This is a genomic window from Archangium violaceum Cb vi76, from assembly GCF_000733295.1.
In the GTDB taxonomy this organism is placed as follows: domain Bacteria; phylum Myxococcota; class Myxococcia; order Myxococcales; family Myxococcaceae; genus Archangium; species Archangium violaceum.
This window is the reverse complement of record NZ_JPMI01000080.1, coordinates 1-114,323: the sequence shown is the minus strand read 5'-3', so window position 1 is coordinate 114,323 and position 114,323 is coordinate 1. Positions and strand designations below refer to the sequence as shown.

Here is a 114,323-nt window from a genome sequence, read left to right as displayed (position 1 = left end):
GCGGAACGCGGGGCCCCAGGCGCCCTCGTGGGTGGTGAGGCACTCGTCGAGCGTGGCGCAGTCCTCGAAGCCGGCGTTGATGCCCTGGCCGTAGAAGGGCACCAGGGCGTGGGCCGCATCCCCCACCAGCACCACCTTGTCCTGGTGGAACCACGGGGAGCAGCGGATGGTGACGAGCGGGTTGGGCCGGCGGGAGAAGAACTCCGTGGCCAGGTCCGGCATCAGCGGCACGAGCTGGGGAAAGCGCTCCTCGAAGAGCCGCCGCACGGACTCGGGCGTGCGCAGACCCTCGAAGGAGCAGTCGCCGCCCTCGGCGGGCAGTTGCAGCATGAGCATCAGGCTGCCGTCGAAGTTGGGCATGCCCAGCAGACCCACCTCGCCGTCCGGCCAGAAGTGGATGGCATTGCGCTCGAAGGGAGGCCGGCCACCCGGCTGGAGCGGAACGGTCAGCTCCACGTAGCTGTGCGGGAAGAACTGCTGCGAGTAGTCGAAGCGGCTGGAGCGCTGCAGCCGCTGGCGCACGATGGAGAAGGCCCCATCCGCCCCGACGATGCGCTGCGCCTGCCGCTGGAGGGTGGTGCCCGTCTGGAGATCCTGGAAGGTGAGCGTGTTGCTCTCCAGGTCCACGTCCAGGCAGCGCTGGCCGAAGTGGTAGGTGACGCCGGGCTGCTGCTGCGCGCACCGCAGCAACATCTCGTAGAGCTTGTTGCGCGAGATGCACTGGAGCGCCTCGCGCGAGTTGCCATAGGGCTGGAAGGTGGTGGAGCCGTCGCGCCCATGCACCGCGCGGCCGTAGAGCGGCACGGTGGCCTCGCGCACCTGCTCCTCCACGCCGAGCGTCCGCAGCACCCTCAGGCCCCGCTCGCACAGGGTCAGGTTGACGGTGGGGCGGATGGACAGGTCCGTGCGCAGCCCGCTGTCCCGATCGAAGACGTCCACCTTCAGGCCGCGCCTCGCCAGGAACAGCGCGAGCACCGAGCCGACCGGACCTCCACCGACGATGATCACCTCGTCCGACGAGCTCATGACCGGCTGGCGCTCCTCTCGGGCAGAAAGGGGGATCATCCGTCAGGCCCCTACCCGCCCGCGCACCCAGCCGTTTCCGGCTTTCAAGAAGACAAGATGATTTCTACCCGATAATAAGAAACACCCGTGTAACCGGTAAGTCAAGGGCCGGGGTGGGACACGGGGGTGTTATGCCGGAGGCCACCATGACGCGCGCGCTCACCCTCGTTCCCCGCTGGGCCGGCCATTCCGGCTCGGACTTCTACCCCTGGCTCATCCGCGAGCGGCCGCCGGGCTTCGACACCGTGCGGGCGCTGGACATGCCGGAGCCGCAACAACCCAGGATTGGCACGTGGGTGCCAGCACTCACCGCCGCGCTGGGAACGGCGCCCGCGCGAGGAACGGTGCTGCTGGGGCACAGCGTCGGATGCCAGGCGGTGGTGCGCTACCTGGCGGAGTTGCCTCCCGGGAGCACGGTGGACGGCGTGCTGCTGGTGGCGGCGTGGTGGGGCGTGGACAAGCCATGGGACAGCCTGCTGCCGTGGATGGAGACGCCGGTGGATGTCGCGCGGGTGCGCGCCGCCTCGCGCCGCTTCGTCGTGCTGCTGTCCGACAACGATCCATTCACCTCGGACTTCCGCGAAAACGGGCGGCTCTGGAAGGAGCGGCTCGGCGCCGAGGTGGTGCTCGTACCGGGCGCGCGCCACTTCAACGGCGAGCGGGAGCCGGCGGTGCTCGACGCACTGCGTCTGCATTTCGGGGAGACGCTCAATCCTTGACGGGCCGTCAGGGTTACGACCGGTGGGACGTCCGGTGTCAGACGCCCTGCCGCCATGCAGGCATGGTTCGGATCCCGCTTGGTTGACCGGCCACACGCAGGGTCAAAGGATTGAACCGTGATGAGCACGCATGAGCCGAGGATCGTGGTCACGTCGACCGACATGGAGCGGCTGCGGACCCTCATCGACACGACCGCCGGCGACAAGGCGGACGCGCTCGATGCGGAGTTGCTGCGCGCGGAGGTGGTCGAGCCGACGCAGGTGCCGCCGGACGTCGTCACGATGAACAGCCGGGTGGTGTACCGGGACGAGGACTCGGGGGAGACGCGCGAGGTGACGCTCTCCTACCCGCAGGACGCGTCACTGGAGCAGGGGCGGGTGTCCGTGCTGGCGCCCGTGGGAGCGGCGCTGCTCGGGCTGTCGGTGGGGCAGGAGATCGACTGGGAGCTGCCGGGCGGAAAGCTCAAGCGCCTGCGCATCCTCTCGGTCACCTATCAGCCGCAGGCCGCGGGCCACCACCACTGAGCCCGGACTCCCGGTGGGCGCGGAGTGCACTCGGAGCAACCGGAGCCCGGGGACCTCTGTTACAAGCGCCCACTTCCTGGAGGCGCGCATCGGATGACGGGGACGGTCGCGGTGAACGGCGAGGTGCGCCGGCTGGAGGAGCTGCGGCTCCAGGACTTCCTCCAGTCCTTCTTCTTCGGCGCGGGCTTCTTCGAGACGCTCCTCGTCGAGGAGGGCACTCCGATGTTCCTCGCGCGGCACCTCGCGCGGCTTCGCGAGAGCCTGGGAGCGCACGCGGGCTGCGTGCAACCGCCTCCGCCGGAGGTGCTCACCTCCGAGGCCGTCCACGAGGCGCTGCGCCGGTGCCTGGAGGTGGATGCCGGCCTGGGGCCGCGCTTCACCGGCGTGGCCAAGCTGGTGGCGGGAGATGGGCGGCTGCTGCTGTCCTTCGCTCCCCTGCCCCAACGAGCCCCGGACGGAGGGGTGGTTCTCGACACGGTGGAGGACCGCTGCTACCGCCGGGGTGACCCCACCCTGAATCACAAGAGCGTCTCGTACCTGCGGCAGTACGCGCACCTCGGGCGGGGCACCGTCTTCGTGAACGAGGCGGGAGAGCTGTGCGAGGTTCCGAATGGGAACCTGTTCTTCCTCGTGGGCGAGGCCGTGGTGACGCCCCCGCTGGAGGCTCCGTGCCTCCCCGGCATCATCCGCTCCGTGTTGCTGGAGGCTGGGCGGCTCGGGGAAAGAGCCGTCGTGGAGCGCACCGTGCACCGGACGCAGGTGGAGGACGTGCGCGGCTGCGTCCTCACCAACTCCGTGGGCCTCGCCCTCGCCGTCCCGCGGTTGCTCGGGAAGGAACTGTCTGGGAGCCACGCGCTGGCCGGACAGGCCCGCGCCGTCGTGCGGGAGTACGCGCGACGAGACGTGTGACGACCCTCACCCTGGCCCTCTCCCAGAGGGAGAGGGGAGGTCTCGAAAACCAAGGCACTGCTGTATCTCGGCCTCCGTGAGCAGGCGGCAGGTGCCCTCCGGTACGTCCAGGACCAGCGTGCCCACGGCCTCGCGGTGCAGCATCCGCACGGGGTGCCCCACCTCCGCCAGCATCCGCTTCACCTGGTGATGCCGCCCCTCGGTGAGCACCAGTTCCACCCGCCCCGGGGCCAGCAATCGGGCGCCCGCCGGCCTGGTCGGTCCATCGTCGAGCACCACTCCCTCTCGCAGCCGCTGGAGGGCCGCTTCCGACGGCCGCCCCTCGACGTCCGTCACGTAGCGCTTGGGCACGTGCGTCTCCGGCGAGGTCGCGTGTGCCACCAGCCGCTCCTCGTTGGTGAAGAGCAGCAGGCCGGTGGTGTCCCGGTCCAACCGTCCCACCGCGTACCACTCGTGGCCTCGCAGCTCCGGCGGCAGCACCGGGCGCAGCCGCTCGAAGACGGTGCCGATGCCCTCGGGGTCACTCCCGTGCACCACCACGCCCGCGGGCTTGTGGAACATCAGCGCCAGCGTCCGCGCCTCCAGCGAGCGGAGCGTCCCATCCACTCGCACCCCGCTGCCCGCGTGCACCGGCGCGAAGGGCTCGCGCTCCACGCGCCCGTCCACCTCCACCCGTCCCTCCCGGATGGCCTGCTCCGCCTCGGCCCGAGGCATCACCCCGGCCCGCCCCAGCGCTCGCGCCAACCAGTCCGCTCGGCTTCCCTCCGGCACCGGCTCCTGGCGCCGGCGCGCGGCCTCCAGCCACCGGGGCGTCTTCGGCTTCCTCGCCATCCGTGAATCCCCTCCTGCGCTGCGCTGACTTCCCATTCCTATTCCCGGCGCTCCGGGCACAGCACTTCACCGCCTGCTTCGCGAGCGTTCCCCGGCTCGGTCCTGGCGCCTGCCCGGGCATGCCTAGCTTGAAGCATGTGCGGGGCATTCCCGCATGAGCACTCCATTCAACCTACTCGGAGGAAGTCGCATGGCAACCGTGACTGAAGGAGGAATCCAGGGTTCCAGCTATACCGGTACCGGCCAGTCCATCGGGACGGCGGAGGACACCGGTTTCACGGCTCAGGGCAAGGAGCAGGTGAAGCGCTTCACCGATGTGACGAAGGATCGCGTCTACCACCAGATCGACGACCGCAAGGGCGATCTCATCAAGAACCTCCAGGGCTTCGTCTCCACGCTGGAGAACGCCTCGCAGAACGCGGACGGTTTCTCCCAGCAGTTGCTCGATGGCGCCGTGGGCTACGTGCGCCGGTTCTCGGACCGCATCGAGAACGGCTCCACCGAGGAGCTGGTGCGTGATGCGAAGCAGTTCATCCGCGAGAAGCCCGCGCCCTTCTTCGCCGGCTGCGTCGCCCTCGGGTTCCTCGCCGCCCGCATCCTGAAGGAATAGGAGGGGACGCGATGCAACCAGGCAATCCAGACACTGGAAGAGACTTCGGCTACGAAGGCCGCACCGTGCCGGGTGACGGCATGTCGGGACGCGAGTTCGGCTCGCTGGTGGGCGAGTTCTTCGACCAGGGCAAGCGCCTCATCCGCGCGGAGATCGCCCTGGCCAAGACGGAGCTGCGCCAGGAGGCGACGAAGGTCAAGGCGGGCAGCGTGATGGTGGGCGCGGGAGGCCTGCTGCTGTTCATCGGCGCCCTCGCCTTCGCGGCCTTCGCCATCATCCTGCTCGGCTACGCGCTGCCGCTGTGGGCCGCCGCGCTCATCGTCACGGTGCTCTTCCTCGGCATCGGCGCGGGCGTCGCCATGGCGGGCATCAAGAGCCTCAAGCAGGTCCACGCACCCAACCAGACCATTCAAACCCTGAAGGAGGACAGTCAATGGGCGAGCAGGACGTTCCAATCCGTGAAATCTCAGATGCACGGGCACGCATGAGCGAGCTCGCCGATGAGCTGGCCCGGCGCATGGAGCCGGAGCACCTCAAGGCCATCGCCGCGGAGAAGGTCTCGGACCTCAAGGAGCAGGCCCGGGAGAGAGCGGTGGAGAAGGTCGACGAAATCAAGACGCAAGCCAGGGAGACCGTGATGCGCAAGAGCCATGAAGTGAAGGAACGGGCGGACACGCCCAGGGGCTGGAGCATGTTGGGCGCCATCCTCGGCGCCGGTGTGGGCTCGATGCTGATGAAGAAGGCGTTCGACGTGCGCCAGCATTCGAGCGGGAGCAGCCGCATGTACGGCGATTACGACCGGGAACTCCCGTCCCTGGTCCCCTCTCCGGATGGGGGCCTGATGCGGCCCACCGGGGACAAGCTGGGCTCGCCAGGCAGCGACAACCTGAAGGAGCGCGCCTCGGAAGCCATGGACATGGCGAAGGACAAGGCCTCCGACCTCAAGGAGCGCGCCAGCGGCCTGGTGGACCGGGCCAGGGACAAGACGCACGGGCTGCGCGAGCGCATTCCGGACCGGGGGGAGATCCGTCACCAGGCCTCGGACTGGTACGGCACGGTGTCCGAGAACCCGGTGCTGCTGGCCATTGGCGGCCTCGCCATCGGCGCGCTGTTCGCCAGCTTCATCCCGGTGACCAACCGTGAGCGCCAGCTCATCGAGCCGGCCAAGGCCAAGGTGAAGGAGCGCATCTCCACCCTCGGCGACCAGCTCGAGAGCAAGCTCTCGGGGCAGGACGCGGACGAGGGTGGCAGGGACGAGGAGTTCCAGGCCTCCGCCTCCTCGGAGAGCGAGCGGGAGCGTGGCGCCATTCCTCCGCTGCCGCCGCTCGATGATTTCACCTCCGTGCACTGAGCCGGGCGCCCCCTGGGCCTGGTTTGGAGACACGGAGCGCACGAGGCCGGACGGGGCGGCGATCGCCTTGCCCGGCCTTGCGCTCTGCGGGGGCTACCGGGCTGGAGGAAGGGCCCGCCACTCGCGGTCGAGCAGGGCGTAGATGAGGGAATCGCACCACTCGCCCTTGTAGAAGCCGTTCTCGCGGAAGTGGGCTTCCTTGCGCATGCCGAGCTTCTCCATGACGCGGAAGGAGCCGGGGTTGCGCGGGTCGCAGTCGGCCCACATGCGGTGCAGACCGAGCGTCCCGAAGCCGAAGTCCATGAGGGCCCGCGCCGCCTCGGTGATGTAGCCCTGGCCCCACCGCGAGCGGTCGAGGATGTACCAGAGGGTGGCCTCGCGCAGCTCGGGGTCGTTGATGCGCATGCCACAGCGGCCGATGAGCCGGTTCTCGTCGCGCAGCACCACGGCCATGTCATAGACGTGCCGGGGCGTCTCGCGTGCGTTGGCCATCACCCGGAGGATGTAGTCCCGGCTCTCCTCGGGGGTACGGACGTCATGGGACTGGTAGCGCACCACCTCGGGGTCGGACTCGTAGGGGTGGGTGAAGCGCCAGTCGTCGTCCTCGAACTCGCGCAGCAGCAAGCGGGACGTGGTCAGGGGCGTGGTGAGCAGCATGGCGTTCAGGTCTTCGCGCCCGGGGAATTGGCGAAGAAGGGATGGGCCTTTCCCTGCTCGTCCACGTAGGTGAAGTCCTGGAAGCGCGCGGCGTCCTGCGCCTCCGGGTGCTGGCGGGCCTCCGCGAGCAGCGCGTGCGACAGGGCGGAGACATCACCCTCCTTCACACCGGCGAGCGCGAGGAAGCCGGGGACACTGTCGCCGTCACGCAGCAGCGTGGGCCGGTGTCCCTTGAAGTCGAGGGCGGTGGAGACGCGCTGGAGGGCGGCGTGGGCCTGGGAGAGCTGCTTCGCGGTGCGCAGGCGCAGGGCGACCTCCTCACGGGTCTGGCAGGTGCCGTCCACGTGGACGCTGACGCGCAGGGAGTCCTGACCGATGGAGAAGATGACGACGCGGCTCTTGGGCAGCTCGCCGGAGAGGGCATTGGCGGCGGCTTCGGCGGCCTCGCCCTCGGCACGGGGCCACAGCCGCAGCGCCTTGCCCGGGCCGGCGGCGAGGAAGGCCGGCAACGGGCGGGAGCCAAACCAACGCTGCACCTTGGTCCGGGCCGCTCCCAACACGATGAATCCCTGCGCGGAGTCACTCATGGGCCGTAAGAGCACGGCGAAGTGAGCCGTTCGTCAAGAGGAAGGAACGACCCGCCACGCCTGGGAGCCCTTGCCTTCTTCGAGAACCATCCGGATCGGCCTGGCCTCGACGAGCCCCGTCTCCTCGAGGGGGTACTCCTCGACAGGCCTGTCCACCATCACCATGAGGCGGAGGAGCCTCTCCGCGGGCTGTCCCATGGGAGCCGGAGCATCGACGCGCTCCCACTTGGAGACGGTCGTCTTATCGACGCCCATCTTGTCCGCGAAGTCCTTGCTGGAGAGCCCGAGGTATTTGCGGAGGAAGCGGATCTCCTTCGGACCGAGCCGTTCCCGGCGCCGGGCAACCGCCATGGCCAGCTGGCGGTGCATCTCTTCAATCTTATGGATGCCCATCTCACGCTCGCCGCACTTGGGACACCGGAAGACCATGACCCCCTTCAAGGTGACGCCATCCAGACCGATGAGGTCATCCTTGATGTTCTCCCGGGTTCCCTTCATGGGCGTGCCGCACATGAGACACTTGTGGTTCACCGGTTCCTCCGCATGGCGGTCACTACGACCAGTGTGTTCTCGTCACGAAAGGCGATGACCACGCGAATCTTCGAGGTCTCGACGTGGTACCGCCAGCTCCCGTTCTCCCACTCCGGCTCACGCACCACGCCTCCGCGAAGCACGTTCTCTACGTCTCGTAGAGAGAGCTCGTCCTTCCGCATCTCGTCTTCGGCATGGCGACTGAAGAGGACCCATCCATCCTTCTGGATGCATCTGATCCGCTTCTTCGCGTCACTCGCCCGCAGGTGACCTGGAACATCACTCATTGGAGAAATACCAACTCTTGGAGAAACTTCAACTCCGCTCGTCTGCTCTCCAAGCGTTCTGCAAGCTGCTCGCCAGTCCGGCTCCCGAGGAAATCAGCCTCGCTGCGGCATGGACGTGCGGCTCGTGAAAGAGACGGCGGGTCTCCCGCACGGACGGAGGAAGCAAGCGGGTCAGCGTCGGGAGTGACGAAGGCTTCGTTTGACTCCCCAGAAGCCCTCTGCCATGTGCGGCCAGTGCTCCCGGCAGAACAGCTCGTCGTGCTCCAGCCGCCTCCTCCCGTCCCAGCGGTGTCGTTCACGCTGCGGCTCGGGCAGGCCCTGCACCGCTATGGCACTCCCGCCCACCAGTTGGAGGAGCAGATGCGCCTGGTGGCCCAACGGCTGGGCCTGGAGGCCCGCTTCTTCTCCACCCCCACCTCCATCTTCGCCTCCTTCGGCCCCCCCGAGGCCCTGCAGACCTCCCTCATCCGCGTAGTGCCCGGGGAGATGGACCTCGGCCGCCTGGCCCGGCTCGATGCGCTCGCGGACTCCGTCATCCGCGGCGAGCTCTCCCCCGAGGAAGGCGCCGATCGCGTGGAGTCCATCCTCGCCGAGCCCCCTCGCCACGGCAGCCCCCTCCTCCTGCTGTGCTGGGCCCTGGCCGCCGTCGGTGGCGCCCGGCTCTTCGGCGGCGGTCCGCGCGAGATGGGCGTGGCCGCGTTGATCAGCCTCCTCATCGGTGGGCTGGACCTGTGGACGCGCAGGCAGTCCTCGACCATGTGGGTGCTGGAGCCGGTGGCCGCCATCCTCTCCTCGGCCCTCGCCGTCATCGCCGCGAGCCTCGTGGGGCCCCTGTCCGTGCAGATCGTCACCCTGGCCGGCCTCATCGTGCTGCTGCCCGGCCTCAGCCTGACGGTGGCCCTCAACGAGCTCGCCACGCGCAACCTCATCTCCGGCACCTCCCGGCTCACCGGCGCGGCGCTCGTGTTCCTCGAGCTCGGCTTCGGCGTGGCGCTGGGCACCCGGCTGGCCGAGTGGTTCCCCCTGCCCGCGAAGCTCGGCCCGGTGCCAGAGCTCCCCGGCTGGACGGAGCCGCTCGCCCTCGTGTCCATGCTGTTCGGCGTGAGCGTCCTCTTCCGCGCCCGGCCCCAGGACTGGGGGTGGATTGGCGTGGCCGGCACGCTCGCCTACGTGGGCTCGCGCCTGGGCTCCCAGGTGCTGGGCACGCAGCTGGGCGCCTTCGTCGGCGCGCTCATCGTGGGGCTCGTCACCAACCTGCTCGCCCGCGTGCGCAACCGCCCCGCCGTCATCACCCTGGTGCCCGCCATCATGCTGCTGGTGCCCGGCAGCATCGGCTTCCGCAGCATGGAGTCCCTGCTCGCCCGCGACGTGCTCGCGGGCGTGGACACCGCCTTCTCCATGCTCATGGTGGCCGTGGCCCTCGTCGCCGGACTCCTGTTCGCCAACGCCCTCGTCCAGCCGCGCAAGGTGCTCTGAGTCAGCCCCGGTGGCGCTCGGCGGCGCGGTAGAACCGCGTCAGCGAGAAGTCCAGCAACGCCTGGCACGAGGCCATGTAGTGGCGGGCGCGGACGAAGGGAAGCCAGACACGCTGGCCCACGAGCACCTGGGCCTCCTCGAGTTTCTGGCGCGGTATCCACCGGCCGCCGAGGTGACGCACCAGCACCTCGCCCAGGTACGCGCCAATGGCGGGCACCGCGTACGCCTCGATGTTCTCCCGCAGACGGCTCTTGGGGAAATCCTCGCGCCAGAAGTAGAAGTCCACGTCCGTGAGGGACTCCGGTGTTTCCTCGAAGACGGAGGGGACGTCGGTGTGCAGCAGGGCCACGAGGTGCTCGGCCAGGTCGCCGTAGCGCTCCAGGGCGCGCTCCGGGTCGTCCACGTCCGGGGGAAGGACGGAATCGGCGGGGCGCCACTCCTCGGGCTCGGGCGGCTGCCAGGCATTGAGCTCGGCGATCCTGCGCTGGCGCGCGTGGCTGGCGGTGCGGTCCACCACGCGTAACAGGAGCGGCTCTACATCCGGGTGGAAGCGGGGCTCCACGGGGGCGAGCATGGCACTGCGCTCGCGCAGGGCGCGCAGGAGGGTGTCGAAGTCCAGGTCCGGCCGCAGGTGGGCGTGGGCGCGCGCCTGGGCCAGGCGTGCCTCGTCGCTGGCGAAGTCCGCGGCGGTGGGCCACGTCACCAGCAGGACGCAGCCGTTGGGCAGCTCTTCGACCCGGTGGGCCGGCGTGGACAACACCCGCTCGCGCCCCACGGCTTCCACCAGCTTCGGGCCGAAGACGTTGAGCCAGAAGACACCGTAGATTTTGTCGAAACCGTCCTTCCGGGAAATCTTCTCGTCGCGTCCGAATCGCGGAGAGCCCGCCAGTTCCGCGTCGTCGGCGCTGTGGGCCCGGGCGTATGTGACGGGATAGCGCGAGGCCCAGGCGCGCATCATCTCCACGAGTTTGCGGCAGCGCTCCGCCTCCGCGAAGAAGGAGAGCGGCTTCACCTTGAGCCAAACCTCCAGCTTGGGAGGCCGGGGGGGCAGCCAGAGCAGGAGTGTCATGTCCAAGTCAGGCCACCGCGTGCGGTAGAGTCCGAGGGTCGTACTGTTCCCGTCTCGTGATTCCTCCAGGGCTTTCCAGAGGGCCGGGCGGGCGTATTTGCGTTGCCGCTTGCCTTCGGTGACATCCGGCATCCACCCGTCGGCGTACTCCTCGAGCGCGTGGAACCAGGGCGCCAACTCGCTCTCCAGTGCCGCCTGTGCGTCAAAGACACCTTCGAAAGAAAGCCGGAGGTAGTCCTCGTCCCTCGAATCATGGAACTCGAGCACCTTCATTGAAACAGCACCTCCACTCCCTGAACCTTCCCCTCTACAGCAGTCACGACTGCATCCAGGTTATCGACCTTCGTGCCCCCTTCGTAGACGAGGCGGACCCGCCGGACGGGCACTTCGCTGCCCTGTGGGAGAAGAGAATGGAGGGAGCCCCGGCGGATATCCAGCGTCCCTCCATACTTCTGGAGCGCTTCGCTCGCGTCCTCGACCATTTGTGCCAACAACGCCCTGCCTTTCAAAGATGACAGATCGCGGCTCTTGAAGCTGAAGGTCTCGACGCGAGGGGGCCCGCTGGCAGACCCGCCCTCCTCAATGACGAGCACATCCACATAGCGCAAGCCGCTCTCCGGCTTCCAGACTCCCACGGACCTCGAGATGCGAGGTCTGACAAAGGCTCCGAGGAAGCGGCGCTCGGCCCGGGGCAGTCTGGCGTCGGCCTCCAGCAACCCCACCATGAGGCGCTCGAAGGCCAGCCCCCGGGCGAACCACCCCCGCATCTGCGCGTATGCATCCCAGCGCATGGGGGCCTTGACCGCCTTGCCCTGTTCGAGCTCCCGCAGGCGCCCCTCGTAATAGGCCACATACTCGCCCCAGCGCGGGTTGCCCTCGGCGCCGGGTGGCGCGGCCTCCGCGGAGGGTCGCTGCTTCTCCAGCACCGCCACGTCCCGGGGCAGCCGCGGGCCCGGGGCTTCCATTTCCATCAGCGCCAGCCGTGCCTCCACCACCTCCCGGGTGAGGCCCGCCCCCTCGTCCACCAACGAGGCCAGTCCCCCGGCGCGCTCCGCCGCACCTGCCTCGAGGCTGGCACGTGCGCCGTCGTCCACCACGGGGGCCACCTGTCCGGCACCCTTGTGCGCTCCGCCCCCTGCCACTGGGGCCCCCGTGGCCCCGGGCCGGGCCCTGGACATCACCGCCTGCGCCCGGGCCACGTTGCCTCGCGCCTCGTGCAGCGCCAACGCCGCGTCCACGCCCCCCACGGCCACGAAGTGGCCCACCTCCCGGCGCTCTCGTATCCACCGGACCAACTCCCGCACGCCGTCCACGCCCAGCTTCGTCTGCACCTGCCGCCCCAGTTCCTGGAGGCCCCGGAGGTGCTGCTGCATCGCCTGGAGTCCGCCGAGCGCGGGCGTTCCGGCCCCTCGTGCCTGGGACAGGGCGCGCACGCCTTTGCCTCCGGCGTACAGCGTCCCCAGCAGCAGGGCGGGAGCAAGCTCGCGCGTGGCCTGCTCGTACTCGCCCTGACTGAGGGAGTACGCCCCTTGGCCCGTGCCGGCCACCAGGTAGTAGAAACCCAGCGGCACCCCGAACGTCATGGCGTCGAAGGTGCCCAGCGCCACGCTGCCCGCCGAGAAGTGCCGCAGCGCCAGGGCCCGCTCCACCTCGCGCGCGGCGTGCTGGTAGGGCGGAGGCAGGTGCGCCCACCGTCCCGTCATCTCCAGGTAGCGCCCGCCGTCCACCAGGGGACTGGTGGCGAGCGCGTCGCGTGCGGCACGGCCCAGGCCCCGCAGCACGTCCCCGCCCCGCTCGGCCCGCTCCGGGTAGCGCGAGAGCGGCAGCCCGCGCGCCTCCAACTCCTGGCGCACGGCGGGCATGAGGGCCAGCGTCTGCCCCAACTGTTTGTCCCTGGCCAGCAGCCGCAGCACCGCGTCCACTTCGTCGTCGTGGGCCGAGTGCAGCACGAAGAGGGCGAACACTTCGGCGTGGTAGGGGCCGTAGCGCTCGGTGGCGCTCACCAGGAAGGCGGCGCGCTTGCGCTGCAGCAGGGCGGCGGCGTCCTCGCGCACCGGCCCCAGGGCGCCCAACCTCACCGCGCTCCACTCGTCCAAGGCCTCCACCAGCCGGGGCATGTCCACGCGCTGTTGCAGGGCGACGTACTCGGCGGGCGAGGTGCACGTGAGGAAGGGCGCCAGCAGCACTTCGCCGCCGGAGGAGAAGTCAGGCCAGTCCCGGGGCACCACCTGGCCTCCGCATGTAGCGGGGCCCTGGGGAAGGGTGCCCCCGCTGGCCACCCCATGCACCGCCGCCTCGCCCGGCCCTGCGCGAGCGTTCGACTCCAGCCCCCAGGCGCCGCGGCGCCGGCGCAACCGCTCCGGCCCTCCTGTCTCTCGGGGCGCCATGGACGGCGGCACCAGAGGCGAGCGCAAGAGGGCGCGCTCGCCGTGGGGACTACCCCCGCCGGAGTGCGGCGCCCGCGTGGCGCAGGCGGTGGTGAGCAGGACGGCTCCCAGCAGCGGCACCGCCCACCCGGGAACGCCAACCGCCAGACGCACAGCATCACGACGCTCGCACACGCGGCACCTCCTACCGGACCACGCGCGCCAGGTGGCACGCGGCTCGAAGCAGGGCGCAGCCTACCGACACACCTGAGCGGCCTGCGTGTCGCGAATCTCGGAGTGGTGCACCTCGGAGAGGGAGTGCATGGGCTCAGAAGAGGCCTGGGCCGATTCACCCCGCCCGGCCGTCCGGCACCCGGCCTCCCCCGCCCCTCCGCTTGACCGCTCGCTCTTCGTCTGGCATCTTGATTTTGAAAACGATAATCAGAATCAACTTCAACGAATCACGAAGCGCCGAGGAGCTCCCATGCCAACGCCTCCCTGCTGCCGCACCCTCCTGGCCCGTAGTCCCAGCGCGGAAGTGGCGCGCTGCTCCTGCGGACACATCCACCTGAGCCTCGGACCGATGACGATCCGCATGGACGAGGGAACGCTGCACGCCATCTGGCTCACGCTGGGAGACGCACTCCGGGCGCTCTCCCCGGCCGCCGAGACCGTCCCCGAGGCGGCTGCCACGGGAGGGTGGAAGCAGTGAGCACGCTGACGGAGCTGCTGCGGCAGGCCACCGCCCACGAGGTGCGCGCCGCGATGAACACCCCCTTCGCCCGGCGGCTCGCGCGGGGGGAGCTGGAGCGGACGCACTACGTGCGGCTGCTGGCCAACCTCCAGGCCCTCTACGCGGAGCTGGAGTGGGCGCTCATGTGGAACCGCCAGCACCCGGCGGTGGGCCCGCTCTGCCTGCCCGAGCTGTGGCGCAACGAGCTGCTGCAGGACGATCTCCGCGCCCTGCTCGGCCCGGGCTGGTATTCGAGCGTGCCGCGCCAGGACGCGGTGGCCCACGTGGAGCGGCTCGGCCTGCTCTGCGATGAGGCCCCCGGGTTGCTCGCCGCGCATGCCTGGGTGCTCCATGCCACGGACCTGCCCGGAGGCAGCCAGGGCGGCGCCGGAATCGCCCGCGCGCTCGGGCTGCGCGGCAAGGAGGGGACGTCCTTCCTCCGCCACGCCACCCACCTCGATGGAGAGTCCTACCGGGCGCACCTGCTCGACACGCTCGATCAGCTGCGCCTGGACGAGCGCTCCCGCGAGGCCCTCGTGGAAGAAGCCCGGCTCGCCGTGCGCACGGTGCGCTCGCTCTTCGAGGCCCTGGGCCGGAATCTCCCCGTGGTCCGCGAACAGCGCGAGCGCGTCAGGGCAGGCGGCTGGTGGCCGCGGCCGCTGGCGTTCGCGCGGGAAACCTCCTGAGCGCCCGGAGTGGAGGGCCGGGCGCTCCCACTTCGCGCCTCAGTCCTTCCCGTCCGGAAGCGCTCCCGCGGCCCGTGCCACCTCCACCGCGCGGAGGATGGCCTCCGGCGTCGCGGGCGAGGCCAGCTCCACCGGGGTGCGCGAAGGGCCGAAGGCGGCCACCGCGTGCCGCAGCGCCGTCACCGCTCCGATGGCCAACATGAACGGGGGCTCGCCCACCGCCTTGCTGCCGTGGATGGTGCTGTCCTGGGGCGCGCGCTCCAGCAGGGCCACGCGGAAGTCCTCGGGCGCGTCCCCCACCGCCGGAATCTTGTACGTGTCCGGCGAGTGCGTGACGAGCCGTCCCTTCGCGTCGAACAGCACCTCCTCGCACGTGAGCCAGCCCACGCCCTGGATGAAGGCGCCCTCCACCTGGCCCCGGTCGATGCTCGGCACCAGCGAGGTGCCCACGTCGTGGAGGATGTCCACCCGGCGCACCCGGTGCTCACCCGTGAGGCCACTCACCTCCACCTCCACCACGGCCGCTCCGAAGGCGTAGTAGTGGAAGGGCTTTCCGCGCCCCGCCACCCGGTCGTACGAGATGTCCGGGGTGCGGTAGTAACCCGTGGACGACAGCGACACCTGCGCCAGGTAGGCGGCGTGCACCACCTCGGCGAAGGACACCGAGCGCTCGGGACGCGCGGGCAGGAAGACCCGGCCCCCCGTGAAGGCGAGCGCGTCCACCTCTCCTCCCCGCTCGGCCTGGAGCAGGCGCGCGGCCACCGGGCGCAGCCGCTCGCGAATCACCTCGCACGCCTGCTTCACCGCCATGCCGTTGAGGTCCGAGCCGCTCGAGGCCGCCGTGGCCGACGTGTTGGGCACCTTGTCCGTCGCGGTGTTCATCACCCGGACGCGCTCGGGAGGCACGCCCAGCTCGTGCGCGCACACGGCCCGCATCTTGGTGTGCAGGCCCTGCCCCATCTCGGTGCCACCGTGATTGAGCTGCACGCTGCCGTCCGTGTACACCACCACCAGGGCGCCGGCCTGGTTGAGGAAGCTCGTGGTGAAGGAGATGCCGAACTTCACCGGCTGGAAGCCGATACCCCGCTTCGTCCACCGCGAGCCCTTGTTGAAGGCCTCGATCTCCGCGCGGCGCCGGGCGTAGTCGCTGGAGGCCATCAGCTCCGCGTGGATGCGCGGCAGCCGGTTGCCCTCCACCGCCTGGCCATAGGGGGTGAGCTGGGCGGGAGCCTCGCGGTAGTAGTTGCGCTCGCGCACCACGGCCGGATCCAACCCGAGCAGCTCGGCGGCGCGGTTGAGCACCTCCTCCATCACGAACATGCCCTGGGGTCCGCCGAAGCCGCGGAAGGCCGTGTTGGAGGGCAGGTTCGTGCGCGCCACCCGGCCGGTGAAGCGCAGGGCCGGGACGAAGTACGCGTTGTCCAGGTGGAAGAGCGCCCGGTCCAGGATGGCGTGCGACAGGTCCGTGCTCCACCCGCCGTCGGACACCAGCTCGACGTTCAGCGCGAGCAGCCGCCCCTCGGAGTCGAGCCCGGCCTCGTAGTGGCCCCAGAAGGGGTGGCGCTTGCCGGTGAAGGCCATGTCCTGGTCGCGGTTGAGCCACACCTTCACCGGCCGGCCGGTGGCACGTGCGCCCAGGGCCGCCAGGGCCGCGAAGGGCGCGGCCTGCGTCTCCTTGCCGCCGAAGCCGCCTCCCATGCGCGGCACCTCCACCACCACGTGGTGCCGTCCCACGCCCAGCACGCCGGCGACGATCGCCTGCACCTCCGAGGGGTGCTGGGTGGAGCTCCACAGGTGCACCGTGTCGTCCTCGCCGGACACCGCCAGTGACGCCTGCGTCTCCAGGTAGAAGTGGTCCTGCGCGCCCGTCATGCACTCGCCGGAGATGCGCACCGGAGCGGCGGCGAGCGCGGCGTCCGGATCGCCCCGGCCGATGACGTGCGGCGTGGTGAGGAAGGAGCCCGCGTCCACCGCGGCCTTGATGGACAGGAGGGCGGGCAGCGGCTCGTACTCCACCTCCACCAGCGCGGCGGCGCGGCGGGCCACGGCGGCGTTCTCCGCCAGCACCAGCGCCACCGTCTGCCCCAGGAAGAGCACCTCGTCCACGGCCATCAAGGGCTCGTCGTGGACGACGGGGCCCACCTGGTTGTCCCCGGGGATGTCCTCGGCGAGGAGCACGGCGTGCACCCCGGGAAGCTCCCGGGCGCGAGAGGCGTCACGGCGCAGGATGCGCGCGTGCGCGTGCGTCGACGTCACGAGGTGGCCCACCAGCATCCCCGGGGGCGAGGGCAGGTCGTCCACGTAGAGGGCCTCGCCGCTGGTGTGCTTCAGGCCGCTCTCGTGCGGGGCCGGAGCGTGCAGGGGCGAGTGGGACGGCCCGGGCTGCTGGGCGTGGGCGGTATCGGGAGAAGAAGGAAGCGTGCTCATCCGGGTCACCTCACCTGCACCGTGGCCGAGTGGCCCTCCGCGAGCCGGGGCACCGGCGTGGAGAGCGTCTCGTGGAAGAAGCCGCGCAGCAGGTTCTTCGCCACCTGCGCGCGGTACCAGGCCGAGCCGCGATGGTCGGACAGTGGCTTGAAGTCCTCGTCCAGCCGGGCCAGGGCCGCCTCCACGGTGGCCTCCGTCCAGGGCTGGCCCACCAGCGCGGCCTCGGTGCGCCGGGCCCGGGCGGGCGTGGCCGCCATGCCTCCGTAGGCCAGCCGCGCCTCCGTCACCTTCCCCTCCCCGTCCACCACCACCCGGAAGCCCGCGGACACGGCGCTGATGTCCAGCTCGCGCCGCTTGGACACCTTGTACGCCAGCGCCCGCGCGCCCTCCGGCTGCGCCGGCACGTCCACGTACGCCAGCACCTCGCCGCGTCCGAGCGCCGTGCGCCGGTAGCCCTGGAAGAAGTCCTCCAGCGGCACCCTCCGTTCGCCGGCCCGCGAGCGCAGCACCGCCTCGGCTCCCAGCGAGAGCAGCACCGGCGCCATGTCCCCGATGGGCGAGGCCGTGCACAGGTTGCCGCCCACCGTCGCGCGGTTCTTGATCTGCCGCGAGCCGAAGTAGCGCAGCATCCGCTCCAGGGGCGGGCACGCGACGCGCGCATAGTCCTCCAGGTCCGTCAGCCACACGGTGGCGCCCAGGCGGTGTCCGCCGCCACGGGGCTCCAGCACGTGCAGCTCGGGCAGGGCCTCCAGCGACACCAGCAGCGGAGGCTCGGCGTAGCGCTTCGTCACCTCCAGCGACAGGTCCGTCCCGCCCATCACGAAGCGCGCGTCGGGGTGCTTGTCCAGCACGTCCCAGAGGGCGTCCATGGAGCCGGGGGTGAAGAAGCGCTGGGCCCCGGCCTCGTAGGCCAGTGCCATGGGCTCGGGCCGCGCCTCCGCGAGCGCCCGGGCGAAACGGTCCTGGGGACGCAGGCCGGCCACCTGGTTCGCCGCCTCGCGGATGGGCCGGTAGCCGGTGCAGCGGCAGAGGTTGCCGCACATCTGCGCGTCCAGCTTCCAGGGCTCGTCCATGTCCCGGCGGTGACAGGCCTCCAGCATGGCCATGGCGATGCCCGGGGTGCAGTAGCCGCACTGGGAGCCCAGCTCGCGCGCCAGCATCTCCTGCACGACGTGGTACTTGCCGCCCTCCTTGAGGGCCTCCACCGTGTACACCCGCTTGCCCTGCACCATGGGCAACAGCACCAGGCACGAGTTCACCGCGCGCAGGGCGGGCGCCCCCTGGCTGTCGTGCTCCAGCACGGCCACGGTGCAGGCCCCGCAGTCGCCCTCGGCGCAACCTTCCTTGGTGCCGGTGAGGTGCACCCGGTCACGCAGGTAGCGCAGCAGCGTGGTGGTGGGAGAGAGTCCCGTCTCCTCGACGGGCTTGTCATTCAGGAAGAAGCGCAGGCGTTCCATGGGCCTCCTCCGGTCCCTTCGGAGGAAGGGCCGGGGGGCCAGCCTACTACGGCTCGCGCCCGCGGGAACCCGGCCGCTGACAACCGGGCGCCAGGGGAGTCAGCGAAGGACCAGCAGGGCCACCAGGGTGACGAGGAAGTACGGCACCAGGCCCCCGGCGCCCGCGTAGTCCTTGGCCATGCGCTGGCCGAAGAAGAGGGCCACGAAGGACAGCCCGGAGAGGGCCGCGCCCCACATGGCCACCCGGGTGCCCCCGGAGAGCACCAGGGCCACCAGCCCGGCGGCGCTCACGGCGCCCGCGGCCAGCTCCATCAGGGTGATGGTGGCCAGCATGGGCGGCACCACCCCGCGCAGGGGGCTCTTGGCGAAGTGTCCGGTGAGCCACCCCAGGTTGCCCTTCCAGTCGATGACTTTGTCCAGTCCGGACTGGAGGAAGGTGATGGCCAGGAAGAGGGAGCACAGCACCTGGACGAGCCAGAGGGGGAAGAGGTTCGAGTCGAAAGCCGGCATGGGCGCGCACTCTACCCGGCCTGCCTGCCTACCCAAGGGCCGAGCGGCCTCCGCGAGCGGACAACCAGCCGTCCCCCACCCCTACCGCCCACCGGGGAGCACCCCCATCGTCCGGCCATGGCCACTGAACAAGGCGCCCGGAGGGTCCTCATCGGGCTCATCGTGCTGTCCATCGCCCTGGTGTTGTGGGTCTTCTCCCCCTTCTTCGAGGCCTTCTTCCTGGCCGCGGTGCTCGCCGGGGCCCTCCATGGCCTGCACCAGTGGTTGACGCGGCACGTCCGCGGGAAGAGCGGGCTGTCCGCCGGCCTCATCTGCCTGGGCGTCATCGTGGCGCTGCTCGCGCCCCTGGCCAGCCTCACGGCCTTCATGGTCTCCGAGATCGCCAAGGGGGTGGCGTTCATCACCGGCATCGTGGAGAAGCGGGGACTGGAGGGGCTGGTGGCCTATGTCCCTGGCCCGTTCAAGGAGCACGCCTCGAATCTCCTGGACAGCTTCCAGACGCGGAGCGCCGGGCTGTGGCAGACCCTGCAGGAGCAGCTCTCCGCCCGGGGCGCCACCGCGGCCCAGACGGTGGGCGGAGTGGTGGCCACCACCGGTACGGTCGTCTTCCAGACGGTGATGATGCTCATCGCCTTCTACTTCCTGCTGGTGCAGGGCAGGCAGCTCGTGGCGTGGCTGGAGAGCGTGTCGCCGCTCAAGGACGGACAGACGACGGAGCTGCTGATGGAGTTCCGCAAGGTCACCAAGTCGGTGCTGGTGTCCACCATCCTCACCGCGGGCGTGCAGGCGGTGGCGGCCCTGGTGGGCTACCTCATCACCGGCGTGCCGGTCCCCGTCTTCTTCGCGGCGGTGACGTTCTTCTTCGCCCTCATCCCGGCCATCGGCGCCGCCGTGGTGTGCGTGGCCGCCGCCCTGCTGCTGCTCGCCACCGGCCACCCCATCGCCGCCATCGTGCTGGCCGCCTGGGGCGTCATCGTGGTGGGGCTCTCCGACAACGTCGTCAAGCCGCTGCTGGCCAAACGCGGCATGCACATGCACGGCGCCATCGTCTTCTTCTCGCTGCTCGGCGGCCTGGCCGTCTTCGGCGCCATCGGCCTGCTGCTGGGGCCCCTCATCGTGGCCTTCTTCCTCGCCGTGCTGCGCATCTACGAGCGCGACTACGGCCGGCCTTCCCCCCGCCCTGGGGCTCCCGCCACGCCTCCGCGCAACCAGCCCACGGTGGCCGAGGGCGAGGAGTTCGAGCCCGCCGGAGTCCACTCGGACGAGCACCTGCTGGACAGCCACCGTCACTGACGGGACTCCCGGGGGCCACGGCGCACCCGGGAGCCGTCGAGGAACCGCGGAGGGCTACGGCTGGACGCCGGCCCCCGTCACCAGCAGCGAGTAGTTGCTCGTCGCCCCCGCGTACCCCACCACCTTCACGTAGTACGTGCCCGCGGCGGGCGCGTTGTAGGTGCCCACCTCCGGGTTGCTCGTGGTGTAGCCGCGCGCCTCGAAGAAGTTCAGGTCGGTCTCGGTGTACAGGTACCAGTCCAGGTCCACGCTGCCCGGCATGGTCAGCTTCACCGTGACGGTGCCCGGCGCGGTCACCGTGAACTTGAACCAGTCCACGTCCGTACCGCTGGAGAGGCTCCCGCTCACGGCGGTGCCCGCTCCCACCCGGCCGCTGGCGCTCGCCGCGGTGTCATTGGACTCGGTCTCCACGGTAATGGGGCCGGTGGGCCCCGGGCCGGACGAGACCGTGAGGGTGAAGGCCGCGTCGCTGGAGTCGGTGAGGGTGGCGTTGGCCGCGTCGCTCACCCGCACCCTCGCCGCCGTGGTCGCCGTGTTCGGCACCACCCAGGGGTAGCTGCCCGCCGCGGCCGGCGTGCTCGCGGAGATGAGGTTCCACGTGCTCCCGTTCGTCGTGTACTCGAGCTTCACGTTGCTCACCCCGCTCGACGTCCAGGTGATGGCCTGGCTGCTGCCCCCCGCCCAGCTCTCCCCGCCGTTGGGCGAGCCCACCCTCACGCTCGCCACGGGCGTCCCATCATCCCCCGGCAGGAGGAAGTCCTTGATGACGGCCATGTGCTGCATGTTGGTGGCGCCACTGTCACCCGACTGCGCCGGGGAGATCTCCGAGAGCGGCGAGTACACGCGGGTGTCGATCACCGTGCCCGCGGCGAAGGAGCTGGAGCCGATGACGGTGGCCGTCTGGTAGGCGCGCAGATCCGAGTCCACCAGCACGTTGTCGTACGGCTTGGAGCGGCTCGCGTTGGTGCCCTCGCGGCCATTCCTGTCCACCGGGTGCGGGCCACTGGTGGTCACCACCTGGCTGAAGGTGCCGAAGCAGGACTCGGAGCGGCTGTCGGTGTTGAAGTCACCGGCGATGACCAGATAGTCCCCGGCGGGAACGTTGGCCTTGATGTAGTTGACCAGGTTGCCCGCCTCGGTGTTGCGCACGCCACTGCCCGAGGTGAGCAGGTGCACGCTCACCACCCAGAGATCCTTCGGACCGGGGATGTCGATGCGTGCCCAGGCGAAGTCGCGGTTGGAGACCTGCGTGTCCGTCCACTCACCCGAGGCGATGATGGGGTAGCGGCTGATGATGCCGTTGGGGATCTGCGCCCCCGTCTCCCGGTAGTAGTAGAAGTTCGAGCCGAACGCGGTGTCGACGAAGCCCCGGATGGCGGTGGCCGAGTTGTTGCCGAAGTTGAACTCCTGGATGGCCACCACGTCCGGCTTCGTGCCCTGGAAGATGCGGGTGCCGTGGCCCGGGTCGTAGCTCTGCAGGTTGCCGCTGGTGATGTTGGCGGCCATCACGCGCAGCCGGAACTCCGCGAGCGAGGCCCCGCCGGTGGACAGCTCCTCGTTCGCGGACTCCTCCCGAGGGTCCACGGCGGCGCCCTCACCGCATGCGGCGAGGACCAGGGTGAGCAGTGGAACCAGAAGCCAGGGGCCCAGGCCCGAGCGCTTCGAGAAGGAGGAGGACTGTCGCATTGCAAACACTTCCTGCCCGCCACATGCGGACGCTGGGGATGACAACGGCCCCATCATCGCAGCCTCACGGTGAAATTCCAGCGGGAGCCGCCGCGAGGGCGGAAAGCGCGACAAAGAGGTAGCGCAGGCCCTTGCCCACCGTGACGAAGCCGACGAAAGGCGCCCAGCGCACGCCCACGAGGCCGGCGGCGAGCACGAACACGTCCCCCACCACGGGCACCCAGGCCAGGGCGAGGACCGGGGCGCCCCAGGTGGCCAGGCGCGCCTGGGCTCGAGCCAACCGGGGGCCCTCGCGCTCCCGGCGGCGCTGCACCCAGCGTCCCACCGGGCCCCCCCCTCCGCGCGCCACCCAGCGGCCCAGGGCATAGAGGGTGAGGGCGCCGAGCACGTTGCCCACGGTGGCCACGGCCACGGCGGGCGCAGGAGGCACACCGCCATAGACGAGCGCGGCCAGCACCGCCTCGGAGGGCGCGGGCAGCACCGAGCCGGCCACCATCGCCACGAGGAAGAGCCCCGGCAATCCCCAGTCGGCCAGCGTGGACGCGTCCGGCATCGTGGCGCCCACTTTAGGACGTCCCGGGCGGACAGGCGGGAGGGGTGGAGGCCCACCTGCCCATTTCTACCTTCCGGCCCACCCCCCACAGCTCCGGAGCCGCGATGAAGAACATCCGACTGGCATGTCTCGCCCTGAGCCTCGCGCTCGGCACCACCGCGGGGGCCGCGCCGTCCGGGAGCGGACCGGTGTGCGAGGCCTCCCCCGCGTCGCAGAGCATCCAGAAGGTGGGCGAGGAGGTGGTGCGCCGCCTCGAGTCACCGCACCCGTACGCGGCGGCGGAGCGGCACGCCGTCACCGGGGCGCTCCACACCGGAACGCTCACCCATCCCGGAGCCTCGTACATCGCCCCGCACTTCGACACGCTGGCGCTCGAGGAGGGGGACTACGTCCTCGTGCGGTCACCGGACGGCACACGCTCCTGGCGCTACGACAACACGCACCCGGGAGCACGGGATGGCTTCTGGGGCATCCCCATTCCCGGAGACACCGCCATCATCGAGCTGCACGGCCCGGTGGTGGAGCGCCGGGGCGTGCTCAACCAGTACGGCTACCGCATCGACAAGTACGCGCGCGGCTACACCGCGCAGGAGTTGGGCACGAACGGCGCCCAGGCCGAGGCCCTGTGCGGCGCGGACGATTCCGGCCAGGCACGGTGCTACGAGAGCAGCGAGCCGCGGCTCTACCAGCACAGCCGGGCGGTGGCGCGCCTGCTCATCAACGGCTCCAGCGCCTGCACCGGATGGCTCGTGGGCAACCAGGGCCACCTGCTGACGAACAACCACTGCATCGCCACGGACACGGACGCGCGCAACACCAGCTACGAGTTCATGGCCGAGGGCGCCACCTGCGCCACCCACTGCGGCTCCTGGGGCGCATGCCCGGGCACGGTGGTGGCCACCAGCGCCACGCTGGTGAAGACGGACGCCCCGCGCGACTACACGCTGGTGAGGCTGCCCACCAACCCCACCAGCACCTACGGCTTCCTCCAACTGCGCCCCACCGGGGCAGTGGTGAACGAGCGCATCTACGTCCCCCAGCACCCGGCGGCGTACGGGAAGAAGATCGCCGTCACCTCCAGCGACACGGCCGATGCCTCCGGCTACGCCGAGGTGTACAGCCTCGACGAGCTGGCCTGCCAGAGCGGGGGCCCCAACGACGTGGGTTACCACGCGGACACCCAGGGCGGCTCCTCGGGCTCGCCGGTGATTGGCTACGCGGACCACCAGGTGGTGTCGCTGCATCACTGCGCCCACTGCCCCAACCGCGGCGTGCCCATCCAGGAGATCATCACCCACCTGGGCAGCAGCCTGCCGGCGTGCGCCCTCCGCGGCGCCACGTGCCCGGACCCGTGGGGCCCCAGTGGCGAGCCCCCTCCCCCACCGCCACCGCCTCCTCCGGTCCAGTCCTTCACCTACAGCGCCACCCACACCAACAGCGCCCTGCGGAACACGGTGAACAAGCGCCTCACCTTCAACGCGGGGGACGTGGTGGAGGTGGGCACCTGCAACCTCACGGGCGCTACCGCCACGGGAGACACCTGGCTGCGCCTGTACGATGGCGCGGGCGTCCAGGCGGCATCGAACGACGACTCCTGCGGCGGCCGCTCCTCGTACTTCAAGTACACGGTGCCCGCGGGCAAGGGCGGCACCTATGAGGTCCGCGCCGGTTGCTACTCCAGCGGCAGCTGCGGCGGCACCGTGGTGTGGAAACTCACCGCCACTCCCCCGCCGCCCGGCCCCGTCACCGCGTCGTTCACCTACACCGCCAGCAGCACCCACAACGCCACCCGCGACACCACCCACCGCGACGTGACGGCGGCCGCGGGTCAGACGATCACCCTCGGCACCTGTACCCTCGCGGGCGCGTCCGGCAGCGGCGACACGTTCCTGCGGCTCTACACCTCCAGCGGCTCCCTGGTGGCCGCCAACGACAACGCGTGCGGCTCGCTCTCGCACCTGCGCTACACCGTCCCCGCGGGCGCGGGCGGCACGTACCAGCTCCGCGCGGGCTGCGCCGGCGATCGCAGTTGCGGCGGCACGGTGGTCTATACCGTTCAGTAGGGCAGAGCCTCCGGTCCGGGCGCGTTCTCCGAGAACTTGTCCAACAGTTGGACAACTTCTCACGGACCTCGCCCGGGGTGCCCGCCCCCTCTCCTGTCAGGTACAGGAGAGTCGCGGCCGGAGCCCCGTCACAACGGGGGCGCCATCCATCATCCTCCTGGGGCGCCTCCGCTTCACGGCGCGACTACCACCCACCCACGCGGGTGGACACGGGGAAGGTATGAGCGAGACATCGAGCCAGGGCCCCCGGAGGGGGTCACGAGGCCGTCCGGTCGGACTCCTGGTGAGCGTCCTGTTCGCGGCGCTGCTGGGCGGTTGCCCCAAGCCACACATCCACCACTTCACCACCTCGCCTCCGGTGGCCTGCCCCGGCGACGAGGTCACCCTGCGCTGGGAGACGAACGGGCCCGTCCGCCTCGAGTCCTCCCCCGAGGTGGCGAAGCTCGGCGGGAAGGACAACTCCGGACAGCAGACGGTCACCATCAGCGGGCCCACCACCTTCCGCCTGGAGGTCTCCCGCGTCTTCGGGCTGAAGAAGGAGATGACGGAGAGCGAGGTGCTCTCCCCGCCGAAGGAGCTCGAGTACGGCATCGTCGACGCCGAGGGCCAGGGGCGCTTCACGTGCTCGGCGCGGACGGGGCTGGAGTCCTCCTTCCAACTGGATGGCAGCCACATCTCGCCCAACGTGCGCATCGGGCAGGTGATGAACATGAACGTGCGCACCCTGCACATCAGCAAGGGCGAGGCGTCCGAGCCGGTGGCCGAGGGCGCGACCGCACCGGCCTTCGAAGGACAGCCGGCCCAGGGACTCTGGCGGCTGCGCGTCCCGCTCGACGAGGGCGAGAGCTGCGAGGACGCGCTCGAGTCGGTGGATGGCCGGTTGATCATCAAACTCCAGCTCTCGTGCCCGAGGTGACACCATGGCCGCGCTCGACGAACTCCGGACGATCGTCATCCTGATGCTGGAGAACAGGTCCTTCGATCACATGCTCGGGCACCTGTCGCTGGAGAATCCCCAGTCGGACGTGGACGGGTTGCGCAACCCCGACACCAACCCGCGCTACGCCAACGTCTTCCAGAACCGCGTCTACCGGCCCTTCCTCATCGGCGACGAGGTGTCGGTCATCCGGGATCCCCCCCACAGCCGCCACCTGGTGGGCGTGCAGATGGCGCGGAGCTCCAGCGGCAAGAAGTTCCGCATGTCGGGCTTCGTGGATGCCTATTTCCAATACACGCAGCACCAGGCCGAGCACCCGCCCCCGATGGGGTACTTCGATTCGAACGGCGCCTGGATGACGTCCTTCCTGGCCCGGGAGTACTGCGTGTGCGATCGCTGGTTCACGCCCCTGCCCACGGACACGCAACCCAACCGCTGCATGGCCTTCACGGGGACCACGCTCATCGAGGACACGGGCTCCCGGCTCATTCCGAACCGCGAGCACGTCTTCGACTGGCTGAACCAGCACGGCGTCCGGTGGCGCGTCTACCATGACGGCCCGCCCTTCTTCCTGTTGTTCGGGCGGTTCCACGAGCTGGTGGGGATGAAATACCGCCCCATGAGCGAGCTCGCGCACGACATCCTGCACGAGCCTCCGGACCAGGCGCCGCAGGTCATCTTCCTGGAGCCGCGCTACTTCGACTTCTTCTGGTCGGACGCGCCGCCCAACTGCAACCATCCGCTCGCCCGCGTCGACCATGGTGAGGCACTGCTGCACCGGGTGTACACGACGCTCACGAGCAACCCGGCGAAGTGGGCCCGGACGCTGTTCATCCACACCTATGACGAGCACGGCGGCTTCTTCGATCACGTGCCGCCGCTGCCCATCGACAACCCACCGCCGCCGGGAGCGCTCTTCACGGAGCCCTTCAGGACGACGGGCCCCCGGGTGCCCGGGCTGCTCGTGTCGCCCTGGGTCCAACCGGGCAAGGCCTTCCACGGCAACCTGGACCACACCTCCATCCTGCAACTGCTCGCCGAGAAGTTCGGCTCGGGCCCGGAGGACTACTCGGCCTCGGTCACCCACCGCAGGGCCCAGGGCATCCGCAGCCTGTCCGAGGCGCTCGCCGATGCACCGGCCCAACGGCCCGTCCCCACCCGGTCGCCACGGCCCGTTCCGCCCATGCCGCTCATGAAGCGGCGGCCCCAGGCGCCCAACGAGCGAGCCTTCCAGGAGGCGGCCCGGGAACTGCTCCAGCACGAGGGGCCCATCGCGACCTCGGCCAAATACCCGGACCTGGTCGGCGCCCCCCTGGAGCCCTGAAGACGGCGCTGGCGGCTACTCGAAGCTGAGCGTCGAGCCGCCACTGAGGTCCTCCAGGAGCACCGTGGGCCGGCCGATGATGCGGACATCGCCTCCACCGGAGGCCGTCACGCGCAGCGCGTTGGTGACCTCGAGCTCCGTGGAGCCGCCGCCGCTGGAGTCGAGCGTGGCCTCCTGCACGGAGAGCTCGCGCGCCCACAGCACGCTGCCTCCGGACATCGTGCTCTTCATCTGGAGGGTGCGCCCCTCCATCGTCACGTCTCCCCCTCCGCTCACGTCCAGGGACAGGGAGGTGGTTGCGAGGCCCCGCACCTTCACAGTGCCGCCACCGTGCGCCGCCACGGTGACGGACCCGTCATCGTTGACACCGGTGACACTCCCGCTCACGTCCACCGAGCCCCCGCCCGAACGCGAGAGGACCTGAAGCTTCGGCATCGTCACCTCCACCCGCAGGGGATTGCGCGAGCTCCAGTTCCCCACTTCCTCCGGGTGGAAGAAGACGTGAAGGCCGACCGACTCCGAGATCTCCGTGTGCATCAGCCGCACCAGGTTGTCGTCCCCCACCACGCGGACATTCCATGGCTGGCTCGGGTCCACCACGACCGTGAGGGCGATGCCGTCATGCACCTCGATCGACGTGAACCCGGACAGCTGCCGCTCCTCCTGAACCAGCTGGCCGCTGCCCCGCACCGAGGGCCCGAGACGACAACCCATCACGGCCACCACCAGCAACGACATGCCCACCCACAGCCCACGAGAAACACGCTTCATCCGCTGACCCCCGGAAGTCCTGGCCGGTGACGCCGGCCTCTGGTGGCTGAAACACCGTGGCGGCCAGGAACTGTCACCGGGCCCGCGAAACAAGCGGCAATGACGTCAGGGTCAGACTGCGGCGGGCGGCCCAGCGTCCAGTTCCCGCTGCTGGGGGATGCGAATCAGCACGCGCACCTCACGCCTACGATTGTACCCCACGGCGTAGAGCTCACCGCCAATGGCGACCACGGCGGGAGGCGGGGGCTCGGGCTGCGTCTCCAACCAGGACTCCGCCGCTTCCCGGGTCGCGAAGGATTGGAGAGGACGTGAGGTTCTGGCGGCGTGGAGGCTCCGCAGGAAATCCTCGAAGCCGTGCTCCTCTCCCACATACATCACGAAATCGAAGGCAATCCTGGTGGTCCTGATGGCCTCGCGCTCCTCGGGTGAGGAGATACGCTGCTCCATCGGATGGAGATGGAAGCAGGCCCATCTGTAGAGTTCGAAGAGACTGAATCTCGTGCGCTCGAAGGGATTGGGAGGCTCCGTCTCATCCTCGGCGGCATCTTCCCCTTCGTCCTCGGACTCCTCCATTTGCGCCAGTTCCGCTTCAGAGGGCAGGCGAAGCAAGTTGCGGTACTCGAGCTGGCGCGAATAGGCGACGTGATAGCGTTCACTCGCCACTCCGATAACAGCACCGTGAGGCGGGGCGGGATGATTCAGCAGCCAGTTGTCTGCCTCGTCCTTCGTCGCGAAAGAGAGGACAAGAGGTGGAGGCGCCGTGTCGACGTTCTCGAGAAAAGCCTTGAACATGCCCTCCTCCTCGCTCCCAAGGATGAAGTGGAGAAGGAGCCTGGAGTGCCTGAGCGCGTCATGTTGCTCCGAAGAAAGCGCATGCCGCTCCACCGCATGCAACACCACCAAGGTGCCCTTGATGAGATCAGGTTTCATGCTCTCTCAGCCCGCTACAAGCACCACGGGTGCGAGGACAGCCACTCCCGCGCCTGCGGAGACAGTCACGAATGCAATACCGGCGATGATGACCACCGAGCCAAGGAGAAGTCCCTCGCGGTTTCTCTTCAGCCATTCGACCGCATCATTCACGGCGGAGAATTGCAGGGCACGCGACTTCTGTAGCTCCAGACACTCCATGTATTCGTTCAAGCACTCATTTTCACAGAACTGTTTCTTGCTACCATCTCCGCGCTTGATGTGGCTGTAATTGGTGGGAAGCCTGCGTTTCATGCACGCACGAACGCAGTCGATTTGCTCTTGGTCGCAATCCCTGGGGCGACGAGAAGCGAGCACGATGCTCCCCAGGGTTCTGCCCTGGATGGAGGGCGGGTCGTACCGAGGCAGATCTATTTCAGTGGCCCGCTGCCAGGAGTGGCGAACCCGACCATCCGAATGTTCCTCGATGATGAGCACGAACTCGCTCAACTCGTCGGCACGTGGGGATGAGGTATGGCGGGTGCTGCCGCAGGAGACCAGCAGCAGGGCCAGGCATGGCGCGAGTGCTCTGAGCGCCACCATGCGGGTTCTCGTGGAGTAGAACGTCGTCGCTTCGCCGGTGAGCATGGGGGCCGTGCTCTCTGCCATGGCCCATCATCAGAGACAAGTCTCGAAGAGCGGCAAACACCCGGCACGTGGACGGCGTCACGCCGCCGCGGCGTGGTCCAGCGAGCGCCAGGTGCCCAGCGCCCAGTCCTGCTCCTCCGGGTCGTCGAAGCTGACCACGCACAGGGCGCGGTGCGTGCCCGCCTCGCACAGCGCGGTGAGCCGACACTCCCCCGGCTCCACGTGCAGCGTGGCCCGTCCACTCACCCGCTCGCCCTGGTGCTGAAACTCATACGGCAGCGACTCCTCGGGGCCGGGCGCAATGCCTTGCACATCATCCTGCAACGGCACGAAGCGCACGCTGCGGCGGTGATCGCGCGCCACCCAACTCCCATCGGCCAGACGCTGCTCGGCGAGTGAACCGGGAATGCGAATCTCCCACCCCTCCGGCAACGTCACCTGCACCGCACCCCGCCGGTAGCCGATGAGCGGCCCCACGGGAGCCTCGACCGCGCGGCGCGAGACCTCCTCCGCCAACGTCCCCCCCACGCCGAGATACCCCAACACCTGCTGCCACTCGCGCCAGGGATAGGACAGCTCCGGAGCCTCCCGCCACGCGGACTCCAGCAACCGGGCCACCTCGCGGAAGCGGTGACGCTCCTCCTCGAGCAACGGCGGCCGCCACACCATCTCCGTCCAGATGAGGCTCAGCGCCCGGCCCAGCTTCGTCGAGGCGCCCTGGCCCGGCTCCCACCACGGGAAGATGTCCCGGCCCCGCAGCGGATCCTCGTGCACGGCGCGCAGCCACGCCTCGTCGCGCGGGCCCATGGGCGTCAGCAGCGCACCGGGGTGCTCGAAGCCGTGTCCGGGCCGCAGCGAGAGCGTGGCCCCCGAGTGGCCATGTCTCCGGAAGTCCAACACCCGGCCGGCCATGGTCCCCAGCCAGCCGAGCATGCACGGGGCGATGTCACTCGGATCCCCGGTGTGGAAATACCCCGTGGGGTCTCCCACTCCCGCGACGGTGAGGGCCGGGTCCGCCCAGTCGATGCGGAGCGCGTCCCCCAGGGCATGGAGGAGATCGCACAGGTAGCGGTGATAGCCCGGCCCCACCATGGAGGTATTGGCCAGGACCACCACCCGCCCCTGCCCGGCGGCGACGATGGCCACCTCCTCGGCGGCCGGGTGCAGGCGCAGGAACAGGATGGGACCCCGGGGACCCTCCACCGTGCGCGAGCTCTCCAGCAGCTCCTCCGCCGCAGCTCGCACCCAACGCTCCACCCGCCGCAGCCAGGGCCAGGGGGCTTCCGGCGCCGAGAAGAGTCCATCGCCTCCGTACCAGCCCGCCAGCAGCAGCTTCACACCCATGTCGTCCTCTCGTCTCGCTCGAGCCCGGACCCCTCTCCACGCAACGGGTGGAGGGGTGGGATTATGTCGCGCGGCTCGGGTGTATCAGGGCGGGGAGCCGGACGTGCGCTCCTTCTCTCAGGCGCTCTGGGCGGTGCGTTCCACCATCGCGTCGTGGATCTCCCGCAGCGTGCGCTCCAGGCCGTACTCGTACTTCCAATCCGGGTAGTGGCTCTGGAAGCGGCGCACGTCGCTGACCCACCAGATGTGGTCCCCGGCGCGGTTCTCGTCCACGTAGGTCCAGTTCATCCGCCGGCCGGAGATCTTCTCGGTGAGCGCGATGGCCTCCAGCATGGAGCAGTTGGAGAAGCGGCTGCCGCCCATGTTGTAGACCTCGGCCACGCGCGGCTTCTGGAAGAAGTGCCACAGGGCGCTGACCAGATCATGGGAGTGGATGTTGTCGCGCACCTGCTTGGCCTTGTAGCCGAACACCGTATAGGGCGTGCCCGTCACCCCGCAGCGGACCAGATAGGACAGGAAGCCGTGGAGCTGCGCGCCGGAGTGGCCGGGACCCGTGAGGCACCCGCCGCGGAAGCACGCCGTCCTCATCCCGAAATAACGGCCGTACTCCTGCACCATCAGGTCGGCCGACACCTTCGACACGCCGAACAACGAGTGCATGCTGGCGTCGATGCTCATGCTCTCGTCGATGCCGTGCTCGGCGTAGGGGTGGCTCGTGTCCAGCTCCCAGCGCGTCTCGGTCTCCCGCAGCGGCAGGCGGTTGGGCGTGTCGCCGTACACCTTGTTGGTGGAGAGGTAGATGAACACCGCGTCGGGGCAGTGCCGCCGCGTCTTCTCCAGCAGCACCAGCGTGCCGTTGGCGTTGACCGTGAAGTCCACCAGCGGGGCCTTGGCCGCCCAGTCGTGGCTGGGCTGCGCGGCGCAGTGGATGATCAGCGCGATGTCCCGGCCATGCTTCGCGAACAGGGCCTCCATGGCCGCCTCGTCGCGGATGTCGGCGGAGACGTGGGAGTAGCCGCGCACCTGCTGCTCCAACCGGCGGCGGTTCCAATCGGTGCTGGCCTCCTCCCCGAAGAAGCTCTTGCGCAGATCGTTGTCGATACCGACGACGGTGAGCCCCTTCTCCGCCAGGAAGCGGACGGACTCGGAGCCGATGAGCCCCGCGGAGCCGGTGACGATGGCGATGGACATGACGTCGGTTCCTCTTCCCTGCTCACGCGCCGAGGATGGGTTCCAGGGCGGCTCGGTGTTCGATCAACCAGCGGTGGATGTCCTCGACGATGCGGCCGGCCGGACGTGTGGGCTTCCAGCCCGTGAGCTCCCGCACCCGAGAGCAGTCACTGACATAATAGGGAATGTCCGCCGGGCGAGTCTCCGGACGGCGGGTGATGGGCACGCTCCTGCCGCTCACCTGCTCGCACCACCGGGTCAGCTCCCGCAGGGACACGCTGACCTCGGGGCCTCCCCCCACGTTGTAGACGGCGCCGTTGTGCCGCCCCAGGTCGGCCGCCTGCAGCCGCACCAGCTCATAGAGGTCATCCACGTGCAGGAGGTCCCGCACCTGCCGCCCCTCGCCGCCAAAGCCCATGTAGGCCAGCTCCCCGCCATAGACGTGACGAGCCACCCACAGCACGGCGAAGCCCTGGTCCACCTTCCCCATCTGCCAGGGGCCCGCCAGCACGCCGCAACGGTTGATGACGGCCTTCATGCCGTACATCTCCACGTACTCGCGGATCATCAGCTCGCCGCTCAGCTTGGTGGCCCCGTAGAGCGAGCGCCCGCCCTCCAGCGGGAAGTGCTCGTCGATGCCGGCGCGCGACCAGCCCGGTCCCGAGGCGCCCTCGGTGATGACCAGGCGATCGCCCTCGGGCACCAGCGGCAGGGCCCGCAGCGAGGCGATGGGGTAGACGCGGCTGGTGGACAGGAACACCAGCTCGCCCCCGGTGCGGCGCAGGTGCTCCAGACAGTGGATGAGGCCCAGCAGGTTGGTGTGGACGAGGTAGTCCGGGCTGCCGTCATACCCCGCGTGAACGCTGGGCTCGGCCGAGCACTCCACCAGCAGCTCCACCGCGCCCACCGCCTCCAGATCCTCGCGGTTGCGCACGTCGCCGTGCACGAAGGACACGCCGCCCGCGCGCAGGCGCGAGAGCGTCACCTCGCTGCCGCGCCGGCGCAGGTTGTCGAAGGCGATGACCTCGGCCCCGGGCTCGTCGCGCTTGAAGGACAGGGCCAGCGTCGAGCCGACGAAACCCGCCCCACCCGTAATCAAGATGCGCCGTGTGCTCACGTCTTCACCCGCTCCTCGCCTTCACGACCAGCTGATGTCGTAGTCGGCCTCGAGGGGTGCCAGCTGGCGTCCCCGCACCACCAGCTCCCGGGCCGTGGACTGCTCCATCGCGGCGTGGAGGACGCCTTCGTTGTACGCCAGCGGCAGGAAGTCCCGGCGCGCCATCAACCGCGCCTGCTTCTCCCCGAGCCGCTCCACGGAGCGATCGCCGTAGCTCAGCGAGGCCCGGTAGGCGCTGGGGAAGCTCGCGAGCAACCGCTGCGGATCCGTCCCGGCCAGCGCCATCATCGTCTTGCCCACGGTGGAGTGGAGGAAGTCCGCCGTGGCCCGGCGCCCGAGCTGGCGCAGCACCATGGCCCGCGATTCCGGCGCGGATCCTCCGAGCAACTCCGCGGCGGTGAAGATGGACTTGAGGAAGTCCGCCACCGGGTAGCTGAAGAAGTCGACGTACGTCTTCGACCCGGCCACCGCGATGCACTTCGCCCGGATCTCCGCGCCCCCGAGCGCGCGTGCCGCCTCGAACACCCCGTTGAAGAACAGGCCACGGCACGTATCCATGGGCGTGGCCAGGGTCAACAGCTGCTCCAGTCCGGGGGCGGTGGGGGAAGACACGTTGGGGGGCTCCGGGGGGCGGGCCCTCTATTAGAACGCAAAACCTGTCAGGCCGTACGGATCGCCGCGGCCGACTGCAGCCCCAGCTCCACCACCGCCACCTCCCGCATCCGGAATTTCTGGATTTTTCCAGTAACCGTCATCGGGAACTCGTCCACGAACTTCCAGTAGCGAGGGATCTTGAAGGTGGAGATGCGGCCGGTGCAGTAGCGGATCAGCTCCTCCTGCGTGACGGTGGCGCCGGGCTTGGGCTTCACCCAGGCCATCACCTCCTCGCCGTACTTCTCGCTGGGCACGCCGATGACCTGGGCCTCGCTGACGGAGGGGTGCGTGTGGAGGAACTCCTCGATCTCCCGCGGGTACACGTTCTCGCCGCCACGGATGATCATGTCCTTGATGCGGCCGACGATCTTCACGTAGCCGTCCCCGTCCATGGTGGCGAGATCGCCGGTGTGCATCCAGCCGGCCGCGTCGATGGAGGTGCGGGTGGCCTCGGGGTTGTTCCAGTAGCCGAGCATCACGCTGTAGCCGCGCGTGCACAGCTCGCCAGGCGAGCCCCGGGGCACCACCCCGCCAGTGGCCGCGTCGATGATCTTCACCTCCACGTGCGGGTGCACGCGGCCCACGGTGCCCACGCGCTTGTCCAGCGGATCATCCAGCCCGCTCTGCGTGGACACGGGCGAGGTCTCCGTCATGCCGTAGCAGATGGTGACCTCGCGCATGTTCATGCGCGACTGCACGTTCTTCATCACCTCGATGGGACACGGCGAGCCGGCCATGATGCCGGTGCGCAGCGTGGACAGGTCGAACTCGCCGAAGCGCGGGTGGTCCAATTCTGCGATGAACATGGTGGGCACGCCGTAGAGCGCGGTACAGCGCTCGGCGCCCACCGCCTGCAACACCGCGAGCGGCTCGAACGCCTCGCCCGGAATCACCAGGGTGGAGCCGTGGGAGGCACAGGCCAGGTTGCCCATCACCATGCCGAAGCAGTGGTAGAAGGGCACGGGGATGCAGACGCGGTCCTCCACCCCGAGCCGCAGCGCCTCGCCCACGAAGAAGCCGTTGTTGAGGACGTTGTGGTGGCTGAGCGTGGCGCCCTTGGGGAAGCCCGTGGTGCCGGACGTGTACTGGATGTTGATGGGGTCATCGAACTGGAGCGTGGCCTCGCGAGCCGTGAGCATGCGCTCGCTCACGCGGGCCCCGTTCTCCAGCAGCAGCTTCCAGTCGTCGTCCAGCACGAGCGAGACGCGCAGCTGGGGGCAGCGCGGGCGCACCTCCTCGAGCATCTTGCGGTAGTCCGTCTGGCGGAAGCCGCGCGAGAGCAGCAGCACGCTGGTGCCGGACTGGTTGAGCGCGTACTCCAATTCCGCCGTCTTGTAGGCGGGGTTGAGGTTCACGAGGATGGCGCCGATGCGGGCCGCGGCGAACTGCGTCACCACCCACTCGAAGCGGTTGGGGGACCAGAGGCCCACGCGGTCCCCCTTCTCCACGCCAAAGGCCAACAGGCCCAGGGCCACCTTCGTCGTCTCGTCCCAGAGCTGACGCCACGTGGCGCGGTAGCCCTGGGAGACGACGACGAGCGCCTCGCGATCGCCGTACTGCTCGACGGTCCGGCGCAGGTTGTGGCCGATGGTCTCCCCGAGCAGCGGGGTGGTGCTGGTTCCGTGGACGTAGGAAGGAGAGGACATGGCCGATGATGTTCGCGAGTCGGCACCGCCCGCAAGCCTCCGTTCCCTGGTGGATGCACCGCGAACGTTTCGCGCGTCCGTGCTTGCCCGCGCCGCGTCGATCCGGGAGCACGGCACTCTGGACCCGAGGCACACGAGGGGGCACGAATGGACGCGGTGATGAGCGGAAACGTCCACGCGGAGGTGCTGTGGGCCTGCGGCTACGCGCTCTTCCTCCTGGCCGTGGCCTGGGGACTGGTGGCCACGAGACGGAAGAGCCGCACCGCCCCCTTCCACCTGGGACTGGCCACGTTCCTGGTGTTGCTGGCCGGACTGCTCGTCGGCGCCTGCGCGGTACGTCACCCCGAGGGCCTGGAATTGGGGCTGCTCGGAGGGGTGTCCCTGGCGGTGGCATGGAGGGCGCGGCGCACCTGGGTCGAGCGGTGGGCGGACGCCTCGTCCCGCGGGGAGGGATAGGCGGGCGGCCTGCCTCGGACGCCCCCTTGCCGGAGGTGCGAGCCGGTACGACCCTCAGGGCCATCCAATCCCCTAGGAGGCGGCGATGGCGGACAGGCGGCGGTCGGATGTGGAGTGGCAAGGCCGGGGTCAGGACCCGGAGCGCGGCACCCGGCGTGACCACATGGAGCGCGGGCGGGACATGGGCCGCGTGCGCGGTTACAGCGGCGAGGACCGGGGTCCGGGCCGGGGCCGGGACGAGTACCGGGGCCGGAGCCGCTCCGGAAGAGGCGGCGGAGACATGAGGGGAAGCGGCTTCAGCGACCAGGAGGTGGGCCGCTACGGCCGGGGCTACGAGTACGGCGGTGACGAGGACCGGGGCCGCTTCGACCAGGACAGCCGCGAGGAGTACCACCGCGGAGGGCTGATGCGGGGCGCTCCGGGCATGCGCCGCGCGGGCGGCCCCGGAGAGGAGTTCGGCGAGGGCTTCTGGAGCGAGATGTCGCGCGAGCGGGTGCGGGGAGACTTCGACCGCTACGGCGCGCCTGGCGGCCAGCGCACGCAACCCTACGACACGGACCGTTGGGACCGGGGCCGCGACCGGGGCTTCGGCACCCGGGGCTTCGGCAACGAGGACTACCGGCCGCCGCGCGTGCAGTCCTCCTACCTCGAGCAGCGCCCGCGCACCGGCTACGCCACCAGCCCCACGCGCGACATGGACCGGGAGATGGGCCACGGCGCGGGCCGCGGCGGCATGCAGGGCGCCTACCCGTACGACGAGCAGTCCCCCGAGCTGCCGCGCCGCCAGGGCCGGGGGCCTCGCGGCTACCAGCGCTCGGATGACCGCATCCGCGAGGACATCTGCGACCGGCTGATGCAGGCCTGGATGGACGCGGACGACGTCACCGTCCGGGTGGAGAAGGCCGAGGTCACCCTCACCGGCACCGTGAAGAGCCGCGACGAGAAGCGCGCCATCGAGGATCTGGCCGAGGACGTGCTCGGGGTGAAGGAGGTCAACAACGAGCTCCGCGTCGCCCGCGAGCAGCAGCGCGAGGACGACACGCGGCGGGACGCGGGGACGCGGCAGGACCGGACGCTGCACTCGTGAGGGCGGTGCCCCACACATCCGACAGGAGAGGAGTCCATATGGCACAGCGAGACAACGACAGCCCGGGCCAGGAGCAACGCTTCCCCGTGCGCGCGCGGCGGATGGAGCGCCCGATGCAGGATGACGGAACGCAGCGCGGAGAGCCGGGCCGCCCGGGCTACGGCTCGTTCGGCGCCGAGCGCGGCGACAACCAGGGAGGCCTCGGGGGCCGGGGCGCCTACGAGCGCGGCTACCGCCCGGGCAGCTACGACGCGAAGCTGGACCGGATGGAAGGCCGGCAGCGGAGCCCGGTCCGGCCGCCTCGCGGCTACCAGCGCGCGGATGATCGCATCCGCGAGGACGTCTGCGAGCGGCTCATGGAAGGCCCCGTGGACGTGGGCGACGTGGAGGTCACCGTCAGCAATGGCGAGGTGACGCTGAGCGGCACGGTGGAGGAGCGCTGGCAGAAGCGCGCCATCGAGGACATGGCCAGCAACGTGCGCGGAGTGCACGACGTCCACAACCGCGTGCGCGTGAAGCCCATGCAGGACAGGCCCATGTCCCAGGACGCCTCGCGGCCGCGTGACGAGCAGCCTCAAGGGAACCGGGACGATCAGCCGTACATGGGCGGCTGAGGACCCTTCACTCGTAGTCGACTACGACCGAGGTAAGACAAAAAACACACACCACTCGTAGTCGACTACGACTGCCGTATGGGGATGGAGGCCTCAGGCCAGGCCCTCCTCTCCTTCCATGTCCTGCTGCTCCCTCGGGATGTCCACCAGCGCGCCGAGCGGGTAGATGATGAGGTGGCGCTGAGGCTCGCTGCCATGGCTCACCGTCTCCAGGTGGTAGCGCGAGACGAGCCGGTGCTGCAGCTTGCGCAGCCGGGGCGGCCTCGGGGCCAGGGGGACCACCACCGCCTCGCTCAGCACGCGCTGGATGGCGTGCTCGGCCTCCATCACCGCCTCGCGCACCTGGTCCTCGTCCACGCCCTCGGCGATGAGGAAGACGTCGCGCAGCACCCGCCTCATCTCCGACGAGCTGTTGCGCTTGATGGCCAACACGCGCGCGCCCGTCTTCTCCGCGATCTTCCGCAGCTTCGGATCATTGGCGCGTGAGCGCAGCGTGAGGATGACGTCCGCGTTCTCCAGGCGGCCCACCACCCGCGCGTCCGGGCCCAGGTCCCGCAGCACCCGCTCGAGCAAGTCGCGGCTGGCCGCGTGGGCATGGATACGCGTGGTGCCCTGGCGAAGGCCGGGCTGTGCGCCACCGCCGCGGCGAGGGGCCGCCCGGGACGCAGCGGGAGCGAGAGGCTCCGAGGAACGGACCGGCAAGGGAGCCACCGCCTGGGGCTCCTCCTTCACCTCCACCTGACCCTCGACGAGCTGGCGCCGCTCACCCCCCACGTTCTCCCCCGCCAGCAGCCGGTCCACCGACTGGGCGGTGTCGCGGTGCACCAGCACCTCGTCGCGGCTCACCATCTCCACCACCACGTCGAAGGTGGGCGGCGCGCGGCGCTCGTTGATCGTCTTCTGCGTGTGGCGCCGCCGCGCCTCCTCGTCGCTGAGTGTGACGGTGTGCACGCCGCCCACGAGATCCGACAGCGTGGGGTTGAGCACCAGGTTCTCCAGCGTGTTGCCGTGAGCGGTGGCCACCAGTTGCACACCACGCTCGGCGATGGTGCGCGCCGCGGAGGCCTCGGCCGAGGTGCCGATCTCATCGACGATGATGGCCTCGGGCATGTGGTTCTCCACCGCCTCGATCATCACGTCGTGCTGGCGGTCCGGCCGCGAGACCTGCATGCGGCGCGCGCCACCGATGCCCGGGTGGGGGATGTCTCCGTCGCCACCAATCTCGTTGGAGGTGTCCACCACCATGACGCGCTTGCCCAGGTCATCGGCGAGCACGCGGGCCACCTCGCGCAGCTTGGTCGTCTTGCCCACGCCGGGCCGGCCGAGCAGCAGGATGTTCAGGCCCGAGGCGATGAGATCCTTGAGCATGTCGATGGTGCCGAAGATGGCGCGGCCCACGCGCAGGGTGAGGCCCACCACCTTGCCCTGCCGGTTGCGGATGGCGGAGACGCGGTGGAGGGTGCGCTCGATTCCGGCGCGGTTGTCCTCGCTGACCGTGCCCACCTGCGAGAGCACATGCGCCAGGTCCTCTCGGGTGATGGGGGATTCGGACAGACGCACCACCCGGCCGGTGAGCCGGGCCTCGGGCGGGCGGCCGAGGTCCATCACCACCTCGAGCACCTCCCCGGGAGACAAGTCCCGGACCGCGGCCTTCAGCGGCTCGGGCAGCACCCCCATGAGGAGCTGGAAGTCGTCATCGGGAGCGGCAATGGCGTCGCGTGGGCTCATAACGTGTCTAAAGGTGAATCCTTCCGAGTCGGGTTGCACGTGGTCTCGCGGCCGGGGGGCAAGGGAGCACCCGATGCTAGCGAGCATTCAGGGGCCCCGCCGCACTCTCGTGACTGGGTACGCACCCGGAGCCTGCATAGCTCAGGACCAGGGGCATGACTGGAGGCCATACCCGTCCCCAGCCCCGTCCCCCGAGGAGCGATCCCATGACCCAGGACGACAAGGACATCATCACCCCCACGACCGAGAACCACCCCGACAAGCGCAAGGGGCAGATGAGCATCCGCGAAGCCGCCGCGATGGAGATGCCCCAGTTGCAGCACATGGAAACCGGCATCCGGGGCGTCCCGGTTCACGGTTTCGGCAATGGAACGGAGACGGTGAAGCGCCATACCGGCATGGGCACGGACACGGGCATGGCGATGAACGTGGGGACGGCCATGGACTCGTCCCAGACGAGCGCCGGTGAGTCGGTGACGAAGATCATCGACCAGGTCTTCGAGCTTCCCTTCCACGCCCAGCTCAGCGTGATGCGGATGCTCGCGTCCCGGGTGCTCGGCGCGATGGACGCGAGGGACCGGGAGGGCTTCCTGAACGGCCTGCGCATGGAGATGGAGCACGCCGGGGAGGACACGGGCGTGGAGACCTCCGAGGCCCGGACGACGAACATGCCGGACACCCCGGACATCCAGGGCACGTGAGTGCACCTCGGCGCGGCTTCGCCCGTACGCCATCGACCCTATACGTCCTCGACCGCCGCGCCGCCCTCCACCACCGTGGCACCGAGCTCCTTCGCCAGCCGCACCGGCTCCGCGCGTGAGCGCTTCGCGATGGCCTGGGCCAGGGGCTCCGCGTGGGTCGTCACCCAGACCTGGCTGTGCATGGAGGCGTCCACGATGAGCCGGCCCAGGGGCTCGAGCAGGTCCGGGTGCAGGCTCGTCTCCGGCTCGTTGAGCGCGAGGAAGGCGGGGGGCCGCGGGCTCAGCAGCGCGGCCAGCAGACACAGGTAGCGCAGCGTCCCGTCCGACAGCTCGCGAGCCGCCAGCGGGCGCAGCAGCCCCGGCTGGTGGAGGAAGAGGCTGAAGCGGCCCTGCGGTGCATGGATCTCCAACCGCGAGCCCGGGAAGGCGTCCTCGAGAGCGCGCTCCAGACCTTCGGCGTCACCAATCTCGATGATGGTCTGCAGCGCGGCGGCCAGGTCCCTGCCGTCATGCGCCAGGACAGGCGTGCGCACGCCCACCTGGGGCGAGCGCTGGGGTGCCTCCGGGTCGGTGCGGAAGTGGTGGTAGAAGCGCCACATGCGCAGCGCGCGCTGCAACTCGGCGAGGCGCGGGAAGCGGTGCGGTTCGGAGAGCTGCGCCATCACCGATTCACCGGCCCACAACTGCATGGGGAAGGTGGTGCGGTTGCCCTCCGAGTCGCGCAGGAAGGCGGTGCGATCCTTGCGCTCCATCAACACGGCGCGGCGTTTCGCCTCCACGGTCCACAGGTGCTCTTCCTTCACCTCGGGGTCCAGGTTGAAGAGGCTCGGGGACTCGCGATCCTTGCCCGCGGCGGGCGGCACGGGGCCGAGGCTGAGCTCGTAGGCGAGGTCATCCAGGGTGACGCCCACGGTCATGCGCACGGGCTTCTTGTCGCGCGAGCCGGCCCACAGCACGCTGGGCACACCGCCCTCCTCCGCGAGCGTCTGGGCGAGCCTGCCATCGGCCGCGGCGGCCAGCAGGTAGAGCGAGCGGTAGAGGTTGGTCTTCCCGCTGCCGTTGGGCCCCACGATGACGGTGAGCGGCCCCACGGGGAGCACGAGCTGGCGCACCGAGCGATACCCGGAGACCTCGAGCTGGGTGATGGGCATGGCGGCGTAACCTACGACGGTCCGCTGCACACTGTCGCCCCGGGCCTGGGTGCACCGTTGCACAACCGCTACACACCGCGTCCCGCCCTTCCCTCTGCATGACGCATGGCGCCACGGTTGGCGCGCACGGTGCATTGGACCCTCACCCCGGAGGGTCCGAACGCATGAACGCAACGATGTCGACGAAGTGGGATGTGCGGGTGCTGGCCGTGGCGGGCGCGGGGATGATGGGGCTCGCGGGGACCCAACTGGCGCTGGACTGGGCGATGGAGGGAGTCGAGCAGGTGGTGATATCCGTGCACCACCACTTGCGCGAGAAGCCGGTCGTGCGCACGTGGCGCGTGGGCCGCCTGCTGAAGCCCACCGAGGACCCGGCCATGCCCGAGGCCTTCCGCGCGCCGCGCTCGCTCTACTTCCTCCACCCGGGGGGCCGCGGGCTGGAGCTGTGCGACGCACCGGGGCGCACGCCGCGGCTCTCCCGCTGGCCGGAGAGCACCAACGCCTCCGAGGTGACACTGCACCGGCCGTGAATCCTCACGCGCCCCGAGAAATACCGCTCCCAGATTTCGAGAGCGGGCGAGCCACACACACGCGGTGTCGCGTAGCTCGCCCGCCTGCTCCCTGGCGTGCATGTGTGCCGTGCACGAGACAACGCAGGCGAGCAAGGCGCCGTGCTCCCACACTCCCGGTCCCATTCAGCCATTCCTATTTCGTGGTCCTCACGCGCGGTGCGTGCCTCGAACAAGGGGAATGGGTGTGGGACTGGAACACGCGACGCTCCGAGGCCTCCTGCGGTACACGAACCGGCTGCTGAGCTGGCCGCTCGTGGCGGCCCTCTGGGTGGCGCCCGCTGCCCGGGCCGAGGCCCAGCAGCAGCAGCAACCCCAGCAGCAGCAGCAACCTCCGGCGGGAGACATCTCCCATCTCGCCGAGAGCGCCTCCTCCAAGCATCAGCTCCCCTCCTCGCTGGACAGCGAGAACGAGGAGGCCGAGCCCGAGTTCACCATCGGGCCCACCGAGCCGGTGGCGCCCGGAGAGCGCCGCTGGGTGCGCAAGTTCGAGCTGGTGGACCTCAAGTCCTACTTCGCCGAGGGCGTGCTGGCGAAGGCGAAGGACGCCTATGACGGGGGCCGCTACCGCACCGCGCGCCAGTTGCTGGAGACGGAGGCGGCCACGCCGCCGGTGCGCTACCTCCGGGCGATGAGCGCGCTGCGCATGCGCCAGTGGGCCACGGCGGCCGAGGAGCTCTCGGCGCTGGCGGAGAGCCACCCGCCCCTGCGCGACTACTGTCACTTCGAGGCCGCGAGGGCCTACGAGCGGATGCGCAAGTGGACGGAGGCCGTCACCCACTATGGGGCCGTGTCTCCCGGCGCGCGGCGCTACGAGGACGCGCGCTTCGGCATGGCGTCCATCCTCGAGAAGAAGAAGCGGGACTACGCCGGGGCCGTGGCGGCGCTCACGCCCATCGTCCAGACGGACTCCCCCAAGCCGAACAACCCCCGGCAGGCCGAGGCGTGGCTGACCATCGCCCGGCTGGCGCGCTACCAGGCCGACTACAACGGCGAGCACCGGGCGCACCTCGCCGTCTGGGCCCTCCACCCCTTCTCCAGGCAGGTGCCCGCGGCCATCAAGGGCCTGAGGGATCTCCCCTACGTGCCCAAGTGGAAGGTGGCGCGCGCGGAGACGCTGCTCTCCCTGCACCACAACCGCGAGGCGCTGGACATGCTGGAGCGGATGCTCCCGAGGATGGAGCTGCCGGATCCGCTCGCCTGCCGCGCGCACTTCGCCTACGGCACGGCGCTGCGCAAGGAGCGCAAGCACTCGCTGGCCATCCGCGCGCTGCGGCCCGTGGTCGAGAATTGCCAGGACGAGGCGCTGCGCCCGCGCGCCCTCTACGTGCTGGGCTACTCGGAGTCGGTGGTGGAGCCGGACAGCTCCATCCCCACGTACCTGAAGCTCGCGCGGGACTACCCGAAGCACCCGTACGCGGATGACGCGCTCTTCTACGCGGCGCACAAGGCGCTGGACCGGGGCAACAAGGCGGCGGCCATGGCCGCGTTGGATCAGCTCATCTCCCACCACCCGGACGGCAACTTCGCGGCCGAGGCCCTCTTCCAGCGCTTCTGGGTGTACCGCGCCGAGGGCCAGCAGGACGCGGCGCTCGAGTCCCTCTCCCGGATTGAAGAGCTCAGGGGCAAGGGCTCCACGCACGAGTCGGTGCAGCGGGCCCGCTACTGGCGCTCGCGCACGCTGCGGACGCTGGGCCGCGCCGAGGAGGCGAACGCGCTGATGGAGCGCGTGGCGGCCGAGGGGGCGGCCACGTGGTACGGGCTGATGGCGCGCTCGCGTCTGGCGGTGGAGGCTCCGGAGCGGGCCCGTGCCGTCAGCGAGCGGCTGCGCAGCCCCGCCAGTGCCATGAGCGTGTGGCCCCTGGACGCGGGCAACCTCGCGGCGGATCCGCACTTCGTCACCGGCATCGAGCTGCTGAAGCTGGAGCACCGCGAGGCGGCCTCGGAGCTGCTGGCGGTGGACCGCAAGGGCCGCGGCGAGGAGTCCATCCGGCTGCTCTTCCACATCCTCCACGCCTCCGGCTACGAGCGCTACGCGCGCTCCATCGCCTGGTCGCTGCGCCGCGAGGGACTGGCCGCGCCCACCGAGGCCGAGACGCGCCTCATCTACGCTGCGGCCTATCCGCACGCCTTCCGCAACCTGGTGGTGCGGCACAGCCGGGCGGCGCGGGTGAACCCGGACCTGATGCAGGCCCTCATCCGCGAGGAGAGCGCCTTCAACCCGAACGCGCGCTCGCCCACGGGTGCGCTGGGACTGGCCCAGCTCATGCCGGCCACGGCCTTCGCGGTGGCGCGCCAGCTCAACGTGCCGCTGGCCACGCCCTCCGCGCTGCTCGATCCCCGGCAGAACATCCGCCTGGGCTCGGCGTACCTGGGCGGCCTGCAGCGCCGCTTCGCGGGCAACCCGGCCTACGCGGTGGCCAGCTACAACGCCGGCCCCGGCGCGGTGGACCGCTGGCTGTCGCGCTTCCCCGACGCCGAGCTGGACGAGTGGGTGGAGCAGATTCCCGTGGAGGAGACGCGCCACTACGTGAAGCGCGTGCTGGGCAGCGCCTCGGCCTACCAGTTGCTCTACGCGTCGGACAAGATGACCACGCTGGCCTTTGGGGAGCGCGGCTCCAATAATGCGGGCTCTCGCTGAGCCCCGCATGTCCCACGACGAGATCCACGAATCCAACATCCAGTTGCACGGTTCCTGGCGATTCTTCGCCAGGAACAGCATCGCCGGAGAAGTGCTCGACCTGCCCGAGGTGAGCATCGCGTCGAGCAACGTCTCCTGGTCGATGATGAACGCGGCCTTCCTCCCCGGGCCGGTGGAGACGGAGGAGGCCCTGGAGCGGGCGGCCGCCTCCGCCGCCCGGCACCTGGCGCCCAAGGGACGGGGATGGATGCTCGCCCTCTGCGAGGACCAGGTGCCGCTCCAGCTGCGAGAGCGGGCCGGGGAGCTGCTCGCCCCCCATGGGTTGAAGCTGTCCATGGTGGCCACCGGCATGGTGGCCGAGCGCCTCGCTCCCGATATGCGGCCGCGGCCGGTGATGGAGATCCGCCAGGCCAGGGACTCGCGGGGGCGGTGCGATCTCGCCGACGTCAACTCGCGCTGCTACGACATGCCGATTCACACGGGGCGCGAGACCTTCGACGTACCGCGCCTCTTCGAGGGCGACGGCAAGGGCTTCGTCGGCTACCGCCATGGAGAGGCCGCCACCGGCGCGGCCGTCATCCGGGTGGACGACGTGGCCTACATCTCGATGGTGGCCACCCTGCCCTCGCACCGGCAACTCGGCTGTGCCGAGGCCGTCATGCGCCACGCGCTCGCCGAGGCGGAGCGCGAGTGGGGGATTCACCGCACGGTGCTGCACGCCACCCCTGCGGGCCTGCCCGTGTACCGCCGCATGGGCTACCGGCCCGTGACGCGTTTCCGCTTCTACATGGCGGAGCCCGCGCGGAGCCGGTGAGCCAGAGCGTCAGCGGCTGGCGCGGGGCAGCGAGAGCGCGCCCTGCAATTCCCGCAGCTTCGACTGGATGATGCGGGCATTGCCCGGCCCCATGCGCAGCAGGTGCTTCTGCGCGGCGCTGAGCTGCTCCAACTCCGGGGCCGCGTAGGCGTAGTTCACCCCCGGCGTGTCCACCACCTCCAGCTCGCCCTCGGGCACCGGTGTGTCGAGAATCTTCTGGATGGCGTTGGAGAGCGTCTGGTCGAAGCGTTGACCGGGGCGGCTGATCTCCTGGTAGGCCGTGTCGATGAGCGGCTTGAGCGTCTGGTACGTCCGCACACTGGCCCGCGTGTCGAGCGCGCCGAAGACCCGCGACACCCCGTCATAGCGGGCGTAGCTCTCGGGGGCGATGAAGGTGCGGCCCTCGCGCTCGACGACCTGGAAGCTCCCTGCGGGAGCCATGAAGGAGAGCGCGGCACGGGGACTCTCGCCCTCCGCGATGTTGCCGGCGGCGGTGGTGAAGCGCCGGACGAGGTCCTCGGTGGAGGCGAGCCACTTCGCCAGCTCGGGGAGGGGAGACAACGGGCCCACGAGCTCACGCACGCGGGCATCGCTCTGGCCCAGCGGAGGCAGTGGCACCGTGGGGGTGGCGGGAGCCGCCGGCTGAGCCTCGGGCGTGGGGGCCGCGGCCACGGGCGGGGCCGCCGACGGCGTGGCGGGCTCCGGAAGCTCCGGCTTGTCGCGCAGGGCGAACCAGAGGAGGCCCGCGCCCACCACGGCGAGGGCGGCCATGGCCAACACGATGGGCTTGCGCGAGGGACCGGGCGCCGGTGCGCCGGTGGGTGCTCCCTGGGGCTGCTGCGGTTCGCTCATGACTCCTCCAGGTTGGGTGTCACCGCGACGTACTGCTCCAACCGGGCGATTCCCAGCTTCTTCATCCGGCTCTGCAGGGTGGAGGGTTTGAGACCCAACAACGCCGCCGCGCCGCCCGGGCCGTAGATGCGACCCTGCGTCAGCGTCAGCACACGCAGGATGTGCTGGCGCTGCACCTCCTCCAGCGTGGGCACCGAGCCCTCCATCAGCGGCGGCGCCTCCACGGCCACCTTCGCCCCCGGAGCGCGGAGGGGCAGATCGAAGGCCTCGGCCCCCAGCTCCAGCTTGCGCGACAGGATGGTGGCGCGCTCCAGCGCGTTCGCCAGCTCGCGGATGTTGCCCGGCCAGTCGTACGCCGCCAGGCGGGCAATCCCCTCCACCGTCACCTTCACCCCCCGCCGGCCCGTGCGCCGGGCCTGCTCCTCCAGGAGGGAGACGCACAACTGGGGCAGATCCTCCAGCCGCTCGCGCAGCGGAGGCAGCCGCAGCGGGAAGACGCTCAACCGGTAGTACAGGTCCTCCCGGAAGCGCCGCTGGGAGATGGCCTGCTGCAGGTCCACGTGCGTGGCCGCGAGAATCCGCACGTCCGCGCGCACCGTCTTGTCACTCCCCACGGGCTCGAAGGTCTTCTCCTGCAGGGCGCGCAGCAGCTTGGCCTGCAGCTCCACGGGCAGCTCGCCCACCTCGTCCAGGAAGAGCGTGCCCCCGTGCGCCATCTGGAAGCGCCCGGCCCTGTCCCGCGTGGCGCCGGTGAAGGCCCCCTTCACGTGGCCGAACAGCTCGCTCTCCAGCAGGCCGGCGGGAATGGCCGCGCAGTTGAGCGTCACGAAGGGCGCCTCGGCCCGAGCGCTCCAGCGGTGCACCGCCCGCGCCAGCCGCTCCTTGCCCGTGCCCGTCTCGCCCAGCAGCAGCACCGGTGTCTCCGTCTCCGCCACCTGCCGCGCCCGCCGCGCCAGCTCCCGCACCGCCGCGCTGCGCGACGTCTCCAGCACCCCCACCTCGTCCCCGCCCAGCTGCGCCTCCAGCAAGCGCGCGTGCTCGTGCTCCCGCCGGTGCAGCCGCTCCAGGGTGCTCTTCTGCTGCGTCTCCTGCAGCGTGGTGGCCAGCATCTGCCCGTACACCTCCACCAGCTCCACCAGCTCCCGCGGGTACGTCTCGCACTCCGTCCGGTCCAACGTCAGCAGGCCGTAGCAGCTCTCCCCCGCGCACAGCGGCACCACCATGCACGAGTGCCCGGGCGGCAGATCCAACACCCCGTCGAACGGATCTCCATCTCCGTGCGAGTGGTCCTCGTGGGTGAAGGCGCGGGCCCGGCGCGTCTCCAGCGCCTGGCGCAGCGTGGGGAAGTCCGTCAGCTTCAGCTCGTGGCGCCGCACCTTGTCCGAGGCCAGCGGCCCTCGCGCCGCCACCGCCACCAGCTTTCCTTCTCGCAGCAAGAAGAGCGTGGCCAGGTCGAAGCGCACCACCCGCGTGAGCCAGTCCAGGCCCCGGCGCAGCAGCTCCGCCACGGCCTCCTCCGAGGCCGCCAGCTCGACCAGGTCCCGGGCTTCCTGCCGAAATCCATTTCGCGTCACAGAAACGATGTCATCCGCCATGCGTCCTTGTAGATAACCGGGGCGCCACCGAAATGTCAGTGGCGCCGGGCACCGAAATTTCGGTATGCACCGGTCCGGCGGCGTCGTCCGGGGAGTGGGTAGGAGTCAACCCTTTGGAATCACAGGTGGAGTTTCCCTGGCACGGACGCTGCTCAGAGTAGTACGCGAAGAAACCCTGTCCGGTCTGCCAGCAGGCAGGCCTCAACCCCCAAGGAGTCGAATCACATGCTGACCGTTGGCGACAAGATCCCCGCGTTCAACCTCACCTCGGTGGTGAGCCTGGAGAAGGGCAAGGAGTTCAAGGAGATCAACCAGGACAGCTACAAGGGCAAGTGGCTGGTGCTCTTCTCCTGGCCCAAGGACTTCACCTTCATCTGCCCGACCGAGATCGCCGAGTTCGGTAAGCGCGACAAGGACTTCCAGGACCGCAACGCGCAGGTGCTCGGCCTGAGCACCGACAGCGAGTACGTGCACCACGCGTGGCGCACGCACCACCCGGACCTCAAGGGCCTGCCCTTCCCGATGCTGGCGGACATCAAGCGCGAGCTGAGCGCGGGCCTGGGCATCCTGCACAAGGACGCGGGCGTGGCGCTGCGCGCGACCTTCATCATCGATCCGCAGGGCATCATCCGGCACGTGTCGGTGAACGACCTGTCGGTGGGCCGTAACGTGGCCGAGACGCTCCGCACGCTGGACGCGTTCCAGACGGACGAGCTGTGCCCCTGCAACTGGCAGAAGGGCGAGGAGACCCTCACCAAGAAGCTGGCGAAGGCGGGTTGATACGTCATGGCGTCGCTCGAAGTCGTTCGCGGTGAGTTGACGGATGCCCACCGGGATACCCGGCTGAACCTCCAGTCGGTGCTGGAGAACAACAGCCTCACCCCCGAGCAGCGTTGGGGGGTGGCGGTGGGCAGCGCCTTCGCGGCTCGGAACGAGCGGCTGAAGGAGGCCCTGCTGCACGAGGTCCGTCAGGCGCTGGGCGAGAAGGCCGAGCCTGTCATCGAGGACGCGCGCGCCGCGGCCTCGCTGATGGGGATGAACAACGTCTACTACCGGTTCCGCCACATGGTGGGGAAGGAGTCCTACTCCACCAAGCGGGCCGGTCTGCGGATGAACCGGCTGGTGCAGGTCCTCACCAACAAGGTGGACTTCGAGCTCGTCTGCCTGGCGGTGAGCGCCATCAACGGCTGCGAGACGTGCGTCCAGTCCCACGAGAAGGTCGTCATCGAGGGCGGCCTCTCCGAGGACCAGGTGCACGACGCGGTCCGCATCGCCGCGGTCATCCACGCGGCGGCGGTGGGCCTCGAGTCGTAGACGTTCCGCTTCACGCTGACATCAGACACGCCCTCCGGTGCCAACACCGGGGGGCGCGTCACTTTGTGGGCCCAGGCATCTCCATCTCAAACACACACGAAAGGAACGAACGCATGTACCGCAGCCCGAGCCCCCTCTCCGAGCAGACCCGCTCCGCCGTCTCCGCCTCCCTCAACGAGCGGCTGGCCGATGGGTTGGATCTCCACAGTCAAATCAAGGTCGCCCACTGGAACATCAAGGGCCCGCAGTTCGCGGCGCTCCACCCGCTCTTCGAGACGTTCGCGGTGAGCCTGGCGGCCCACAACGACTCGGTGGCCGAGCGCGCGGTGACGCTGGGCGGCAAGGCGTACGGCACCAGCCGGCACGTGGCGAAGACGAGCCGCCTGCCGGACTACCCGCAGGACACCTCGAGGGACCTGGAGCACGTACGGCTGCTGGCCGACCGCATCGAGGCCTACCTGACGGGCGCGCGCGAGAGCCGCAAGGTGGCCGAGCAGCACCAGGACACGGACACGGTGGACCTGCTCACCGGCATCATCACCGAGTTCGAGAAGCACGCCTGGTTCCTGCGCGCCTCACTGGAGGGCTGAGCCCGGAGGGCCGGGGCATGACCGGCCTGGCCGTGCCGGGCCCACCTTCGCGTCGCGGCCGTGGCGAAGCTCCGCGCGCCCGCCTGACGCCGCGCCACGCTCTCCGGGATTACTCCTGGGGCGCCTGGTCCGTCGGGCCCTCGTCGATGATCTCGACGTCCTCCTTCACCTCGTCCTGCTTCACGTCACCGGAGCCGCCGGTGGCCTCCTCACCGTCCGTCGTGGCCGGGGTCTTCGGCTCCTGCTCGCCGGGCTCCCCCGTGATGTCCCACCGCTTCCCCTCGTCCGTGGTCACCGTGGTGTGCTGACCGCTGTCGCCGGAGACCTCGCCGTCATAGACGGTGGGAGCGCCCTCACGGTCCTCGCGCGCCCGCTCGTGGTAGGGCCGCCACACCGCTTCTTCGTTGGAGGACTCATCGGCCTCGTGCGCCTTCGACGTATTGGCACAACCCCCGAGGGCGAGCGCGAAGGTGGCGGCGGCCAGGATGGAAAGCTTCTTCACGGTGCATCTCCTTGTCCGAGTTGTTCCCGGACAAGGTGGATGCCCTTCGGTGTGAGGCAAGGAAGCGGACAGCCACCCGGGAATGCGCCCGGACGGCCGCCCGCTTCACCTCACCTGGAACTCAGCGCGTCTCACCCGCGACGGCCTGACCACCGCCCAGCCCCATCTGCTGCAGCGTGAAGGCCCACAGGTCCGTGTACTCCTCGATGATCTTCCCGGTGGGCTTGCCCGCGCCATGGCCCGCCTTGGTCTCGATGCGGATGAGCACCGGGGCCTCACCGGCCTGCGCCGCCTGGGCGGCCGCGGTGAACTTGAAGCTGTGGCCCGGCACCACGCGGTCGTCATGGTCCGCGGTGTGGACGAGCATGGGCGGGTAGCGCGTGCCCGGCTTCAGGTTGTGCAGCGGCGAGTACGCGTAGAGCGCCTTGAACTCCTCCGGGTTCTCCGCGGAGCCGTAGTCGCTCGTCCACCCCCAGCCGATGGTGAACTTGTGGAAGCGCAGCATGTCCATCACGCCCACGCCCGGCAGCGCCACGCCGAACAGCTCCGGACGCTGCGTCACCGCCGCCCCCACCAGCAGGCCACCGTTGGAGCGGCCGGTGATGGCCAGGCGCGGGGTCGACGTGTACTTGTTGGCGATGAGCCACTCAGCCGCGGCGATGAAGTCATCGAAGACGTTCTGCTTCTTCAGCTTCGTGCCGGCCAGGTGCCACTCGCGGCCGTACTCGCCACCGCCACGCAGGTTGGCCACGGCGAAGACGCCGCCCTGCTCCATCCACACCAGGTTGGCCACGCTGAAGCCCGGCGTCATCGCGGCGTTGAAGCCACCGTAGCCGTAGAGCAGCGTCGGGTTCGTCCCATCCAGCTTCAGCCCCTTCTTGTGGCTGAGGAACATGGGGACGCGGGTGCCATCCTTGCTCGTGTAGAAGACCTGCGTCGTCTCGTACTGCGACGGATCGAACTTCACCTTCGGCGCCTTGAACACCTGGCTCTGACCGGCCTTCAGGTCATAGCGGTAGATGGTCGTGGGCGTGGTGTAGCTGGAGTAGGCGTAGAAGGTCTCCGTGTCCTGGCGCTTGCCACCGAAGCCGAAGGAGGTGCCCAGACCGGGCAGCGCCAGCTCGCCCTTGGCCTTGCCATCGAGCGAGTACATCCGCACCTGCGAGTGCGCGTCCTTCATCACGCTGACGATGAACTGGTTGTTGACGACGTTGACGCCCGACAGCGTCTCCTCGCCCTGGGGGATGAGCTCCTTCCAGTTCTTGCGCTCCGGCTTGCGCAGGTCGATGGCGACGACGCGGCCGCGCGGCGCCTCCAGGTCCGTCTTGAACCAGAAGAGCGTGCCGTCGTTGCCGACGTAGTCGTACTCCGCATCCCAGTCCTTGAGCAGCTCGACGACCTGGGCCTTGGGATCCTTCAGGTCCTTGTAGAGGATGAGGTTCTTCGGCTCGCTGCCGCGCCACACGTTGATGAGCAGGTAGCGCCCATCGTCGGAGACGGAGCCGCCGAAGCCCCACTCCTTCTGGTCCTTGCGCTCGTAGACGAGGACGTCCTCGGCCTGCGGCGTGCCCAGCTTGTGGAAATAGAGCTTCTGGTAATAGTTGGCGCCGCTCATGGCCTCGGCGGCCTTGGGCTCGTCATAGCGGCTGTAGAAGAAGCCCTTGCCGTCCTTCGTCCAGGACGAGCCGGAGAACTTCACCCACTTGATGATGTCCGGAAGATCCTTGCCCGTGCGCACGTCCCGCACGCGGATCTCCTTCCAGTCGCTGCCGGCGTTGGCCACGCCGTACGCCATCAGGTTGCCATCGTCGGTGATGTCGAGGCCCGAGAGGGCCACCGTGCCATCCGCGGACAGCGTGTTCGGGTCGAGCAGGACGCGGGGCTCGGCCGCGAGCGAGTCCGCCGTGTGGAGCACGGCCTGAGCCTGCAGGCCGTTGTTGCGGAAGAAGAAGTAACGGCTGCCCTCACGCCAGGGCACGCTGTACTTCTCGTAGTCCCACAGCTCCGTCATCCGCTGCTTGAGCTGCGCGCGGAGGGGGATCTTCTCCAGATAGCCGAAGGCGAGCTGGTTCTGGGCCTCGATCCACTGGCGGGACTCGGGCGAGTCGGGGTTCTCCAGCCAGCGGTACGGATCGGCCACCTGGGTGCCGTGGTAGTCGTCGACCACGTCGTCCTTGCGCGCGGCGGGATAGCTCGGGCGCGAGGAGGCCTGGGAGGGAGCGCTCGCCGTGCTGGAAGCGGCGGGAGCGGAGGAGGGCTGGGACGCGCTGGGGGCCTGGGCCTCCAGCTGCGTCGGGGCATGGCTGCAGTGCGTGAGCCAGAGGGCGCACGCGGCGGCGGAGAATGCGCGGAGTTTCATGGTGGCGCGCGAACCTATCAGCCCGGGGGCGTATTTCCGAAACGGACACGGAGTGACATGACTCGCCGCGTCGGAAGCGCCCCCGGGGGCACGCCGTCACTGAAAAACTACCAGACCTTCACGCGCTTCTCGGGAGGCAGGTACGCGCCGTCCCCCTCCTTCACACCGAAGGCGGAGTAGAACTCGGGCATGTTGCGCACCACGCCGTTCACCCGGTACTCGCCGGGCGAGTGCGTATCCGTGAGGATGAGCTGCCGCAGGGCATCGTCGCGGTGCAGCGTGCGCCACACCTGGCCCCAGCCGAGGAAGAAGCGCTGGTCCCCGGTGAAGCCCTCGATGGCCGGAGCCTCCTGGCCGCCCAGCGACAGCTTGTAGGCCTTGAAGGCCACGGTGAGGCCGCTCAGGTCGCCGATGTTCTCGCCCAGCGTCAGCTTGCCGTTGAGGTTCATCCCCTGCAGCGGGGTGAAGGCGGAGTACTGGTCCGCCAGCATGCCGGTGCGCTGCTGGAAGGCGGCCTTGTCCTGCGCGGTCCACCAGTCGCGCAGGTTGCCGTCACCGTCGGAGCGGCTGCCCTGGTCGTCGAAGCCGTGGCTGATCTCATGGCCGATGACGCCGCCGATGGCGCCGTAGTTCACGGCGTCATCCGCCTCGGGATTGAAGAAGGGAGGCTGGAGGATGGCGGCCGGGAAGACGATCTCGTTCATCGTCGAGCTGTAGTAGGCATTCACCGTCTGCGGCGTCATGCCCCACTCGAGCCGGTCGATGGGCTTGCCCAGCTTGTCGAGGTTGCGGCGGACCTCGAAGCCGGTGGCGCGCTTCACGTTGCCCACCAGGTCATCCTTGCTGACGGAGAGCGCGGAGTAGTCCCGCCACTTCTCCGGGTAGCCGATCTTCACGTTGAACCTGGTCAGCTTGGCCTTGGCCTGGGTCTTCGTGTCCGGGCTCATCCACTCGAGCTGCTCGATTCCCTGCTCGAAGGCGACCCGCAGGTTCTTCACCAGCTCCTGCATGCGGGCCTTGCTCGCGGGGGTGAAGTGGCGCTCCACGTAGAGCTTGCCGAGCACCTCGCCCAGCGCGCCGTCCACCGTCTCCACGCCGCGCTTCCAGCGGGGGCGGTTCTCCTGGAGGCCCTGGAGCGTCTTGCCGCGGAAGACGAACTCGGCCTGCTCGAACTGGGAGCTGAGCAGGGGCGCCATGTCATCGAGCAGCTTGAAGGTGAGGTACTGCTTGAGCGTGGGCAGCGGCGTCTGGGCGAGCACCGCGGCCATGGCCTGGAAGTAGTCCGGCTGGCGGATGATGACACCCGGCGTCTTCACCGCTCCCAGGGCCTCGAGATAGCGCGACCAGGAGAAGCCAGGGGTGAGCTGCTCCAGCTCGGCCACGCTCTTGAGGTTGTAGGTGGCCTCGCGATCACGGTTGCGCACGCGATCCCAGTGCTTCTCCGCGAGCGACGTCTCGAGCGCCAGGATGGCCTTGGCCGCGCCGGCCGGATCCTTCTCCCCCGCCAGACCCAGGAGCGTCTCGATGTACGTGAGGTACGCGGCGCGCGTCTCGGCGAAGCGCGGCTCCTGCTTGAAGTAGTAGTCGCGATCCGGCAGGCCCAGGCCACTCTGGTTGGCATAGGTGATGTAGCGCGTGGTCTGCTTCGCGTCCTGGCCCACGAACACGGAGATCGGCGTCTGCACGCCCATGTGCGCGAAGGCGGCGAACAGCTCGGCCAGCCCCTGCTTGTCCTGGAGCGCGGCGATGCGCTCGAGGTCCCCGCGCACCGGCTGGATGCCGAGCGCCTCGATGCGATCGGTGTCCATGAAGCTCTGGTACAGGTCACCGACCTTCTGCGGATCCGTCCCGGGCTTCTTGCCCTGGGCGGCGGCGGCCTCCTCGATGATGACGCGCAGGGCGGCCTCGCTCTTGTCGCGCAGCTCGATGAAAGAGCCGTAGCGGGCCTTGTCGGCGGGCATTACCGCCGTCTTCAGCCACGTGCCGTTGACGTAGCGGAAGAAGTCATCCTGCGGACGAACACTGGAGTCGAAGTTCTTGGTGTCGACGCCGAGGGCCTGGGGCTTGGAGGCCTGGACGGCCGCTTCCGGCTGGGTGTTGCGCGAGGTGGCCGTGCATCCCAGGAGGAGGCAGGCCCCGAGCGTGGGAGCCCAGGAAAGGCGGAGGGGCTTCTTGCTGTTCATGCGTTCTCGCTGTGCTGTGTCGGGTGAGACGAAGGCAGGTAACCCCGGGAGCGGCTGGGAATTCCCATGGCTGCCCGGTTGCCCCCCTTCGGGTGCGCATGCTGCCCGAGCCGCGCGTGAGGCGTCCACCCGCCCCTGGTGCAACGCTTTCGACACAGGGCGTCGTGACGAGAACGAGCCGCGACAGCGCACACGATCCGTGCGAAGAGCGGTCGACAGGGAGGGTGTGACGCAATGCGCTTCGATCGACTGCTGTCCAGCGAGGCTCCGCCCGCGACGTTGCTCATCCGGGTGATGGTGGGGGCTGTCTTCCTGTCCGAAGGCATCCAGAAGTTCCTCTACCCGGGGGAATTGGGAGTGGGCCGTTTCACGAAGATCGGCCTGCCGGCGCCCGAGGTGCTGGCGCCCTTCGTCGGGGTGGTGGAGATCATCGGGGGCACGCTGCTGCTGCTCGGCTTGTTGACGCGGCTGGCGGCGGTGCCGCTGATCATCGACATGCTGGTGGCCATCGCCAGCACGAAGGTGCCCATCCTGCTGAGCCGCGGCTTCTGGAGCATGGCGCACGAGTCCAGGACGGACTTCTCCATGCTGCTCGGCTCCATCTTCCTGCTGCTCGTCGGAGCGGGGCCGTGGTCGGTGGACGCGCGGCTGTCGGCGGAAGCGGAGCGGCGCAAGTGAGCGAGCCGGGGGCGCTGCGGGAGCTGGCGCTGCTCTTCCTGCGGCTGGGGACGACGGCCTTCGGCGGCCCGGCGGCGCATATCGCGCTGATGGAGGACGAGGTCGTCCGGCGCCGGAAGTGGCTCACGCGCGAGGAGTTCCTGGATCTGCTCGGAGCCGCCAACCTCATTCCCGGGCCGAACTCGACCGAGCTGGCCATCCACATCGGGCACCGGCGGGCGGGCTGGAGCGGGTTGGTGGTGGCGGGGACGTGCTTCATCCTGCCGGCGTTCCTCATCGTGTTGGCCATCGGCTGGGTGTACACGCGCTACGGACAGCTCCCACGGGTGGGGCATGTGCTGTATGGCGTGAAGCCCGTCATCATCGCCGTGGTGCTGCAGGCCATCTGGGGACTGACGCGCGGGGCGGCGAAGACGAGGCTGCTGGCGGCGGTGGGCGTGGCCTGCGTGGCGCTGGCCTTCCTGGGAGTGAACGAGCTGCTCCTGTTGCTGCTCGCTGGCGGACTGGTGACGCTGTGGCGGTGGGTGGCCCGGCGGGGCGAGGGCGGAGGCACGGCGCCCCCGGCGGTGAAGGCGCTCCTCCCGGGCCTGCCATTGGGCGGAGTGGTGGCGGCGACAGCGGCTCCGGGCTTCAGCCTCGGTGGCCTCTTCCTCTTCTTCCTGAAGGTGGGCTCCATCCTCTACGGCAGCGGCTACGTGCTGCTGGCCTTCCTGCGCGCGGATCTGGTGGAGCGCTGGGGCTGGCTCACCGAGGCGCAATTGCTGGATGCGGTGGCGGTGGGACAGGTGACACCGGGGCCCGTCTTCACCACGGCGACCTTCATCGGCTACGTGTTGGGAGGGGCCTCGGGCGCGGTGGTGGCCACGGTGGGCATCTTCCTGCCCGCGTTCTTCTTCGTCGCGGTGAGCGGGCCGCTGGTGCCCCGCATGCGCCGCTCGTGGGTGGCGGGCGCCTTCCTCGATGGCGTCAACGTGGCCTCCCTGGCGCTGATGGCCACCGTCACCTGGCAGCTCGGGCGCGCGGCCCTGGTGGACGTGTGGACGGTGGGCCTCGCGCTCGTCAGTGCCTTGCTGCTCATCCGCTACCGCGTCAACTCCGCGTGGCTCGTACTGGGTGGCGCGCTGGTGGGGCTGCTGGTGGGCTTTTAGGACCGCCCTGCTCGCCTCGGCTTGAAGGGCTGGTGCGCATGGCTCCGAGGACGAGCTCCCGGAAGAAGCGCGCGCCCTCATCGGCATGGGTGCGCTCGTGCCAGAGCAGGTGCATCTGGAAAGGCGGTGGGGCCACGGGCAGCTCGACAATCCGCAGGGGCAGGTGTTGGGCGAGCGCCTCCGCCACGAGGCGCGGCAGGCCCGCGATCAGGTCGGTGGTCGCGGCGGCCATCGCCGCGGCGGCGAAGCCAGGCACGATCAGCGAGACGGATCGCCGCAGGCCGTGCCGCTGGAAGAACCCCTCGATGAAGCGGTGCCCCAACCCTGGCCCTTCGATGGAGAGCCAGATGTCCACGTGCCCGAGCTCATTGAAGGACTGCTTCGACAGCCGCTTGCCCACCTTGGGGTGATCCCGGCGGACCACCATCACCGCTTCGTCTCGATACAGCTCCACCGCGTGCAGTCCCGGCCCGGCGGCCTCGAGCGGAGCAATGACCGCGTCCACCTGTCCGCTGGCGAGCCCGTCCGTGGCCTCGAGCTGGTCGATGCTGACGATTCGCAGCGTCGCGCGAGGCATCCGCGCCGAGAAGGCGGCGGCGATCCGGGGGACCCTCGCGATCTGGTCATTGTCCGAGCACGCCAGCGTGAACATCCGGTCCGTCTGGGCGGGCACGAAGGGGGCGGCGGATCCTTCCAGAGCCCCCTGCAATTCCCCGAGCGCGGCGCGAAGGCGCGGAGCCAGCTCGATGGCCTTGCGTGTGGGCACCAGGCCGCGCCCATGGCGGACCAGCAGGGGATCTCCCAGCAACCCGCGCAGCCGTCCGAGCGCATTGCTCACAGCCGAGGACGTCACGTGCAGCGACGCCGCGGCCTTCGCCACGCTCTTCTCCTCGAGCACCGTGTGCAGCACGAGGAGCAGGTTCAGGTCGAGAGAGGATAGGTTCATGCGGGTGTACGATATGATCACGAATCATCACTGCAAGTGAATCGGGCCTCCGGCATATGAAGCACTGAGCGGAGGCCAAGAGACATGCGCAAAGTGCTGATCGTGGGGGGAGGCATCGCGGGACCCGTCCTGGGAATGTGGCTCAAACGGCTGGGGATGGAGGTCTCCATCGCCGAGGCCCGTCCGACGGCCGCGGCGGGAGAAGGCGCCTTCCTGGGCGTTGCCCCGAACGGGATGAATGCCCTGGAGCCACTGGGAGTGGCCGGCGCCGTGGCCGCGGCGGGGACGCCGTGTGAAGCGTTCCAGTTCATCAACCGGAAGGGGGATTCCCTCGGAGTCATCGATCGCAGCGGGGACGCGAGCGCGTTCGGCAGACCCCTGACGATGATCCGGCGTGGGCAGTTGAACGCGATCCTCGCGGAGGAGGCCGTTCGGCAGGGCGTGGAGATCCGGTGGGGCCAGCGGCTCGTGGCGGTGGACGAGTCCCACCCGAGCCACGTCATTGCCCGCTTCGAGGATGGCTCCGAGTCATCGGCGGACATCCTCATCGGCTGCGATGGACTGCGCTCCCGGGTGCGCTCACTGCTCCTCCCGGACGCCCCGGCCCCGAGCTTCACGGGGCTTCTTGATTACGGAGGCTTCGCCCAGGGCGTCCAGGTGCCCGTGCCGCCGGGCATCAACCTCATGCTCTTCGGGCGACGGGCATTCTTCGGCGCCTTCGTCACGCCGTCGGGGGAGATCTGGTGGTTCCACAACGGTGCACCCGGGAGCTCGGACCTGGAGACAATCCGAAAGAGTCCAGATCCCACCCGGGAGCGCGAGCGGCTCCTGGAGCTGCATCGGGAGGATCCGCCGTGGGTCGGCGACGTGATTCGTGCCACGCCGCGGCTTCTGGGACCCTGGCCCATCTACGATCTGCACGCGATGCCACGGTGGCACTCGGGCCGGGTCTGCCTGCTGGGAGATGCCGCGCATGCGATGTCCCCGAGTGCGGGACAGGGCGCGGCCCTCGCCATGGAGGATGCGCTGGTGCTGGCCCAATGCCTGCGAGACATCGACGCTCCGGCCAAGGCCTTCGCCGCCTTCGAGAAGGCCCGTCGTCCCCGGGTGGATGCCATCTTCCGCGCCGCGCGCCGGAATGGAAGCGGCAAGGCCGTGAATAGCGCGCTCTCGGAGTGGTTCCGGGATCGGATGCTGCCCTTCTTCCTGCGGCTCGGTGCCTCCGGCCAGTCGAAGATGTACTCGTACCGCCTGGAGTGGGACCAATCACGAGCGTGAACAGTCATGCTCCATGAAAAGCCGGGTTGCTTGACCGGGGAGAGAGGGGTTGTTTCACTCCTCGAGCCATGGAAGCGAAAAAGGTTCGTCTGACCAAGGAGAAGGAGACGTACCTTGCTACGCTGTACGGCAAGGCCCTGGACGCCGCGGTCGAACATCCCATCCTCGGCGACCGGTTCGCCGCGGACGCCGTCGCCCGAATCGACTACGACTTCAAGGAGTTGAAGCTGCCGAAAGGGGGCGAGATCTCGCTACCGATACGGGCCCGGCATTTCGACCAGTGGACGCGAGCGTTCCTCGCCGCCAACCCCGAGTCGACGGTCCTGCACCTCGGCTGCGGGCTCGATACCCGCGTGTATCGAATCAACCCGGGGCCGAAGGTCCGCTGGTTCGACGTCGACTTTCCCGATGTCATCGCCCTGCGCGAGCAGCTCTACCCGGAGCGTAACGGCTATCGCCGGATTGGCTCTTCGGTGACCGAACTCTCCTGGCTCGACACCATCCCAGGAGACACGCCGGTGTTCGTCATCGCCGAGGGCCTGATGATGTACCTGCACGAGAAGGACGGGACGGCGCTGTTCCGGAGGATCACCGAGCAGTTCCCGCGCGGGCAGATCGCCTTCGACGGCTACAACGGGGCGATGGTGCGCATGACTTCCCGCCTCGCGACAGTGCGTGGCGCGAAAGTCGAGCTCGTCTGGGGAGTCAACGATCCGCATGACCTCGAGAAGCAGGTCCCGAAGCTCCACCTCGTCGAGGACATCCCGTTCCTGACCATGCCGGACCTGGTCAGCCGGCTGACCAGGAACTGGTTCTCCAGGACGATGGCCGGGGCCCTGGGCCGGCTACCGTTCTATCGGAACCTGGTCCGGCACCTGCGCTACGAGTTCTAAGCCAGGAGGAGGAAGTCCTGTCAGGGGGAGAGGTTCCGGCCGCGATGGGGAGCAACTGGTCCGACTGTTGGACCAGTTGGAACGCCGCGCGACCGGAAGGCGCCCCGCGCTTTCATGCAAGAACACCCCTGAAAGAACCTACTTCCGCTGGCTTAGGATGTGAGTGATGCCCGGTCAGACGTCTTCACTGCGACTGCCATCCTTCCTGCACGGCACCTTCCGCTCGGTCCAGCAGAAGACAAGGAGGGAGGGGCTACGGTGCAGCGAGCAGCACCGCAAGGACGGCACGTTCCCGGAGCCACAACACCTGTTGGAGGTTCCCCCGGGTGAGGTGGTGCTTGCGCACGAGGTGGTGGATATCCAGCGCGAGCGCCCGGCCTGGCGGCTGTACATGGTGTCGAATCTCATGGGCCATTTGTCCGAAACCTCGTCGGGTGAAGGACTGAATCCATTTCCCATGAGGAATGATTACGAAACACACGTCCGCGAGACGGCCTGGGGCTCGCTGTTCTTCGCGACGACCTACCTGCACCCGATGAGCGCGGAGCGGATGGCGCAGCGCCTACAGGCGGTGTTGCGCTTCTGGGAGCCGCTCCAGGGCGCGCGCTATCTCTTCAAGAAACTGGGGGCGACTCATACCCTGGAAGAACTGATGGCGGCTGCCTGCGGCTGGGCTCTGGACGCATGGAGCCCCGAGAAAGAAGCATCGGTGCAAGTGCGCCTGGAGAAAGCAGCGGAGCGCATGGCGCGGGCAAGCCGGGACGACTGCATCGAGGCCATTCTCAGACAGATGTCCCGAGCGATTTCCTCCGAGCGTGACCTGAAGCACCGGCAGGTGTTGGCCGACCCCACCTTTCAGCGCGAAGGCCTCGCCACACTCGACCCGGTCTCTTTCGAGAGGGTGTCCGGTGCATGTACGGCGGAGTTGCTCGCGCTGTTGTTCGACTGGGACGACAAGATGGGGGTGCATCAGGCATTCACGTTCAGTCGATGGCCTCAACCAGGATGTCCGCGGCACGATTGATGGACTGCTCGCTCCACCGCGAGTCCGCGGAACACAATCCCGACGTGGTGCACCAGAAGACGTGACTCCCACCATCCCATGCGACCGCCCGTGCCCTCAGCGGCGCGGATGGCCTCAGCCGTTCGCCGCCGTGGCACTCGCGCCGAAGCCCCGCGCCACGCGATTCCTGTCCTCCTGGTAGCGCCGCAGCAGCCACTGGCCCGCGGGCCTCGCCACCACCGACGCTCGCAGCTCGGCGATCGCCTTCGGCACCTCCTCCGCCGGCCGCACCGCGTACGGCGAGCCCTCGGCCGCCACCAGCGGGCTGAAGAGCGACGCCGCGGTGATGTCCGCGATCGACAGTGACTCGCCCACCAGGTAGCGCGACGGGTCTCCCTGGGTCTCACGCTCCAGCCTGTCCAGCCCCTCCAGCAGCTTCACCCGCGACTCCTCCACCTTATCAGGCGTCAGCGCGTACTGGCGCCGGATGGCCGTCTTGATGACGGGCAACAGCACCGTGCCCACCAGCCGCAGCGGCAACGGGAACGCGCCGAACATCAGCGGCTTGATATCCGCTCCACTGGCGAAGAGCGTCGCGTACACCCAGCGGCGCACGTGCTTGCCTGCCATCTCGTCGAAGTACGTCTCCAGCTCGAGCACCCGCTCGCGCTCGGGCCCCCCGGCCGGAATCAGCGCCGGCGCCGACGCGTGGGCCCGCTCCAGGTGCAGAGCGATGTCCGTGGAGTCCGTCACCACCGCCCCCCTGTCCACCAGCACGGGAACCGTGCCCCGGCCCCCCTTCGTCAGACGCTTCGTCACGAAGCGATGCGGGCCGGGAATCAGGTTCTCGATGACGTAGGGAATCCCCTTCGCGTCGAGGTTCCAACGGGTCTTCTCGCAGTAGTGCGAGATGGGGAACTGGTACAGCGTGATCTCGGGTCGGGCCATGGACGGGGAGCATGCCGCCTCCAGGGCCCGCGGGTACAGCGGGGCTTGCGCGAAGATGCCCCCCGCGGAGGAGAATGCCCCCCCATGAGAATCCGCGCCTGCCTCGCCCTCGTCGTCCTCGCCACCGCCTGCGGCCGGGAGCCGCCTACCCAGGAGGAGATCGACGACGCGAAGACGCGGGTGGACCTCGCCATCCACGCGGCCAACCAGGCCCGCCTCGCGCTCGAGTTGCTCGGACTCCTCCCCGTCTACACCTGCGGCGAGCCGCGGCGCACCTTCGTGGGCCAGGCCGCCGATGGCATCCACGCCAAGGTGTCCTGTGTCACCGCCTCCGCCGAGGCCCGGGACGAGTCCACGGACGCGGTGGTGCTCTCCTTCGCGGAGGGCGGCTGCTCGGTGAACGGACACACCGTGTCGGGACAGAGCGCCTTCGTCTACCACGGTGGCGAGGACCGGATGGACCTCACCGCCGACCTCAACGGGCTGACGGTGGACGGCAAGGTGCTCCAGGCCACGGTGGGCTACGGCACCTGCGGCGACGAGACGCGCTTCTGGACCACGGCCGCGGGCGCGCTGCCGGGCCGGCCCGGCAACACCTACCGTGTGGACGGGCGGTTGGGCGTGCGCGAGGGCGCCCCCCTCTTCGGGGGCACCACGCTCGTGTTCGACGGGCCGGGCGAGGTCTCCGGGCCCTTGGGCAGGGACCGCGTCACCTTCACCGCCCTGGAGTACGAGGTGGGCGAGTTCCTGCCCAAGAAGGGCCAGGCCCTCATCGAGACGGCCCGGGGACACCGGGTACAGGTGGACTTCAGCGAGGTGCTGTGGCGGGTGGGCAAGGTGGAGGTGGAGATCGACGACAAGGCGCCGGTGACGGTCCCCATCGTCCGCTGAGCCGCGCCCGAGGTAGACTGGGCGGCATGACCGCCCCCGATTCCCGCCCCGCCCCTGGCCTGCTCGCCCGCGCCCTCAAGAAGGTCGGGCAGCTCACCAGCCCGGAAACCCGCTCGGGCAAGGTCTTCACCAAGGCCGAGCGGGGTCTCACCCAGGTGGCCGCCCGCCTCGCCGAGAGCCCCACCTTCCTGCGCGTCAGCGGCGGGCTCATGCGCCGCGGCTTCACCCTGCAGATCCACCGCACTTCACTCATGGAGAAGACGCTGCATTCGCTGCGTGTGCCCACCTCCTCCGAGGTGGACTCCCTGCGGGATCAACTGCGCCGCATGGGGGACCAGGTCGAGGCCCTCGGCTCGCAGCTCGAGCACGTCGTGGAGCTGCTGGAGCGTCAGGAGCAGCCTCCAGCCGCCAGTGCCCCTACCAGCACCGTCTCCCCCACCCTCACCCCTCCGCCCGAGCCCGAGCTCGTTCCCCGCCGCCGCCGGTCCGGCTCGGCCCGGTAGGTTCCCCGCCATGCTCGCCGGCATTCCTCCCCCTGGAGCCCTCCCGTGAATCGGCCCGCCCAAGCCTTCCAGCGGATCCGCTCGTTCGTCTCGTCGCAGGTGGACGTCTCGCGCTCGCTCGCGCAGGCCCTGCAGGACCGCTCCATCAATCCGTACCCCTACCTCAAGCCCATCTTCGAGAAGGCCGCCGGGGTCCGTGAGCCGCCCATCAGCCCCACGCCGCACTCGGTGGTGTACACGCGCGGCAGCATGCGCCTGTTGCGCTACGCCTCGCCCCGGCGCCGCTACCGCACGCCCATCCTCTTCGTCTACTCGCTCATCAACCGCTGGTACATCCTCGACTTCCTGCCCGGCCGCAGCCTCATCGAGTACCTCACCCGCCAGGGCTACGACGTCTACGCCATCGACTGGGGTATCGCCGGCCAGGAGGAGCAGCACCTCACCTGGAGCGAGCTGCTCGGCGGCCACATCCGCACCGCCGTGCGCTGGACACAGCGCGTGAGTGGCAGCGACGACGTGACGCTCTACGGCTACTGCATGGGCGGCACCATGGCGCTCGCCTATACCGCGCTCCACCCCGAGGGCGTGCGCAACCTGGTGGTGCAAGCCACCCCGGTGGACTTCAGCAAGGGCGGTGTCTACTCGCTGTGGACGCAGCCACAGCACTTCGACGTGGACTCACTGGTGGACGCCTACGGCAACGTGCCCACCTACGTGCTGGAGAGCGGCTTCTTCATGGCCGGCCCCGTCCAGCGCATCACCAAGTGGCTCGACCTGTGCCGGCAGATCGACGACCCGGCCTTCGTCACCACCTTCCTCGCGCTGGAGCGCTGGGGCTCGGATGCCGTGCCCTTTCCGGGCGAGGTGTACCGGCAATACATGCGCGACTGCTACCAGCAGAACCTCTTCTGCCAGAACCGCATGGAGGTGGGCGGCGAGCGGGTGGACCTGAGCCGCATCCGCTGCCCCGTGCTCAACATCATCGCGGAGCAGGACAACATCGCCCCGCCGGCCATGAGCGAGCCGCTGCCAGGCCTGCTGGGCACGAAGGACTGCGAGACGATGCACTTCCCGGTGGGCCACATCGGCCTGTCGGCCTCCAGCAAGTCGCCGGTGAAGGTGTGGCCGCGCATCGACGGCTGGATGAGTCAGCGCTCGCGGCCCATGGAGGGAGGGGAATGAACGAAGCACAGGTGCGAGAGGTCCAGGTGCGGTCGCGAGAGGGCGCGGTGCGGCTGCGCGACGGGCGCAGGCTGGCCTACGTCGAGTCCGGGAGCATGGAGGGCATGCCGGTCATCTTCATGCACGGCAATCCGGGCTCGCGCTACATGCGGCACCCGGATGACGAGCTCACCGCCAGCCTGGGCATCCGGCTCATCACCCCGGACCGTCCGGGCTACGGGCACTCGGACTTCAAGAAGGGCCGCACGCTGCTGGACATGCCGGCGGACATCGAGCAACTGGCCAACGAGCTGGGGCTGGGCCGCTTCGCGGTGATGGGCGTGTCCGCGGGAGGCCCCTACGTGGCGGCCTGCGCGTACCGCCTGGGCGAGCGGCTGTCGGGCGCGGCCATCATCTCCGGCTCGGCCCCCTTCAACCGCAGCGACGCCATGGCGGGCGTCAACCGGGACTACCGCGCGGCCTACAGCATGGCCATGTGGCCGGGCTGGCTGCTGGAGCCGGTGATGCGCCTGCATGACCGGAGCGTCCGCCGCAGGCCCGACTCCGCCCTGGTCGCGCTGATGAAGGAGTGCTCGGCGGATGACCGGGCCGTGCTGTCGGACCCCGCCATCTCCAAACAGGTGAAGGGCTTCCGCTTCGAGGCCTCGCGCCAGGGCGTGCAGGGGATGATTCAAGAGGCCCGGCTGCTCACCTCGCCGTGGGGCTTCCCGCTGGAGGACATCCGCATCCCGGTGCACCTCTGGTACTGGGAGGGAGACTCCATCGTGCCGCTGCAGATGGGGCGCTACCTGCACGCGCGCATCCCCCACACCGTGCCCCACTTCCTGCCAGGCGGAGGACACTTCTCCCTCTACTCGAACTGGAAGGACATCCTCACCACACTCCGCTAGCGTCCCGGGCGTGAGCGACGACACTTCCCTGCCCGCGTTCCGCACCGTGCCGCGCACGGGCGTCATCTACGTCACCACCGAGGCCACGCGCCGCGGCTACCGCGCTGGAGACCCCGATTGGTGCAACCTCGGCCAGGGCCAGCCCGAGACGGGTGAGCTGCCCGGCGCCCCGCCGCGCATCGGCAGCGTCACCGTGGACGTGAACGACCTGGAGTACGCCCCCGTGGCCGGCCTCTGGGAAGTGCGCGAGGCCATCGCCTCCCTCTACAACCGGCTCTACCGGCGCGGCATGCCTGGCCAGTACTCCGCCGAGAACGTCTCGCTCTCCGGCGGTGGCCGGGCCGCCCTCACCCGCGCGGCGGCCAGCCTCGGCACCGTCAACCTCGGCCACTTCCTCCCGGACTACACCGCCTACGAGGAGCTGCTGGACGTCTTCAAGGCCTTCACCTCCATCCCCATCCTCCTCGAGGGCGAGCGCGGCTACGCCTTCACCCACGAGGATCTGCGCCGGGAAATCCAGGGCCGTGGCCTCTCCGCCCTGCTCTTCTCCAACCCCTGCAACCCCACCGGCAAGCTGGTGCAGGGCGAGGAGCTGGCGCGCTGGGTGGGCGTCGCCCGGGAGCTGGAGTGCACGCTGCTCATCGACGAGTTCTACTCTCACTACCTCTGGACGGGCCGCCCCGGACAGTTGCCCCTGGAGAGCGCCGCCCGCTACGTGGAGGACGTCAACAAGGACCCCGTCGTCCTCTTCGACGGCTTCACCAAGAACTGGCGCTACCCGGGCTGGCGCATGACGTGGACCCTGGGTCCGCGCCAGGTCATCGACGCGGTGTCCAGCGCGGGCAGCTTCCTCGACGGCGGTGGCAGCCGGCCCCTCCAGCGCGCCGCCATTCCCCTGCTGGACGAGCAGGTGGTGGTGAAGGAGACGCTCGCCATCCACCAGCACTTCCGCGAGAAGCGGGACCGCTTCCACTCGCGCCTGGAGCGGCTGGGCATCCGTACGGACCGCCCGCCGGATGGCACCTTCTACGTCTGGGGCAACGTGGCCGGACTGCCCGCGCCTCTCAATGACGGCATGGGCTTCTTCCGCGCCGCGTTGGACGAGAAGATCATCACCGTGCCCGGGGAATTCTTCGACGTGAACCCCGGCAAGCGGCGCGCCCGCCCCTCGCGCTTCCGCAGCTACGTGCGCCTGTCCTTCGGCCCCTCCATGGAGGTGCTGGACAAGGCCCTGAGCCGCCTGGAAGCCCTGGTCCTCCGCCACACCGGCGGCTGATTCCCTGGGAACGCGGCCCGGCTCCCGGCGCCGCGCTCACAAATCCCTCTCCGGATACTCCATACGAAATGGGTGGCCTGAAGTGCACACACCGAGCACCGGCCTCCCATCAATCCCATATCCGGAGCATCCGTAATGAGCATGATGAGGTGGAACGAGGATGAGGCTCGCCGACTGATCCTCGGGCAGATGGTGTCGCTGATCGATGGAATGAGGACGCAGGCCATCCGCTCCAGCACGGGCAAGTTCCGCAAGCGCGAGCCCATCTCCGTCTTCCGGCCGCAGACCCTCCAGGAACTGATGGCCCAGGTGGAAGTGGAGCTGGAGAAGCTCGTCGCCGACCACGGCCAGCTCCGCGACTTCGCCGAGTCCATGCGCGTCCTGCTCCGGCGGATGCCCGACGCCAGCCTCCTGGAGATGTACGACGCGGTGATGGACGCCTCGGAGCAGTGGCTGGGCGATGTAGCGGTCGAGGACGCCGATGGGTTGCGCACCGACGCGCGGCACCCCACCCAGCTCGAGGAAGTCTCCCTCCTCATCGACGACCTGCGCCGCGAGCGCCGCAAGCCCACCCGCCGCGAGAAGCTGGCCATCCACATGGCCCACGAGGCGCTCGCCAACGGGGCCCGCCTGCAGTTGCCCTACAAGCCCCTGCCCCTCCCCGGCTTCGGCGACACGCAGACGTACATGTCCGTCACCGACCCGGGCGAGGGCCACCTCGCCGGCACCACCACCCGCGAGGACTGGATGCGCGGCGTGCTCGTCCACGTGGAGCACCTGGAGCGCGGTCACCAGGGCCGCGAGTCCGTGGAGTCCTACCGCATCCCCCGCATCCTCAACGTGGCCAAGGTGCGGCTGCACGTGGCCGGCCGCGCGCCGGTGACCAGCTTCATCGGCCGGCCCATGTTCGACAGCGGCAAGTTCCACCTGGACCTATGGAAGACCGTGCAGACCATGTCCGGCACCTGCACCGCCATGTTCCAGATGGGCGTGGCCGAGTGCAAGGTCGCCATGGATCGCATGACGGCCTCGCAGATCATCGAGTTCATGCGCTGCCTGCGCAGCAACATCCTGCGTGACTCGCGCACCCAGCTCCTGTCCGCCGCCTTCAACCTCAACACGCCCCTGGTGGATGACCGCGATGGCCGCTCGCGCGTCGTGGTGGACCGCAAGGAGATCGGCCTGCTGGGCATCGAGCTCGTCAAGGAGGGCGGCTTCGACAAGGTCACCTGGGACGGCGCCGCGGACACCTACCCCAGCCTCCCGGTGATGGAGCAGCTCACCCACGCCGAGGCGCTCGAGCTCGTCCACCGCGCCCACGAACGCGGGCTGCGCACCTACTTCTCCGCGGGCTTCCGCTTCCCCCACATCCCCCTGGCCGTCTACACCGGCGTGGACGGCGTGGGCATCGGCGGCGCTCAAATCCTGCGGTACATGGACTCGCAGACGGGCTTCCACGGCCCCTTCCAGCCGGAGAACATCTCGCGCATCCTCGCCATCCGCGACGAGGCCGCGCGCAGCCCCCTGGGACGCGCCGCCTCCCTCCTGGCCCGGCTCGACTGGCTGCACTCCCAGCGCCGCCTCGATGACCGCCAGGAAGAGCTCCGCGCGGAGCTCTACGAGGCCCTCTCCCGCCAGCAAGTGGATTCGGTCCTCCAGGGCCTCGAGTCCCAGCCCCAGACCGCCATCGGCTGAGCGGCACCTACTCCTCCCCTGAAGACCCGAGGCGCCCGCTGCTGGAGCGCTCGCTGAGCGGGCGGGCAAGCTCCGGGAGTCCTTCCGGGCCAAGAACTCCCGCACGGCCCGTCACATCGAAATCCCTTTTTCTCTATCCCCGCAGCAGGAGGCGGAACCTCAATGACCGGGACGCCCTCACGTTGCCTCCTGAGCAGTGCACGGCGTCCTGTCGTCAGGAGCAACCACGATGTTGCACGGTGAAACCCAGATTCGCGGCCACAACCCTCCCGAGTCGCAATTCCACGACCGCGGCCGCTTCGGCCGGCTCTTTCCGGGGCTGCCGGTCTTCGCACCCGACACCGCGAAGGTCCGCGAGGCGCTCTTCGAACTGGGCAAGATCGGGGGGCTGATGGACGCCCAGGATCCCCCGCCCGGCCAGCCCCCTGGCCCCAATGCCAGCAACATCGACAACGAGACCATCCCCGCGGGCTTCACGTTCTTCGGGCAGTTCGTCGATCACGATCTGACGTTCGATCCGACCTCCATCCTGGAGCGGCAGAACGATCCGGAGGCCATCGAGAACTTCCGCACGCCGGCGTTCGAGTTGGACAACGTGTACGGCTCCGGACCCCGGATCTCGCGCCACCTCTATGACAGCAGGGATCCAGCCAAGTTCCTCATCGAGAAGCTCGGCGGTCCGGACTCCAACGACGACATGCCGCGCAACAGCCAGAACACCGCGCTCATCGGGGATCCACGCAACGACGAGAACACCATCGTCTCGCAGTTCCACCTGGCCATGCTCAAGTTCCACAACGCCGTGGTGGATCACCTGCGCAAGAAGAACCCCAACGACCCGCAGGTCTTCGACAAGGCCCAGCGGATGGTGCGCTGGCACTACCAGTGGATCATCCTCCATGACTTCCTCCCGAGGACCGTCGGGCTGGAGGTGTTGAAGGATGTGCTGGACGACCGCCCACGGGAGCGCATCTTCCGGTGGAGGCACGAGCCCTATATCCCGGTGGAGTTCTCGGTCGCCGCCTACCGCTTCGGGCACAGCCAGGTGCGCCCCGGCTACGGACTCAACGCCGGCTTCGGCGCGGGCATCTTCAACGACACCCTGGACCCGAATGCGGCGGACCCGGCCGATCTGCGCGGGGGCAAGCGCGCCACCCGGCGGTTCGTGGAGTGGGCGCGGTTCTTCGAGGGACTGGCGGGCTCGAGTGGAATCACCCCCGTGCCCAGCAAGCGCATCGACCCGCGCCTGTCGACCCCGCTCTTCAAGCTGCTCATCGGGGCGCCAGGCCAGGTGGGTGGAGACGGCGTGGGCTCCATCACCAATCCCCAGTCGCTCGCGCAGCGCAACCTGCTGCGGAGCCTGGCCCTCCGGCTCCCCTCGGGCCAGGCCATGGCGAGGCGCCTGGGCATCAGGCCCCTGAAGCTCGATGAGCTGAAGAGTCTCGGTGTCGGGTTCGAGACCTCCAGCCCGCCCTGGTACTACATCCTCCGGGAAGCGCAGCTGGAGAAGGACAACGAGGGTAGGCGGCTCGGGCCGGTGGGCGCGCGCATCGTGGCCGAGGTCTTCGTCGGCGTGCTCCGGGGTGACCGGTTCTCGTTCCTCAACGCCAACCCGTGCTGGAAGCCGGAGCTCGCCAACTCCGAGGGCAAGTTCCTCATGGCGGACCTGTTGAAGTTCGCGGGCGTGCCGTTGGTGCCTCCGCCGGCGCCTGCTCCGGCCCCGACGCCGTAACACCCTGAACGGGGGCCCTCATTCAGGTGAGGGCCCCCTCTTTTTCTTCAGCATCCACCCGGAGCGGAACGGACCATGAACGCACGCGAGCCAGGCCATTCCTCGTCGAGGACGTCGAAGACGGTGGAGTTGCTGTGCATCGGGCTGTCCTACCGGACGGCGCCGCTGACGGTCCGCGAGCGGCTGGCGATGCCCGGGGAGCAGCAGGTGGAGCTGCTGAGGCGGCTCGGTCAGGTCCCGGCCGAGGCCCTGCTCATCTCCACCTGCAACCGGGTGGAGCTGTACCTGGCCTCGCCGGACATGGCCCGGGCCCGCCAGCGGGCACGGGAGGAGCTCGGCGGAATGGGAGGCCCGGAGGTGCTCGGGCTGCTCTACGAGCACCGGGGCGAGGCCGCGCTCACGCACCTCTTCCGGGTGGCCTCCAGCCTGGACTCCATGGTGCTGGGCGAGGCGCAGGTGCTGGGCCAGGTGAAGGACGCCCTGGAGCACAGCCAGGCCGCGGGCACGGTGCACGGCGAGCTGTCGCGCATGTTCGCGGCGGCCTTCCGGTGCGCCAAGCGGGTGCGCACGGAGACGGCCATCGGCATGGCGGCCACGTCCATGGCCAGCGCGGCCGCGGCGCTCGCCAGCAAGGCCTGGGATGGGCTCGGGGAGCGGACGGTGCTGGTGGTGGGCGCGGGCGAGATGTCGGCGCTGGCCGCGCGGCACCTCCGGCGGGCGGGAGTGGGCCGCCTGGTGGTGGTCAACCGCACGCTCGCGCGCGCCGAGTCCCTGGCCGCCGAGGTGGGTGGTACCGCGCGTCCCCTCGAGGAGCTGTTCACGCTGCTCGCCTCCGCGGACGTGGTGGTGAGCGGTACGTCCTCACCGGTGCCGCTCTTCACCCGGGAGAACGTGGCGCCAGCGCTCGAGGGGCGTCAGCGGCCCCTCGTCATGGTGGACCTGGCCGTGCCGCGCGACATCGCGCCCGAGGTGGGCTCGATGAAGCGGGTGCGGGTGCTGGACGTGGACGACATCCAGCGCTTCGTCCTGGAGAACGCGGCGGCCCGGGCCGAGGAGGCGCGGAAGGCGGAGGCGCTGGTCTCCGAGGAAGTGGCCCGCTTCATGCGCGAGCGGGCCGTGCGCGACGGCGTGCCCGTCCTCTCCCGGCTGCGCCAGCACGCCGACACCATCGCCCGCGCCGAGGCGGAACGGACCCTGTCGTCGCTCGGCGATTCGCTCTCCGAGAAGCAACGCAAGAGCGTCGAGGCCATGGCTCGGGCCATCATCAACAAGCTGTTGCACGAGCCCACGGCGCGCCTGCGGGCGGTAGGCACCGCGCAGGAAGATGTGCTGCTGGCCCGTGTCACCGCGGAGCTGTTCGGCCTGCACGGCTGATCCCGCCGCTGTCCAATCCCTCTCACTTGCCAAAGTCCAACGCGTACTCACGAGAAACCCGGGAGAGCTTGCGCTCCAGGCGCTCGATGCGGCGGCGCAGTGCGTCGGAGCTCTCGGCGGGCGCCGCGAGCCGCGCATGGTGCAGGGCGCGCGGAAGATCCTTGAGGCCGTGCTCGTACAGCTTGGCCAGCGAGAGGTGCAGCGGCGCCACCTGGTCCGCCCGCGCCGACGCGAGCGCCCGCTGAAGGTTCGCCACCGCCGTCCGGTCATCCCCCACCCGGCGCGACAGGCGGGAAGCCATCGCGAGCGCCTCGGCGCCCACCGCGCCCGTGTCTCCCGCCGCGGCGGCCCGGGCGAAGGCGTGGGCCCGCTCGTAGTCCCGCGCCCGGAGCGCCACGCCCGCGAAGCCCAGCAGATCCCTCGGGTCCTCGCCCTCGGCGCCACTCGCCCGGAAGCGCCGCCCCAGCACGCCCAGCAGCGCCGCCAGCAGCAACAGGTCGTTCGCGTTGTGCTCCAGCACCGGCGTCAGCGCCGAGCCATCCGCCCCGCGCAGGAAGCGGAAGTAGAGGTCCGGAATCAGCGCCCCGTCCACGTCCCCCACGCGGTGGTAGTCGAGCACCTGCTCCTCCAGGTGCACCAGCCGCGTCCCGGAGCCCCGGTACTTGAAGACGCGGCGCGCGCAGTGCAGCAGGTCCAGGTGCGGCAGCTCCGCGGGCGGCTTCACGCGGTTGAGCACGAAGCGCGTGCGCAGCAGCGGCCAGTCGAAGCTCTTGCCGTTGAACGTCACCAGGCAGGAGGACTCGGCCATGCGCTCGGCGAGGGCCCGCAGCATCGGCGTTTCCTCGCCCAGCCGATTCAGGAAGAGCTGATGCACCCGGAGCGAGCGGCCCTCGAACCACGCCAGGCCCACCAGGAAGGGCACGGTGCCCGTTCCTCCCGCGAGCCCTGTCGTCTCCGTGTCCAGGAAGAGCATCCGCTGGAAGTCCACGCCCGCCAGCCCCGGCTGCAACGCGAGGCTCGCCACCAGCGGTGACTCCACGTCCAGGGCCTCCGCGAGCGGAGCGCTGCCGTGGTGGTGCTCCGGTGGGAGCAGCCGCTCGGAGACGTGGATGACGCCGTGCGGAGTCGTCCGAAGCTCGACGGGCAGAGGACCCGGACGCGGTGCCTCCGTGGGACCCCGGCGAGCCACCGCCGCGCCCTGTCGCTCGGACCAGTCTCCGAGCATCCGCTTCAGGGCCACCACGCGAGGGTCCGGCTCCTTCCGGGGCTCCACCGGGGCGGGCGTCTCCACGGGCGCGGGAGGCACCTCCACCGGGGGAGAAGCAGCGGCCTCGGCCGCCGGGGCTTCCGGGGCGGGAGTCGGCTTCGCCCCCGGCTTCCCGCCAGGACCGATACCGCCAAGCCGGGCCAGCTTGCGTTTCAAGTCCACGGCGCACCTCGCCTACTGCAGGGCCACGACGCCAAGGGCCGAGAGGATTTCCAGACCGAGCCGCTTGCGCGGGTGGGCATCCACCGGCGCGCTCCCGGGCATGGCGCCCGCGGCCGGACCGATGCACGCGGGGCACCCGTCCTCGCAGCCACATGACTCGAGCAGCCGCCGGGCGCGCCGCAGCAGCTCGTCGCGCTGGTCGAACAGGCGCGCGGCCAGCCCCACCCCGCCGGGGATGTTGTCGTAGAGGAAGATGGTCGGGTCGAAACCCACGCCTCCGTCCTTGCGCGGCGGCCCGTCCGCGTCGTCCTTGCTCCCGAGCGTCTTGCCCAGGTCCCTCGGGTCGATCATCAACCCCACGCACGCCACCGTCCGCAGCGCGCTGGCGATGCCCCGGAGCGCGTCGATGACGGCGGGCCTCGGCGCGCCCAGCGAGCGCACCACGGTCTCCGGCACGGTGAGCCAGAGGGACGTGGTGTGCATCTGCATCTCGGGCAGGTTCACGTCGCCGTAACCCACGTTCTCGTGCGTGTGGTACTTGATCTTCTTGTACCCCACCACCTTCTCGATGACGCTCACCTCGCCCATGCCCGCCTGGAGCGTGGGGCCCATCGCCGCGCCCTGGTCCTCCTGGATGACGTTGACGCGCACGTACGTCATCGCGTCCGTGAAGTAGTCCGGCGCCACCTTGCGCACGTAGGCCTTGTGGTTCTCGTAGTCGAAGCGCTCCACCTGGTACTGCTCGGCCTCGTGCTGGTAGATGGCCTGCTCGTGCAGCATCGTGTGCGCCGAGCGGAAGTCCATCTCCGCCAGCGTCCGATCCGTGCCCAGCTCGATGATGACCACGTTGTCCCAGCCCACGCTGCGCAGCGACACGTGGTTGGCCGGGTACGCATCCGCGGACCAGTGGAACATCCGCTTGCCCTCGGCGCCCGGCGTGGGGTGCACCACCTCGTGCTGCGCGAGGTACCCCAGCGCGTCCGCCGTGGACTCGGCCGGCACGTCCCCGAAGGTGTCTCCCTCCTCGAAGGGCAGCTCGAAGGCGGCGCACTTGAGGTGCTGGACGAGGATCTCCACGTTGTCCGGATCGATGCGCGCGTGCTCCACCGGAGCGCCCGTGAGCGAGCGTGGGTCCCCCGCGAGGTACTGGTCCAGCGGCGCGCTGGAGGTGACGAGGAGCGCGAGGCTGCCCGCGCCCCGGCGTCCCGCCCGGCCGAAGCGCTGCATCAGCGCCGCCACCGAGCCCGGGTAGCCCGCGCACACCACCGCGTCCAGTGAGCCGATGTCGATGCCCAGCTCCAGCGCGTTGGTGGCCACCACGCAGCGCACCTCACCAGCGCGCATGGCGGCCTCGGTGGCCCGGCGCGTCCCCGGCAGATAGCCGCCCCGGTAGCCCTGGATGAGGTTCGGGTCCATCTTGTCCGCGATGAACTGGTCGCGGAGGTACTTGAGCATCACCTCGATGTTGTTGCGCGACTGGCCGAAGAGCAGCGTGGACACCTCGGCGCGCACCAGGTCCGACACCAGCCTCACCGCGCTCTTGAGGTAGCTGGCGCGGATGCCGAGCTCCGCGTTCACCACGGGCGGGTTGTAGACCATGACCCGGCGCTCACCGGCGGGCGCGCCACTCTCGGAGACGAGCGCTACCTCACGGCCCAGCATCCGCTCGGCGTGGGCCTTCGGGTTGCCGATGGTGGCCGAGGCCAGGACGAACACCGGCGACGAGCCGTGGAAGGCCGCCACGCGCTGCAGCCGGCGCAGCACGTTGGCCAGGTGCGAGCCGAAGACGCCCCGGTACGTGTGCAGCTCGTCGATGACGACGTAGCGCAGGTTGGAGAAGAGCCGCGCCCAGTTGGCGTGGTGCGGGAGGATGCCGGTGTGCAGCATGTCCGGGTTGGTGAGCACCACGCCGCTGCGCTCACGGGCCGCGCGCCGCGCATCCCCCGGGGTGTCCCCGTCGAAGGTGATGGCGCCGTGCTCCAGTCCCGCCTCGCGCATGAACACGCGCAGCGACTCCTCCTGATCCCGGGAGAGCGCCTTGGTGGGAAAGAGGTAGAGGGCGCGCGCGCCCGGCTCCCGCGCGAAGCGGTCCAGCAGCGGCAGGTTGTAGCAGAGGCTCTTGCCCGAGGCCGTGGGCGTGGCGATCACCAGGCTGCGCCCGGAGCGCGCGAGCTGGTAGGCCTCGGCCTGGTGGGAGAAGAGCTGCTCGATGCCGCGACGCAGGAGGGCCTCGCGCACCTGGGGAGCCACCTCGGCGGGAATGGGCGCGTAGGAGCCCAGGCGGGCCGGCGTCACCTCGTCGAGGACGAAGCCAGGCGAGAGCTGTCTGTCGTCGCGCCAGCCTTGGAGCACGGCGTCCAGACCGCGGGGACCCGTCCAGGGCTTGCGCCGGGAGCCGGTGAAAGCGCCTTCATCCTTCTCTCGCTTCATGGGGCCGGGCACTGTACAGACGTGCACCCGGCGAGGCAACGCACGAGCGCATTCCTCCCCGGAGAGCGTCCCGGCGAGCGTCGTGACATGGACCCGTGGGCGGTTTCTCCGCGTTGCGGCACCTGGGAGCACACCGCACGTTGTGCGCAGATGAACGCCCCCTTCCGCCACCGGACCGAGGCCGGGGAGACGCTGGCCCGGTTGCTCATGCACCTCGCCGGACGCGAGGACGTCATCGTGCTCGCGTTACCCCATGGGGGCGTCCCCGTGGCCCTCGAGGTCGCCCGCGTGCTCGGGGCACCGTTGGATGTGACGCTCGTCCAGCCCGTGAGTCATGTGATGGGACCTCCCCGGCGAGAGGTGACACTCGGGTGGCTCGGGTATCCCGCGGCCTCGCAGCTCCATGACGCCACGATCAACGCGTTGAATCTGTCCGACGAGGAACTGGAGCAGGCCATCTCCCGCGCCCGGCGGCAACTGCGTCAGCGAGTGCGCGCCCTGCGGCCGGGTGCGCCCGTGGCCTCGCTCGAGGGAAGGACCGTGGTCGTCGTGGATGACGGCTCGGCCGCCGGAGTGGTCCTGCGTCGAGCCGCGGGGTTGCTGCGCAGGGCCGGAGCTCGCGCCCTCGTGGCCGCCGTTCCCGTGGCCTCCGAGGAGGCGCTGCGCATGCTGGACGGTGAGTTCGAGGAGCTCGTCTGCTGCCACGGGCCCGAGCCCTTCGTCTCCGTAGCGAGCGGGTATGAGCGCTACCCCGACGTCACGGACGCGGAGGTGCGTGCGTTGTTGGCACGGGCCCGGAGCTACGGGGGCAACCTGGGACGCTCGATACCCTCACCCTAGCCCTCTCCCGGAGGGCGAGGGGACATTCCACGGGCTCGACCTGGGATTCTCAGGCCCGCCCTCCTCCGGAGCCCACCGGCTTGTCCAGCTCCAACGCGCGCCACATGTACCAGCTCGCCACCGAGCGCCACGGACGCCACCGCTCTCCGTAGGCCAGCAGGTCCTTCGGGCGCGGCATTTCGTCGAGGCCATACGTGCGCATGAAGCCCTTGCGGACGCCGTAGTCGTCCACCGGAAGAACGTCCGGCCGGCCCAGCCGGAACATGAGCAGCATCTCCACCGTCCACTGCCCGATTCCGCGCACCTTCGTGAGGTGCTCCACCAGCTCGGCATCGCTCATGCGCTTCGCCCGGGCCAGCGTGGGGACTTCACCCTCCGAGGCCTTCGCCGCCAGGTCGCGGAGTGCCGCCGTCTTGGCTCCGGACAGCCCCGCCTCGCGCAGGCCCTCCACGGGATGCGCGAGCACCGCTTCTGGCGTGAAGCGCCGTCCCTTGCCCACGCGCTCGCAGACGCGCCCGAAGATGGTGGCCGCCGCCTTCCCCGTGAGCTGCTGGTAGACGATGGACTCCGCCAGCGCCAGGAAGGGACTCTGGATCGAATTCACCTTCATGCTGAAGGGTCCCACCTGCTTCATCAGCGCACCAAGCGTCGGATCCGCCTTCACCAGCATCTTGCGCGCCGCGGGCGTGAAGCCCTCGGGCAGGAGACTGTCGGCGGATGGAAGGGCGTCAGTGGTGGGAACGGCACGAGCGGTCGCGGCGGGCATGGACCCATCGTGCCACCCACGAGCGCTCCGTGCAGCATCCGGCTCAGCGGATCTTCTTCGACGGCAGCGGCTTCACGGCCGGGCCGTTGAGCACCTCGCCCGTCGGGCTGTAGCGAGCCCCATGGCAGGGGCAGTCCCAGGAGCGCTCGCCCTTGTTCCAGTGCACGTGACACCCCATGTGCGTGCACACCGGGCTCACCGCGTGCACCGCCCCACTCTCCTCGCGGAACACCGCCACCTTCTTCCCGTCCACCTCCATGATGCGGCCTTCCCCAGGCGGCACCTCGGACAGGTCGTGCGCTTCCGGCTTCGCCATCCGGTCCGCCACGAAGCGGAAGGCCACCTCCGCGTTCTCCTGGATGAAGTCCTTCGCCCCCGCCTTCGGCTTCACTCGCGTGGCGTCATACAGCGCCGAGTACGGGTTCTGCCTCCCCATGATGAGGTCCGTCAGAATCATCCCCGACAGCGTCCCGAAAGTCATGCCCGTGCCCGAGAAGCCCGTGGCCACCCACACATGCCGCGAGTTGCTGTTGCGCCCGATGTACGCCAACCCATCCGCCGGCTCGATGACCTGGCCCGACCAACGGTATTCCAACCGTGTCACCGGGAAGCGCCGCCGCGTGTAGTCCTCCAACGCCTCGTAGTGGCGGTCCGTGTCCTCTTCCGTGCCCACCTTGTGGTCCTCGCCCCCGACGATGACGTAGTCCACGCCCTCCACCCGATGCGTGCGGATGTAGTGGTACGGATTCTGGCTGTCGAAATAGAGCCCGGCCTCCAGTGGTCCCTCGAGCCGCCCCGCCACCGAGTACGTCCGGTACGGGTACAGCTTCGTGTGCAGGAAGACGCGGTTGAGCGGTGTCGTCGTCGCCTCCACCACGTCCCGGCAGGTGATGACGCCTCGCGGGGTGTGCACCCGGCACGGCACCCCCTCGTACAGCTCCGTCACCTGCGTCTCCTCGAAGACGTAACTGCCTTCCCCCTGAATCCCCTCGGCGAGCGCCAGCAGGTACTCGCGCGGGTGGAACTGCGCCTGATCCTCCACGCGCAGCGCCAGCTTCACCGGGTACGGCAACGGCACCTCCTCCGTCAGCGCGCACATCAACCCCGCCTGCCGCGCCGCGACCGCCTCGCGCTCCAGCTCGCGCGCTTCCCGCTCCGTCTCCGCGTAGCGGTACCCGGGCAGCCGCTGGAAGCCACAGGAGATCCGCAGCCGCTCCACCAGCTCGGCGATCTGCTCGATGGCCGCGCGCGTGGAGCCGGCCGCCATCCGCGCGCCCTTCTCCCCGAAGTCCGAGGCCAGCGTGGTGTAGGGCGTGTCCAGCAACTCGGTGAGGTGCGCCGTCGTCTGCCCCGTCTGTCCCGTCAGCAGCCGGTGCATCTCCAGGAGCGCCACCTTCTTGCCCTCCTGCTTGAGCAGGTACGCCGTGGTGAGACCGGCGATGCCTCCGCCAATCACCACCACGTCCACCTCGAGGTCCCCCCGCAGCGACGGGTAGCGCCGCGCCGGGGCCGACACCGTCCACAACGACTTGTGCGTGCGCTCTTCCACCATGTCCCTAGGCTAGGAACGAGCCCGGGGGCCGGTAGGGCGAGCAGCCGGGCGCCCCCGCCTGCCTGCCTGTCCTCCACTGAAGCCTCGGGATGTGCAAGAACCAACACCCGGGTCGTGGCGGTGTTGGCCATCGGGGGCAGCGGACTCACACCTGTGGGGATCCTCTGCTCTACTGGGTAGTAACATCTTCGACCCGTATCACGAGGACACCGGAGCGCCGCCTCTTGCCATCTACCGCCGCCCTGCCGTCGCCGTCCGTGCCCGGCCCCGAGGCGCGACTCGCCTTCGCCGAGCTGCTGCTCGGATGCGAGGATGCCAGGATCTGCGCCGAGGCCGCGGTCGCGTGGCTCGTCCACCACGCGCAGGTGAGCCAGGTGCTGTGCCTCGCACCCGACGAGTCGGACTCGCACTGTCTGGTACCCATCGCCTGGAACGGCCTGCCCACGCCCGAGGGCTTCACGCTCGCCCTGCATGACGCGAAGCACCCGCTGGTGGAAGCGCTCCAGTGGAGCGAGCCCCGCTGGTTCCATCCCGGCCAGCTGCCGCCGGAGCTGCCGCTGTCGAGCCAGGGCCTCTTCACCCTGTCGCTCGGCCGGGCCATCGCGGGCACACCCGCCCCCGGACTGATGCTGATCGCCGCTCCCGAGCCGGTGCTCTCCCCCGACGCGCCGTGGCTCGTCGGCCACCTGGGCGTCCACCTCACCCGCCTCTACAAGGGCCGCCAGCTCGCGCGGCTCGAGGAGGCTTCCACCGAGCTGGCCGCCCGGGTGAACGCCGCCACCGAGGAGCTGGCCACGCAGAACGAGCTGCTGCGCCGCCAGGCCATCCAGCTCGAGCAGGCGAGTGCCGCCAAGTCGCAGTTCCTCGCCAACATGTCCCATGAGCTGCGCACGCCGCTCAACGCCATCCTCGGCTACACCAACATGCTGCTCCAGGGCGTCAACGGCGAACTCGCCACGCCCCAGCGCCGCAGCCTCACCCGCATCGACTCCAACGGCCGCCACCTGCTGGAGATCATCAACGAGATCCTCGACATCACCCGCATCGAGGCCGGCCGGATGCCGCTGCACCTGTCCGAGTTCCGCCTGCCCGAGCTCATCCAGGAGGTCATGGCCGAGTTGGATCCGATCATCGCGCGCTCCAAGCTGGCGGTGAGCGCGGCGTTGGATCCCAACCTGCCCCCGGTGTACAGCGATCGTCAGAAGGTGAAGCAGATCGTCGTCAACCTCCTGTCCAACGCCCTGAAGTTCACCCACGAGGGCTCGGTCAAGGTGCTGGCCTCGTACGAGGTGGCCACCGCCACGCTGCACATCTCCGTGGAGGACACGGGCATCGGGATCGATCCCATCCACCAGGAGAAGATCTGGGAGGACTTCCAGCAGGTGGACAGTTCGCCCACGCGGGCCTATGGCGGAACGGGCCTGGGGCTCTCCATCTGCCGGCGGTTGGCGGCCATGCTCGACGGGCGCATCTCGCTCAAGAGCGCCGTGGCGCAGGGCTCGACGTTCACGCTGTACCTTCCCCGACGAACGAGGCGGACATGAACAGCCCAGCTCTCAACGACACCGCGCCCCTCGTCCTGATCGTCGATGACTACCAGGATGCCCGCGAGATGTACGCGGAGTACCTCGAGTACTCCGGCTACCGCGTGGCCGAGGCGCGCAACGGGCTGGAGGCCGTGGAGAAGGCCTTCGCGTTGCACCCGGACGTCATCCTCATGGACCTGTCCCTGCCGGTGCTGGATGGCTGGGAGGCCACGCGCCGTCTCAAGAGTGATGCCCGCACGCGCGCCATCCCCGTGGTGGCCCTCACCGGCCACGCCCTGGACGGGCACTCGCGCGAGGCCCATGACGCCGGCTGCGATGCCTACGTCACCAAGCCGTGCCTGCCGGACGCGCTGGTGCGCGAGGTGCAGCGCGTGCTGGCCTCCGTGGCCGCCGCGTAGCCGCTCGCGCCCACCCGGCCGTTGGGCGGCAACCCCGGCATCGAGAAGTCGCTGAACACCCTGTACCAGCAGGAGCCCGGCATGAGCGCCAAGGCCGGAATGGACCCGCGGCTCATGGAGTACGTGGGCCGCGCCATGGCCGCGCTGAAGAAGCCCGAGTAGTCAGTGCCCCGCGGCCACCTTCTCCGCTTCCAGGACGATGGAGTCCGCCCAGGGGGGCAGCTTCGCCCAGCCGGCGGTGTACTCGGTGCGTGCGTGGAATCCACCGCCCGCGCCGCGTCCCACGGTGAGCTGGCCGATGCGCTGCGCTCCCCGCTGGTACTCCACGCGGAAGGCCTCCCGGGGCTCACCTCCGGGAGGCACCTCTCCCCGTCCGAGGAAGTCCGCCTGCGCCGGCGCGAGCAGCCACACGCGCTCGTGCCACTTGCGGGCCGTCTCATCCGGAGTGTCCGGCGCATCCCGGGGCAGGAGCTCCGCCGGCCGCCGCTCCCGCGCACGGACGAGGAAGGTGCGTGAGGTGCTCCCCACGGTGACGGTGAGGGTGTCGTAGTCGCTGGCGCCAAAGGCGTGCAGCGTCCGGTCCACCAGCCGGTGGGCGGCGTTCTCCAGGTCGGGCAGCAACGAGGGCGAGAGGAGGAAGACGTGCCCGTCCGTCTCGCGCCGCAGGTACGGGCTGCCCCAGCCAATCGCCGGGGCGGCCAGGGTGAAGGCGTGCTCCCCACTGGCCAGCTTCACCACCAGCTTCCGGGGGCTGTCCTTCAACCCCACCTCGGCCAGCTTCTCCGCTTCCAGTACGCCCAGGCTCCGCGTGGCCCGTAACGGCGCGAAGCGGGTGAAGAGTTGCTCCGCCGTCTCGTTGGCGCGCAGCTCCCGCTTCGCCCCCAGCCGCAGCCACAGCGCGCCGTCTCCCGGGCCTTCGCGGAACAACTCCACCTGGACGGACGCGTCCTCGTAACGCACGCGCTCCAGCGCCCGCTCCGGCGCGTCCAGCACCACCACCTCACCGGGAGCGCCCACCGGCTCGCGCTGCCAGACGAAGAAGGCCGCGGCCAGTCCCGCCGCCGCCAGCACCCCCTGGAGCACCACGCCCCGCGCCCTCATCGCGCGCCCCTCCGTCTCCGGCGCCGCGTCACGAGGAAGCCCGCCCCCAGCACCAGCGCAGGCGCCACGAAGACGGCCGAATAGAACCACACGACGTCCTGCTGCCGCGTGTGCTGCAGGGGCACGTCCTCCTCGTTGGACAGCACGCCCGCCAGCTCCTCCTCGCCGAGCAGCCAGAGCACCGTGTCCATCAGCAGGTAGGGGTTGCCGTAGGAGCGGGGGCCCGAATCGGTCATCACGTCCGAGTCCCCCATGACCACCACGCGCGCGGGCGAGGCACCCGAAACACCGGCCTTCTGTACCGCCACCACCAGGGGCCAGGAGCCTCGTGACTCTCCCTCGTCCGGGGCGAAGTCATGGTTGGTGTCCTGGAACGTCTCGGCGGGAGCGCGCACCGAGACATCGTGCGTCACCCCCTTGGGCAGGGGCGGCACCGGCTCCAGCGCCGCCGCGCCGGCGAAGACGATGGCCGCGTCGCTGCCCAACGAGGCCAGGGTCCCGACGGACGCGTGCGAGGAGAAGCTCGCCGTCACCAGGTTGCCCCGATCGCTCCGCTGGTGGCTCATGCGCAGGTAACGCAGCTCGTTGGCGAGCGGTACGCGCAGCAGCTTCAACCCCAGCGGCTCCAGCAGCGGCTCGAGGCCAGGACCGTCCGGCTCCAGCGCGAGCCACAGCCTGCCGCCGCGCTCCACGTACCGGCGCAGCGTGGCGAGCGCCTCCGGGGAGAAGTCCCGCTCGGGCCCCACCACCGCCACCACCGCCGCGTCGCGAGGCACCTCCTTCCCCAGCCCCTCGGCCATGCCCAGCGTGCGCACCTCCACGTTCAGCACGCGCAGCCACTCCTCGAGCTGCGACAGGCCGGGCCGCGCCTTCTCCAGCGCCGTGGCCGGCTGCGGTTGCAGGCCCCGCTCGCCCTGCCCCGCCGTGAGGTACAGCACCCGCCGGGGACGCGACACCACACGCAACCGCCGGTATACATCCTCGTCCAGGCGCTGCAGTTGCACGCGGGCGCGATCCAGTTCCAGCGGCACCTTCAGCCGCTCGTGACGAGCGCCCCGGCTGAACACCACCGTGCCGTTCTCCCCCACGCCCAGCTCCTTCGCCCGGGCCCGCGCCACCGCCAGGTCCAGCACCTCCACCTCGAGGTACCCGGACTCCCGCGCCAGCTCCCGGAAGTACTGCTCCAGGGCCTGCCGCACATCGTTGGCCGGTGGGAAGAAGAGCGTCACGCGCACCGGCTCGGGAATCTGGCGCGTCAGCAGGCGCGTGGCGGCGCCCGGCCGGGCCGTGCGGAAGTACGCCAGGTCCCACGAGACGTCCGCTCGCGTGGCCACATAGGTCGCCGAGAAGGCGAAGACGAGCGCGAAGGCCAGCCCCAGCCCCGAGTAGAGCGCGGCACGCACCCGCCCCAGTTGCGGCACCGGCGCCCGCGCCATGGACGCCGCCGCCAGCTCCACCAACACGAGCGGCAACAGCGTGGTGGTCAGCAGCGCGGGGAAGAGCGCACCCAATACCACCGCCACGGAGCCCCGCTCGCCCGGCCGGAGGAAGTAGAGCGCCAGGCCGAGCCCGCCCAGCAGGAAGAGGCCGAGCAGCCAGCGCTCCAGCACCCGCCACTCGACCGAGGCCCTCGCCGCCCTCACTCCACGCCACGCCACCGCGAGCCCCGCCAGCGTGAGTCCCAGCCCGCTCAGCACGAGCCGCTGCGTCCCCGCGCCCATCACGCGCTCGCCGAGGAACACGGCCAGCAGACCCAGGCCGTACAGCACGGACACCCAGGGGTTGGGCCGGAGCGTCATCGCCACCTCCGCGCCTCGAGGACGCGCGTGGCGGCGAAGAGGGCCACGTAGGTGACGGACAGGTAGTAGACGATGTCGCGCACGTGCACCACGCCCGCCTGGAAGGGCTGGAAGTGCTGGTTCCACAGCGCCAGCGCGCTGAAGACGTCCGAGAGCGGCTGCTCGGTGATGCGCGCAAGCAACCAGCACGTCAGCAGCGCCACCAGCATGCACCCGGAGAGCACGGCGGCCAGCACCTGGTTGCGCGCCAGCGCCGAGCCGAACGTGCCGATGGCCAGGGACGCACTGCCCAGCAGCAGCAGCCCCAGGTAGCCAGCGGCGATGTGCCCAAGGGACAGCTTGCCGTGCACCATCACCAGCAGCGGCATGAACACCGTGGCCAGCGTCATCAGCGCCAGGAAGGCCAGCGCCGAGAGGAACTTGCCCAGGACGATCTCGTGGTCCTTCACCGGCGAGGAGTACAGCAGCAACAACGTCCCCGCCTGCCGCTCCTCGGCCAGCAGCCGCATGGAGATGAAGACCGAGGCCACCATCGTGGTCCCGCTGGAGAACTGGAAGAAGAGCGAGAGCACCTCCGAGGAGCGCTTGCTCACCCCGCCCAGCGCGAAGGCGTTGAAGAGCAGGCCATCCACCGCCAGCACCATGGCGATGATGATGTAGCCCTGGAAGGTGCGCAGCCAGGCCGCGAGCTCCCGGCGAGCGATGAGCATCGTCCGCATCATGGTGCCGCCTCGTCTCCGCCCCGGGTGAGCCGCAGGAAGAGCGACTCGAGCTTCTCCGTCCCCCGGTCCAGCCGGAGCAACTCCAGGCCCGCGCCCACCACCGCCCGCGCCACGCCCGGCCGCAGGTCCGCCGGAGCCTCCACCCGGAGCGTCACCACGCCCTCCGCCTCGCCCATCACGTGCACCGGACCCACCCCCGCGAGCGCCGCCAGCACCCGCTCCCGCTCGCCCCGCACCTCCACCTCGATGAAACCTCCGCTGCCCAGCCGCTGGCCCAACTCCGCCTCGGTGCCCTGGGCCACGAGCTCCCCGTCCTTGATGACCAGGAGCCGATCACACGTCTGGCTGATCTCCGGCAGCAGGTGGCTGGAGACGAGCACCGTGTGCTCCGCCCCGCGCAGCCCCTGGATGAGCGTGCGCATCTCCACCATCTGCCGGGGATCCAACCCACTGCCCGGCTCGTCGAGCAGGAGCAGCGCCGGCCGGTGGACGAGCGCCTGCGCCACCCCCACGCGCTGCCGGTAGCCATGGCTCAGCGAGGAGATGGGCGCGTCATCCACGTCGCGCAGGCCCGTCTTCTCCTCGGCCTCGGTGACCCGGGCGGACACCTCGCGCGAGGGCACGCCGCGCAACCGCGCCACGAAGGCGAGGAACTCCCCCACCCCCATCTCGTCGTAGAGCGGAGGCGTATCCGGGAGGAAGCCGATGCGCTGGCGCACCTCGTGCGGGTGGCTCACCACGTCATGGCCATCGACGACGGCCCGCCCCGAGGTGGGCAGCAGCACGCACCCCAGAATCTTCAAGGTGGTCGTCTTCCCGGCGCCATTGAGGCCCAGGAAGCCGATGACCTCACCCCGTTGGATTTCGAAGGAGAGGCCGCGGATGGCCGCGTGGCCGCCGTAGTACCGGGTCAGCCCCTCGACGTGGATCATCGAGCCGTTCTCCGTCAACCGTGGCGGAAGCGCGGCCCCTCGCGCGTCTTGCCGAGCGTGAAGCGCAGGGCCTGCTCCAGCGTGGGGTGGAGGAAGGTGAAGCCCTGGCGCTCGGCCACCTCCGGGCGGACGTGGGAGCTGAGCAGGAGCGTCTCCTCGCCCATCTCCCCGAAGGCGGCCCGCACCGCGGCGGCGGGCAACGGCATCACCGCCGGCCGGGAGAGCACGTGGCCCAGGGTCCGGGCGAAGTCCTCCTGGCGCACGGCCTGGGGCGCCACCGCGTTGACGGGCCCGCGCAGGCCCGGAGTGAACAGGGCGAAATGGAGGAGGCCCAGCACGTCCTCCAGCGACACCCAGCTCATCCACTGTCGCCCATCGCCGATGCGGCCGCCGGCTCCGGCCTGGAAGGCGGGCAGCATCTTCGCCAGCGCGCCTCCCCCGGAGCCCAACACCACGCCCAGACGCAGGTGCACCACGCGGATGCCGGCCTGCTGCGCCGGAGCGGTGGCCGCCTCCCACTCGCGCGTCACCTCCGCGAGGAAACCCTCTCCGGGCGGGCTGGACTCGGTGAGCACCTCGTCGCCCCGGTGGCCGTAGAAGCCCATGGCCGACACGCTCACCAGCACCTTCGGCGGACGCGCCAGCCGCGCGAGCGACTCGCACAGCACCCGGGTGCCCTCCACGCGGCTGCGGCGGATGAGCTCCTTGCGCTCCTCCGTCCAGCGGCCCTCGGCGATGGGCGCTCCGGCCAGGTGCACCACCGCGTCCACGCCCTCCAGCGCCACCATGTCCATCTCGCCCTTGCCTGGCGCCCAGGCGATATCCCCGGCCTCGGGCCGGCCCCGCACCAGCCGCCGCACCCGGTGGCCTCCCGTCGTGAGGAAGGGCACCAGCGCGCTGCCCACCAGTCCCGACGCGCCACTCACCGCCACCGTCAGCGGCGGCTGTCCGGCGAAGGCCGCATGGCGCCGCAGGTCCTCCCGCGTCACCGCGTGGCGGTAGGCGAATATCCGCTCCAGCCGCTGCCGCGCGTAGCCCCCGCCCACCACCCGCCCGAGCGCCCCCACCGGCAGCGCGTACTCCACCTCGTCCTCCAGCACGCCACCGCCCGCGGGCTCATCCCACATGCGGTGGGTGTGCACCCACTTCGCGAAGGGCCCCGACACCTGCTCGTCCTGGAAGAGCGAGCCGGGGATGTAGCGGGTGTGTCTCGCCACCCAGGGCAGGGCCACCGGCCCCATCTTCATGCGCAGCACCACCCGGGTGCCCTCGCGAATGCCGTCTCCCTGACGCTCCACCACCTCGACCGGCTCCCAGGGGGGCGTCAGGCGCTGGAATGCCCCCTCGCGGGCATGCCAGGCGAACACCTCACCGGCGCCGACCGGCATCTGACTGCGCGCCTCGAACACCTGTGACTTGCCCATGGTCCCCTCCGGGAGCCAGATTGCGCCCGACAGGCATGCTTACCTCGGACCTCCTCACTCGGGCAGTGGAAACCCTCCGGCGCGGCGGCGTCATCGCCCTGCCCACGGAGACAGTCTACGGATTGGCGGCCAATTGCGAGGACGAGCTGGCCGTGCGCCGCGTCTTCGCCATCAAGGGGCGGCCCGCCACCCACCCCCTCATCGTCCATGTGGCCCGGGCCTCGGAGCTGCCCTCCTGGGCCCGCCACGTCCCCGAGGAGGCCTGGAGGCTCGCGGAGGCCTTCTGGCCGGGGCCGCTGACGCTGGTGCTGCCGCGCACGGCACGCGCCACGGACGCGGTGACGGGAGGGCAGGACACGGTGGCCCTGCGCGTGCCCAACCACCCCGTGGCCCTGGCGGTGCTGGACGCCCTGGGCGGAGGGGTGGCCGCGCCGAGCGCCAACCGTTTCGGCCGGGTGAGCCCCACCACGGCGGAGCACGTGCGGGCGGACCTGGGGGACGAGGTGGACCTCATCCTCGACGGAGGCCCGTGCACGGTGGGGGTGGAGTCCACCATCATCGATTTGAGCGGCAAGGAGCCGGCGGTGCTGCGCCCTGGAGGCCTGGCGGTGGAGGAGCTCGAGCGCGTCCTGGGGCGCAAGGTGCCGGTGAGGACCTCGGCCACGGTGCGCGTGTCGGGGAGCCTCGCCTCGCACTACGCGCCCCGGGCGGGGGTGGTGCTCTCCGAGCCCGCGGAGGTGATGTCCCGGGTGACGTCGCTGCGTGCCCGGGGACACAACGTGGGCGTGCTGGGGCCTCCGGGCCTCACGCTGCCACCGGGGGTGCCCCGCTACGACGTACCGGAGGACCCGGCCGGAGCGGCGCGCGCCCTCTATACGCGGCTGCGCGAGGCGGACGAGCAGGGCCATGACGTCCTGGTGGCGTGCCTCCCGCGCGCCGAGGGCCTGGGCATCGCCGTGAGGGACCGCCTGTCCCGCGCCGCCGCCCCCCGGCCCGCCGGGGGCTGATGGACGCTGGAGAGGGCAAACCGGCTCAGGTTTCCGGGCGTCCGGACACGACGGGTTCGAGCAAGCCTCTCGTGCGCAGCACGTCCTGGACACTCCTGGCCAGGGAGAGGTGCTCGGGATTCGACGCAGTGAGGCGCTCGGGTGTGAGCAGGAGGAGGGCGCCCTTGTCCTCCACCGGTTGCACCTGCACCGGCTCCGGCAAGGATGGCACCTCCCCCCGGCTGCGAGACAAGTACGTCACCCATCCTACGAAATCACCAGCCCGCCTCGTCTCGGACATGGCACCGCGCAGTTCATGCGAGGTGACGACACTCCAGTCCGGCTCCCAAGCCAGCACCATGGCATGCATCACATCCCTGAGCACGGACGTCGTGAGCACGCGCTCCTCTTCCGCTCCGGCGGAAGGCAGATAGAGAAGACATACATTGCTGTAGAATTCCGAGCAGGAGCCGCACGTCAACAGGAGGGAACCACCGCGCCCCTCTTCCTTGTTGCCCGTCCAAGCGGAAAAGCTGAACCCATCCGGTCCGTTCTGATACGCCTTCCTGCCGAAAAAGCGCATGAAGGTCCCGAAGGTCGGCTCGAACTGAAGTTGCAGGGCTTTCTTGAGAGAGTCCGCCTGCTCGAACCAATGCGCATAGATGGGGTCACACCGAGAAAGAAGGCCAAAGAACTTTTCCGCACGTCGGGCACACGCCTCCGCAGACTCCTTGCGGCACGCCCAATAGGCACCAGCCTGATACGTCTCCTTCATTCCGAATGACCTCACGACTGTTCTCGAGATCCGCTGTTGAGCTTGTGTGACGAGTCTCTTCGCGAGTTTCGCTTCGCTCAGGACGAGGGATTTCCGGACACCACGGGATTGAGCAGCCCCCGGGCGAGCAGTGCATCTTGGGCACGGCGGCCCAAGGTGAGGTGCTCCGGATCAGATGCGGTCAAGCGCTTGGGGGAGAGAAGCAAGAGAGTGCCCTGGTCCTCCACGGCTTCGGTACGCACTGGAGCTGGTAAAGCCGGAATCTCTCCGCGCGAGCGGGAGAAGTACGTCATCCAGCCCAGGAACGTGCCGACATCCCCTTCTTCGGACAAGCTGTCGCGGAAGTTGTCAGAGGTCACGACGCCCCAGTCCGGCTCCCAGGCCAACACCATGGCCCGCATGACTCCGGTCAGCACGGGCACGGTGAGCACACGCTCAGTGCCTGGCGCCTCGAGAGGGAGTTGGAGAAAACAGCTGTTGGGGGCACCCAGCGCATCGGAACCACAGATGACCCGGACCATACCGCCCCGCTCATTCTCCGCATGTCCCGTCCATGCGCCGAAGATGAACCCGACCTTTCCAAGCCTGTTGCTCCTCTTCTTGAAGAGGCCGGCGAAGGTGTCAGCGGTGGGCTCGAACTGGAGCTGCAATGCCCTCTTGAGCGAGTCCGCCTGCTCGAACCAACGGCTATAATCGGAGTCGCACTGGGAAAGGAGGTGGAAGAAGGTCTCCGCGCGACGAGCGCACGCGTCCGCGCTCTCCACGCGGCAACCCCAATAAACAGCGGCGTAATAGGTTTCCCTCACCTGCATCATCCTCCAGAGGGTTACGGCGGTGTGTAGAGCACTTGAATCCCCTTGATGCCCGCATTCCTGAACAATTTCTTGAGGATATCCACCATCCGAGGCTCCGCCACGTGCCAACGGATGGGGATGCCGTTGGCGACCCGGCGCTGCCGCTCTGCCTGCCTGACGAGACGCTTGGCCCCCTGGAAATACTTCTTGGGTTCGAGGTTCGCGTCGAAGTGCTTGTCATAGCCCAGGCCCTTGGTCTCCTGCAGCAGGCGCTGCTCCAGGTCGAAGCCATCGAAGTCGGCCTTCTCGCCATTGCGCCACACGCGGTACACCCAGCCCGCTGGAGCCTTCGTCACCTTGTGCTGGAAGGCGCGCGAGCGCGGCGACATCCGCTCGTTCTTGGGCACCCACTGCCCTGGCCCGCCGACAGGTGGCACCCAGCCGCCACCTGGGCCCGAGCCCACCTTGGCCAGGTGCAGGCCCCAGGCAACGCTCAGCCCCTGGCCCGTCACCGTCACGGCCCGCCCTGGCACCGCCACCAGCCGCAGCACCAGCTCGCCTCGCTTCGTCAACGTCAGCAGGGGCACCGACAGCCGGCCGAGTTTCTCTCCCCATCCCACCGCCTTCACCGCCCCCGCCCCCGAGGTCCCCACCGTCAGCAGCACGTTGGCCAGCAACCGTGACCCCTCACGCACCTGCTCACCCCGAGGCTTCTGGCGGAAGGACTCCCAGTACTCGGGCGCGTTCTGGAAGAGCACGCGCACCGCTCCCGGCAGCCGCGTCAGGCCCTCCAGGCTCTCGCCCGGGTGGAAGACAAGCCGGCTCACGCCCTCGAGCGTGTCCCCCAGCGCCAGCCCCGCTCCCTCCAGCGCCGGCCCCACCACGCCGTCGTCGGGCACATACGGGCCCAGCGGCTTCGCGCCCCGAGGCACCTCCAGCCCCGTGTCCACCGGCCACAGTTGCCCATCCTCCACAGCGTAGAAGGGGCCCACCTCGTAAAGGCCCGCTCGTAGCACGCCGTCTGGCGCCAGCCGCACCTCGCCGGCCCGCTGCACCGCTTCTCCCGTCACCGCCCGCACCAGGTAGCCGTCCGGCCTCACCACCCTCAACCGGTGGAAGCGGTCCATGCGCGCGTGCAACTCCTCCCGCGTCACCGGCCCCTCGCCCGTGGCCACCTCCAGCAGCAGGTGCGCGGCCATGCGCTGCCGGGGAAACGCCCCCAGCCCCGCCTCCGCCTCCAGCAGGTGCGCCAACAGTTGCACCGCCTGATGGGGCGACAGGGTGCTCCCGTCTTCCGGCAGCACACCGGGGGACACGCCCACCTGCACCAGCAGGCCCTGGAAATGGTCCACGCTGAAGGGCACCGGCCAGGGTCGCCCCTCCCCCACCCCATCCCTCCAGCCCACCTGGCCCCCGCCCTCGTCCTCCAGCGGCTCGTCCTCTTCTCGCACCGAGCGACGCCTCCGCGAGCCGGACTCGTCCCCGGGTGCATCCACGATCAGAACCGGGGCATCAGCCCCCTCCTCGACGTCGTCCTCCGGATCGTCGTCTTCATCTGGCGTGAGGGCGTCCCAGGTTGGTACGGCCGTCCGGCCGGAGTCGTCCACGGGCCCGGGCGGGCGCGTCTGGGAGGAGAAGGCTGGTGCCAGGTGGCGGGAATGACTGCTGGCGAGCAATCCGGCCATGGGCGCGCCCCTGGCGCACCCGCCCAGCACCAGCAAGGCCAGCGTCAGCACCACGCGGCTGGAGCGCATCCCTCCGCCGTCAGGGGGAGAGCAGGATGAATTCAGGTGCATGAAAGACCTCCCAGAAAGGAACGCCTCCCAGCTGTACGCGCCCAGACTGATCTTCGCGGCGGAACCCCTGTCCGCGACAAACAGCGAGCGAGTGGCGGCGCATCCGTAGCCCCGGTGCGGTGAAACGAGTCCGTGAGCGTGGGCTGGTAGACGTCTACCAGTCAACCACCCCCAGCGGCACCCACGAGTGCTTGAGAAGGGGCATCCCCAGAAACCCACGAGGCCGATGCCCGGAACAGAATCCCCACCTGCTCCACGGGCCCACGAAGCCACGCGGCCCGCCGCACGCACGCGCCGGGTGTTCCTGGCCGCCGGTGCGGTGCTCGTCAGCCAAAGCCTCCCCTCCCCCGAAGCAGACGGGCTCCACGGCCACCAAGGTGGGCGCGGCCGTGCTCGGCTGCGCCCTGGCCAGCGGGTGTCCCAGCCCCGCCACCACGGCCTACGTGCTGCCCCCGTCACCGCTACCGCCGCCCGCCGAGTGCCCCCCCGGTGCTCAGCAGAGCATGAAGGAACCAGGCCTGCTCTACCGCGGCTCCGAGGGGGTGGTGCACATTCAAGGTGCCGACAGGTTCATCCCCGTGCGGCCGGGCCCGGTGACGTGGCGGCTGACGTATGCCGACTATTGGGGGGAGAGAAAGCACAACTCGTGGTGGAGGCGGAGGCCACGGAGCAGCAGTCGCAGGGCACCTTCCTCCTGAAGCTGGGCGAGGCGGGCGGAGCGCGCCCCCTCACCGTGCGCGGCGTGACCTTCCCCTGAAGACGTCGCAGGGAGGTCCGAAGCGGACCCTCCGTGGCTCACACCTTCATGCGCGAGCCCGGTGCGGGCGCCTCCCCGCGCAACAAGGCCTGGAGCCGCCGCACGCGCTGCTCGGCCCCGTGTGCTCCGCGCGCCGCCAGGTTCAGCCGGTACGGCTCCAGCTCCTCCGCGCGCCACCGTTCACGCCGCCGCAACTCCTCCACCAACACCGCCTCCCCCTCGAAGCGCTCGCGCAGGGGCGCCGCGCGTGCCTTCGCGAACGCCCCGAAGAAGGCCAGCGGGCGCATCAGCAACACCTTGTAGGCCCACTCGAACCACTGCTGCGCCTCCGGCGGAGACGAGCGATCCCGGCTGGCCGCGTCCACCCGAGACAGCACGGCCTGCTTCACCTCCTCGTCGAGCCTGTCCAGCAGGGCCTCGACATCCACCCAGGGCACCTGCTCGTCCGGCCCCACTCGCAGCGGCTCGCGCAACACCACCGTCAGCCACAGCCACTCCTCGCCGTGCAGCACCTCGGGCGTCCGGCCGTCGAGAATGGACAGGAGCAGCGACGTCTCGTACTTCTCCATCAGCTCCATGAGCTCCGGGTCGGCATCCGCCACCGCCCGCAAGGCAGCCATCTGCGCCTCGGAAGGCTCCAGGGCCTGCCGCAGGACCCCCGGGCTCATCCAGGGCCCCGTCTGCCCGCCGGGCCGCACCCCATGGGCACGGGCCACGGCGTCGTTCAGGCGCGCGCGGCGCTCCGCCCACTCGGAGACCTGGGCCATCATCAACCACGCCATCGTGTGGTGCCGCCCGTACGTATACGGCGGGTGACGAGGAACCCCCTGCATCTCCAACACCGTCATGGCCAGCGCGCGCCGCTCCTCCAGCGTCCGCCCTGGCGCCATCAGCGCCCGGCGGAACCCCTGATCGAAGCGCTCCACGCGCTCGGGCCCGAGCAGCTCCGGAGCACAGCGGGCGAACAGCAGTTCCCTGCGCTCCTCCATGTCCTCCACCTCCTCCGACACCCGGTGGATGTGCCGCTCGACGACCGGGACGAACTCGTCCCAGGACCAGCGCAGGAACGCCAGCGGCCCGCCCAACTGGAACATCTCCCGCAGCAGCACCATCCCCTCGGACATCCGCTCCAGGCGATCGGGGGAACACAGCACGTCCTCGGCCAGCACGGCGGCCTCGGCGGAGACCTCATCCACTCCGGTGGGCCGCCCCCGGCGCGGGGGTGCAGGGGGGAGCATCGCCTCGGCGCGCCGGAAGTCCCCCAGACAGCACCGCTTGAACTTCCGTCCACTGCCGCAAGAGCATGGCTCGTTTCGAGAGGGCATGACCTGGGAAGTAGCATGCCGGACTCGCGAAGTAACCCCTACCGGCCCTACTTCTCCCACCGCCTCCCGCGGACGGGCAGGCGGGGCTCCCGGCTGCTCGCCCCCTCTTCCCTCACCCCTCGCTTCAACCGTCCGCCGCACTGCCGTACACTCCCGGACACGGAGAAGTAGTCCCCGCTTCCATGACCAGGAGTCCTTTCTTGAACCGGCGCACCCTCGGCCTGCTCGCCGCCCTCTGCCTGACCTCCGCCTGCAAGGAGGATCCCGTCGGCGCGATGACCCCCATCCCCCGTCCGGCGGACATGCCCGCCACCCCGGAGAAGACAGCCGAAGCGCCGAAGCCCGTCGCCGCCGAGCCGCCGCCCGACCCGTCCAAGGTGACGCTGCGCTGGAAGCTCGACGCGCCCACGGCCTTCCGCCTCACCACCACCTCGTCCTCCGCCGCCCCGGCCCCTGAGCCCAAGAGCAAGAAGGGCAAGAAGGGCAAGGAGTCCCAGCCCGAGGCGGGCCCGAGCGGCGAGACGGACGCCATCTTCGTCCTGCAGAAGACCGAGTCGGGTGACTACGCCTTCCGCATCGTCCCGCAGAAAGCGGGCGGCGAGGCGGACCAGGGCACCATGAGCGAGCGCGGCTTCGTGATGGACGGACTGGCCGGGCCGCTGCGCAACGTGGCGGTGCTGGTGCTGGAGCTGCCGAGGGAGCCCGTGGGCCCGGAGACCACCTGGGCGCTGGGGACGGACCTGGTGGACATGGGCTCCGTGCAGGGCTTCGTGGAGAAGAAGGCCGAGCGGCGCAACCAGGTGAAGCTCACCGCGCTCACCCCGGGCGAGAACGGGGAGCAGGTGGCGACGCTCGAGTACGACCTGTCCGAGCGCCTCGCCGGGGAGATGCGTGCCACCCGGGCCCAGATCCGGGCGGTGATGAAGACCGCGAGCTCGAAACCCCAGCACGCGCCCCACGAGGGGCACGAGGACGGGGATGAGGAGGAGTCCTCCCAGGGCGAGCCGTCCGTCGTCGCCGAGATGCGGGTGAAGGGCCGGGGCGAGTTCCTCGTGAAGGCGGGCCGCTGGCGCTCCTGGGAGGCCACGCTCACCACGCGCACCGAGGGCACCTCCCTGCCCGGCACGTCCAATGGCGAGCGCACGCTGCGCCTCACCCCACTCGACCCGGTGCCTCCCGAGCTGCTGCAGCCGCAGGCGAAGAAGTAGCCGCCGCCTCCGACTCGCGCACCAGCCGCACCACGGTGTCCACCCAGGCGGGGTGCGAATTGAGCGAGGGGACGAGCTTCAAGTCCTCTCCCCCGCTCGCGAGGAACTGCTCGCGCCCGCGGATGGCCACCTCTTCCACCGTCTCCAGGCAGTCGGCGACGAAGGCCGGGCACATCACCGCCAGGCGCTTCACCCCGCGCGCGGCCAGCTCCGGCAGCACCACGTCCGTGTACGGCTTCACCCATGGCGTGCGCCCCAGGCGGGACTGGAAGGACACGCTCCAGCCCTCGGGCTCCAACCCCAACCGGCTGGCCAGCCCCCGCGCCGTGGCGAAACACTGGGCCCGGTAGCAGTGGCGGTTGGCGTCGGTGAGCACGTCACAGCACCCCTGTGAGGCCAGGCAGTGCTTCCCCGTGGGGTCGCTCTTGCGGATGTGGCGCTCGGGCACGCCGTGGAAGCTGAAGAGGACGTGATCCGCCCCCATCCCGGAGATGACGGGACGCGCCACCTCGGTGAAGGCGTCCAGGAAGGCCGGGTGCGAGTGGAAGGCCGGCACCGCCCGCACGTTGGGCACGTCCCAGGGCTCGGACAGCACCTCGTAGGTGCGCGCCAGGGAGGAGCCCGAGGAGGACGGGGCCTCCTGCGGATAGAGGGGCAGCACGGTGAAGTCCGTGACGCCCCTGGCCCGCAGCCGCGCCACCGCGTCCGGCAGGGACGGGTTGCCGTAGCGCATGGCGAGCTCCACCTCGTACTCGCCGGAGAACCGCTGCGCCACCGCCGCCGTCAGGGCCTTGGAGTGCACCATCAGCGGCGAGCCCTGCTCCGTCCAGACGGTGCGGTAGGCGTGCGCGCTCCTGGGTGAGCGGAACGGGAGGATGATGAAGTTGAGCAGGAACCAGCGCCCCACGGGATGGATGTCCACCACGCGCGGATCACTGAGGAACTCGCGCAGGTAGCGGCGGACGGGGCCGGTTTCGGGGGCATCCGGAGTGCCCAGATTGACGAGGAGGAGTCCCTTGCGTGCCATGACTGGTCAGTGCAGGGAATGGGGCTGTGTGAGGGCGAACTCGCCTATCCGTGCCTCGAACTGGCGGCCGTCCGGGCGCTCCATCGTATAGGCGCCCCGCATGGAGCCGAACGGCGTGCGGAGCTGGGCCCAGCTCGTGTACTCGAAGCGCTCGCCGGGGGCGAGGCGTGGCTGCTTGCCGACGACGCCGTCTCCCCTCACCTCCTCCACCTTCCCCGTGGCATCGGTGATGATCCAATGGCGGCTGCGCAGCTGGGCGGGCTCGCCGCCCGTGTTGACGATCTCCACCGTGTACATGAAGGCGTACTGGTGGGACTCGGGGGTGCTGCGCTCCGGCCAGAACGTGGGCTTCACGGTGACGCGGATGCCTTCGGTAGTGACGGAGGACATGCCCCCACAATTGGCCGCCTCGCCGCCCGGACGCAAGCCAAACAAACCGGCCAATCAGGCGCTCAGGGCTTCGCCCCTTCCCGGTCCCGCTCGGGCTGAGTCACGTCGGTGGGCACTCCGGGCTCCTCGGCGGCCTTGGGCCAGATGAGCGAGGCGATGATGGAGGCCAGCAGCACCCCGCCGATGACGCCCAGCGACACGCCGATGGAGACGTGGATGTCGAAGAAGGTGATGAGCATCTTCGTGCCCACGAAGCCGAGGATGACGGCCAGGCCCATCTTCAGCAGGTGGAACTTGTCCATGAGGCTCGACACCACGAAGAAGAGCGAGCGCAGGCCGAGGATGGCGCACACGTTGGACGTGTAGACGATGAAGGCGTCCTGGCTGATGCCGAGCACGGCGGGGATGGAGTCCAGGGCGAAGAGCAGGTCCGTGGCCTCCACCACCAACAGCACCAGGAAGAGCGGCGTCACCTTGCGCCGGCCGTCCTCCACCGTGAAGAAGTGGCTGCCCTCGCCCTGGCGGGCCACCGGGAGCATGCGCCGGGCCACCCGGACGATGAACGTCTGCTCGGGGTCGGCGGCGTCATCGTCCTTGGCGAGGGCCATCTTCACCGCGGTGAAGACGAGGAAGGCACCGAAGATGTAGAGCAGCCAGTGGAAGCGCTGCACGAGCGCGGTGCCGGTGACGATGAGCACCGCGCGCATGACGAAGGCGCCGACGATGCCCCAGAAGAGCACCCGGTGCTGCACCTCCGGCGCGACCCGGAAGTAGGCGAACACCATCAGGAAGACGAAGAGGTTGTCGACGGAGAGCGAGTACTCGACGACGTAGGCCGTCACCCACTGCAGGGCCTGCTCGCGGTTCCAGTAGCCGAAGTAGAACAGGCCGCCGCAGAAGAGCAGGCTGATGGTGATCCACACGCCCGTCCAGGCACCGGCCTCCTTGGGCGACACCGCATGCTCCTTGCGGTGGAAGACCCCCAGATCGAGCGCCAGCATGGCGACGACGAAGAGGTTGAAGCCCAACCAGAGCGCGCTTTGAGTGTTCACGGCCCCCCCTATAGCGGGCGGGGGGGGCCGCCGTCGACTCCCTTGATACTCCTAGGGTTCTACTCCCGCCGGAGCGCCTCGTCCGTGGCCGGGCGGCGCAGCACCACCAGGGCCCGTCCCGCCACCATCACCGAGCCTCCCGCGGGGGTATGGGTGTGCAGCGTCACGCGGGACTCGCCGGTGTCCACCACCTCCTCCCAGTCCGCGCCCCACTCGATGGCCGGGAGCTGGAAGGTGATGGGCTCGTGGTGCGCGTTCATCAGGACCAGGAGTGTGTCCCCGACGATGCGGTTGCCCTCGTCGTCCGGGGTGACGATGGCGTCACCGCCGAGCAGGAAGGACACGGAGCGCACATAGGGCTTCTCCCAGTCCTCCTTCTTCATCTCCTGGCCGTCCGGGCGGAACCAGGCCAGGTCCTTGAGCTCGCTGTCCCACAGGCGCGAGCCGCGGAAGAACTTGCGCTTGGTGAGCACGGGCTGCTCGCGGCGCAGGCGGCTGAGCTGGACGGTGAAGTCGAGCAGCTTGCGCTGGGACTCGTTGAGGTTCCAGTCCACCCAGGACAGCGCGTTGTCCTGGCAGTAGGCGTTGTTGTTGCCCTTCTGGGTGCGGCCCATCTCGTCGCCGGCCAGGAGCATGGGCACGCCCTGGGACAGGAAGAGCGTGGCCAGGAAGTTGCGCTTCTGCTGCTCGCGCAGGGCGTTGATTTCAGGGTCCTTCGTCTCGCCCTCCACGCCGCAGTTCCACGAGTGGTTGTCGTTGGCCCCGTCCCGGTTCTCCTCGAGGTTGGCCTCGTTGTGCTTCTGGCTGTAGGTGACGAGGTCGTGCAGGGTGAAGCCGTCGTGGGCGGTGATGAAGTTGACGCTCGCGGTGGGCTTGCGGCCGCCCAGGGCGTACAGGTCCGACGAGCCGGTGAGCCGGTAGCCGATCTCCGCGGCCTGCCGGTCATCGCCCTTCCAGTAGCGGCGGATGGTGTCGCGGTACTTGCCGTTCCACTCGCTCCAGAGGACGGGGAAGTTGCCCACCTGGTAGCCGAAGTCGCCCACGTCCCAGGGCTCGGCGATGAGCTTCACCCGGCTGAGGACGGGGTCCTGGTGCACCATCTGGAAGAAGGCGGCGCGGGTGTCGTAGCCGTGCCGGTCCCGGCCCAGGGTGGTGGCCAGGTCGAAGCGGAACCCGTCCACGTGCATCACCTCCACCCAGTAGCGCAAGGAGTCCATGACGAGCTTGAGCGCGTAGGGGTGGGTGGCGTTCCACGAGTTCCCCGTGCCGGTGAAGTCCTGGTAGTAGCGCGGCTCCTTCTCCAGCAGCCGGTAATAGGCGGTGTTGTCCAGGCCCTTGAAGGACAGGGTGGGCCCGAGGTGGTTGCCCTCGCAGGTGTGGTTGTAGACGACGTCGAGGATGACCTCGATGCCGGCGCGGTGGAGCGCCTTCACCATGGACTTGAACTCGGCGACCTGGCCGCCGCGCGAGCCGGAGGAGCTGAAGCGCGCGTCCGGGGAGAAGTAGCCCAGGGAGCTGTAGCCCCAGTAGTTGGTGAAGCCCTTGTCGACGAGGAAGGGCTCGTCCACGTGGGTGTGGATGGGGAGCAGCTCCAGCGCGGTGACACCCAGCTTGCGCAGGTGCTCGATGAGCGCGGGGTGGCCCAGGGCCGCGTAGGTGCCGCGCTGGTGCTCGGGGATGTCGGGGTGGAGCATCGTGAGGCCCTTCACGTGGGCCTCGTAGAGGAGCGTGCGGTGCAGGGGCACGGCGGGAGCGCTGTCCCCCTCCCAGTCGAAGCCGTCGGTGAGCACCACGCCCTTGGGGACACCGGCGGCGCTGTCGCGGATGTCGAAGGCGAGGTCCTGCTCGTCGTCGCCGGGCTCGTAGGCGTAGACGGGGGCGGAGAAGTCCACCTGCCCATGCAGGGCGCGCGCGTACGGGTCCACCAGCAGCTTGTGCGGGTTGAAGCGCATGCCGCGCCGGGGCTCGTAGGCCCCGTGGGCGCGCAAGCCGTAGAGGGTGCCCGTCTGCAACCCCGGGATGAAGCCGTGCCACACGTGCTGGGTCTGCTCGGGCAGCACGTAGCGGCGCAGCTCGCGCGCGGGGTTGTCCGGCTCGAAGAGACACACCTCGATCTTCCGCGCATGCTCGCTGAAGACGGCGAAGTTGACTCCGTTACCAAGGTACGTGGCGCCCAGGGGGTACGGCTTGCCTGGTAGCACCTCCGCCCGTTTCATCCATCGCTCCTCTCCAGCAGCACCAGCGGGAAGCCCGCCAGTAGCGGCGCGAGGGGCAGCACCGCGCCACCCTCCCGTCGCCCCGGCCGCACTTCCCGGCCGGTGAAAACGTCCCGGAACGTCATGCTCGCATAGGACTCGGGCAGATCCAGGGACGTTTCTTCATAGGACCCCGCGAGGCCCCCGGGAGACTCCAGGGCGGAGAGGGTGTAGCGCGGTGCGGCGCAGATGACGACGGACTGCTCGTGCTCGCGGGCGAAGGCCACGGCCGCGTCGGCGCGGGGGCCCACCAGGTGCAGCGCCCGGTACCCACCCCGGCAGAAGAGGGCCCTCTGGCGCTGACGCAGGCGCAGGCCCTCGGCCAGGGCGAAGAGCTTGATGCGGCCATCGTCCATGTCCGCCATCAGCCGGGAGCACAGGGCGCTCCGGTCCTCCCGGGCCTCCTCGTCCAGCGCCTCCAACAGCCGGGTCCGGACGCCGTAGTCCACCGGCCGGCGGTTGTCGGGATCCACCAGGGACAGATCCCACAGCTCGCAGCCCTGGTAGGTGTCCACCACCCCGGGCGAGCCCAGCTTCAGCAGCAACTGCCCGAGCGCGTTGTGCTGGCCGGCCCGCTCGATGCGGCGCTTGAAGGCCTGGAGCTCCTCGAGGAAGGCGCGGCTCTTCCCCTCGTCGAGGCAGGCCTCCACGAACTTCGACATGCCCTCTTCGTAGGTGGGGTCCGGATTGGTCCACGAGGTGCGGACCTTGGCCTCCTTGATGGCCTTGAGCATGTAGTCGCGGATGCGGCCGCGGAACTCGGCGAGGCCCTCGGCGGAGAGGGAGGGCCCCATGGGCCAGGCGCCCACCACCGTCTGGTAGAAGAGGTACTCGTCGTTGAGCGAGGGCGCGGGGCCCTCGGGCCGCTCCAGGCGGTGGGTGCGCGTGAGCTGGGACCAGCGCTCCACCCGTTGGCGCCACTCGCCGGGCAGCTCGGTGAGGACGTTGATGCGCGCGCGCACGTCCTCGCTGCGCTTGGTGTCGTGCGTGCTGGTGGTGAGCATGCTCGCCGGCCAGTGCACGGCGCGCTCCTGGTTGCGCGCGTGGAAGATGTCCGCCGAGGTGCCGAAGTTCTCCGGCTCCCCACCCACCTCGTTGAGCGAGTCGAGCCGGTGGTAGACGTAGAAGACGGTGTCCTCCAGTCCCTTGGCCATCACCGGGCCCGTCACCTGCTGCACCTTCATGGTGAAGGCGAGCATCTCCGCCCGCTCATGGGGCCCCAGGTGCTCCGGGTAGCGCCGCAGCAACACGTCCCCGAGGAAGTCGAAGATGGAGGCGTTGAGGGTGGCGTTGCGCGCCTTGGCATGACGCAGCGTGTCCCGGATGTAGCGCACGTCGCGCTCGTCCAGCTCCGGCCGCCAGTCATCCACGTAGGTGCGGTACACGGGGAAGAGCGCGATGAACTCCGACAGCGCCCGCCGCAGGCTGTTGAGCGTGAAGTCCCGCGAGCGCCGGTTCATCTCCGAGATGCGGTTGAGCCGGTGCGCGAGCATGTTCAGCTCGCTCGACATGAAGTCGCGCAGGATGAGGCGCTTCTTCTCGTAGACCAGCTCCTCGAAGTGGGGCGCCTCGCCGATGAAGCGGTGGTAGGCCTCCGTCAGCGGCCCCTCGGAGTCCGGGTGCACGAAGACGCCGCTCACCGCGTTGGCGAAGCGGTAGCCCGTGGTGCCATGCACCGCCCAGGACTCGGGGATGCGCTCGCGGCCTCCTTGAATCTTCTCCACCACCACGTAGAGCGCCCTGCGCAGCGGCGAGTCCACGTAGGCCCCCGCCTCCGCCTGCCAGCGCTCGCGCAGCCGCCGCTCCACCTCCGGCCAGAGCTCCGCCCGCTCCGCGTACTCGGCGTCGAACAGGGCCCGCGCCCGCTCCACGAAGAACTGCTCCTGCAGGTTGAGGAAGTAGGCCGTCGGATCGTAGAGCCCATCCGGATGGTCGATGCGCAGCCCGGTGATGCAGCCCTGGCGCAACCAATCGAAGATGCGCTGGTGGGCCTCGGTGAAGACGTCCGGATCCTCCACCCGGATGGCCGCCAGCCCGTTGATGTCGAAGAACCGGCGGTAGTTGATCTCCTCCCCCGCCACGCGCCAGTGGGCCAGCCGGTAGCTGCAGCCCGCCAGCAGCTCGTCCAGCGCATCGAAGGAGCGCGGCTCTCCCGGAGTGCCATTGAAGGACTTCACGTTGGCCTCGATGTGGGCGGCCACCTCGGGGCAGGACCCGGCGAGCGCCGCCAGCCGGCGCTTGATGACCTCCTTCTCCCGGTTGCGCTCGACGACGAGAGGGCGCTCGGTCTCCGTGCGCTGAGGCAGGTGGCTGATGGCGGTGAGGATGGACTGCAGCTCGATGAGGTGCCCGTGCTCGGCCCCCAGCCGGGACTCCAGCGCCTCCAGGTTGCGCCCCAGCACCCGCCCATACTGTCGGGGAGCCAACGGCAGCAACCGGTCGTAGTAGTGGATGAAGAAGGCGCCGTCGCGGTAGCCCAGCTCGAGCTCCCCGCGCTCGAGCACCACGCCGTACTGGTCTCCCAACACGGGCAGGAGGACCTTGCCCTCCAGCTCGTCCTTCACCGGGCCCCAGTCGATGTCGAAGAAGCGCGCGTACACGGACGCCGGGCCGTTCTCCAGCACGTCGAACCAGAGCGGGTTGAACGTCTCGATGCCCATGTGGTTGGGCACCACGTCCAGCACCTGGCCCATGCGGTGCTCGCGCACGCTGGAGCAGAAGGCCGCGTGCTCCTCGGGCGAGCCCACCTCCGGGTTGAGCTGTTTGTGGTCCACGCAGTCATAGCCGTGGGTGCTGCCCGGGCTCGCCTCGAGGTAGGGCGAGCAATACACGTCCGTCACTCCCAGCCGGGCCAGGTAGGGGACCGCCTCGCGGGCCGCGCTGAAGGGGAAGCCCTTGTGCAACTGGAACCGGTAGGTGGACAGCGGCGTGGCACGCGCCAGCAGCTCCTCGCGCACGCGCCCGTACAGCTTCCCGGCCAGCGCCTCGCCCCCCACCTGCCCCGCGTCTCCACCCGACACAGCCGAACCTTCGAGTCGCATATGGCCCAGTCGTAGGCGCGACGGGCCCATCTGACCACCACCCAGATGCCCTTCCGCACGCTATCCAACGCTCTCCGGGCGCCTGCTCCCTCGGAGGTTGTGCTTCTGAAAGTGAAGAGGGCCCGCCACTCGAGTGGCGAGCCCTCCGGGGACGGCGGCGGCCGTCGAGGCGGATCAGGTGAGGTTCTTGTTCACCAGCGCCGTCATCTCGAACATGGTGACGGACTTCTTGCCACCGAAGATGGGCTTGAGCTTGTCGTCGGCGTTGATCTGCCGCTTGTTCTTCGCGTCCTGGAGGTTGTTCTTCTTGATGTAGTCCCAGATCTTGCTGACCACCTGGGTGCGGGGAATGGGCTTGCTGCCGACGATCTCCGCGAGGGCGGCGGACGGCGTCATCTCCTTCATGAACGCCGCGTTGGGCTTACGGGCCCCGGCGGCCTTCTTGGCGGCGGGAGCCTTCTTCGCGGCAGGAGCCTTCTTCGCGGCGGTGGTCTTCTTGGCGGCCATTTCGTTCGGATCTCCTCCCCCTGTTCGAGTGTCCGGGGGCGTTGCACGGCTGGTTCACACCCTGAGCCGTCGGGCGCGTCGTAACACGCCCGAGGCCGAAAATCAGCCCTCCGCTGCATTTTTCCCTCTGAGGGCCCATGGGAAAATAGTGTTTCTCCCTCGGAAGGGAAGAGTGTTTTCTCGGGGAAGGCACACCATGTTGAACACACTCGTCACTGGCGCGAATGGTTTCCTGGGCTCCTCGTTGGTGCGAGCGCTGCTCGAGCGGGGACATGTAGCAACATGTCTCGTGCGTCCCGGAAGTGACGTCTCGGGTCTGATCGGGTTGGGCTACGAGAGGCTGGACGGAGACGTGACGGACGCCTCCAGCCTCGCCCGGGCGGTGAAGGGCCGGGACGTGGTCTTCCACCTGGCGGGCATCCGCCGGGCCGCCACGCGGGAGGACTTCATGCGCGTCAACGCCGAGGGGACGCGCAACGTCTGCGAGGCCCTGGTGGCCACCGGGGCCCGGCCCCGGCTGGTGCTGGTCAGCTCGCTGGGCGCCTCGGGGCCCTCGACGCCGCGAAGGCCCAGAATCGAAGAGGATCCGCTTCAACCCGCCGAGTGGTACGGCGAGAGCAAGGCCGAGTCCGAGCGCATCGCCTGGTCGTACGCGGACCGGCTGCCGGTGACGGTGCTGCGCCCGCCCCGCATCGTGGGGCCGGGGGACCATGAGAACCTCGCCCTCTTCAAGCTGGTGGCGCGGGGACTGAGCCTGCGACTGGGCGGGGGCCCCCGGCCGCTGACGCTGGTGGACGTGCGGGACGTGGCGGACCTGCTGCTGCTGCTGGCCGAGCGGGACGAGGCCCTCGGGGAAGCCTTCTTCATAGGTCACCCCCAGCCCCTCACCCTGGAAGAATTGCAGGGGCTGGTGGCCGAGGCGCTGGGCGTCCAACCGCGAACACTTCGCGTCTCCCCGGCCGTGCTGACGGCGCTGGCCACGGTGGCGGACGGGGTATCGCGGGTGACGGGCCGCCGCCTGCCCCTCAACCGGAAGTTCGCGCGGCAACTGCTCGTCCCCGCCTGGACGTGTTCGAGCGCCAAGGCCGAGCGGCTGCTGGGCTTCCGTGCCACGCGGGACGTGGCCGACTCCCTCCGCCGCAGCGCGCATTGGTACAAGGAGCACGGCTGGCTGTGAGGTGACACGCGCGAGTGGCTTGACCGGGCACGGGGGCTCCGGTCTGCTCGCGCCGTGCACACCCCTCCCCCTTCAGACCCGGCGCAGGAGGAACGCCCTCCGCGGCTGCTGCTGGTGACGGCTCATCCGGACGACGAGACGCTCTTCGGCGGCGCCGTGTACAAGCTCTCCCGCTCGCTCGGAGCGCAGGTGGACCTGGTGGTGTTCACGCGCGGCGAGGGCGGCTACCGGACCTCCACGCTGGCCGAGCCCCTGTATGGCTTGAAGCTCACGGACCCGGCCGTCGCGCGCGTCCACCTGCCCCGCATCCGCGAGCAGGAGCTCCGTGCCGCGGCCCGCATCCTCGGGCTGCGCGAGTGCGTCTTCCTGGATCAGCCGGACCCTGGCTACACGCTGGCCGCGGACGCGCCCGTGGGCGAGGGCTGGGACACGGACCACATCCGCCGCCAGCTGCGCGAGCGGTTCGTCCAGGGCCGCTACGACTTCGCCTTCGTGATGCTGCCCCTGCCCCACACGCATGCCCACCACCGCGACGCGGCGCTGCTCGCGCTGGAGGTGGTGGCCGGATTGGCGCCACACGAGCGGCCACTGGTGCTCGGCGCCACCGGGCACACGCGCGACCGCGAGGTGGCCGAGCAGAACCGCCAGGGCTTCCCCATCCCGGAGGCCGAGGGCTTCGCGTACACCGGCGTGCCGGGCCACCCGCTCGCGGACGTGCGCCCGGGTGTGGTGTTCGAGTTCGATCGCACGCGCAGGTTCGGCTTCCGCGACCGGCTCGACTACAACATCGTGGTGGACTGGGCCATCGCCGAGCACAAGACGCAGGGCATCATGCAGCTGCGCCAGGGGGCCATCGAGCTGGAGCGCTACTGGTACCTCGCGCTCAACGCGGAGGTGGGAGTCGCCCGGGCCCGCGCCCTCTTCGAGCGGCTGGAGCAGGTGCCGCTCGGCTGAAGCACCGGCTCCGTGCCGTCCAGGCCGCCGGGGGGTCGGGAGCGCCCGCTAGAGTCGGAGTCCTCTCTCGGAGGCACTGATGACCCCGATGCGGCCACGTCCCTGGTGGGCGGTCCTTCTGCTCGCCCTGCCCCTGCTGTCCACCGGCTGCGCGTCCTGGACGCCATCACCTGGCCGGGGGACGAACCTGCGTTACTCACCTCGCGAGGTGGAGATCCCCTCCCTGACGTACCGCCGCCAAGGCGCCCGTGAAGCGGTGACAGCCGTGGAGTCCTCTCGGCAGGGCGCCCTGTCGGCCCACCTGGCGTTCGTCCGGGCCTTGGGCGACGTGACCACGTCCACCCGCCGCATCTCCAGTGGGCTTTCCAGACTCGAGGCCAGCAAGCGGGGCATCGCTGGCCGTTACCCTGATTTGTTCGTTCCCTTCGTGGCATATGGCGCCCACCAACTGCGATGGATGGACGCCGAGCTCGCCGCCGCCACCCGGCTGTCCACCCTGGCCTCGGAGATGGAGGACCCGGACATGCAACTGGCCCTCTTGCGCCTCGGCGGCCCCCGGCTCCAGTCCACCATGATGGGCGCCATGCTGCTCGCGGTCTGGCTCGACTTCCTCACCCTCGCCGACGTGGTGCTCGCGCAGCACCCGTCCTACAACGTGGAGCATCTGTTCGTTCAGATGGAGCGCTCGCGCACGATGCTCGGCCCCGCCATGACGGCCCTCGCCTCCGGGGAGCCAGGACAGGCCGAGGCCGCGACAGCCGACCTTCCCGCGCTCATCGGCCACCTCACCGGCGAGTTCGCCGCGACCCGTGAGCGCGTGCTCGAGTCGGAGAAAAACCTCCAGAAGATAGTGCTGGTGAAGGATCTTCTCGAATCGGTGGCCATGGTCTCGGCACTGAAGATGGCCCTGCCCCGGATGTTGGGACCCACCCCTTCCGCCACGCTGGGCGTGGGGCTCATGATGGGCTCCAACGGCGTGATGATGGGCACGCGGATGGTCGTCTCGGCCGAGTGGGTGGAGATGATGCGCCAGCTGGTGCGGGCGGGCGTCATCTCGCTGCCCGCCGTCAGCGCCGCGGTGCGGATTCACGCCGGCCAGGTGATGATGGCCGAGGCGTACGGCGACCTGCCCAGGGGTGTGCGCGAGGCGCTGGGCGATGGGCCCGAGGTACGAGGCATGCGGGTGACGGACAGAGCGGGAGCCGGCATGGCCGAGCCCCCGGAGCACCACGTCATGCCGCAAGAGTTCCGCGAGTGGTTCGAGAAACGCGGGTTCACCGACGAGATGAGCATCGACCACTTCTGCGTCAGGATGGAACAGGCAAACCACCAGGCGATCCACGGTGGTGGCGACTGGCGCCTGGGTCGAAATTGGGCGGGCGAATGGAATCGGCTGGTCATGAGCGAGTTGCGCGACGCCGAGATGGCCGCTGGCCGGATGTTGACGCGGAACGAAGTCCTGAACATCGTCGCGGAACTCATGACGGACTACGGCATTCCGATGAACTTCATACGCAGGAGAGGGCGATGAGCGACGGACATGCCTGGCAGGGCCAGTGGAAGGTCCGGCTGTACGAACGGGTCCGTGAGCGCGGTTTCGCTTCGCTCACTGCCTTCGCCGAGGCTCGCCCCGCCGTCCCGCTACACCTGCTGGCCGAGGAGCTTGGCAAGGATGACATCGTCGGGGTGCAGGTGTTGAGCGGATTGCTCGCCGAGGCGGAGCGAAGCCATCAGGTCACACGCTTCGAACGCGATGTGCTCGTGCGGCAGTTGTCCCAGAGTCTCCCCGAGGGTTGGCCGGCCGCGTTGGACGACGCCAATCGTTTCAAGGTCGCCAAGGCACTGGCCCGCTGGATTGGCTACACTCCAGAAGCCCATCAGGATCGCGCCAGACAGGTCATGGCTGCGCTCCTCGCCTCGCCGCCGCCACCCGGCTGGCGCCCGCTCGGCCCCGACGATGAGTTGCTCCGCACCCTCCTCCCAGACGAAGAAGTCTGAACTCCACCCGCAGAAGAAGGCGATGAGCGACGAACGTACCTGGCAGGGTAACTGGATGGCCCGGCTGTATGAGCGGGTCCGCGAGCGAGGTTTCGACTCGCTCACTGCCTTCGCCGAGGCTCGCCCCTCCGTCTCATTGCATGCGCTCGCCGACGAGCTGGGTGAGGACGACGTCGCCGGGGTACAGGTGTTGCGCGGGCTGCTGACCGAAGCGGAACGGCGCAAGCAGGTCACACGTTTCGTGCGCGATGTTCTCGTGCGCCTCGTGTCTCAACATCTCCCTGATGGTTGGCCCGCCGTGCTGGACGACTCCTCCCGCTTCACGGTTGCCCAGGTGCTCGCCATGTGGACCAGCTTCACCCCGGAAACTCACAAGGGGCGTGTCAGTCAGGCCAGGGCAGCGCTCCGCGCCTCACCGCCGCCACCCGGCTGGCGCCCGCTCGGCCCCGATGACGAGTTCCTCCGGACGCTCCTGCCCGAAGAGGAAGTCTGAACCTCCATCGCGGACCCCTCCTGGCGGGCTGCTGATGGGTCGGATGCCTCCCCCCTCACTCGTAGTCGACTACGAGTGAAACAATATCAATCCTACATATTAGACATGCTTCACTCGTAGTCGACTACGAGCAACCCACGCACCCAGGCCTCGAGCACGGGATCTCCTCCGCGCGAGCACCTGTCCTGATGTGGGCGCCATGGGCGCTCGGGGCCCTTCCGCGAGCATGGGCTCCAGTTCACCCACACGCGCCTGCTCGCCCTTCGTCCGCACGCGCGGGCGCTCCGTGGGCTCATGCCTCTCAGAAGCCCGCATGTCACGCGGGTTGCGCACCCGCACCGCATAGCGGCCTTCGCACCAGCCCCTCGCTCCTTCCAGCGAATTCCGAGCGTTATCGCGCGGTTGACACACGCCGGACTCCGATGTCAGGAAGCCCGCCTTGCCCATGCCCGCGAAAGCCGCCTTCTACGATGTCGACGGGACGCTGATTAAGACCAACGTCGTCCACGTCTACGCCTACTACGCCATGAACCGGGGCTCCCTCCTGGGCATCGCTGGGAGGACCCTGGCCACCGCCGCCAGCGTGCCCCTCTTCGCGGCCATGGATGCGTTGGACCGGAAGACGTTCAACGAGTTCTTCTACCGCTACTACGCCGGCCTGTCCGAGGACCGCCTCATCTCCGTGGCCGAGGACATGTTCGAGGACGTCCTCAAGCCGGCCATCTACGAGCAGACGCGCGACCTCATCGACCAGGCGCGCCGCGTCGGCTGCCGCATCGTGCTCGTCACCGGAGCGCTGGACTTCAGCATGCGCCCGCTGGCCCGCTACCTCGGCGCCGACGACATGATCGCCAACAAGATGCAGTTCGTGGGCGGCAAGGCCACCGGCAAGGTCATTCCTCCCATCATCGAGGGAGCGAACAAGGCCAACGCCATCCGCTCCTACTGTGTCCGGGAGGGCCTGGCGCTGGACCAGTGCCACGGCTACTCCGACAGTGCTTCCGACTACGCCATGCTGTCCGTGGTGGGCCGCCCCACGGCCGTCAATCCGGACATGCGGCTGCGTTCCATCGCCCGGGCCTACAACTGGCCCATCCTCGACCTCAAGTAACGAAAGTCCGTCACGACATGCGCCCGCTCAAGACGCTCCAGAAGCTCTACGACGAGGAAAGCCAGGTGGTCATCACCGAGAAGGGCAGCCCCCCGCGGGCGCTCTTCTACGGGGAGAACTTCCTCCTCGAGGACCTGCCCGTGGGCACCCGGGTCATCTTCCCCCGGCCGCCCCTGGCTGGCGTGCCCAACGTGAAGGCCGCCATCCGCTGGGCCATCAACCACCCCGAGGGCATGGAGCCGCTGCACGCCCTGCTCCGCCCGGGGATGAAGCTCACCTGCGTCATCGACGACATCTCCGTGCCGCTGCCTCCCATGGCGACGCCGGACGTGCGCCAGTCCATCCTCGAGGTGGTGCTGGAGCTGTGCGCCGACTCGGGCGTGGATGACGTGCACCTCATCATCGCCAACGCCCTGCACCGCCGCATGACCGAGGGCGAGATGCGGCGCATGGTGGGACAGAAGATCCACGACGCCTTCTACCCGGACCGCTACTACAACCATGACGCCGAGGACCCCGACGGCATCGTGGAGCTGGAGCGCACGCCGTGCGGCTCGCACGTGGTGGCCGTCAACCGGCGCGTGGCCGAGAGCGATCTCATCGTCTACGTGAACGTGAACTTCGTGCCCATGAACGGCGGGCACAAGTCCATGGGCACCGGCGTGGCCAACTACGCCAGCCTCCGGGCGCACCACAACCCGAAGACGATCCGCGAGTCCAAGAGCTACATGGAGCCGGGGCACAGCGAGCTGTACCGGCGCAACGAGCGCATCGGCCGGGCCATCGACAAGCACCTCAAGGTGTTCCACATCGAGACGTCGCTGAACAACCGCATGTTCGGCCCCGGCGTGGACTTCCTCCACAAGAAGGAGGAGGACTACACCGAGGGAGACCGGCTGAAGTTCCAGGCCATGCGGTACGCGCTCTCCAAGCTGCCGCGGGCGGCGGCGCGCACGGTGCTCAACTCCATCCCCGCGCCCTATGACGTGACGGGCGTGTTCGCCGGAGCCACCGAGCCCACCCACGCCAAGACGCTGGAGAAGAGCTGGCAGCAGTACGTGGTGCCGGTGCAGGGGCAGAGCGACATCGTCATCTTCCCCATCCCGTTCATCTCGCCCTACAGCGTCAACTCCATCCTCAACCCGCTGCTGGTGCAGGTGATGGGGCTGGGCTACTTCTTCAACCTCAACCGCGGTGTGCCGCTGGTGAAGAAGGGCGGCGTCATCATCCTCACCCACCCGGCCTTCGACGAGTTCGATCCCGTCCAGCACCCCAGCTACATCGAGTTCTTCAACCGCGTGCTGCCCGAGACACGGGATGCCGTGCAGATCGAGCAGAAGTACGAGCGCGAGTTCGCGGAGAACCCCAGCTACGTGCACCTGTACCGCAAGGGCAACGCCTACCACGGCGTGCACCCGCTCTACATGTGGTACTGGGGCGAGAACGGCCGCCAGCACGCGGGCAAGGTCATCGTCGCGGGCGGGGAGAACAACCACGTCCCGGCGCTGCTCGGCTGGGACCGCACCGACACCCTCACCGAGGCCATCGAAGAGGCGCGCGGCTTCATGGGCCGCTCGGCCAGCATCAGCCTGCTGCGCATCGCTCCCACCGTCATGGTCGACGTGAAGTAACCCCCTGGGCTCCCCACGATGAGTGTCTCCGAGCTGAACGTCACCGAGGTCTTCACCGGCAAGCGCCTGCTGTTCGCGGGCTCCACCGGCTTCGTGGGCAAGGTCACCCTGTCCATGCTCCTGTCGCGCTACGGCGAGACGCTGGACAAGCTCTATGTGCTGGTGCGCAAGGGCAGTGCCCCGTCCGCCGAGCGGCGCTTCTACGACAAGGTGGCCACCAGCGAGCCCTTCCAGCCGCTGCGCGACACCTATGGCGAAGAGGGCGCGATCGAGTTCATCCGCCGCAAGGTGGAGGTGCTCGATGGCGACATCACGGACCCGCTCATGGGCCTCACCCCGGAGCAGGCGGAGGCGCTCACCGGCAAGGTGCACGCCATCGTCAACTGCGCGGGCCTGGTGTCCTTCAACCCGTCGCTGGAAGTGGGCCTCAACGTCAACACCCACGGCGTGAAGTACACCGTGGAGCTGGCGCTCAAGTGGAGCGTGCCCCTCATCCACATGTCCACGGCCTTCGTGGCGGGCAACCGCAGCGGCCTCGTCTTCGAGGACGAGGAGGTGGTGGGCTACTTCCCGCGCCGCGAGGACATGGACGGGCGCGACTTCAGCCTGGAGCAGGAGCTGGCGGACGCGGAGAAGATCGTCGCCCGGCTGCGCGAGCAGGCGGATGACAAGGCGCTGGCGTCCATCTTCCGCAAGAAGGCGTTGGACCGGCTGGAGCAGGAGGGCCGCGACGCCACGGACGAGAAGACGCTGCGGCTGGCCATGGGCCGCGAGCGCAAGCTGTGGCTCACCGGCGAGCTGGTGCGCGCCGGCATGGAGCGCGCGCAGCACTGGGGCTGGCCCAACACGTACACGTACACCAAGAGCCTGGGCGAGCAGGTGATGGCGAGCACGCCGGGCCTGCGCTACGCCATCGTCCGGCCCTCCATCGTCGAGTCCGCCCAGCACTTCCCCTTCCCTGGATGGAACGAGGGCTTCACCACCTCGGCGCCGCTGGCCTTCGCCGGCATCAAGGGCCACCGCAACATCCCCGCCGGGGACAAGGCCATCCTGGACATCATCCCGGTGGACCACGTGGCCGGCGCCACCATCGGCATCACCGCCCACTGCATGCAGGTGGAGGAGCGGCGCGTCTACAACCTGGCCTCGGGTGACATCAACCCGTTCTACGCCAGCCGCTCCATCGAGCTGGTGGGCCTGTACCGCCGCCGCTACTACCGCAACCGCGACACGGGCAACTCGTTGATGAACGAGGTGCGCTCGCGCATCGAGCCCGTGCCGGTGAGCCGCGCGGTGTTCGAGAACCTCAGCGCCCCCATGTTCGTCAAGGGCGCGCGCTTCCTGCGGCAGGTCATCGACGAGGTGAAGCCGGGCTGGGGCGCGCCCCGCGTGCAGGCCGCGCTGGAGAAGGCCAAGGAGACGCTGGACGAGGTGGAGAACCAGGCCCTGAGCCTGGCGGGCCTCATCGAGCTCTTCCTCCCCTTCCTCTACGACAACCGCTACGTCTTCCGCTGCGACAACACCCGCTCGGTGTACGCGCGCATGGCCCACCATGACCGGGTCCGCATCCCGTGGGCTCCGGAGGCCATCGACTGGCGCGTCTACTTCCTCGACACCCACCTGCCCGGCCTGGAAAAGTGGGTGTTCCCCGGCCTCGAGGAGGAGACGAAGAAGCGCACCGTCATCCCCGCCAGCCGCGACCTGCTGGAGATGCTCGAGGCCAGCGTCAACGCCTGGCGCCACCGGGTGGCCTTCCGCTACGCGGTGGACGAGAAGGAGGAGCGCCTCACCTACGGCGAGGTGAACCGCTACGCCAACCGCGTGGGCAGCTTCCTGCTGAAGGAAGGCGTCAAGCGCGGCGATCGGGTGATGCTGCTGGGCGAGAACCGGCCCGAGTGGCCCGTCTCCTACTTCGGGATTCTCCGCGCGGGCGGCGCCGCCGTCCCCGTGGATCCGAGCCTCACCGAGACGGAGATCGTCAACATCGCCCGCCGCGCCGAGGCGAAGGTGCTGCTGCTCACCGAGGAGACGGCGAAGGACCTCCCGGGCCTGGAGGCGGCGCTCACCGGCGCGGGCCTGTCCACGCGCGTGGCCAGCATGGCCGAGGCGATGAGTGGAGACCCCGCGTACCCGGACAACATCGGGCCGGTGCGCCGCACGGCCGCCGCGGACGACGTGGCCAGCCTCATCTTCACCTCGGGCACCACGGGCACTCCCAAGGGCGTGATGCTCACCCACCGCAACTTCGCCTCCCTCATCGCGAAGCTGGCGGGCGCCTTCAACGTGGGCGTGGGGGACTCCGTCCTCTCCGTGCTCCCGCTACACCACACCTTCGAGTTCTCCGCCGGCTTCCTCACGCCCTTCTCGCGTGGCACCGAGATTACGTACATCGACGAGCTCACCTCGGACCGGCTGGGCGAGGTGTTCGAGTCGGGCCGCGTGACGGCGATGATCGGCGTGCCCGCGCTCTGGCAATTGCTGCACCGCAAGGTGACGCAGGAGATGGCCAGCCGTCCGCCCATGGTGGAGCAGGCCATCAAGACGCTCATGTCCGCGCATGGCGAGCTGCGCAACCGCAGCAGCCTCAACGTGGGCAAGCTGCTCTTCTGGCCGGTGCACCGCAAGTTCGGCGGGAAGATCAAGTTCCTGGTGTCCGGCGGCTCGGCGCTGCCGGATGACGTGCACAAGGCCTTCCACCAGCTCGGCTTCAACATCATCGAGGGCTACGGCCTCACCGAGGCCTCCCCGGTGCTCACGGTGTCCGAGACGAACGTCAACAAGCGCATGCCGGGCACGGTGGGCAAGGCGCTGCCGGGCGTCGAGCTGAAGATTCTCGAGCCGGACAACGAGGGCATCGGCGAGGTGCTCGCCCGCGGCCCCAACGTCATGGCCGGCTACTTCGGCGACAAGGAGTCCACCGACGCCGTCCTCAAGGAGGGCTGGCTGTACACGGGAGACCTGGGCCGTCTGGACGCCGAGGGCCGCCTGTACCTGGTGGGCCGCAAGAAGGACGTCATCATCGACGCCAACGGGAAGAACGTGTACCCGGACGAGCTCGAGGAGGTCTACGGCCCCCACTCGCACATCAAGGAGCTGTCCATCGTCGGCCTGCCGGACGAGGCCGGCGGGGAGAAGGTGGCCTGCCTGTGCGTGCCGGACTACAAGGAGCGGCCGCGCGAGGAGGTGCGCCGCGAGCTGGAGGAGCACTTCCGCAAGACGGGCCAGGAGATGCCCTTCTACCGCCGCGTGAAGGTGCTGCGCTTCTGGGATGGCGAGCTGCCGCGCACCTCGTCGCGCAAGGTGAAGCGCAAGGTGGTGGTGGAGGAGCTCAAGCGCCTGGAGAAGCTGGCCTCCTCGGGCGAGAAGGCCCGCGAGAAGGTGCAGAGCACCGGTGGCGTCGCCGACTGGCTCTACCCGCTCATCGCCGAGGTGGTGAACAAGCCCCTCGCCGACATCCGCCCCGAGTCGCGCCTGTCCGTGGACCTGGGCCTGGACTCGCTGATGCTCACCGAGCTGTCCGTGGCCCTGGAGCAGGCCGGCGTCCCGCTGCCCGCGGTGAATGATCTGACGCACGTGCAGACGGTGGATGACCTGCGCAAGCTGGTGGTGGCCAGCGGCCGCCGCCCCGCCGTGGAGACGCGCGCCAAGGACATCTCCCGAGAGACAGAGAAGGCCGAGGAGGTGGAGATTCCCGTGCCCGAGCCCATCGTCACGGTGGGCCGGCAGCTGGTGCGGCTGGGCCAGCAGGCCATCTTCGGCGGCCTCTTCGACGTGAAGGTGACGGGCAAGCCCTTCATCCCGATGAACCGCAACTTCCTCGTCATCGCCAACCACACGAGCCACCTGGACATGGGCCTCGTGAAGGTGGTGCTCGGCGACCAGGGACAGCGGCTCACCACGCTCGCGGCCCGGGACTACTTCTTCGATACGCCGCTCAAGCGCGCGTACTTCGAGAACTTCACGGACCTCATCCCCATGGACCGGCACGGCTCGCTGCGCGAGTCGCTGCGGCTGGCCGGCAGTGCGCTCCGCCAGGGCTTCAACCTGCTCATCTTCCCCGAGGGCACGCGCTCGGTGACGGGCGAGCTGCTCGAGTTCAAGCCCACCCTGGGCTACCTGGCGCTCACCTACGGGGTGGACGTGCTGCCCATCTACCTGAAGGGCGCCTTCGAGGCGCTGCCCAAGGGCCGCATGCTGCCCAAGTCCCGCGAGCTGGAGGCCCACATCGGCCCCGCGCTCACGTACGAGATGCTGCGCGCCAAGACACAGGGCATGGCGCGCTCGGAGAGCTACCGCTACGCCACCCGGCTGGCGGAGGACTCCATCCAGGCGCTGGCCGCCGGCCGCGCGCTGAGCTTCGATGAATCGGCGACGGTCGAGGATCAGCGCCGCGCGCTGTCCTCGGGAGGGAGTGAGTCGTGAAGCTGCTCGTCACCGGAGGCACCGGTTTCCTGGGCGCGCACCTGGTGCCGCGGTTGGTCGCCGCGGGCCATGAGGTGCGCATCATCGGCCGCTCCAAGCCGGCGGGCCCGGGCTTCGACAAGGCGGAGTACGTCCCAGGAGACCTGAAGAACCGCGAGGCGGTGCGGCGCGCGCTCGAGGGCGTGCAGGCCGTCTACCACCTGGCGGGGCTCGTTTCGTTCCAGGACAAGGACTCGCGGCGGATGTACGAGCTGCACGTGGACGCCACGCGCGAGTTGCTGCGCGACGTGCGCGAGGCCGGCGTCCAGCGCGTCATCCTCGCCTCCACCTCGGGCACCATCGCCGTGTCCAAGGAGGAGCGGGTCGGCACGGAGGACGACGGCTACCCCATCGAGGTGGTGGGACGCTGGCCGTACTACCTGTCGAAGATCTACGAGGAGAAGCTCGCGCTGGAGTACTGCCGCCAGCACGCCATTCCCCTGGTGGTGCTCAACCCGAGCCTGCTGATGGGCCCCGGGGATGACCGGCTGTCGTCCACATGGACGGTGATGAAGTTCCTGCAGGGCGAGATTCCGGCCATGCCTGGCGGGGGCATGTCCTTCGTGGACGTGCGCGACGCGGCCGAGGCCTTCGCGAACGCGCTGACGCGGGGTGAGGTGTACGGGCGCCACCTGATGGGCGTGAATATGTCCATGCCGGACTTCTTCGAGCGCCTGGAGCGCCTGTCGGGGGTGACGGCGCCCCGGCTGCGGCTGCCCGCGAAGGTGAACGTGCTCGGGGCCAGGGTGCTGGAGCGGGTGGCGAAGTGGCGTGGGATGAAGCCCACGTTGGATCCGCAGGAAGTGGATATCGGCGAGCACTGGTTCTGGCTGGATGCCTCGAAGGCCGAGCGCGAGCTGGGCTTCAAGGCCCGGGACGTCCACGAGGCGCTGCACGACACGGTGCAGTACCTGTACACGCGGATGGCGCCGGGGCACCTGCCCGGCAGCAAGGGCCGGCTCGAGGAGCTGCGCGAGGGGACCTGAGCGGGACTCCCAAGCGAATCAAATCGCGCCCCTCTACCCCCCAATATCCCCTCTCCCGCCGGGAGAGGGACGGGGTGAGGGTATCGGGTGGACTTGGGTTGGAACCCGTGCCCCCAGTCCGGTTCACGGGTTGAAGAACAGGGACAGGCACNCNC

The 114,323-nt window shown here is 69.5% G+C and carries 100 protein-coding genes and 1 pseudogene (1 of these 101 running past the window's edge); 51 read left to right on the top strand and 50 right to left on the bottom strand.

The window, feature by feature from the left end; translation table 11 throughout:
- Positions 1–1,026, bottom strand: partial view of an FAD-dependent oxidoreductase gene (locus tag Q664_RS13790; RefSeq protein ID WP_043394463.1) — the 5' portion only. The gene continues 330 nt to the left of window position 1, outside the view; only the first 1,026 of its 1,356 coding nucleotides appear in the window; it begins with the start codon at positions 1,024–1,026; its stop codon lies off the left edge, out of view.
- A 185-nt stretch (positions 1,027–1,211) separates the two neighbouring features.
- On the opposite strand from Q664_RS13790, the gene Q664_RS13785 reads away from it, so the two are divergent.
- The 3 genes from Q664_RS13785 (at position 1,212) to Q664_RS13775 (ending at position 3,218) form a co-directional block, all read left to right on the top strand.
- Positions 1,212–1,784, top strand: coding sequence for an RBBP9/YdeN family alpha/beta hydrolase (locus tag Q664_RS13785; protein ID WP_043394540.1), 573 nt, complete (start codon positions 1,212–1,214; stop codon positions 1,782–1,784).
- Positions 1,785–1,904: 120 nt separating this feature from the next.
- Positions 1,905–2,309: a nucleoside diphosphate kinase regulator gene (gene rnk, locus Q664_RS13780; RefSeq protein WP_043394461.1), complete on the top strand. Its 405-nt coding sequence runs from the start codon at positions 1,905–1,907 to the stop codon at positions 2,307–2,309.
- Between the two features lie 93 nt (positions 2,310–2,402).
- The gene (locus tag Q664_RS13775; protein ID WP_043394459.1) at positions 2,403–3,218 is read left to right on the top strand and encodes an aminotransferase class IV; all 816 of its coding nucleotides are present in this window, start codon (positions 2,403–2,405) and stop codon (positions 3,216–3,218) included.
- Positions 3,219–3,224: 6 nt separating this feature from the next.
- Here the strand turns inward: Q664_RS13775 and Q664_RS13770 are convergent, their stop codons facing one another.
- Entirely contained in the window at positions 3,225–4,049 is an 825-nt protein-coding gene (locus Q664_RS13770) for a pseudouridine synthase (protein WP_043394456.1), read from the bottom strand.
- 190 nt (positions 4,050–4,239) lie between these two features.
- On the opposite strand from Q664_RS13770, the gene Q664_RS13765 reads away from it, so the two are divergent.
- The 3 genes from Q664_RS13765 to Q664_RS13755 are packed head-to-tail and all read left to right on the top strand — an operon-like array spanning position 4,240 to position 6,010.
- Positions 4,240–4,659, top strand: coding sequence for a hypothetical protein (locus Q664_RS13765; RefSeq protein ID WP_043394454.1), 420 nt, complete (start codon positions 4,240–4,242; stop codon positions 4,657–4,659).
- A gap of 11 nt (positions 4,660–4,670) precedes the next feature.
- Positions 4,671–5,147 carry a phage holin family protein gene (locus Q664_RS13760; protein WP_052518063.1) on the top strand — a complete coding sequence of 159 codons (477 nt, stop codon included), beginning with the start codon at positions 4,671–4,673 and terminating at the stop codon, positions 5,145–5,147.
- Positions 5,144–6,010: a hypothetical protein gene (locus Q664_RS13755; RefSeq protein ID WP_043394450.1), complete on the top strand. Its 867-nt coding sequence runs from the start codon at positions 5,144–5,146 to the stop codon at positions 6,008–6,010. Before Q664_RS13760 ends, Q664_RS13755 begins: the two co-directional genes overlap by 4 nt.
- Before the next feature lie 93 nt (positions 6,011–6,103).
- On the opposite strand, the gene Q664_RS13750 is transcribed toward Q664_RS13755, so the two are convergent.
- Genes Q664_RS13750 through Q664_RS60835 form a run of 4 tightly spaced genes read right to left on the bottom strand, consistent with a single transcriptional unit; the run spans position 6,104 to position 8,072 of the window.
- Positions 6,104–6,667: a GNAT family N-acetyltransferase gene (locus Q664_RS13750; RefSeq protein ID WP_043394448.1), complete on the bottom strand. Its 564-nt coding sequence runs from the start codon at positions 6,665–6,667 to the stop codon at positions 6,104–6,106.
- A 5-nt stretch (positions 6,668–6,672) separates the two neighbouring features.
- On the bottom strand, positions 6,673–7,254 hold the full coding sequence (locus Q664_RS13745; protein WP_043394446.1) for a hypothetical protein: 582 nt from the start codon (positions 7,252–7,254) through the stop codon (positions 6,673–6,675).
- Positions 7,255–7,287: 33 nt separating this feature from the next.
- Positions 7,288–7,785 (bottom strand): type II TA system antitoxin MqsA family protein, encoded by a 498-nt coding sequence (locus Q664_RS13740; protein ID WP_043394444.1) that lies wholly within the window; start codon positions 7,783–7,785, stop codon positions 7,288–7,290.
- Complete coding sequence (locus Q664_RS60835) at positions 7,782–8,072, bottom strand: DUF4258 domain-containing protein (protein WP_043394442.1); 291 nt, start codon at positions 8,070–8,072, stop codon at positions 7,782–7,784. The genes Q664_RS13740 and Q664_RS60835 overlap by 4 nt, the downstream gene beginning before the upstream one ends.
- Before the next feature lie 234 nt (positions 8,073–8,306).
- Between Q664_RS60835 and Q664_RS13730 the strand changes: the two genes are divergently transcribed.
- Positions 8,307–9,548 carry a threonine/serine exporter family protein gene (locus tag Q664_RS13730; protein ID WP_235216687.1) on the top strand — a complete coding sequence of 414 codons (1,242 nt, stop codon included), beginning with the start codon at positions 8,307–8,309 and terminating at the stop codon, positions 9,546–9,548.
- 1 nt (position 9,549) lies between these two features.
- On the opposite strand, the gene Q664_RS13725 is transcribed toward Q664_RS13730, so the two are convergent.
- Both Q664_RS13725 and Q664_RS13720 read right to left on the bottom strand, forming a co-directional pair.
- Positions 9,550–10,890 carry a hypothetical protein gene (locus Q664_RS13725; RefSeq protein ID WP_043394440.1) on the bottom strand — a complete coding sequence of 447 codons (1,341 nt, stop codon included), beginning with the start codon at positions 10,888–10,890 and terminating at the stop codon, positions 9,550–9,552.
- Positions 10,887–13,178 carry a hypothetical protein gene (locus Q664_RS13720; RefSeq protein WP_235216686.1) on the bottom strand — a complete coding sequence of 764 codons (2,292 nt, stop codon included), beginning with the start codon at positions 13,176–13,178 and terminating at the stop codon, positions 10,887–10,889. The genes Q664_RS13725 and Q664_RS13720 overlap by 4 nt, the downstream gene beginning before the upstream one ends.
- A gap of 289 nt (positions 13,179–13,467) precedes the next feature.
- Between Q664_RS13720 and Q664_RS59015 the strand changes: the two genes are divergently transcribed.
- The gene (locus Q664_RS59015; protein WP_075207420.1) at positions 13,468–13,695 is read left to right on the top strand and encodes a hypothetical protein; all 228 of its coding nucleotides are present in this window, start codon (positions 13,468–13,470) and stop codon (positions 13,693–13,695) included.
- Positions 13,692–14,402 carry a biliverdin-producing heme oxygenase gene (locus Q664_RS52040; protein ID WP_052518062.1) on the top strand — a complete coding sequence of 237 codons (711 nt, stop codon included), beginning with the start codon at positions 13,692–13,694 and terminating at the stop codon, positions 14,400–14,402. Before Q664_RS59015 ends, Q664_RS52040 begins: the two co-directional genes overlap by 4 nt.
- A 39-nt stretch (positions 14,403–14,441) precedes the next feature.
- Here Q664_RS52040 and xdhB read toward each other — a convergent pair whose 3' ends face one another.
- The 3 genes from xdhB to Q664_RS13700 all read right to left on the bottom strand — a co-directional run bounded on the left by xdhB (position 14,442) and on the right by Q664_RS13700 (position 18,796).
- Positions 14,442–16,829 carry a xanthine dehydrogenase molybdopterin binding subunit gene (gene xdhB, locus Q664_RS59990; RefSeq protein WP_043394436.1) on the bottom strand — a complete coding sequence of 796 codons (2,388 nt, stop codon included), beginning with the start codon at positions 16,827–16,829 and terminating at the stop codon, positions 14,442–14,444.
- 5 nt (positions 16,830–16,834) lie between these two features.
- A complete protein-coding gene (xdhA, locus tag Q664_RS59985) occupies positions 16,835–18,286 on the bottom strand; it encodes a xanthine dehydrogenase small subunit (RefSeq protein WP_043394434.1) in 1,452 nt (483 codons plus the stop codon).
- A 99-nt stretch (positions 18,287–18,385) separates the two neighbouring features.
- A complete protein-coding gene (locus Q664_RS13700) occupies positions 18,386–18,796 on the bottom strand; it encodes a hypothetical protein (RefSeq protein WP_043394432.1) in 411 nt (136 codons plus the stop codon).
- Positions 18,797–18,913: 117 nt separating this feature from the next.
- On the opposite strand from Q664_RS13700, the gene Q664_RS13695 reads away from it, so the two are divergent.
- Positions 18,914–20,089, top strand: coding sequence for an AI-2E family transporter (locus Q664_RS13695; protein WP_052518061.1), 1,176 nt, complete (start codon positions 18,914–18,916; stop codon positions 20,087–20,089).
- 54 nt (positions 20,090–20,143) lie between these two features.
- Here Q664_RS13695 and Q664_RS56320 read toward each other — a convergent pair whose 3' ends face one another.
- On the bottom strand, positions 20,144–21,775 hold the full coding sequence (locus Q664_RS56320) for a pre-peptidase C-terminal domain-containing protein (RefSeq protein WP_084609842.1): 1,632 nt from the start codon (positions 21,773–21,775) through the stop codon (positions 20,144–20,146).
- Between the two features lie 64 nt (positions 21,776–21,839).
- Positions 21,840–22,328 (bottom strand): YqaA family protein, encoded by a 489-nt coding sequence (locus Q664_RS13685; protein ID WP_043394527.1) that lies wholly within the window; start codon positions 22,326–22,328, stop codon positions 21,840–21,842.
- A 104-nt stretch (positions 22,329–22,432) separates the two neighbouring features.
- On the opposite strand from Q664_RS13685, the gene Q664_RS13680 reads away from it, so the two are divergent.
- From Q664_RS13680 to Q664_RS13670, 3 genes are all read left to right on the top strand, one after another.
- A complete protein-coding gene (locus tag Q664_RS13680; protein WP_043394430.1) occupies positions 22,433–24,391 on the top strand; it encodes a trypsin-like serine peptidase in 1,959 nt (652 codons plus the stop codon).
- A gap of 283 nt (positions 24,392–24,674) precedes the next feature.
- A complete protein-coding gene (locus tag Q664_RS13675; protein WP_043394428.1) occupies positions 24,675–25,307 on the top strand; it encodes a hypothetical protein in 633 nt (210 codons plus the stop codon).
- A 4-nt stretch (positions 25,308–25,311) separates the two neighbouring features.
- Positions 25,312–26,652 (top strand): alkaline phosphatase family protein, encoded by a 1,341-nt coding sequence (locus tag Q664_RS13670; protein ID WP_052518060.1) that lies wholly within the window; start codon positions 25,312–25,314, stop codon positions 26,650–26,652.
- A gap of 15 nt (positions 26,653–26,667) precedes the next feature.
- Here Q664_RS13670 and Q664_RS13665 read toward each other — a convergent pair whose 3' ends face one another.
- From Q664_RS13665 to Q664_RS13635, 8 genes are all read right to left on the bottom strand, one after another.
- Positions 26,668–27,423, bottom strand: a complete 756-nt coding sequence (locus Q664_RS13665; RefSeq protein ID WP_043394426.1) for a head GIN domain-containing protein — start codon at positions 27,421–27,423, stop codon at positions 26,668–26,670.
- 111 nt (positions 27,424–27,534) lie between these two features.
- Complete coding sequence (locus tag Q664_RS52030; RefSeq protein ID WP_152622082.1) at positions 27,535–28,308, bottom strand: hypothetical protein; 774 nt, start codon at positions 28,306–28,308, stop codon at positions 27,535–27,537.
- Positions 28,309–28,359: 51 nt separating this feature from the next.
- On the bottom strand, positions 28,360–29,001 hold the full coding sequence (locus Q664_RS13660; protein ID WP_084609840.1) for a hypothetical protein: 642 nt from the start codon (positions 28,999–29,001) through the stop codon (positions 28,360–28,362).
- 57 nt (positions 29,002–29,058) lie between these two features.
- Positions 29,059–30,324 carry a hypothetical protein gene (locus tag Q664_RS13655; protein ID WP_043394424.1) on the bottom strand — a complete coding sequence of 422 codons (1,266 nt, stop codon included), beginning with the start codon at positions 30,322–30,324 and terminating at the stop codon, positions 29,059–29,061.
- Between the two features lie 117 nt (positions 30,325–30,441).
- Positions 30,442–31,515: an NAD-dependent epimerase/dehydratase family protein gene (locus Q664_RS13650; protein WP_043394423.1), complete on the bottom strand. Its 1,074-nt coding sequence runs from the start codon at positions 31,513–31,515 to the stop codon at positions 30,442–30,444.
- A 22-nt stretch (positions 31,516–31,537) separates the two neighbouring features.
- Positions 31,538–32,611 (bottom strand): NAD-dependent epimerase/dehydratase family protein, encoded by a 1,074-nt coding sequence (locus Q664_RS13645; RefSeq protein ID WP_043394421.1) that lies wholly within the window; start codon positions 32,609–32,611, stop codon positions 31,538–31,540.
- 21 nt (positions 32,612–32,632) lie between these two features.
- Entirely contained in the window at positions 32,633–33,223 is a 591-nt protein-coding gene (locus tag Q664_RS13640; protein WP_043394419.1) for a DUF2378 family protein, read from the bottom strand.
- Positions 33,224–33,270: 47 nt separating this feature from the next.
- Positions 33,271–34,911, bottom strand: a complete 1,641-nt coding sequence (locus Q664_RS13635) for an AMP-binding protein (protein WP_043394417.1) — start codon at positions 34,909–34,911, stop codon at positions 33,271–33,273.
- 147 nt (positions 34,912–35,058) lie between these two features.
- Here Q664_RS13635 and Q664_RS13630 point away from each other — a divergent pair, with 147 nt between their 5' ends.
- From Q664_RS13630 to Q664_RS52020, 3 genes are all read left to right on the top strand, one after another.
- Positions 35,059–35,367 carry a hypothetical protein gene (locus tag Q664_RS13630; protein ID WP_043394415.1) on the top strand — a complete coding sequence of 103 codons (309 nt, stop codon included), beginning with the start codon at positions 35,059–35,061 and terminating at the stop codon, positions 35,365–35,367.
- Between the two features lie 85 nt (positions 35,368–35,452).
- Positions 35,453–36,454: a BON domain-containing protein gene (locus tag Q664_RS52025; RefSeq protein WP_052518057.1), complete on the top strand. Its 1,002-nt coding sequence runs from the start codon at positions 35,453–35,455 to the stop codon at positions 36,452–36,454.
- A gap of 38 nt (positions 36,455–36,492) precedes the next feature.
- Positions 36,493–37,068 (top strand): BON domain-containing protein, encoded by a 576-nt coding sequence (locus tag Q664_RS52020; protein WP_052518056.1) that lies wholly within the window; start codon positions 36,493–36,495, stop codon positions 37,066–37,068.
- 93 nt (positions 37,069–37,161) lie between these two features.
- Here the strand turns inward: Q664_RS52020 and Q664_RS62130 are convergent, their stop codons facing one another.
- Positions 37,162–38,796 (bottom strand): R3H domain-containing nucleic acid-binding protein, encoded by a 1,635-nt coding sequence (locus Q664_RS62130; protein ID WP_043394413.1) that lies wholly within the window; start codon positions 38,794–38,796, stop codon positions 37,162–37,164.
- 206 nt (positions 38,797–39,002) lie between these two features.
- Between Q664_RS62130 and Q664_RS13610 the strand changes: the two genes are divergently transcribed.
- Positions 39,003–39,497 (top strand): hypothetical protein, encoded by a 495-nt coding sequence (locus Q664_RS13610; RefSeq protein ID WP_043394411.1) that lies wholly within the window; start codon positions 39,003–39,005, stop codon positions 39,495–39,497.
- Positions 39,498–39,535: 38 nt separating this feature from the next.
- On the opposite strand, the gene Q664_RS13605 is transcribed toward Q664_RS13610, so the two are convergent.
- Positions 39,536–40,648, bottom strand: coding sequence for an AAA family ATPase (locus Q664_RS13605; protein WP_043394409.1), 1,113 nt, complete (start codon positions 40,646–40,648; stop codon positions 39,536–39,538).
- Between the two features lie 164 nt (positions 40,649–40,812).
- Between Q664_RS13605 and Q664_RS13600 the strand changes: the two genes are divergently transcribed.
- From Q664_RS13600 to Q664_RS13590, 3 genes are all read left to right on the top strand, one after another.
- Entirely contained in the window at positions 40,813–41,178 is a 366-nt protein-coding gene (locus Q664_RS13600; RefSeq protein ID WP_152622080.1) for a hypothetical protein, read from the top strand.
- 226 nt (positions 41,179–41,404) lie between these two features.
- Positions 41,405–43,858 carry a lytic transglycosylase domain-containing protein gene (locus tag Q664_RS13595; RefSeq protein WP_152622079.1) on the top strand — a complete coding sequence of 818 codons (2,454 nt, stop codon included), beginning with the start codon at positions 41,405–41,407 and terminating at the stop codon, positions 43,856–43,858.
- Between the two features lie 7 nt (positions 43,859–43,865).
- Complete coding sequence (locus tag Q664_RS13590) at positions 43,866–44,672, top strand: GNAT family N-acetyltransferase (RefSeq protein WP_043394406.1); 807 nt, start codon at positions 43,866–43,868, stop codon at positions 44,670–44,672.
- Between the two features lie 9 nt (positions 44,673–44,681).
- On the opposite strand, the gene Q664_RS13585 is transcribed toward Q664_RS13590, so the two are convergent.
- Complete coding sequence (locus Q664_RS13585) at positions 44,682–45,524, bottom strand: DUF3014 domain-containing protein (RefSeq protein ID WP_043394405.1); 843 nt, start codon at positions 45,522–45,524, stop codon at positions 44,682–44,684.
- A complete protein-coding gene (locus tag Q664_RS13580) occupies positions 45,521–47,119 on the bottom strand; it encodes a sigma 54-interacting transcriptional regulator (protein ID WP_052518053.1) in 1,599 nt (532 codons plus the stop codon). Before Q664_RS13580 ends, Q664_RS13585 begins: the two co-directional genes overlap by 4 nt.
- A gap of 225 nt (positions 47,120–47,344) precedes the next feature.
- Between Q664_RS13580 and Q664_RS13575 the strand changes: the two genes are divergently transcribed.
- The 3 genes from Q664_RS13575 (at position 47,345) to dps (ending at position 49,023) form a co-directional block, all read left to right on the top strand.
- Positions 47,345–47,899, top strand: a complete 555-nt coding sequence (locus Q664_RS13575; RefSeq protein ID WP_043394402.1) for a peroxiredoxin — start codon at positions 47,345–47,347, stop codon at positions 47,897–47,899.
- Positions 47,900–47,905: 6 nt separating this feature from the next.
- Positions 47,906–48,433: a carboxymuconolactone decarboxylase family protein gene (locus Q664_RS13570; RefSeq protein WP_043394400.1), complete on the top strand. Its 528-nt coding sequence runs from the start codon at positions 47,906–47,908 to the stop codon at positions 48,431–48,433.
- An 83-nt stretch (positions 48,434–48,516) separates the two neighbouring features.
- Entirely contained in the window at positions 48,517–49,023 is a 507-nt protein-coding gene (gene dps, locus Q664_RS13565) for a DNA starvation/stationary phase protection protein Dps (RefSeq protein ID WP_268811396.1), read from the top strand.
- Positions 49,024–49,132: 109 nt separating this feature from the next.
- Here the strand turns inward: dps and Q664_RS13560 are convergent, their stop codons facing one another.
- From Q664_RS13560 to Q664_RS13550, 3 genes are all read right to left on the bottom strand, one after another.
- Positions 49,133–49,525, bottom strand: a complete 393-nt coding sequence (locus tag Q664_RS13560) for a hypothetical protein (RefSeq protein ID WP_043394396.1) — start codon at positions 49,523–49,525, stop codon at positions 49,133–49,135.
- A gap of 121 nt (positions 49,526–49,646) precedes the next feature.
- On the bottom strand, positions 49,647–51,884 hold the full coding sequence (locus Q664_RS13555) for a prolyl oligopeptidase family serine peptidase (protein WP_043394394.1): 2,238 nt from the start codon (positions 51,882–51,884) through the stop codon (positions 49,647–49,649).
- Positions 51,885–51,991: 107 nt separating this feature from the next.
- Complete coding sequence (locus tag Q664_RS13550) at positions 51,992–54,067, bottom strand: M13 family metallopeptidase (protein WP_043394392.1); 2,076 nt, start codon at positions 54,065–54,067, stop codon at positions 51,992–51,994.
- Between the two features lie 234 nt (positions 54,068–54,301).
- Here Q664_RS13550 and Q664_RS13545 point away from each other — a divergent pair, with 234 nt between their 5' ends.
- Positions 54,302–54,745 carry a DoxX family protein gene (locus tag Q664_RS13545; RefSeq protein WP_043394390.1) on the top strand — a complete coding sequence of 148 codons (444 nt, stop codon included), beginning with the start codon at positions 54,302–54,304 and terminating at the stop codon, positions 54,743–54,745.
- The gene (gene chrA / locus Q664_RS13540) at positions 54,742–55,893 is read left to right on the top strand and encodes a chromate efflux transporter (RefSeq protein WP_235216685.1); all 1,152 of its coding nucleotides are present in this window, start codon (positions 54,742–54,744) and stop codon (positions 55,891–55,893) included. Before Q664_RS13545 ends, chrA begins: the two co-directional genes overlap by 4 nt.
- Here chrA and Q664_RS13535 read toward each other — a convergent pair.
- Positions 55,835–56,839 carry a LysR family transcriptional regulator gene (locus tag Q664_RS13535; protein ID WP_063934694.1) on the bottom strand — a complete coding sequence of 335 codons (1,005 nt, stop codon included), beginning with the start codon at positions 56,837–56,839 and terminating at the stop codon, positions 55,835–55,837. The two genes, chrA and Q664_RS13535, sit on opposite strands and share 59 nt — an antisense overlap.
- Positions 56,840–56,923: 84 nt before the next feature.
- Between Q664_RS13535 and Q664_RS13530 the strand changes: the two genes are divergently transcribed.
- The 3 genes from Q664_RS13530 to Q664_RS13520 all read left to right on the top strand — a co-directional run bounded on the left by Q664_RS13530 (position 56,924) and on the right by Q664_RS13520 (position 60,034).
- A complete protein-coding gene (locus tag Q664_RS13530) occupies positions 56,924–58,117 on the top strand; it encodes an FAD-dependent oxidoreductase (protein WP_043394386.1) in 1,194 nt (397 codons plus the stop codon).
- A 68-nt stretch (positions 58,118–58,185) separates the two neighbouring features.
- On the top strand, positions 58,186–59,010 hold the full coding sequence (locus tag Q664_RS13525) for a class I SAM-dependent methyltransferase (RefSeq protein WP_043394384.1): 825 nt from the start codon (positions 58,186–58,188) through the stop codon (positions 59,008–59,010).
- Positions 59,011–59,176: 166 nt separating this feature from the next.
- On the top strand, positions 59,177–60,034 hold the full coding sequence (locus tag Q664_RS13520; RefSeq protein WP_043394382.1) for a hypothetical protein: 858 nt from the start codon (positions 59,177–59,179) through the stop codon (positions 60,032–60,034).
- A gap of 114 nt (positions 60,035–60,148) precedes the next feature.
- Here Q664_RS13520 and Q664_RS13515 read toward each other — a convergent pair whose 3' ends face one another.
- On the bottom strand, positions 60,149–60,961 hold the full coding sequence (locus tag Q664_RS13515) for a glutathione S-transferase family protein (protein ID WP_052518052.1): 813 nt from the start codon (positions 60,959–60,961) through the stop codon (positions 60,149–60,151).
- Positions 60,962–61,045: 84 nt separating this feature from the next.
- On the opposite strand from Q664_RS13515, the gene Q664_RS13510 reads away from it, so the two are divergent.
- The 8 genes from Q664_RS13510 to hemA all read left to right on the top strand — a co-directional run bounded on the left by Q664_RS13510 (position 61,046) and on the right by hemA (position 70,504).
- Positions 61,046–61,852: a hypothetical protein gene (locus Q664_RS13510; RefSeq protein ID WP_043394380.1), complete on the top strand. Its 807-nt coding sequence runs from the start codon at positions 61,046–61,048 to the stop codon at positions 61,850–61,852.
- A 26-nt stretch (positions 61,853–61,878) separates the two neighbouring features.
- A complete protein-coding gene (locus tag Q664_RS13505) occupies positions 61,879–62,355 on the top strand; it encodes a hypothetical protein (protein ID WP_063934693.1) in 477 nt (158 codons plus the stop codon).
- Between the two features lie 45 nt (positions 62,356–62,400).
- On the top strand, positions 62,401–63,537 hold the full coding sequence (locus Q664_RS13500; protein ID WP_043394378.1) for an alpha/beta fold hydrolase: 1,137 nt from the start codon (positions 62,401–62,403) through the stop codon (positions 63,535–63,537).
- Positions 63,534–64,427 (top strand): alpha/beta fold hydrolase, encoded by an 894-nt coding sequence (locus Q664_RS13495; RefSeq protein ID WP_043394376.1) that lies wholly within the window; start codon positions 63,534–63,536, stop codon positions 64,425–64,427. The genes Q664_RS13500 and Q664_RS13495 overlap by 4 nt, the downstream gene beginning before the upstream one ends.
- Before the next feature lie 10 nt (positions 64,428–64,437).
- Positions 64,438–65,703: a pyridoxal phosphate-dependent aminotransferase gene (locus Q664_RS13490; protein WP_043394374.1), complete on the top strand. Its 1,266-nt coding sequence runs from the start codon at positions 64,438–64,440 to the stop codon at positions 65,701–65,703.
- Between the two features lie 135 nt (positions 65,704–65,838).
- Positions 65,839–67,398: a hypothetical protein gene (locus Q664_RS13485; RefSeq protein WP_043394372.1), complete on the top strand. Its 1,560-nt coding sequence runs from the start codon at positions 65,839–65,841 to the stop codon at positions 67,396–67,398.
- Positions 67,399–67,627: 229 nt separating this feature from the next.
- Positions 67,628–69,130, top strand: a complete 1,503-nt coding sequence (locus Q664_RS13480; RefSeq protein ID WP_043394370.1) for a peroxidase family protein — start codon at positions 67,628–67,630, stop codon at positions 69,128–69,130.
- Positions 69,131–69,253: 123 nt separating this feature from the next.
- Positions 69,254–70,504, top strand: coding sequence for a glutamyl-tRNA reductase (gene hemA, locus Q664_RS13475; protein WP_084609853.1), 1,251 nt, complete (start codon positions 69,254–69,256; stop codon positions 70,502–70,504).
- 22 nt (positions 70,505–70,526) lie between these two features.
- On the opposite strand, the gene Q664_RS13470 is transcribed toward hemA, so the two are convergent.
- Both Q664_RS13470 and Q664_RS13465 read right to left on the bottom strand, forming a co-directional pair.
- Entirely contained in the window at positions 70,527–71,933 is a 1,407-nt protein-coding gene (locus Q664_RS13470) for a ribonuclease H-like domain-containing protein (protein ID WP_043394368.1), read from the bottom strand.
- Between the two features lie 12 nt (positions 71,934–71,945).
- Positions 71,946–74,363 carry a DEAD/DEAH box helicase gene (locus Q664_RS13465; protein WP_235216684.1) on the bottom strand — a complete coding sequence of 806 codons (2,418 nt, stop codon included), beginning with the start codon at positions 74,361–74,363 and terminating at the stop codon, positions 71,946–71,948.
- A gap of 150 nt (positions 74,364–74,513) precedes the next feature.
- On the opposite strand from Q664_RS13465, the gene Q664_RS13460 reads away from it, so the two are divergent.
- Positions 74,514–75,203, top strand: a complete 690-nt coding sequence (locus Q664_RS13460; protein WP_043394366.1) for a phosphoribosyltransferase — start codon at positions 74,514–74,516, stop codon at positions 75,201–75,203.
- A gap of 49 nt (positions 75,204–75,252) precedes the next feature.
- On the opposite strand, the gene Q664_RS13455 is transcribed toward Q664_RS13460, so the two are convergent.
- Both Q664_RS13455 and Q664_RS13450 read right to left on the bottom strand, forming a co-directional pair.
- Positions 75,253–75,969 (bottom strand): DNA-3-methyladenine glycosylase family protein, encoded by a 717-nt coding sequence (locus Q664_RS13455; protein WP_084609832.1) that lies wholly within the window; start codon positions 75,967–75,969, stop codon positions 75,253–75,255.
- A 43-nt stretch (positions 75,970–76,012) separates the two neighbouring features.
- Complete coding sequence (locus Q664_RS13450; protein ID WP_043394364.1) at positions 76,013–77,521, bottom strand: FAD-dependent oxidoreductase; 1,509 nt, start codon at positions 77,519–77,521, stop codon at positions 76,013–76,015.
- 224 nt (positions 77,522–77,745) lie between these two features.
- Between Q664_RS13450 and Q664_RS56315 the strand changes: the two genes are divergently transcribed.
- From Q664_RS56315 to Q664_RS59010, 3 genes are read left to right on the top strand one after another with little or no spacing between them, the layout of a single operon-like run.
- Positions 77,746–79,065 carry a sensor histidine kinase gene (locus Q664_RS56315; protein WP_235216683.1) on the top strand — a complete coding sequence of 440 codons (1,320 nt, stop codon included), beginning with the start codon at positions 77,746–77,748 and terminating at the stop codon, positions 79,063–79,065.
- A complete protein-coding gene (locus Q664_RS13440; protein ID WP_043394362.1) occupies positions 79,062–79,466 on the top strand; it encodes a response regulator in 405 nt (134 codons plus the stop codon). Before Q664_RS56315 ends, Q664_RS13440 begins: the two co-directional genes overlap by 4 nt.
- A 21-nt stretch (positions 79,467–79,487) precedes the next feature.
- The gene (locus Q664_RS59010) at positions 79,488–79,628 is read left to right on the top strand and encodes a hypothetical protein (protein ID WP_160174398.1); all 141 of its coding nucleotides are present in this window, start codon (positions 79,488–79,490) and stop codon (positions 79,626–79,628) included.
- Here the strand turns inward: Q664_RS59010 and Q664_RS13435 are convergent, their stop codons facing one another.
- From Q664_RS13435 to Q664_RS13415, 5 genes are read right to left on the bottom strand one after another with little or no spacing between them, the layout of a single operon-like run.
- Positions 79,629–80,567: a hypothetical protein gene (locus tag Q664_RS13435; protein WP_043394360.1), complete on the bottom strand. Its 939-nt coding sequence runs from the start codon at positions 80,565–80,567 to the stop codon at positions 79,629–79,631.
- The gene (locus Q664_RS13430; protein ID WP_043394358.1) at positions 80,564–82,366 is read right to left on the bottom strand and encodes a motility-associated ABC transporter substrate-binding family protein; all 1,803 of its coding nucleotides are present in this window, start codon (positions 82,364–82,366) and stop codon (positions 80,564–80,566) included. The genes Q664_RS13435 and Q664_RS13430 overlap by 4 nt, the downstream gene beginning before the upstream one ends.
- On the bottom strand, positions 82,363–83,088 hold the full coding sequence (locus Q664_RS13425) for an ABC transporter permease (protein WP_235216682.1): 726 nt from the start codon (positions 83,086–83,088) through the stop codon (positions 82,363–82,365). Before Q664_RS13425 ends, Q664_RS13430 begins: the two co-directional genes overlap by 4 nt.
- On the bottom strand, positions 83,085–84,020 hold the full coding sequence (locus tag Q664_RS13420) for an ABC transporter ATP-binding protein (RefSeq protein WP_043394356.1): 936 nt from the start codon (positions 84,018–84,020) through the stop codon (positions 83,085–83,087). Before Q664_RS13420 ends, Q664_RS13425 begins: the two co-directional genes overlap by 4 nt.
- 14 nt (positions 84,021–84,034) lie before the next feature.
- Positions 84,035–85,444 carry a TIGR01777 family oxidoreductase gene (locus tag Q664_RS13415; RefSeq protein ID WP_043394354.1) on the bottom strand — a complete coding sequence of 470 codons (1,410 nt, stop codon included), beginning with the start codon at positions 85,442–85,444 and terminating at the stop codon, positions 84,035–84,037.
- Between the two features lie 35 nt (positions 85,445–85,479).
- Here Q664_RS13415 and Q664_RS13410 point away from each other — a divergent pair, with 35 nt between their 5' ends.
- Positions 85,480–86,451, top strand: coding sequence for an L-threonylcarbamoyladenylate synthase (locus Q664_RS13410; RefSeq protein WP_043394352.1), 972 nt, complete (start codon positions 85,480–85,482; stop codon positions 86,449–86,451).
- Between the two features lie 25 nt (positions 86,452–86,476).
- Here the strand turns inward: Q664_RS13410 and Q664_RS13405 are convergent, their stop codons facing one another.
- From Q664_RS13405 to Q664_RS62920, 5 genes and pseudogenes are all read right to left on the bottom strand, one after another.
- Positions 86,477–87,205, bottom strand: coding sequence for an immunity 52 family protein (locus Q664_RS13405; protein WP_043394350.1), 729 nt, complete (start codon positions 87,203–87,205; stop codon positions 86,477–86,479).
- Between the two features lie 77 nt (positions 87,206–87,282).
- A complete protein-coding gene (locus Q664_RS13400; RefSeq protein ID WP_084609828.1) occupies positions 87,283–88,020 on the bottom strand; it encodes an immunity 52 family protein in 738 nt (245 codons plus the stop codon).
- Positions 88,021–88,031: 11 nt separating this feature from the next.
- Positions 88,032–89,795 carry a Tox-REase-5 domain-containing protein gene (locus Q664_RS52015; RefSeq protein WP_152622078.1) on the bottom strand — a complete coding sequence of 588 codons (1,764 nt, stop codon included), beginning with the start codon at positions 89,793–89,795 and terminating at the stop codon, positions 88,032–88,034.
- Between the two features lie 795 nt (positions 89,796–90,590).
- Entirely contained in the window at positions 90,591–91,748 is a 1,158-nt protein-coding gene (locus Q664_RS13390) for a hypothetical protein (protein WP_043394348.1), read from the bottom strand.
- A 66-nt stretch (positions 91,749–91,814) separates the two neighbouring features.
- Positions 91,815–91,877 (bottom strand): annotated as a pseudogene (locus Q664_RS62920) (SEC-C metal-binding domain-containing protein); the annotation flags it as partial.
- 200 nt (positions 91,878–92,077) lie between these two features.
- Here Q664_RS62920 and Q664_RS13385 point away from each other — a divergent pair.
- The gene (locus Q664_RS13385) at positions 92,078–93,085 is read left to right on the top strand and encodes a hypothetical protein (RefSeq protein ID WP_043394346.1); all 1,008 of its coding nucleotides are present in this window, start codon (positions 92,078–92,080) and stop codon (positions 93,083–93,085) included.
- Here Q664_RS13385 and hemH read toward each other — a convergent pair.
- The 6 genes from hemH to Q664_RS13355 all read right to left on the bottom strand — a co-directional run bounded on the left by hemH (position 93,030) and on the right by Q664_RS13355 (position 101,357).
- A complete protein-coding gene (hemH, locus tag Q664_RS13380) occupies positions 93,030–94,112 on the bottom strand; it encodes a ferrochelatase (protein WP_043394344.1) in 1,083 nt (360 codons plus the stop codon). The genes Q664_RS13385 and hemH overlap by 56 nt on opposite strands.
- Positions 94,113–94,118: 6 nt before the next feature.
- Positions 94,119–94,502, bottom strand: coding sequence for a Co2+/Mg2+ efflux protein ApaG (gene apaG, locus Q664_RS13375; RefSeq protein ID WP_043394342.1), 384 nt, complete (start codon positions 94,500–94,502; stop codon positions 94,119–94,121).
- Between the two features lie 62 nt (positions 94,503–94,564).
- Complete coding sequence (locus Q664_RS13370; RefSeq protein WP_043394341.1) at positions 94,565–95,554, bottom strand: TerC family protein; 990 nt, start codon at positions 95,552–95,554, stop codon at positions 94,565–94,567.
- A gap of 59 nt (positions 95,555–95,613) precedes the next feature.
- A complete protein-coding gene (gene glgX / locus Q664_RS13365; protein ID WP_043394339.1) occupies positions 95,614–97,770 on the bottom strand; it encodes a glycogen debranching protein GlgX in 2,157 nt (718 codons plus the stop codon).
- Positions 97,767–100,850, bottom strand: a complete 3,084-nt coding sequence (gene treY, locus Q664_RS13360) for a malto-oligosyltrehalose synthase (RefSeq protein WP_200883696.1) — start codon at positions 100,848–100,850, stop codon at positions 97,767–97,769. The genes glgX and treY overlap by 4 nt, the downstream gene beginning before the upstream one ends.
- Before the next feature lie 174 nt (positions 100,851–101,024).
- Positions 101,025–101,357, bottom strand: coding sequence for an SWIB/MDM2 domain-containing protein (locus tag Q664_RS13355; protein WP_043394337.1), 333 nt, complete (start codon positions 101,355–101,357; stop codon positions 101,025–101,027).
- Positions 101,358–101,556: 199 nt separating this feature from the next.
- On the opposite strand from Q664_RS13355, the gene Q664_RS13350 reads away from it, so the two are divergent.
- The 9 genes from Q664_RS13350 to Q664_RS13310 all read left to right on the top strand — a co-directional run bounded on the left by Q664_RS13350 (position 101,557) and on the right by Q664_RS13310 (position 114,168).
- The gene (locus tag Q664_RS13350) at positions 101,557–102,534 is read left to right on the top strand and encodes an NAD-dependent epimerase/dehydratase family protein (RefSeq protein WP_152622086.1); all 978 of its coding nucleotides are present in this window, start codon (positions 101,557–101,559) and stop codon (positions 102,532–102,534) included.
- Between the two features lie 54 nt (positions 102,535–102,588).
- On the top strand, positions 102,589–103,488 hold the full coding sequence (locus tag Q664_RS13345; RefSeq protein ID WP_075207418.1) for a PIG-L family deacetylase: 900 nt from the start codon (positions 102,589–102,591) through the stop codon (positions 103,486–103,488).
- A 79-nt stretch (positions 103,489–103,567) separates the two neighbouring features.
- Entirely contained in the window at positions 103,568–105,019 is a 1,452-nt protein-coding gene (locus tag Q664_RS13340) for a DUF2380 domain-containing protein (protein WP_152622077.1), read from the top strand.
- Positions 105,016–105,486 carry an NUDIX hydrolase gene (locus Q664_RS13335; RefSeq protein WP_043394331.1) on the top strand — a complete coding sequence of 157 codons (471 nt, stop codon included), beginning with the start codon at positions 105,016–105,018 and terminating at the stop codon, positions 105,484–105,486. Before Q664_RS13340 ends, Q664_RS13335 begins: the two co-directional genes overlap by 4 nt.
- A 22-nt stretch (positions 105,487–105,508) precedes the next feature.
- Positions 105,509–105,979: a hypothetical protein gene (locus Q664_RS13330; RefSeq protein WP_043394329.1), complete on the top strand. Its 471-nt coding sequence runs from the start codon at positions 105,509–105,511 to the stop codon at positions 105,977–105,979.
- A gap of 445 nt (positions 105,980–106,424) precedes the next feature.
- A complete protein-coding gene (locus Q664_RS13325; protein WP_043394327.1) occupies positions 106,425–107,090 on the top strand; it encodes an HAD family hydrolase in 666 nt (221 codons plus the stop codon).
- A gap of 17 nt (positions 107,091–107,107) precedes the next feature.
- A complete protein-coding gene (gene larAH, locus Q664_RS13320; RefSeq protein ID WP_043394325.1) occupies positions 107,108–108,721 on the top strand; it encodes an NPN-dependent hydroxyacid isomerase, LarAH14/15/16 family in 1,614 nt (537 codons plus the stop codon).
- A gap of 18 nt (positions 108,722–108,739) precedes the next feature.
- Positions 108,740–113,143, top strand: a complete 4,404-nt coding sequence (locus Q664_RS13315) for an AMP-binding protein (RefSeq protein WP_043394323.1) — start codon at positions 108,740–108,742, stop codon at positions 113,141–113,143.
- Positions 113,140–114,168 (top strand): NAD-dependent epimerase/dehydratase family protein, encoded by a 1,029-nt coding sequence (locus Q664_RS13310; protein ID WP_043394321.1) that lies wholly within the window; start codon positions 113,140–113,142, stop codon positions 114,166–114,168. Before Q664_RS13315 ends, Q664_RS13310 begins: the two co-directional genes overlap by 4 nt.
- The last annotated feature ends 155 nt before the right edge of the window (positions 114,169–114,323 follow it).

Bases quoted from the DNA above. Each gene is read 5' to 3' on its own strand.
- Q664_RS13750 (WP_043394448.1), bottom strand. From the start codon at position 6,667: ATGCTGCTCACCACGCCCCTGACCACGTCCCGCTTGCTGCTGCGCGAG.
- Q664_RS13525 (WP_043394384.1), top strand. From the start codon at position 58,186: ATGGAAGCGAAAAAGGTTCGTCTGACCAAGGAGAAGGAGACGTACCTT.
- Q664_RS13680 (WP_043394430.1), top strand. From the start codon at position 22,433: ATGAAGAACATCCGACTGGCATGTCTCGCCCTGAGCCTCGCGCTCGGC.
- Q664_RS13510 (WP_043394380.1), top strand. From the start codon at position 61,046: ATGAGAATCCGCGCCTGCCTCGCCCTCGTCGTCCTCGCCACCGCCTGC.
- apaG (WP_043394342.1), bottom strand. From the start codon at position 94,502: ATGTCCTCCGTCACTACCGAAGGCATCCGCGTCACCGTGAAGCCCACG.
- Q664_RS59015 (WP_075207420.1), top strand. From the start codon at position 13,468: ATGCCAACGCCTCCCTGCTGCCGCACCCTCCTGGCCCGTAGTCCCAGC.
- Q664_RS13695 (WP_052518061.1), top strand. From the start codon at position 18,914: ATGGCCACTGAACAAGGCGCCCGGAGGGTCCTCATCGGGCTCATCGTG.
- Q664_RS13410 (WP_043394352.1), top strand. From the start codon at position 85,480: ATGCTTACCTCGGACCTCCTCACTCGGGCAGTGGAAACCCTCCGGCGC.
- Q664_RS13605 (WP_043394409.1), bottom strand. From the start codon at position 40,648: ATGCCCATCACCCAGCTCGAGGTCTCCGGGTATCGCTCGGTGCGCCAG.
- Q664_RS13765 (WP_043394454.1), top strand. From the start codon at position 4,240: ATGGCAACCGTGACTGAAGGAGGAATCCAGGGTTCCAGCTATACCGGT.
- Q664_RS13425 (WP_235216682.1), bottom strand. From the start codon at position 83,088: ATGATGCGGACGATGCTCATCGCTCGCCGGGAGCTCGCGGCCTGGCTG.
- Q664_RS60835 (WP_043394442.1), bottom strand. From the start codon at position 8,072: ATGAGTGATGTTCCAGGTCACCTGCGGGCGAGTGACGCGAAGAAGCGG.
- Q664_RS13755 (WP_043394450.1), top strand. From the start codon at position 5,144: ATGAGCGAGCTCGCCGATGAGCTGGCCCGGCGCATGGAGCCGGAGCAC.
- Q664_RS13480 (WP_043394370.1), top strand. From the start codon at position 67,628: ATGTTGCACGGTGAAACCCAGATTCGCGGCCACAACCCTCCCGAGTCG.
- Q664_RS13530 (WP_043394386.1), top strand. From the start codon at position 56,924: ATGCGCAAAGTGCTGATCGTGGGGGGAGGCATCGCGGGACCCGTCCTG.
- Q664_RS13430 (WP_043394358.1), bottom strand. From the start codon at position 82,366: ATGACGCTCCGGCCCAACCCCTGGGTGTCCGTGCTGTACGGCCTGGGT.
- Q664_RS13775 (WP_043394459.1), top strand. From the start codon at position 2,403: ATGACGGGGACGGTCGCGGTGAACGGCGAGGTGCGCCGGCTGGAGGAG.
- treY (WP_200883696.1), bottom strand. From the start codon at position 100,850: ATGCGACTCGAAGGTTCGGCTGTGTCGGGTGGAGACGCGGGGCAGGTG.
- rnk (WP_043394461.1), top strand. From the start codon at position 1,905: ATGAGCACGCATGAGCCGAGGATCGTGGTCACGTCGACCGACATGGAG.
- Q664_RS13415 (WP_043394354.1), bottom strand. From the start codon at position 85,444: ATGGGCAAGTCACAGGTGTTCGAGGCGCGCAGTCAGATGCCGGTCGGC.
- Q664_RS13325 (WP_043394327.1), top strand. From the start codon at position 106,425: ATGCCCGCGAAAGCCGCCTTCTACGATGTCGACGGGACGCTGATTAAG.
- Q664_RS62130 (WP_043394413.1), bottom strand. From the start codon at position 38,796: ATGAGCCCACGCGACGCCATTGCCGCTCCCGATGACGACTTCCAGCTC.
- Q664_RS13505 (WP_063934693.1), top strand. From the start codon at position 61,879: ATGACCGCCCCCGATTCCCGCCCCGCCCCTGGCCTGCTCGCCCGCGCC.
- Q664_RS13585 (WP_043394405.1), bottom strand. From the start codon at position 45,524: ATGAGCGAACCGCAGCAGCCCCAGGGAGCACCCACCGGCGCACCGGCG.
- Q664_RS13520 (WP_043394382.1), top strand. From the start codon at position 59,177: ATGCCCGGTCAGACGTCTTCACTGCGACTGCCATCCTTCCTGCACGGC.
- Q664_RS13575 (WP_043394402.1), top strand. From the start codon at position 47,345: ATGCTGACCGTTGGCGACAAGATCCCCGCGTTCAACCTCACCTCGGTG.
- Q664_RS52015 (WP_152622078.1), bottom strand. From the start codon at position 89,795: ATGCACCTGAATTCATCCTGCTCTCCCCCTGACGGCGGAGGGATGCGC.
- Q664_RS13785 (WP_043394540.1), top strand. From the start codon at position 1,212: ATGACGCGCGCGCTCACCCTCGTTCCCCGCTGGGCCGGCCATTCCGGC.
- Q664_RS13400 (WP_084609828.1), bottom strand. From the start codon at position 88,020: ATGATGCAGGTGAGGGAAACCTATTACGCCGCTGTTTATTGGGGTTGC.
- Q664_RS13630 (WP_043394415.1), top strand. From the start codon at position 35,059: ATGGACGCGGTGATGAGCGGAAACGTCCACGCGGAGGTGCTGTGGGCC.
- Q664_RS13455 (WP_084609832.1), bottom strand. From the start codon at position 75,969: ATGCCCGCCGCGACCGCTCGTGCCGTTCCCACCACTGACGCCCTTCCA.
- Q664_RS13660 (WP_084609840.1), bottom strand. From the start codon at position 29,001: ATGGCAGAGAGCACGGCCCCCATGCTCACCGGCGAAGCGACGACGTTC.
- Q664_RS13435 (WP_043394360.1), bottom strand. From the start codon at position 80,567: ATGAGGGCGCGGGGCGTGGTGCTCCAGGGGGTGCTGGCGGCGGCGGGA.
- Q664_RS13610 (WP_043394411.1), top strand. From the start codon at position 39,003: ATGACCCAGGACGACAAGGACATCATCACCCCCACGACCGAGAACCAC.
- Q664_RS13315 (WP_043394323.1), top strand. From the start codon at position 108,740: ATGAGTGTCTCCGAGCTGAACGTCACCGAGGTCTTCACCGGCAAGCGC.
- Q664_RS13440 (WP_043394362.1), top strand. From the start codon at position 79,062: ATGAACAGCCCAGCTCTCAACGACACCGCGCCCCTCGTCCTGATCGTC.
- Q664_RS13405 (WP_043394350.1), bottom strand. From the start codon at position 87,205: ATGAAGGAGACGTATCAGGCTGGTGCCTATTGGGCGTGCCGCAAGGAG.
- Q664_RS56320 (WP_084609842.1), bottom strand. From the start codon at position 21,775: ATGCGACAGTCCTCCTCCTTCTCGAAGCGCTCGGGCCTGGGCCCCTGG.
- Q664_RS13670 (WP_052518060.1), top strand. From the start codon at position 25,312: ATGGCCGCGCTCGACGAACTCCGGACGATCGTCATCCTGATGCTGGAG.
- Q664_RS13465 (WP_235216684.1), bottom strand. From the start codon at position 74,363: ATGAAGCGAGAGAAGGATGAAGGCGCTTTCACCGGCTCCCGGCGCAAG.
- Q664_RS13340 (WP_152622077.1), top strand. From the start codon at position 103,568: ATGACCCCGATGCGGCCACGTCCCTGGTGGGCGGTCCTTCTGCTCGCC.
- Q664_RS13485 (WP_043394372.1), top strand. From the start codon at position 65,839: ATGAGCATGATGAGGTGGAACGAGGATGAGGCTCGCCGACTGATCCTC.
- Q664_RS13330 (WP_043394329.1), top strand. From the start codon at position 105,509: ATGAGCGACGAACGTACCTGGCAGGGTAACTGGATGGCCCGGCTGTAT.
- Q664_RS13700 (WP_043394432.1), bottom strand. From the start codon at position 18,796: ATGCCGGCTTTCGACTCGAACCTCTTCCCCCTCTGGCTCGTCCAGGTG.
- Q664_RS13420 (WP_043394356.1), bottom strand. From the start codon at position 84,020: ATGATCCACGTCGAGGGGCTGACCCGGTACTACGGCGGCCACGCGGCC.
- Q664_RS13335 (WP_043394331.1), top strand. From the start codon at position 105,016: ATGAGCGACGGACATGCCTGGCAGGGCCAGTGGAAGGTCCGGCTGTAC.
- Q664_RS13570 (WP_043394400.1), top strand. From the start codon at position 47,906: ATGGCGTCGCTCGAAGTCGTTCGCGGTGAGTTGACGGATGCCCACCGG.
- Q664_RS13460 (WP_043394366.1), top strand. From the start codon at position 74,514: ATGAACGCCCCCTTCCGCCACCGGACCGAGGCCGGGGAGACGCTGGCC.
- Q664_RS13655 (WP_043394424.1), bottom strand. From the start codon at position 30,324: ATGGGTGTGAAGCTGCTGCTGGCGGGCTGGTACGGAGGCGATGGACTC.
- Q664_RS13515 (WP_052518052.1), bottom strand. From the start codon at position 60,961: ATGGCCCGACCCGAGATCACGCTGTACCAGTTCCCCATCTCGCACTAC.
- Q664_RS13760 (WP_052518063.1), top strand. From the start codon at position 4,671: ATGCAACCAGGCAATCCAGACACTGGAAGAGACTTCGGCTACGAAGGC.
- Q664_RS13635 (WP_043394417.1), bottom strand. From the start codon at position 34,911: ATGTCCTCTCCTTCCTACGTCCACGGAACCAGCACCACCCCGCTGCTC.
- glgX (WP_043394339.1), bottom strand. From the start codon at position 97,770: ATGAAACGGGCGGAGGTGCTACCAGGCAAGCCGTACCCCCTGGGCGCC.
- Q664_RS13545 (WP_043394390.1), top strand. From the start codon at position 54,302: ATGCGCTTCGATCGACTGCTGTCCAGCGAGGCTCCGCCCGCGACGTTG.
- Q664_RS52020 (WP_052518056.1), top strand. From the start codon at position 36,493: ATGGCACAGCGAGACAACGACAGCCCGGGCCAGGAGCAACGCTTCCCC.
- Q664_RS52025 (WP_052518057.1), top strand. From the start codon at position 35,453: ATGGCGGACAGGCGGCGGTCGGATGTGGAGTGGCAAGGCCGGGGTCAG.
- Q664_RS13685 (WP_043394527.1), bottom strand. From the start codon at position 22,328: ATGCCGGACGCGTCCACGCTGGCCGACTGGGGATTGCCGGGGCTCTTC.
- hemH (WP_043394344.1), bottom strand. From the start codon at position 94,112: ATGGCACGCAAGGGACTCCTCCTCGTCAATCTGGGCACTCCGGATGCC.
- Q664_RS13450 (WP_043394364.1), bottom strand. From the start codon at position 77,521: ATGGTGGAAGAGCGCACGCACAAGTCGTTGTGGACGGTGTCGGCCCCG.
- Q664_RS13580 (WP_052518053.1), bottom strand. From the start codon at position 47,119: ATGGCGGATGACATCGTTTCTGTGACGCGAAATGGATTTCGGCAGGAA.
- Q664_RS13590 (WP_043394406.1), top strand. From the start codon at position 43,866: ATGTCCCACGACGAGATCCACGAATCCAACATCCAGTTGCACGGTTCC.
- Q664_RS13770 (WP_043394456.1), bottom strand. From the start codon at position 4,049: ATGGCGAGGAAGCCGAAGACGCCCCGGTGGCTGGAGGCCGCGCGCCGG.
- larAH (WP_043394325.1), top strand. From the start codon at position 107,108: ATGCGCCCGCTCAAGACGCTCCAGAAGCTCTACGACGAGGAAAGCCAG.
- Q664_RS13550 (WP_043394392.1), bottom strand. From the start codon at position 54,067: ATGAACAGCAAGAAGCCCCTCCGCCTTTCCTGGGCTCCCACGCTCGGG.
- Q664_RS13355 (WP_043394337.1), bottom strand. From the start codon at position 101,357: ATGGCCGCCAAGAAGACCACCGCCGCGAAGAAGGCTCCTGCCGCGAAG.
- Q664_RS13650 (WP_043394423.1), bottom strand. From the start codon at position 31,515: ATGTCCATCGCCATCGTCACCGGCTCCGCGGGGCTCATCGGCTCCGAG.
- Q664_RS13600 (WP_152622080.1), top strand. From the start codon at position 40,813: ATGAACGCAACGATGTCGACGAAGTGGGATGTGCGGGTGCTGGCCGTG.
- xdhA (WP_043394434.1), bottom strand. From the start codon at position 18,286: ATGGAACGCCTGCGCTTCTTCCTGAATGACAAGCCCGTCGAGGAGACG.
- Q664_RS13555 (WP_043394394.1), bottom strand. From the start codon at position 51,884: ATGAAACTCCGCGCATTCTCCGCCGCCGCGTGCGCCCTCTGGCTCACG.
- Q664_RS13745 (WP_043394446.1), bottom strand. From the start codon at position 7,254: ATGAGTGACTCCGCGCAGGGATTCATCGTGTTGGGAGCGGCCCGGACC.
- Q664_RS13535 (WP_063934694.1), bottom strand. From the start codon at position 56,839: ATGAACCTATCCTCTCTCGACCTGAACCTGCTCCTCGTGCTGCACACG.
- Q664_RS13665 (WP_043394426.1), bottom strand. From the start codon at position 27,423: ATGAAGCGTGTTTCTCGTGGGCTGTGGGTGGGCATGTCGTTGCTGGTG.
- Q664_RS13725 (WP_043394440.1), bottom strand. From the start codon at position 10,890: ATGAAGGTGCTCGAGTTCCATGATTCGAGGGACGAGGACTACCTCCGG.
- Q664_RS13495 (WP_043394376.1), top strand. From the start codon at position 63,534: ATGAACGAAGCACAGGTGCGAGAGGTCCAGGTGCGGTCGCGAGAGGGC.
- xdhB (WP_043394436.1), bottom strand. From the start codon at position 16,829: ATGAGCACGCTTCCTTCTTCTCCCGATACCGCCCACGCCCAGCAGCCC.